The sequence below is a fragment of the Wenjunlia vitaminophila DSM 41686 genome, from assembly GCF_000380165.1.
In the GTDB taxonomy this organism is placed as follows: Bacteria; Actinomycetota; Actinomycetes; order Streptomycetales; family Streptomycetaceae; genus Wenjunlia; species Wenjunlia vitaminophila.
This window is the reverse complement of the sequence record NZ_KB904702.1, coordinates 57672-170942: the sequence shown is the minus strand read 5'-3', so window position 1 is coordinate 170942 and position 113271 is coordinate 57672. Positions and strand designations below refer to the sequence as shown.

The 113271-nt window shown below is 70.9% G+C and carries 101 protein-coding genes, 1 tRNA gene and 2 pseudogenes (2 of these 104 running past the window's edge); 58 read left to right on the top strand and 46 right to left on the bottom strand.

All coding sequences use genetic code 11. From position 1 onward, the window contains the following. The 3 genes from A3IG_RS0122960 to A3IG_RS0122950 all read left to right on the top strand — a co-directional run. A protein-coding gene (locus A3IG_RS0122960; protein WP_018385942.1) for a cytochrome P450 crosses the window boundary here: on the top strand, window positions 1-318 show its 3' portion. 888 nt of this gene lie to the left of the window's left edge; the window shows 318 of its 1206 coding nt (coding positions 889-1206); the start codon falls outside the window, past its left edge; the stop codon is at window positions 316-318. Window positions 319-349: 31 nt separating this feature from the next. Beyond that, entirely contained in the window at window positions 350-547 is a 198-nt protein-coding gene (locus A3IG_RS0122955) for a ferredoxin (protein ID WP_018385941.1), read from the top strand. A gap of 62 nt (window positions 548-609) precedes the next feature. After that, window positions 610-1368 carry a thioesterase II family protein gene (locus tag A3IG_RS0122950; protein WP_018385940.1) on the top strand — a complete coding sequence of 253 codons (759 nt, stop codon included), beginning with the start codon at window positions 610-612 and terminating at the stop codon, window positions 1366-1368. A 528-nt stretch (window positions 1369-1896) separates the two neighbouring features. Here A3IG_RS0122950 and A3IG_RS0122945 read toward each other — a convergent pair. The 6 genes and pseudogenes from A3IG_RS0122945 to A3IG_RS0122925 form a co-directional block, all read right to left on the bottom strand. Further along, window positions 1897-2715 carry a class I SAM-dependent methyltransferase gene (locus A3IG_RS0122945; protein ID WP_018385939.1) on the bottom strand — a complete coding sequence of 273 codons (819 nt, stop codon included), beginning with the start codon at window positions 2713-2715 and terminating at the stop codon, window positions 1897-1899. A 597-nt stretch (window positions 2716-3312) separates the two neighbouring features. Further along, a pseudogene (locus tag A3IG_RS35440) lies at window positions 3313-3504 on the bottom strand (IS5/IS1182 family transposase); the annotation flags it as partial. 9 nt (window positions 3505-3513) lie between these two features. Continuing rightward, window positions 3514-4569 (bottom strand): CU044_5270 family protein, encoded by a 1056-nt coding sequence (locus tag A3IG_RS0122940; RefSeq protein ID WP_018385938.1) that lies wholly within the window; start codon window positions 4567-4569, stop codon window positions 3514-3516. After that, window positions 4566-5204, bottom strand: a complete 639-nt coding sequence (locus tag A3IG_RS30935; RefSeq protein ID WP_040912124.1) for an RNA polymerase sigma factor — start codon at window positions 5202-5204, stop codon at window positions 4566-4568. Before A3IG_RS30935 ends, A3IG_RS0122940 begins: the two co-directional genes overlap by 4 nt. Before the next feature lie 488 nt (window positions 5205-5692). Continuing rightward, on the bottom strand, window positions 5693-8374 hold the full coding sequence (locus A3IG_RS0122930; protein WP_018385936.1) for a KGGVGR-motif variant AAA ATPase: 2682 nt from the start codon (window positions 8372-8374) through the stop codon (window positions 5693-5695). Window positions 8375-8379: 5 nt separating this feature from the next. Next, window positions 8380-8796 (bottom strand): hypothetical protein, encoded by a 417-nt coding sequence (locus A3IG_RS0122925; RefSeq protein WP_018385935.1) that lies wholly within the window; start codon window positions 8794-8796, stop codon window positions 8380-8382. 523 nt (window positions 8797-9319) lie between these two features. Here A3IG_RS0122925 and A3IG_RS0122920 point away from each other — a divergent pair. From A3IG_RS0122920 to tgmC (A3IG_RS0122910), 3 genes are read left to right on the top strand one after another with little or no spacing between them, the layout of a single operon-like run. After that, window positions 9320-9553: a putative ATP-grasp-modified RiPP gene (locus A3IG_RS0122920; protein ID WP_018385934.1), complete on the top strand. Its 234-nt coding sequence runs from the start codon at window positions 9320-9322 to the stop codon at window positions 9551-9553. A 3-nt stretch (window positions 9554-9556) separates the two neighbouring features. Continuing rightward, window positions 9557-10555 carry an ATP-grasp ribosomal peptide maturase gene (gene tgmB, locus A3IG_RS0122915; protein WP_018385933.1) on the top strand — a complete coding sequence of 333 codons (999 nt, stop codon included), beginning with the start codon at window positions 9557-9559 and terminating at the stop codon, window positions 10553-10555. After that, window positions 10533-11738, top strand: coding sequence for an ATP-grasp peptide maturase system methyltransferase (tgmC, locus tag A3IG_RS0122910; RefSeq protein ID WP_018385932.1), 1206 nt, complete (start codon window positions 10533-10535; stop codon window positions 11736-11738). Before tgmB (A3IG_RS0122915) ends, tgmC (A3IG_RS0122910) begins: the two co-directional genes overlap by 23 nt. A 105-nt stretch (window positions 11739-11843) precedes the next feature. Here tgmC (A3IG_RS0122910) and A3IG_RS0122905 read toward each other — a convergent pair whose 3' ends face one another. Then, the gene (locus tag A3IG_RS0122905) at window positions 11844-12851 is read right to left on the bottom strand and encodes a LacI family DNA-binding transcriptional regulator (protein ID WP_026220574.1); all 1008 of its coding nucleotides are present in this window, start codon (window positions 12849-12851) and stop codon (window positions 11844-11846) included. A gap of 195 nt (window positions 12852-13046) precedes the next feature. On the opposite strand from A3IG_RS0122905, the gene A3IG_RS0122900 reads away from it, so the two are divergent. The 11 genes from A3IG_RS0122900 to A3IG_RS0122850 all read left to right on the top strand — a co-directional run bounded on the left by A3IG_RS0122900 (window position 13047) and on the right by A3IG_RS0122850 (window position 31468). Further along, window positions 13047-15905 (top strand): glycosyl hydrolase, encoded by a 2859-nt coding sequence (locus tag A3IG_RS0122900; RefSeq protein WP_157862277.1) that lies wholly within the window; start codon window positions 13047-13049, stop codon window positions 15903-15905. 105 nt (window positions 15906-16010) lie between these two features. After that, window positions 16011-17693 carry a glycoside hydrolase 5 family protein gene (locus A3IG_RS0122895; RefSeq protein ID WP_157862276.1) on the top strand — a complete coding sequence of 561 codons (1683 nt, stop codon included), beginning with the start codon at window positions 16011-16013 and terminating at the stop codon, window positions 17691-17693. A 464-nt stretch (window positions 17694-18157) separates the two neighbouring features. Further along, entirely contained in the window at window positions 18158-19381 is a 1224-nt protein-coding gene (locus A3IG_RS0122890) for an MFS transporter (protein ID WP_018385927.1), read from the top strand. Between the two features lie 300 nt (window positions 19382-19681). Next, window positions 19682-23506, top strand: coding sequence for a non-ribosomal peptide synthetase (locus tag A3IG_RS0122885; RefSeq protein ID WP_026220573.1), 3825 nt, complete (start codon window positions 19682-19684; stop codon window positions 23504-23506). Then, entirely contained in the window at window positions 23503-24798 is a 1296-nt protein-coding gene (locus tag A3IG_RS0122880) for an ATP-grasp domain-containing protein (protein WP_018385926.1), read from the top strand. Before A3IG_RS0122885 ends, A3IG_RS0122880 begins: the two co-directional genes overlap by 4 nt. Beyond that, complete coding sequence (locus A3IG_RS0122875; RefSeq protein ID WP_018385925.1) at window positions 24795-25772, top strand: hypothetical protein; 978 nt, start codon at window positions 24795-24797, stop codon at window positions 25770-25772. Before A3IG_RS0122880 ends, A3IG_RS0122875 begins: the two co-directional genes overlap by 4 nt. Before the next feature lie 3 nt (window positions 25773-25775). After that, window positions 25776-27572 (top strand): asparagine synthase (glutamine-hydrolyzing), encoded by a 1797-nt coding sequence (gene asnB, locus A3IG_RS0122870; protein WP_018385924.1) that lies wholly within the window; start codon window positions 25776-25778, stop codon window positions 27570-27572. Window positions 27573-27609: 37 nt separating this feature from the next. Further along, window positions 27610-28443, top strand: a complete 834-nt coding sequence (locus A3IG_RS0122865) for a hypothetical protein (RefSeq protein WP_018385923.1) — start codon at window positions 27610-27612, stop codon at window positions 28441-28443. Window positions 28444-28454: 11 nt separating this feature from the next. Continuing rightward, window positions 28455-29369: an aminotransferase class IV gene (locus tag A3IG_RS0122860; RefSeq protein WP_018385922.1), complete on the top strand. Its 915-nt coding sequence runs from the start codon at window positions 28455-28457 to the stop codon at window positions 29367-29369. A gap of 129 nt (window positions 29370-29498) precedes the next feature. After that, complete coding sequence (locus tag A3IG_RS0122855; RefSeq protein WP_018385921.1) at window positions 29499-30449, top strand: AEC family transporter; 951 nt, start codon at window positions 29499-29501, stop codon at window positions 30447-30449. Window positions 30450-30505: 56 nt separating this feature from the next. Then, complete coding sequence (locus tag A3IG_RS0122850) at window positions 30506-31468, top strand: TauD/TfdA dioxygenase family protein (protein ID WP_018385920.1); 963 nt, start codon at window positions 30506-30508, stop codon at window positions 31466-31468. Between the two features lie 190 nt (window positions 31469-31658). Here the strand turns inward: A3IG_RS0122850 and A3IG_RS30930 are convergent, their stop codons facing one another. Beyond that, window positions 31659-32651, bottom strand: a complete 993-nt coding sequence (locus tag A3IG_RS30930) for a hypothetical protein (protein WP_018385919.1) — start codon at window positions 32649-32651, stop codon at window positions 31659-31661. A 304-nt stretch (window positions 32652-32955) separates the two neighbouring features. On the opposite strand from A3IG_RS30930, the gene A3IG_RS0122840 reads away from it, so the two are divergent. The 5 genes from A3IG_RS0122840 (at window position 32956) to A3IG_RS0122820 (ending at window position 37828) form a co-directional block, all read left to right on the top strand. Further along, on the top strand, window positions 32956-33693 hold the full coding sequence (locus A3IG_RS0122840; protein ID WP_018385918.1) for a HemK2/MTQ2 family protein methyltransferase: 738 nt from the start codon (window positions 32956-32958) through the stop codon (window positions 33691-33693). After that, complete coding sequence (locus A3IG_RS36010) at window positions 33677-34153, top strand: CDGSH iron-sulfur domain-containing protein (RefSeq protein ID WP_018385917.1); 477 nt, start codon at window positions 33677-33679, stop codon at window positions 34151-34153. The genes A3IG_RS0122840 and A3IG_RS36010 overlap by 17 nt, the downstream gene beginning before the upstream one ends. Next, the gene (locus A3IG_RS0122830; protein ID WP_018385916.1) at window positions 34150-35175 is read left to right on the top strand and encodes an iron-containing redox enzyme family protein; all 1026 of its coding nucleotides are present in this window, start codon (window positions 34150-34152) and stop codon (window positions 35173-35175) included. Before A3IG_RS36010 ends, A3IG_RS0122830 begins: the two co-directional genes overlap by 4 nt. A 557-nt stretch (window positions 35176-35732) precedes the next feature. Next, the gene (locus A3IG_RS0122825) at window positions 35733-36980 is read left to right on the top strand and encodes an alkaline phosphatase PhoX (protein ID WP_018385915.1); all 1248 of its coding nucleotides are present in this window, start codon (window positions 35733-35735) and stop codon (window positions 36978-36980) included. Window positions 36981-37135: 155 nt separating this feature from the next. Beyond that, window positions 37136-37828 (top strand): ester cyclase, encoded by a 693-nt coding sequence (locus A3IG_RS0122820; RefSeq protein WP_018385914.1) that lies wholly within the window; start codon window positions 37136-37138, stop codon window positions 37826-37828. A 611-nt stretch (window positions 37829-38439) separates the two neighbouring features. Here the strand turns inward: A3IG_RS0122820 and A3IG_RS0122815 are convergent. After that, window positions 38440-39513, bottom strand: a complete 1074-nt coding sequence (locus A3IG_RS0122815) for an alpha/beta hydrolase family protein (protein ID WP_026220571.1) — start codon at window positions 39511-39513, stop codon at window positions 38440-38442. 84 nt (window positions 39514-39597) lie between these two features. Between A3IG_RS0122815 and A3IG_RS0122810 the strand changes: the two genes are divergently transcribed. The 6 genes from A3IG_RS0122810 to A3IG_RS0122785 all read left to right on the top strand — a co-directional run bounded on the left by A3IG_RS0122810 (window position 39598) and on the right by A3IG_RS0122785 (window position 43704). Next, window positions 39598-40554, top strand: coding sequence for an ArsR/SmtB family transcription factor (locus tag A3IG_RS0122810; protein ID WP_018385912.1), 957 nt, complete (start codon window positions 39598-39600; stop codon window positions 40552-40554). A 253-nt stretch (window positions 40555-40807) separates the two neighbouring features. Then, window positions 40808-41743, top strand: a complete 936-nt coding sequence (locus A3IG_RS0122805) for an ABC transporter ATP-binding protein (protein ID WP_051087599.1) — start codon at window positions 40808-40810, stop codon at window positions 41741-41743. Further along, complete coding sequence (locus tag A3IG_RS0122800; RefSeq protein WP_018385910.1) at window positions 41743-42486, top strand: ABC transporter permease; 744 nt, start codon at window positions 41743-41745, stop codon at window positions 42484-42486. The genes A3IG_RS0122805 and A3IG_RS0122800 overlap by 1 nt, the downstream gene beginning before the upstream one ends. Then, entirely contained in the window at window positions 42473-43081 is a 609-nt protein-coding gene (locus A3IG_RS0122795; RefSeq protein WP_018385909.1) for a TetR/AcrR family transcriptional regulator, read from the top strand. Before A3IG_RS0122800 ends, A3IG_RS0122795 begins: the two co-directional genes overlap by 14 nt. 19 nt (window positions 43082-43100) lie before the next feature. Beyond that, window positions 43101-43247, top strand: a complete 147-nt coding sequence (locus A3IG_RS34390) for a hypothetical protein (protein ID WP_018385908.1) — start codon at window positions 43101-43103, stop codon at window positions 43245-43247. 85 nt (window positions 43248-43332) lie between these two features. Beyond that, window positions 43333-43704 (top strand): nuclear transport factor 2 family protein, encoded by a 372-nt coding sequence (locus tag A3IG_RS0122785; protein WP_157862295.1) that lies wholly within the window; start codon window positions 43333-43335, stop codon window positions 43702-43704. A gap of 173 nt (window positions 43705-43877) precedes the next feature. On the opposite strand, the gene A3IG_RS0122780 is transcribed toward A3IG_RS0122785, so the two are convergent. The 3 genes from A3IG_RS0122780 to sigJ all read right to left on the bottom strand — a co-directional run bounded on the left by A3IG_RS0122780 (window position 43878) and on the right by sigJ (window position 47794). Then, entirely contained in the window at window positions 43878-44948 is a 1071-nt protein-coding gene (locus A3IG_RS0122780; protein ID WP_456154803.1) for a methyltransferase, read from the bottom strand. A 231-nt stretch (window positions 44949-45179) separates the two neighbouring features. Beyond that, on the bottom strand, window positions 45180-46760 hold the full coding sequence (locus tag A3IG_RS0122770; RefSeq protein ID WP_018385904.1) for a class I adenylate-forming enzyme family protein: 1581 nt from the start codon (window positions 46758-46760) through the stop codon (window positions 45180-45182). A 98-nt stretch (window positions 46761-46858) separates the two neighbouring features. Beyond that, on the bottom strand, window positions 46859-47794 hold the full coding sequence (sigJ, locus tag A3IG_RS0122765) for an RNA polymerase sigma factor SigJ (protein ID WP_018385903.1): 936 nt from the start codon (window positions 47792-47794) through the stop codon (window positions 46859-46861). A gap of 240 nt (window positions 47795-48034) precedes the next feature. Between sigJ and A3IG_RS0122755 the strand changes: the two genes are divergently transcribed. Continuing rightward, a complete protein-coding gene (locus tag A3IG_RS0122755; RefSeq protein WP_018385901.1) occupies window positions 48035-48409 on the top strand; it encodes a DoxX family protein in 375 nt (124 codons plus the stop codon). A 117-nt stretch (window positions 48410-48526) separates the two neighbouring features. Here the strand turns inward: A3IG_RS0122755 and idi are convergent, their stop codons facing one another. The 11 genes and pseudogenes from idi to A3IG_RS0122710 all read right to left on the bottom strand — a co-directional run bounded on the left by idi (window position 48527) and on the right by A3IG_RS0122710 (window position 61009). Further along, on the bottom strand, window positions 48527-49120 hold the full coding sequence (gene idi / locus A3IG_RS30920; RefSeq protein ID WP_265736657.1) for an isopentenyl-diphosphate Delta-isomerase: 594 nt from the start codon (window positions 49118-49120) through the stop codon (window positions 48527-48529). A 173-nt stretch (window positions 49121-49293) separates the two neighbouring features. After that, the gene (locus A3IG_RS0122745) at window positions 49294-50208 is read right to left on the bottom strand and encodes an aromatic prenyltransferase (RefSeq protein WP_026220570.1); all 915 of its coding nucleotides are present in this window, start codon (window positions 50206-50208) and stop codon (window positions 49294-49296) included. Between the two features lie 137 nt (window positions 50209-50345). Further along, the gene (locus A3IG_RS0122740) at window positions 50346-51344 is read right to left on the bottom strand and encodes a methyltransferase (RefSeq protein WP_026220569.1); all 999 of its coding nucleotides are present in this window, start codon (window positions 51342-51344) and stop codon (window positions 50346-50348) included. Beyond that, a complete protein-coding gene (locus tag A3IG_RS0122735; protein WP_018385897.1) occupies window positions 51341-52498 on the bottom strand; it encodes a DegT/DnrJ/EryC1/StrS family aminotransferase in 1158 nt (385 codons plus the stop codon). Before A3IG_RS0122735 ends, A3IG_RS0122740 begins: the two co-directional genes overlap by 4 nt. A 15-nt stretch (window positions 52499-52513) precedes the next feature. Next, a complete protein-coding gene (locus A3IG_RS0122730; protein WP_018385896.1) occupies window positions 52514-53071 on the bottom strand; it encodes a cupin domain-containing protein in 558 nt (185 codons plus the stop codon). 66 nt (window positions 53072-53137) lie between these two features. Then, the gene (locus A3IG_RS0122725; RefSeq protein WP_201787507.1) at window positions 53138-54205 is read right to left on the bottom strand and encodes a type III polyketide synthase; all 1068 of its coding nucleotides are present in this window, start codon (window positions 54203-54205) and stop codon (window positions 53138-53140) included. Between the two features lie 1288 nt (window positions 54206-55493). Beyond that, window positions 55494-55685 (bottom strand): hypothetical protein, encoded by a 192-nt coding sequence (locus tag A3IG_RS33880; RefSeq protein WP_026220567.1) that lies wholly within the window; start codon window positions 55683-55685, stop codon window positions 55494-55496. A 2458-nt stretch (window positions 55686-58143) separates the two neighbouring features. After that, a complete protein-coding gene (locus A3IG_RS35430; RefSeq protein WP_078500857.1) occupies window positions 58144-58332 on the bottom strand; it encodes a hypothetical protein in 189 nt (62 codons plus the stop codon). A 106-nt stretch (window positions 58333-58438) separates the two neighbouring features. Then, window positions 58439-58886: pseudogene (locus tag A3IG_RS35425) on the bottom strand (ABC transporter permease); the annotation flags it as partial. Window positions 58887-59242: 356 nt separating this feature from the next. Further along, window positions 59243-59503 carry a DUF7660 family protein gene (locus tag A3IG_RS34385; RefSeq protein WP_157862296.1) on the bottom strand — a complete coding sequence of 87 codons (261 nt, stop codon included), beginning with the start codon at window positions 59501-59503 and terminating at the stop codon, window positions 59243-59245. Window positions 59504-59914: 411 nt separating this feature from the next. Further along, a complete protein-coding gene (locus A3IG_RS0122710) occupies window positions 59915-61009 on the bottom strand; it encodes a DUF1152 domain-containing protein (RefSeq protein ID WP_265736656.1) in 1095 nt (364 codons plus the stop codon). 79 nt (window positions 61010-61088) lie between these two features. On the opposite strand from A3IG_RS0122710, the gene A3IG_RS0122705 reads away from it, so the two are divergent. The 4 genes from A3IG_RS0122705 to A3IG_RS0122685 all read left to right on the top strand — a co-directional run bounded on the left by A3IG_RS0122705 (window position 61089) and on the right by A3IG_RS0122685 (window position 63946). Continuing rightward, on the top strand, window positions 61089-61829 hold the full coding sequence (locus A3IG_RS0122705) for a GntR family transcriptional regulator (protein WP_018385891.1): 741 nt from the start codon (window positions 61089-61091) through the stop codon (window positions 61827-61829). 270 nt (window positions 61830-62099) lie between these two features. After that, window positions 62100-62546: an ATP-binding protein gene (locus A3IG_RS0122700; RefSeq protein ID WP_018385890.1), complete on the top strand. Its 447-nt coding sequence runs from the start codon at window positions 62100-62102 to the stop codon at window positions 62544-62546. An 87-nt stretch (window positions 62547-62633) separates the two neighbouring features. After that, window positions 62634-63362, top strand: a complete 729-nt coding sequence (locus A3IG_RS0122695; RefSeq protein ID WP_026220565.1) for a GntR family transcriptional regulator — start codon at window positions 62634-62636, stop codon at window positions 63360-63362. A 332-nt stretch (window positions 63363-63694) separates the two neighbouring features. Then, a complete protein-coding gene (locus A3IG_RS0122685) occupies window positions 63695-63946 on the top strand; it encodes a hypothetical protein (RefSeq protein ID WP_018385887.1) in 252 nt (83 codons plus the stop codon). Window positions 63947-64297: 351 nt separating this feature from the next. On the opposite strand, the gene A3IG_RS0122680 is transcribed toward A3IG_RS0122685, so the two are convergent. After that, window positions 64298-64368: transfer RNA gene (locus tag A3IG_RS0122680), tRNA-Gly, on the bottom strand. Window positions 64369-64949: 581 nt separating this feature from the next. Here A3IG_RS0122680 and dcd point away from each other — a divergent pair. Next, the gene (gene dcd, locus A3IG_RS0122670; protein WP_018385885.1) at window positions 64950-65525 is read left to right on the top strand and encodes a dCTP deaminase; all 576 of its coding nucleotides are present in this window, start codon (window positions 64950-64952) and stop codon (window positions 65523-65525) included. 73 nt (window positions 65526-65598) lie between these two features. Here the strand turns inward: dcd and A3IG_RS0122665 are convergent, their stop codons facing one another. From A3IG_RS0122665 to A3IG_RS0122645, 5 genes are all read right to left on the bottom strand, one after another. Further along, entirely contained in the window at window positions 65599-66468 is an 870-nt protein-coding gene (locus A3IG_RS0122665) for an alanyl-tRNA editing protein (RefSeq protein WP_018385884.1), read from the bottom strand. 158 nt (window positions 66469-66626) lie between these two features. Then, window positions 66627-67583, bottom strand: a complete 957-nt coding sequence (locus tag A3IG_RS0122660) for a Yip1 family protein (protein WP_018385883.1) — start codon at window positions 67581-67583, stop codon at window positions 66627-66629. 323 nt (window positions 67584-67906) lie between these two features. Beyond that, complete coding sequence (locus A3IG_RS0122655) at window positions 67907-69310, bottom strand: FG-GAP-like repeat-containing protein (protein WP_104530830.1); 1404 nt, start codon at window positions 69308-69310, stop codon at window positions 67907-67909. A gap of 236 nt (window positions 69311-69546) precedes the next feature. Further along, the gene (locus A3IG_RS0122650; protein ID WP_018385881.1) at window positions 69547-71010 is read right to left on the bottom strand and encodes an FG-GAP-like repeat-containing protein; all 1464 of its coding nucleotides are present in this window, start codon (window positions 71008-71010) and stop codon (window positions 69547-69549) included. 332 nt (window positions 71011-71342) lie between these two features. Next, window positions 71343-73640: a (Fe-S)-binding protein gene (locus A3IG_RS0122645; RefSeq protein WP_018385880.1), complete on the bottom strand. Its 2298-nt coding sequence runs from the start codon at window positions 73638-73640 to the stop codon at window positions 71343-71345. Between the two features lie 346 nt (window positions 73641-73986). Here A3IG_RS0122645 and dnaK point away from each other — a divergent pair, with 346 nt between their 5' ends. From dnaK to A3IG_RS0122625, 4 genes are read left to right on the top strand one after another with little or no spacing between them, the layout of a single operon-like run. Next, on the top strand, window positions 73987-75837 hold the full coding sequence (gene dnaK, locus A3IG_RS0122640) for a molecular chaperone DnaK (protein WP_018385879.1): 1851 nt from the start codon (window positions 73987-73989) through the stop codon (window positions 75835-75837). After that, window positions 75834-76472 (top strand): nucleotide exchange factor GrpE, encoded by a 639-nt coding sequence (gene grpE / locus A3IG_RS0122635; RefSeq protein WP_018385878.1) that lies wholly within the window; start codon window positions 75834-75836, stop codon window positions 76470-76472. The genes dnaK and grpE overlap by 4 nt, the downstream gene beginning before the upstream one ends. A gap of 45 nt (window positions 76473-76517) precedes the next feature. Then, window positions 76518-77696 (top strand): molecular chaperone DnaJ, encoded by a 1179-nt coding sequence (gene dnaJ / locus A3IG_RS0122630; RefSeq protein WP_018385877.1) that lies wholly within the window; start codon window positions 76518-76520, stop codon window positions 77694-77696. Window position 77697: 1 nt separating this feature from the next. Next, a complete protein-coding gene (locus tag A3IG_RS0122625; RefSeq protein WP_018385876.1) occupies window positions 77698-78213 on the top strand; it encodes a heat shock protein transcriptional repressor HspR in 516 nt (171 codons plus the stop codon). Window positions 78214-78258: 45 nt separating this feature from the next. Here A3IG_RS0122625 and A3IG_RS0122620 read toward each other — a convergent pair whose 3' ends face one another. After that, entirely contained in the window at window positions 78259-78687 is a 429-nt protein-coding gene (locus A3IG_RS0122620) for a pyridoxamine 5'-phosphate oxidase family protein (protein WP_051087605.1), read from the bottom strand. A 222-nt stretch (window positions 78688-78909) separates the two neighbouring features. Between A3IG_RS0122620 and A3IG_RS0122615 the strand changes: the two genes are divergently transcribed. After that, window positions 78910-79800: a DUF4429 domain-containing protein gene (locus A3IG_RS0122615; protein ID WP_018385874.1), complete on the top strand. Its 891-nt coding sequence runs from the start codon at window positions 78910-78912 to the stop codon at window positions 79798-79800. A gap of 64 nt (window positions 79801-79864) precedes the next feature. Here A3IG_RS0122615 and A3IG_RS0122610 read toward each other — a convergent pair whose 3' ends face one another. Then, window positions 79865-80473 (bottom strand): superoxide dismutase, encoded by a 609-nt coding sequence (locus tag A3IG_RS0122610; protein ID WP_018385873.1) that lies wholly within the window; start codon window positions 80471-80473, stop codon window positions 79865-79867. Window positions 80474-80864: 391 nt separating this feature from the next. On the opposite strand from A3IG_RS0122610, the gene A3IG_RS0122605 reads away from it, so the two are divergent. From A3IG_RS0122605 to A3IG_RS0122595, 3 genes are all read left to right on the top strand, one after another. Then, window positions 80865-81755: a helix-turn-helix domain-containing protein gene (locus A3IG_RS0122605; RefSeq protein ID WP_026220562.1), complete on the top strand. Its 891-nt coding sequence runs from the start codon at window positions 80865-80867 to the stop codon at window positions 81753-81755. Between the two features lie 20 nt (window positions 81756-81775). Then, window positions 81776-82093 (top strand): DUF397 domain-containing protein, encoded by a 318-nt coding sequence (locus A3IG_RS35905; RefSeq protein WP_018385871.1) that lies wholly within the window; start codon window positions 81776-81778, stop codon window positions 82091-82093. A gap of 86 nt (window positions 82094-82179) precedes the next feature. Beyond that, a complete protein-coding gene (locus tag A3IG_RS0122595) occupies window positions 82180-82848 on the top strand; it encodes a PhzF family phenazine biosynthesis protein (RefSeq protein ID WP_018385870.1) in 669 nt (222 codons plus the stop codon). A 66-nt stretch (window positions 82849-82914) separates the two neighbouring features. On the opposite strand, the gene A3IG_RS0122590 is transcribed toward A3IG_RS0122595, so the two are convergent. Together A3IG_RS0122590 and A3IG_RS0122585 are read right to left on the bottom strand one after the other, a co-directional pair. Continuing rightward, window positions 82915-83307 (bottom strand): DUF4267 domain-containing protein, encoded by a 393-nt coding sequence (locus tag A3IG_RS0122590; protein ID WP_018385869.1) that lies wholly within the window; start codon window positions 83305-83307, stop codon window positions 82915-82917. 323 nt (window positions 83308-83630) lie between these two features. Then, window positions 83631-84548 carry an NADP-dependent oxidoreductase gene (locus A3IG_RS0122585; protein ID WP_018385868.1) on the bottom strand — a complete coding sequence of 306 codons (918 nt, stop codon included), beginning with the start codon at window positions 84546-84548 and terminating at the stop codon, window positions 83631-83633. Window positions 84549-84670: 122 nt separating this feature from the next. Between A3IG_RS0122585 and A3IG_RS0122580 the strand changes: the two genes are divergently transcribed. The 4 genes from A3IG_RS0122580 (at window position 84671) to A3IG_RS0122565 (ending at window position 88167) form a co-directional block, all read left to right on the top strand. Then, window positions 84671-85120, top strand: a complete 450-nt coding sequence (locus tag A3IG_RS0122580; RefSeq protein WP_018385867.1) for a winged helix-turn-helix transcriptional regulator — start codon at window positions 84671-84673, stop codon at window positions 85118-85120. Between the two features lie 476 nt (window positions 85121-85596). Continuing rightward, window positions 85597-86169 (top strand): VanZ family protein, encoded by a 573-nt coding sequence (locus A3IG_RS0122575; RefSeq protein ID WP_018385866.1) that lies wholly within the window; start codon window positions 85597-85599, stop codon window positions 86167-86169. 137 nt (window positions 86170-86306) lie between these two features. After that, on the top strand, window positions 86307-86996 hold the full coding sequence (locus A3IG_RS0122570) for a response regulator transcription factor (RefSeq protein ID WP_018385865.1): 690 nt from the start codon (window positions 86307-86309) through the stop codon (window positions 86994-86996). Next, the gene (locus A3IG_RS0122565) at window positions 86989-88167 is read left to right on the top strand and encodes a sensor histidine kinase (protein ID WP_018385864.1); all 1179 of its coding nucleotides are present in this window, start codon (window positions 86989-86991) and stop codon (window positions 88165-88167) included. Before A3IG_RS0122570 ends, A3IG_RS0122565 begins: the two co-directional genes overlap by 8 nt. On the opposite strand, the gene A3IG_RS0122560 is transcribed toward A3IG_RS0122565, so the two are convergent. Further along, window positions 88094-89047, bottom strand: a complete 954-nt coding sequence (locus A3IG_RS0122560; protein ID WP_018385863.1) for an NAD(P)/FAD-dependent oxidoreductase — start codon at window positions 89045-89047, stop codon at window positions 88094-88096. The genes A3IG_RS0122565 and A3IG_RS0122560 overlap by 74 nt on opposite strands. Window positions 89048-89135: 88 nt before the next feature. Between A3IG_RS0122560 and A3IG_RS0122555 the strand changes: the two genes are divergently transcribed. Further along, window positions 89136-89810 (top strand): helix-turn-helix domain-containing protein, encoded by a 675-nt coding sequence (locus A3IG_RS0122555; protein ID WP_018385862.1) that lies wholly within the window; start codon window positions 89136-89138, stop codon window positions 89808-89810. 27 nt (window positions 89811-89837) lie between these two features. Here the strand turns inward: A3IG_RS0122555 and A3IG_RS34380 are convergent, their stop codons facing one another. The 5 genes from A3IG_RS34380 to A3IG_RS30890 all read right to left on the bottom strand — a co-directional run bounded on the left by A3IG_RS34380 (window position 89838) and on the right by A3IG_RS30890 (window position 94264). Further along, window positions 89838-90884 carry a hypothetical protein gene (locus A3IG_RS34380; protein WP_018385861.1) on the bottom strand — a complete coding sequence of 349 codons (1047 nt, stop codon included), beginning with the start codon at window positions 90882-90884 and terminating at the stop codon, window positions 89838-89840. A 409-nt stretch (window positions 90885-91293) separates the two neighbouring features. Further along, window positions 91294-92490 (bottom strand): ATP-grasp peptide maturase system methyltransferase, encoded by a 1197-nt coding sequence (tgmC, locus tag A3IG_RS30900; protein WP_018385860.1) that lies wholly within the window; start codon window positions 92488-92490, stop codon window positions 91294-91296. Further along, window positions 92487-93455 carry an ATP-grasp ribosomal peptide maturase gene (tgmB, locus tag A3IG_RS0122540; protein WP_026220561.1) on the bottom strand — a complete coding sequence of 323 codons (969 nt, stop codon included), beginning with the start codon at window positions 93453-93455 and terminating at the stop codon, window positions 92487-92489. The genes tgmC (A3IG_RS30900) and tgmB (A3IG_RS0122540) overlap by 4 nt, the downstream gene beginning before the upstream one ends. Continuing rightward, entirely contained in the window at window positions 93452-93739 is a 288-nt protein-coding gene (gene tgmA, locus A3IG_RS30895) for a putative ATP-grasp-modified RiPP (RefSeq protein ID WP_078500853.1), read from the bottom strand. The genes tgmB (A3IG_RS0122540) and tgmA overlap by 4 nt, the downstream gene beginning before the upstream one ends. 333 nt (window positions 93740-94072) lie before the next feature. Continuing rightward, the gene (locus A3IG_RS30890; protein ID WP_018385857.1) at window positions 94073-94264 is read right to left on the bottom strand and encodes a hypothetical protein; all 192 of its coding nucleotides are present in this window, start codon (window positions 94262-94264) and stop codon (window positions 94073-94075) included. Window positions 94265-94575: 311 nt separating this feature from the next. Between A3IG_RS30890 and A3IG_RS0122525 the strand changes: the two genes are divergently transcribed. From A3IG_RS0122525 to A3IG_RS0122505, 4 genes are all read left to right on the top strand, one after another. Beyond that, window positions 94576-95397, top strand: a complete 822-nt coding sequence (locus A3IG_RS0122525) for a helix-turn-helix domain-containing protein (protein ID WP_018385856.1) — start codon at window positions 94576-94578, stop codon at window positions 95395-95397. Then, complete coding sequence (locus A3IG_RS0122520; protein ID WP_018385855.1) at window positions 95397-95621, top strand: DUF397 domain-containing protein; 225 nt, start codon at window positions 95397-95399, stop codon at window positions 95619-95621. Before A3IG_RS0122525 ends, A3IG_RS0122520 begins: the two co-directional genes overlap by 1 nt. Window positions 95622-95858: 237 nt before the next feature. Next, window positions 95859-96083 carry a DUF397 domain-containing protein gene (locus tag A3IG_RS0122515; RefSeq protein ID WP_018385854.1) on the top strand — a complete coding sequence of 75 codons (225 nt, stop codon included), beginning with the start codon at window positions 95859-95861 and terminating at the stop codon, window positions 96081-96083. 129 nt (window positions 96084-96212) lie between these two features. Next, complete coding sequence (locus tag A3IG_RS0122505) at window positions 96213-96986, top strand: DUF4232 domain-containing protein (RefSeq protein WP_078500851.1); 774 nt, start codon at window positions 96213-96215, stop codon at window positions 96984-96986. A 4-nt stretch (window positions 96987-96990) separates the two neighbouring features. Here the strand turns inward: A3IG_RS0122505 and A3IG_RS0122500 are convergent, their stop codons facing one another. From A3IG_RS0122500 to kdpF, 6 genes are all read right to left on the bottom strand, one after another. After that, on the bottom strand, window positions 96991-97671 hold the full coding sequence (locus A3IG_RS0122500; protein ID WP_026220560.1) for a response regulator: 681 nt from the start codon (window positions 97669-97671) through the stop codon (window positions 96991-96993). Between the two features lie 26 nt (window positions 97672-97697). Next, window positions 97698-100244, bottom strand: a complete 2547-nt coding sequence (locus tag A3IG_RS0122495) for a sensor histidine kinase (protein WP_018385850.1) — start codon at window positions 100242-100244, stop codon at window positions 97698-97700. Window positions 100245-100342: 98 nt separating this feature from the next. After that, window positions 100343-100948, bottom strand: a complete 606-nt coding sequence (kdpC, locus tag A3IG_RS0122490; RefSeq protein WP_018385849.1) for a potassium-transporting ATPase subunit KdpC — start codon at window positions 100946-100948, stop codon at window positions 100343-100345. Further along, window positions 100945-103053, bottom strand: a complete 2109-nt coding sequence (kdpB, locus tag A3IG_RS0122485) for a potassium-transporting ATPase subunit KdpB (RefSeq protein WP_026220559.1) — start codon at window positions 103051-103053, stop codon at window positions 100945-100947. The genes kdpC and kdpB overlap by 4 nt, the downstream gene beginning before the upstream one ends. 62 nt (window positions 103054-103115) lie before the next feature. Continuing rightward, on the bottom strand, window positions 103116-104774 hold the full coding sequence (gene kdpA, locus A3IG_RS0122480) for a potassium-transporting ATPase subunit KdpA (RefSeq protein WP_018385847.1): 1659 nt from the start codon (window positions 104772-104774) through the stop codon (window positions 103116-103118). A gap of 7 nt (window positions 104775-104781) precedes the next feature. Beyond that, window positions 104782-104871, bottom strand: a complete 90-nt coding sequence (gene kdpF, locus A3IG_RS32945) for a K(+)-transporting ATPase subunit F (protein WP_018385846.1) — start codon at window positions 104869-104871, stop codon at window positions 104782-104784. A gap of 554 nt (window positions 104872-105425) precedes the next feature. On the opposite strand from kdpF, the gene A3IG_RS0122465 reads away from it, so the two are divergent. Further along, the gene (locus A3IG_RS0122465; RefSeq protein WP_018385844.1) at window positions 105426-105839 is read left to right on the top strand and encodes a DnaJ family domain-containing protein; all 414 of its coding nucleotides are present in this window, start codon (window positions 105426-105428) and stop codon (window positions 105837-105839) included. A gap of 51 nt (window positions 105840-105890) precedes the next feature. On the opposite strand, the gene A3IG_RS0122460 is transcribed toward A3IG_RS0122465, so the two are convergent. Then, entirely contained in the window at window positions 105891-107126 is a 1236-nt protein-coding gene (locus A3IG_RS0122460; protein WP_018385843.1) for an FUSC family protein, read from the bottom strand. A 421-nt stretch (window positions 107127-107547) separates the two neighbouring features. Between A3IG_RS0122460 and A3IG_RS0122455 the strand changes: the two genes are divergently transcribed. From A3IG_RS0122455 to A3IG_RS30880, 6 genes are all read left to right on the top strand, one after another. Continuing rightward, on the top strand, window positions 107548-109419 hold the full coding sequence (locus tag A3IG_RS0122455; protein ID WP_018385842.1) for a serine hydrolase domain-containing protein: 1872 nt from the start codon (window positions 107548-107550) through the stop codon (window positions 109417-109419). 391 nt (window positions 109420-109810) lie between these two features. After that, window positions 109811-111190 carry an ATP-binding protein gene (locus A3IG_RS0122450; RefSeq protein ID WP_026220558.1) on the top strand — a complete coding sequence of 460 codons (1380 nt, stop codon included), beginning with the start codon at window positions 109811-109813 and terminating at the stop codon, window positions 111188-111190. An 8-nt stretch (window positions 111191-111198) separates the two neighbouring features. Beyond that, window positions 111199-111600: a roadblock/LC7 domain-containing protein gene (locus A3IG_RS0122445; RefSeq protein ID WP_407701038.1), complete on the top strand. Its 402-nt coding sequence runs from the start codon at window positions 111199-111201 to the stop codon at window positions 111598-111600. Beyond that, entirely contained in the window at window positions 111597-111956 is a 360-nt protein-coding gene (locus A3IG_RS0122440; RefSeq protein WP_026220557.1) for a DUF742 domain-containing protein, read from the top strand. The genes A3IG_RS0122445 and A3IG_RS0122440 overlap by 4 nt, the downstream gene beginning before the upstream one ends. Further along, window positions 111934-112539, top strand: coding sequence for a GTP-binding protein (locus tag A3IG_RS0122435; protein WP_018385838.1), 606 nt, complete (start codon window positions 111934-111936; stop codon window positions 112537-112539). The genes A3IG_RS0122440 and A3IG_RS0122435 overlap by 23 nt, the downstream gene beginning before the upstream one ends. After that, window positions 112536-113271: the 5' end (the start) of a cytochrome P450 gene (locus A3IG_RS30880; RefSeq protein WP_018385837.1), read on the top strand. The gene runs 785 nt beyond the window's last position; 736 of the gene's 1521 nt are visible here — the first part of the coding sequence; the start codon lies at window positions 112536-112538; its stop codon lies off the right edge, out of view. The genes A3IG_RS0122435 and A3IG_RS30880 overlap by 4 nt, the downstream gene beginning before the upstream one ends.

Here is a 113271-nt window from a genome sequence, read left to right as displayed (position 1 = left end):
GAGGTCGAGATCGACGGCGTGGTCCTCAAGCCCGGCGAGGCGGTGCTGCTCCACCTGCCCACCGCCAACCGCGACCCCAAGCGGTTCCCCGACCCGGACCGCCTCGACGTCACCCGCAAGGCGCTCGGCCACCTGACGTTCAGCCACGGCATCCACCAGTGCCTCGGCCAGCAACTCGCCCGGATCGAGCTGAGGGTCGGCTACTCCACCCTGCTCCGCGAGTTCCCGGAGCTGCGCCTCGCCGAGCCGGACGTCGAACTCCCGATGCGCTCCAACATGACGGTCTACGGCGTGCACCGGCTGCCCGTCGCCTGGTGAACCGTCCCGACCACCACTCCGGAGGCCCCACGTGCGAGTCGAAGCCGACACCGAGGTGTGCGTCGGATCGGGCATGTGCGCGTTGACCGCGTCGCACCTGTTCGACCAGTCCGACGAGGACGGATCGGTGATCCTGCTCGACCCCGAACCGTCCGCACCGGACGCCCAGCGAGCCGTCAGGGAGGCCGTGGGGCGCTGTCCCTCCGGCGCCCTTTCGCTCGTGGAGTGACCACCCCGGCCACCACGGGTCCGGCCAGGACCCGTCGCCGCCCGTGAGAGAAGGAGACCGAAGTGGACAACGCGTGGCTCGCCTGGCGGAAACCGCCGCCGGAGCAGGCAGCCCACCGCCTCTTCTGCCTTCCCTACGCGGGCGGCGGCGCGTCCGCCTACCGTGGCTGGCACTCCCTCGCCCCGGCGAGCCTCCAGGTGTGCCCGGTGGAACTCCCCGGCCGGGGCCGCCGGCTCGGCGAGACCCCGTTCACCCGCCTCCAGCCGCTGGTCGGCGCCCTCGCCGACGCGCTCCGCCCCCACCTGGACCGTCCGTACGCCCTCTTCGGGCACAGCATGGGCGGGCTGCTCGCCTTCGAGCTGGCCCGGACCCTGCGCCGACGCCGCTGGCCCGCCCCCGCGCACCTGTTCGTCTCCGGCGCCGCGTCCCCCGACGCCCCGCGCACCCGCCCGCCGGTGCGCGCCGCCCCGGACGCCGAGGTGAAGGCGGAACTGCTGGCCCTGGGCGGCACCCCCGCGGAACTCCTCGACGACGACGACCTGATGGACGTCATGCTGCCCACCATGCGGGCGGACTTCTCGGTCCTGGAGACCTACGAGTACCGCCCCGAGCCGCCGCTCGCCGTCCCCATGACGGTCTTCGGCGGCACCGCCGACCCGCTCGTCCCGCCGACGGCCCTGCGCGACTGGCGCCACCAGTCCGCCGCCGGCTCCCGGCTGCGGCTGCTGCCCGGCGGCCACTTCTTCCTCCACCCGGCTGCCGCCGACCTCCTCACCGACATCGCCGCCACCCTGGCCCGCACGGCCCACCCGGCGGCGTGACCCCGGGGCGGGGTGGGCCTGCGAACTCTCCAGGGCTGATGAGGAACTTGTGACAGGTGACCCCGAAGTGGCACGGGGTGTGAGCCTGCGAACTCTCCAGGGCTGATGAGGAACCCGAGGGTAAAGCCCCAGGTCGGCCGGCATTTGACATGGTCGTTCTCGTCTAGCCTTGCAGCGTCCTGACGGTCATGCATCTGCGCAGGTCACAGCCATGGCAGAAGATGGCAGAAGCTCTCGCCTGTCAGCTCGAAACGGGGAGGTGGCCGTTGCCGCTCCTGGCCGCGTCGGTGTCGGTGGATCGCTGCTGGTGATCGTATGGCAGACCCTGAACCAATGAACGCCCCGCCCTGGTCCGGCCGGACTGGTCTCGCGCGTTATCCCGACCCGCGGGTAAGGCTGCCTGGATGGTTGAACGCTGGGCTCACACTTTGTTGCTGACCCTACGCATAGCCTTTCTGCCAGGTGCGAGCGCGCCTGTCGAGATGCAACGCGTCCTTCATGCTTTTACCTGCTGTTGCGGGGGGAGGCTCAGGGTGCCACGGCGGTGGCGAGCAGGTGGGAGCTGGCGGCGAGCAGTTCTGGGTGGGCGTCGGCGAGCCGCGCGGCCTCCAGGGCGGCGGTGAACATCGGCGAGTCGGTCAGCACCGTCCCGGTGTGCACCTCGACGGCCTTGAGGCACGCCCACGCCGGGCCCTCGACGCCATGGACGCGCACCCCGGTCAGCCCGGCCGCGGAGAGTTCTCCGGCGAGTTCCTCGGCGGTATGGAGGTACGCGGTGATGAACCCCCTCCGACCGGACTCGTAACGGCCCGTGCTGAGAGTTCCGGCGACTTCTTCCCTGATCTGCTCGTTGCCCAGCAACGTGGTCGCCACGTGCTTGTACAGCACGGCGGCGCGGCCGATCGCCGCGGCAGCGACCAGGCCACCGGGGCGGACGACCCGCCGGGCCTCGGCGAGCGCCCGGTCACGGTCCTCGCGTTCTGGCAGGTGGTAGAGCGGTCCGAGGAGGAGTACCACGTCGTACGAGTCGTCCGCGGCCGTGAGTTGTCGGGCGTCGCCGACCTGCGCGTCCAGTCCGCGGGCTGTGGCCTGCTCGACGTGCCGCGGCACCGGATCGACGACCCGCACCCGGTATCCCTCGGTGTCGAGCCACCCGGCGTGGACGCCGGGGCCGCCGCCCACGTCGAGCACGGTCGCCGGTGCCGGGGGCAGGTGCCTCCGCAGGATCTCGCGGGTCCGCACCAGCTCGAGCGCGCCTTCGGCGTTGGAGGTGAGTCGGGCGGATTCGTCGAAGGCGTGGGTGTAGAAATCCAGGATCTCCGGGGCGAGGTGTGGGGACGTGGGCATGGGGACCAGGGTCCCTCCCGACCGGTTCGCCTGTCCAACGGGTTGGGAGGTCGAGGACACCTTCTGCCTCCCGGCCGAGCAGCTCGCCACGGACGGAGGGGTCGCGTCCCGCCAGGCGGCAACCCAGGGAACACGGAGCGGAGGTGGGCCGCCGTCCGGGGACGCCGCCGGGTATGGGCCCGTCGCAGGGGACTTGTGCTCTCGGGACCTTGCCTCACCGGGGCGCGAACAGCGGCGCGCAGCGATCCCGACACGACAGGTGGTCGAAGCTCCCACTCTTCGTTCCAGCTACCATTCGCCGCGGGCTGGTGGTCGTGGTGACCACGGCGTCCCATTGCGAACCCTCCAGGGCTGATGAGGGACCGAGGGTAAAGTCCCAGGACGGCCCACACTTGAGACGGTCGTTCTCATCCAGCATTGCAGCGTTCTGACGCTCGTCCATCTGTGCAGGTCACAGCCATGGCGGAAGGCGGCAGAAGCTCTCACCCCCGCTCGGACCGGGCCGCTGGCTGTTGCCGTCGCTGGCCGCGTCGGTGGAGCGCTGCTGGTGATGCCCGAACCGATCAGCACTCCGCCCTGGTTTCGGCCGGATCGGTCTTAGAACTCCCAACGCAATGACTTCAGGCGTCGCCAACAGATGGGTGCGCGTCCAAGGATGAGGAAAGCTTCGTGGATGTCGTCGCGTATCTCCCAGCGGATCCGCAGGCGGCGGAACCAGTGCAGATGGGCGAACGCACGCTCCACGCCCCGGCGTTGGATGCCCAGGCCGGAACCGTGCTCGGTGCCGCGGCAGAGGGCTCAGGTGCCGGACCTGGGGGTGTGCCCTGGCTCGTCGACGATGCCCGTGGCTGTGAGGGCGACGGATTCGACAGTGGTGCCAGCCTTGCCCCAGGCACTGTCCTTGACGAGGACGGTGCGGGTGCCTAGGAAGCGCAGGCTGTTCTCATCGAAGATCCATTCCTGGCGTTCGCCGTCGTGGGTGCGGGCGACGGCCACGCCGTGGCGTCCTGCGGCGTCGACGGCGTCAGGAAGGGTCGTGACCCCGGGTATGCGGGCGGCAGCCCGGTAGAGGGCGGCGCTGGTGGCGGGCGGCGCCGCGGAGTGGCGCAGCATGTCGCCGATGGCCACGAACGCCCCCTGGTCAGCGCCGAGTGTGGAATCGGTGCCCGCTCCGTGGTTGAGGTCAGCCTCTTCATAGATCGCCTTCAGCAGAGCACTGGGGTCGGTGGGCAGGCTTGCCAGCAGCCGGTAGGTCGGTGTGCTCAGTGTGCCGGCGCCGGGGGCATCCAGCCACCAGTCGTCACTGGCCTGGCGCTTCAGGGTGCGGCCGCTGCCGTCCACGGATGTCCACTGTTCCATGACCTCGTCGGTCCGCTCAGTCACGCCGGTGTCTCCGTCCAGAGCAGTGGTGAAACCGGCGATCTTCACGTAGGTGTACTGGCTGTCGCGGACGTTGGTGCTGGGTTGCTCGGCCGCGGTGAGAGCGATGCGGTTCAGAAGCTGCACCGCTGCGGGCGATGCCGCAGGCCCGGCGGCCACGCTGCTCCCGGGGTCGGCGGTGGCCCGGATGCCGGTCAGCCGGGCGATGTTCTCCACTCCGTCGTGACCCACCGTGAGTGCCAGGGCGCAGGCAGCGGCGGTGGGCACCAGAACGAGCACGAGCCGCCTGCGGAAACGCCGGCGGGGCGCCGCGGCCAGTGTGTGGACGTCGATCTCGTTCATGAAGTGGTCCTTGAGCAGGCGACGGCGGTCGGGAGTCAGGCCGGGTCGGGCCGGGGCCGGCATCAGCCGGGCCAGTTCCTCGCGCTCGGCCCGTTCGTGCTGCTCGGGCTGGTGTCGGGAGGCGGCGTTCATCGGTTCCCCTCCTGGGATGACCGGGCCGCGGGAGTGCGGCCGCCTGGTATGTGTCCGGTGCCTGTTAGCGGTTCCACCGGATTCGGCCCGCTGTGCAGTTCGTCGTGGGCCAGCGTGCGAAGCCGCTTGCGGGCGCGGGACAGCCGGGACCGGACGGTGCCCACCGGGATTCCGAGCACCTCCGCCGCCTCTGCGTAACCCAGCCCAGACCATACGCAGAGGGTGAACACGTCACGGTCGGCCCGCCGGAGCTTGGCCAGCGCGCGTGCCGCCGCCTGAAGGTGGTCGGCGTCGGCGAGCCGCCCGACCACCTCGTCCGCGAAGTCGGGCACGCTGTGCCGTGGCGGAAGCCGTGACATCGCCGCTCGGTGCCGCCGGGCCGCCCGGGCGGTGTTGCGCAGCACGTTGGTCGCGATGCCCAGCAGCCACGCCCGGACGCTGACCACCTCGGCACGCATCTTCTCCCGCAGCCGCCAGGCCTCCAGGAAGGTCAGGGACACGACATCCTCAGCCACTGCCCAGTCTCCGGTCACCCGGATGGCATGCGCGTACACGATCCCCGAATGCTTTTCGAAGATCTCATCGAACGCCGCCCGGTTTCCGGACCGCACTCGTTCACTCAGCGGTGTCTCCACACAGCGAAGTGTCCGTAGCCTCCGTTCGGTTCCCTGTGACGCCCGACACGCCGCCGTGGGCCATCGCGAAGACGCGTTGGTTCGACTTGGCTGAGAGAATCCGGGAACGGGGTGGCGGAAGTCCCCGCGAGCCAACGGGACCCCCGTCCCGGGCGCCACCGTCTGCCGCACCCTCGCCGAGACCACCGACAGCGGCAACGACGACCTCCACAGTTGGCTCGTACCGCGAAGGTCCACCGCAGGTGGGCGGTGTCACACCAGGTGAGGCCTCTTGGGGCCGGGGCTGGAGTGCCGGTGCCACCGCAGCGTGCAGGAGCCCGGGTGCCCACAGGGTGGATGCCGCCCAGCAGGGAACTACCGTGGCAGGTCGCGGCGGGTGTGCCTTGGGACGACGTGCGGCACCGCCCATGCCGTGCTGACACGCCTCGGGCGGGACACGGGCGCGGGGATACAGACGGGTGCACCGGCGTGGCACACGCCGTCGCGCGTCACAAACCCCGCACCACGCGGGCCCTGCCCTGCGTGCGGAACCCGAGGGCGTGGCGGTAGATCTCCGGCACGCGGTAGCGCCCGTCGGAGTCCCTGGCCAGGGCGCCCCACTGCTCCAGGGCTTCCACGTCGTCGGCCGTCAGCTTCACGTCTGCCGCGTCGAAAGGCATCTTGACGGTGTCCGAGAAGGAAGACATGTGACGCAGGAGCTTTCCGAGGCGTGGGTTCTCCTCGTTGATCTCATCCACCTTCGCACGGCTACAGGAAGCCAGGGCACGGCGCATGGCTGACGGAGTCAGCACCCTATCCGGCCAGCGCGTGTCCCCGACGGACGCTCCAGCAGCCTCGCAGAGGAAGCGGACGACGTCGCGAGCCTGGATCTGTTCGTTGAAGTCCGCGAGGGCGGCGGGAACCCACCGCTCGGTCCATGCCTCGCGTGAGCCGGCGGTTCCGAGCTTCGCGCCCCACAGGGGAAGGAGCGCCTGAACGATTTCGTTGTAGCCCATGTCCGCGATCGGCAGGTTCGGCTCAGCCACCGCCTCGGCGTTCGTCGCCATCCACAGTGCGAGCCGAAGGGCGTCCTTGGTGTCCCAACGCAGCTCGTAGGGGGCGTAGCGGTCGAGGAACTGGCCGAGGTTCTGCCTGATCGCCGACCTGACGAGGTCCTGACGTACGAAGACGACGAGTCCGAGTGAGCGGTTGCGAAGCATGCGGAGCCAGGCCGGAACCTCGACCAGCAGTGTTCGCAGTGCGACACGCCTGGACTCCGTCTCCAGCGACTCCAGCCAGTCCTCCAGGCCATCGATGACGAAGAGGCAGGCCCCGGACAGGTCCGCGGTCCGCGCGAGGAGGAACTGCTCGGCTGGTTGTCCCTGTTGGGCGCCCGCTGACCAGGCCAGGCACTCCAGCCAGCGCTGTCGCCAGAACTCCGGGTCGTCGGCCCGGTCGTCCCGGAGGGCGGCGTTCAGACTGCGCCGGATCTCGTCCGCGGTGACGCCTGACCCACCTGCCGCAAGGTCTCTGAGCTTCTGCGGCGATGCCACGTCCGCATGCGGCTCCGAGATGTTGGCCGGGTCCAGGACGGGGACCACCGTCGCGGTCCGCTCGACGCTCTGCCCGTTCTTCTTGGCGAACGCTTCCCAGGACCCCTCGGCGCACATCCTGGCGAAGGTGAACGTCTTCCCCGCGCCCTTCGCTCCGACGACGACCGCCACCGGGAGGTCGGTGCTGTGGTCGGCGATCAGCCGACGCACCGGTTCGGTGGTGAGGAACCCCAGGCCGGAGTCCATGCCGCGTTGCTCGGCGAACACCAGTCGGCGCGCGGTGCCCTCCAGGGCTCGCCGACGGCCGTCCAGCGTGGCTGGTTCCTCGGGGCGTGTCGGGACCGCGGGTTTCACGTCCGGTGTGAACTCGGTGAGCAGTTCCGGCAATCCACAGCGCCGGGCGACCTCGACCACTGCGTCCCAGGCCGACGGAAGTGCCAGCAGTTCCTCACGGAACGGACTCAGCACGGGCACGGTCAGGACCTGTTCGTCCACCGTCAGGTCCTCCAGCACGTCCTCGTCGGCGGCTGTCCCGGCCAGGGCGATCGTGGACGCCAGTGCCGCCGAAAGCCCCCTGCGTGCGTCCTCGGCATGACCGTCGTGGACGTCGAGCCGGTACTGGGTGACGATGGCGCCTGGAGTGGGATCCGTTCCCACCAGCGCGGGGGACTGCGCACCCAACTGCCGGATCATGGTCTCGGTGCCCTGGAGGGACTGGCTGCTGATCGTCGTGACGAACACCCGCATGACCCGGGGGTCCAACAGGATCGGGGCTGCCAGCTCCGAAGCGCCGGCTCGGAGGTCCAGGACGACGCTGTCGGCCCCGGCCACGACCGCGAGGGCCGCCAGGGACTCGCTCAGGAAGTACGGCGAGCGGTCCTCCGTCAGCAGATCGGCCGGTCCGATTCGGGGTGGCCCGAGCCGCGTGCGGCGACTGGCTGGAAGCACAGTCACGCAACCTGTCCCTGGGTAGCGCGAGACCCGCTGGTTGGGCAGGTAGGCGGCGGCGATCTCCACCGCCGGGGTGGGATCACCCTGGGTGGAGGAGTGCAGGAGCGCCAGGAGGTCTTCGTACGCGATGTCGCAGCGGCCCCCCTGTGCCTGGTACATCCAGGTGATGCCGGGCGCCTCCAGGTCAGCGTCGACGAGCAGGACGTGTTGTCCCTGGGAGGCGAGGAGGTCGGCCAGCGCTACGGCGTGAAGCGTTCGTCCGACGCCGCCCTTGAAGGAATGGAAGGCGGTGAGTTGCCTGTCGCCAGCGAACCGTTCGCTGTGCGGGCGCGGAAGGGCCTCGCTCAGCGCCGAGGTGACGCGGCGTTCGCTGAGCTTCGGGCGTCGTGGGGCCGCCCCGGAGTCGGTTGACTCGATCGTGCGCACCGGAAGCGACGCCGGGACGTGCGCTGCCGGGCGGTCCAGTCGGAGTTCCAGACCCGTCTCACCCGTGGTGGCTGATCCCAGGCCGAACTGGCTGTCGAGCCACCCGCGGACCTCGTCACTCCCAGTCCCCGGGCGGACCTGGAGTTCCAGCCCGTCCCACCAGGCATCGACCTCGAGCAGCCACTGCGGCCACCGGCCAGCGACGGCTGCCTCCGCCAGTTGGGAATCGATATCGACCCAGGTGAAGAGCCTGCCAGCCATTGCGCTCAAGATCCCTTCTTGGCGTCGTTCACCAGTGCCTTCAAAGCTTCCACGGCCGCTTTCTGATCATCCGCGCGCAATCTTGCACCATAGCGCCATGCCTGGTGCAGTTCGTGGCTCTCGAGCCAGGTGCCGTCGGTGTGCCGACGGCACCGCAATGGGTCCGGCCCTGGGCCGGGGGCCTTGAGGTTCAGCGCCTTGGCCAGGCGGCGTAGATCGTGCGTCCGCAGGTCACTGGGTAACGCGGAGGTGTCCTGACGGTGCAGAACCCATCTCAACACCTCGGCCTTCAATCCACACTCGGCCGCATAAAAAAGCAGCAACCCGCAGACCGCGTCCTCCCCGGCCTGTTCCGCGGCCTCTCCCTGCTTGGCGAGCCGCTCGCGGCTCCTCCGTAACTCACCGACCCCCACGTCCACCATCGGACCAGACTACTTGCTGGAGAACAGGCTGACGGAAAACCTGCCTGGTCCCAGGTCCGGTCCGCCAGGAGCCGCGCCAGGGGACGTGCAGGCGCATGGCGCCAACAGCCTCCAAAAACGCCACGGGTTCTGACTCCCGTCCTCCCCGCCTCGACGTCCCCACAGCCGCGGAGATCATCCGGTGGTTGACATGCGGCCGACTCGGATCGCGACGGTGCGATTACCTGACGTTCTCGAAAGGTGGGACGTCTCATCACGTCTGCGGCTGTGGGCACCCAAGGTCGCCAATGGCGCTCAAGGGATCGAAGGCGCGTGGCGAACCCGCCCGGGAGACCTGAGAAACCGGTGATTGTCACTGGTTACGAGATGGCTGCTTCCTCATATCGGGGGAGTCCACGGTACTGGCCGCGTGCGGTAAGGAGGCAGATGCTGAATTCACGGAGGGCCGTCCCGGCCATCCACTCCGACGCTAGGGGAAAGGACACTCGCTGTGGAGACACCCGCACTCTCCCCTCCCTGGGCCATGCGGCTGGTCACTGACCGTCTGCCGCTCTCCCCGCCGCCGTACGCGAGGGTGGTGCTCGATCCGTCAACCCAGACGGCCTGCTACTTCGATGTGATCGGCCGGCCGGTCGAGATGGGCAGGCACGGAACGTCAAGGACGAAGGGCACCGCCTCGATGTCCGGCGGTGGCGACGGGCAGGGCCCACAGCCGCAGTCGCAGGACGACAACACCACCGACTACGAGACCGACTGACCGGTGGCTCCCCTCGTCCTGGTCGTCACCTCTTTGGAGGACATCACCGCCGACGCGGTCATCACCTCCCTGAATGAACGCGGGGTGCGCGTCGCCCGCGTCGATCCGGCCGACATCGGCCCCGAGCTGACCTTCGACGCCCGTATCGAGGCGGGGACGGGGGCGTGGAGGGGCCGGTTGCGGACGACCAGCCGCGAGGTGGAGTTGGAGGAGGTGGCGGCGGTGTACTACCGCCGCCCCACGCCGTACGCGGCGAGGTACGCCCACCTGCCCGCGCAGCAGCGGGACTTCGCGACGAACGAGGCCAGGCACGGGCTCGGCGGCGTCCTGAACAGCCTGCACGGTGTGGTCTACGTCAACCACCCCGCCGCGGTGGCCCGTGCGGACGTCAAGCCCACCCAGCTCCTGGCCGCCTCCCGGCTCGGGTTGGTCATCCCCCCGACCCTGGTGACCAACGACGCGGAGCAGGCGAGGAAGTTCGCCGCCGGGCACCAGCGGATCGTCTACAAGACGTTCCGCGGTCTTCCCCACGGTGACGGCGAACGCGCTGGTGCGATCTGGACGCAGCGCGTCGCCCCGGACACCTTCGACGACTCCTTGACGGTGACCGCCCACCTGTTCCAGACCGAGGTCCCGAAGACCGCCGATGTGCGGGTGACCGTGGTCGGCCGTCGGGTCTTCGCCCAGAGGATCGCCGCCCCCAACGGTGCGTTGGACTGGCGCCGCGGCGACTGGGACGAACTGGTCCACGCCCCCGTCACCGTGCCGGTGCTCGTCGTGCGGGCCCTGTTCGCCTACCTGGCGACGTTCGAGCTGGTCTTCGGCTGCTTCGACTTCGCCCTGACCGGCGACGGTGACGACCCACAGCAGTGGACCTTCCTGGAGTGCAACCCCAACGGCCAGTGGGGTTGGCTGCCAGACGCTGACGAGATCACCGAGGCGTTCGCCGACATCCTGAGCGGGAAGGAGGCGGTCGGCCGTGCCGACGCCCCACGACCTTGACGGCGATGCGGCCCCACTGCGCCGGGCCCTGGCCCGGGCCCTGGCCGCGGACGGCGTGTTCACCGACCCGGCCTGGCGGGCGGTGGTGGAGGAGGTGCCGCGGCACCGGTTCGTGCCCGGTTTCTACCTGCCCGCCGCGGAGCGCGACGAGGACGGGCTCACCGTCTGGGAGCCCGTCACCGCCGAGCTCGACGGCGAGCGGTGGCTGTCCGCCGCCCACTCCGACACGACCCTGATCACCCAGTTCGACGGCGAGGAACCCGACTGGGCGAAGCCCTCCGTCCGGCACGGCGGGGCGCCCACCTCCTCCTCGACCCTGCCGTCCCTGGTGGTGCGGACGTGGACGGACGCGGACGTCTCCGAGGGGCACACCCTGCTGGAGATCGGGACGGGGACCGGCTACTCCACCGCGCTGGCCTGCGAACGCCTCGGCGCGGACGCGGTCACGTCCGTCGAGGTCGATCCCCGTCGGCTCGCCCAGGCCGCTGCCGCCCTGTACGGCCTGGGCCACACTCCCACCCTCGCGGTCGCCGACGGGCTCTACGGGTACTGGCCCGAGGCGCCGGTTGACCGGATCGTCGCCGCCTGCTCCTTCCGTTCCGTGCCGCCCGCGCTGCCCGCCCAGACCAGGCCGGGGGGGAAGGTCCTGCTCCCCCTCAGCGGCTGGCTCTACGGGTACGCCCGCGTCCTGCTCACCGTCGCGGCCGACGGCAGCGCCGAGGGGCCGCTGCTCCCCGGCACGGTGTCCTTCATGGCGGCGCGCACCCACGCGGCTCCGGCGTTCGGCAACCCCGCCCACTGGGCGGCTGACCTGCCCCGTGCCGCGCGGCCTGCCAGGCACGGTCCCGAGCGGATCACGGCAGCCACCGAGGAGGCCTTCCACCTGAGGTTCCTCGCCCAGTGCGCGGCGCCGACGGCCCAACTCACCACCGACGGGAAGGCCACGCACCTGATCGACGTCGTCACCGGCTCCGCCTGCACCCTCGTTCCCGAGGGGGAGGGCTGGTGGGTGCGCGAGGCCGGGCCGGTGAGGCTGTGGGAGCGCGTCGAGGACGTACTGGGCGCCTACGACGCGGCGGGCCAGCCGGGGCCGGAGCAGTTCCGCCTGCACGTGCGCGGCGGCGAGCAGGTACTGAGGCACCCCCGGATGCCGGATCTGCCGCTGGCTCCGGCCACACCCTGAAGGGCGGGGAGCGGGAGAGGGGAGAGGCCCGGCTCACCACCGTGGGGCGGGCCGCGGTCACGGCGTCGGGCGACGGCCCCGACGTCCGGCGGGCGGTGTGCCCGGCTACGCCCCCGTGCCGCCCGTCGTCTCCCCGACCAGCAGGGTGCAGGGTTGGAGGTGGAGGCCCGGTTCCACGTCGTCGTCGGCGACCTGCCGTGCGGCGGCGGCGCCGAGGTCGGCCAGGTTCGGGTTGATGGTCGTCAGGTGCCGTGGACCGTGGAGGGCCAGGCGGGTCTCCCAGTCGTCGACGCCGATCAGGGCGACGTCGTCGGGGACCCGCCGCCCGAGCTCCCGCAGGGCGCGTTCGACGCCGAGGGCGATGTGGTCGTTCCCGCAGAAGACCGCGTCGAAGTCCACGTCGGAGGCGACGAGTTGGCGGGCCGCGGCGGCGCCCCAGACCTGCGTCCAGTCCTTGACGAGCTCGGCGCACGGCGTCAGGCCGGCGTCCGCGAGCGCCGCCCGCAGGCCCCGCAGCCGGCCGGCGGCGGCCACGTCCTCCGGGGAGCAGGTGATGTGCGCGATGCGGGTCCTGCCGACGGACAGCAGGTGCTCGGCGGCGAGACGGCCGGCCATCTCGCTGTCCGGGACGAACGAGGCGTCGCGGTCACTCTCGCTGATCCCGAAGGCGTAGGCGACGGGGACGGTGAACCGGCTGGTGACCGACCGCACGGTGCCCCGCAACCCGTCCCCGAGGACCAGCAGCCCGTCCACCGGGCGGGCACGGAGCTTGCGGACGCTGTCGTCCAGGACGTCCGGGTCGAAGTGGGTGTCGTACAGCAGGCACGCCTGTTCCCTGCTCCCGAGGTAGGTGGCCGCTCCGACGAGCACGGGTTCGGCGAACACGCCCCTGGCGTTCTGGGCGAGGAAGCCGATGGTGCGGCTGCGGCCCTGTGCGAACGACTGGGCCTGGGTGTTGGGCCGGAAGTCCAACCGGCGGGCGGCCTCCTCGATGCGGGCGCGCGTCGCCGCGGAGATGCGGCTGTTCCCGCTGAGCGCCCGGGAGGCCGTGGAGATGGAGACGCCGGCAACGGACGCGACATCACTGAGCGTGACTGATCTCCTGGGCGGCATGGGCCCAGTGTAGGTGGGGCGTGGAATCGGTGAATCTGGAAAACGCTTTCCCGACCTATTGACGCCGTGGATCGGCCAGATCCACGATGGTGTGCAACCGCTTGCACAACGGGGCCGTTGGTGGCGGCCCCCGGTGTGACATGACGGCCCGGAGGTCCCGGGCCGCGTCCCTCCCCTCCCCAAGGAGTCCTGGCAATGCGACACAGACACAGATCCCGTTGGCGACTCTCGGGGGCGGCGGTGACGCTCGCCGTGCTCAGCACGGTGCTGACGGTCGGCCAGGTCCAGGTGTCGGCCGCAGATTCGGACGCGCCGGCCGCCGTGGCCACGGACGACGTCCGGGTGAAGGTGACCACCCGGGGCAACGTCTTCGACCCGGGACAGGACGCGGTGTTCGGCGTGCTCAGCGCCCGTGACACCGAGGTGCCCTGGACGGTCCGCGACTACCGGGGCAGGACGGTCCAGCAGGGCACCGCGGCCATCGACGCCACCACCCGCGAGGGGCGGATCGACGCGGGCCGACTGCCGCTCGGCTACTACACCGTGACCCTGCGGGGCACCGACGCGGCCGGCACCACCGTGGAGCGGACCGCGGGCTTCGCGGTGATGCGCCCGGGGCCCGACCCCCGGGACACCGCCGAGTCGATGTTCGGCGTCAACCACCACTACCGGTCCACGCCCGGCGCCGAGTGGGACGACTCCACGGCCATCGCCGCCAGGGCGGGCATCAACGCCGCCCGGGTCGACGTGACCTACTGGAACACCATCGAGAAGCCCAAGGGCACCTACCAGTTCCCCGAGACCACCGAGCACGTCACCGACAACCTCGTGGAACGCGGCCAGGACGGCCTCTACTTGCTGGGCTTCGGCAACTCCGACTACGGCGGCGTGCCCAGCACCGACGCCGCGAACGAGGGGTTCCGCAGGTACTCGGCCGCGGTGGCCGCGCACTACGCCGACCGGATTCCGGCGTTCGAGGTCTGGAACGAGTACTACGGCGGCTTCTCCAGCGGCGTGTGCTCACAGAGCGCCAAGTGCTACGCCAGGACGCTCGCGGCCGCGTACGACGGCGTGAAGTCGGTGGCGCCGGGGGCCACGGTGGTCGGGGCGTCCTCGTTCAAGGTGCCGCTCGACTGGTTCGAGGAGCTGTTCCAGCTCGGCGGCCTCGAGCACATGGACGCGCTGTCGATCCACCCCTACCGCGCGCCCGGGGCCCCCGAGGGCGTCGGTCTGGACATCGCGGGCCTGAAGGAGCTGATGCGGAAGTACAACGACGGCAGGGAGATCCCGATCTGGATCACCGAGCAGGGGTGGACCTCCGCCACCCGGGAGGGCATCGGCGTCAGCGAACAGGTCCAGGCGGAGTCCACGTCCCGGGCGCTGCTGGAGGCCAAGGCCGCCGGGGTCGCCAAGTACTACTGGTACGACCTGGTCAACGACGGTGACAAGCCGGCCAACGGCGAGCACAACTTCGGTCTGCTGCGCCGCGGCAACCCGGCGGCCACCGCGATGAACCCCAAGCCTGCCTACCTGGCGTACGCCACGGTGGCGCGCGAGCTGACCACCGCGGAGTTCGACCGGAGGCTCCCCACCGGCGACGAGGCGGTCCACGCCTACCGGTTCCGGGACGAGGACGGGCCGACCACCACCGTGCTGTGGAGCAGCGACCGGCGCGAGGACAAGCCGGTGCGGGTGCGCAGTGACGGGCCGGTCGAGGTGGTGGACATGCTGGGTGCGGAACGGGTGCTGGAGCCCGTGGACGGCTGGGTGTACCTGACGCTCACCGGTGAGCCGGTGTTCCTGCACGCCGCGGTGGGGTCGGTGCGGGAGTCGCCGTTGGTGTCGATCTCCGCCCCGGAGGTGTCCGCGGCCGGTGAGGACGTCCCGGTGACCGTCACGGTGGACAACCGCGGTCAGTCGGCGGGGGCGGCCCGCACGGCGGTGTTCGAGATCGAGGGGCACCGGGCCACGGTGTCGGCCCAGCCCGGTCACCGGGCGGGTGCGGTGCTGCGCGTTCCCGCGGGTGACGTGCCGGGCACCCGTGGTCTTTCTGCCGACGTCACCATCGACGGCAGGTCCGCCGGCGTCGCGGCGACCGACACCCAGGTGGGCCGGGAGCCGGTCGTCGTCGATGTTTCGCCGGACATGTCCGTGGTGGGGCGGGTTCGGACCGACCGGTTGAAGGTGACCGTCAGCAACCGGTCGGCGGAGGAGTCCGCCGAGGTGCGGGGCATTGACTGGTCCTTCGGCTCCGTGACCGGGACGATCGAGGGCGGGGGGACGGTTCCGCCGCTGGGCTCGCGGTCGTTCTACGCCGAGGTCGGGGGCCAGTCCCCGTTCGCCGTCAGGCCGGTGAGCGTGACCGCGTCGCTGGCCGACGGGGCGACCCTCACCGACAGCGACTCGTTCGGGTTCAGCCCGATCATGCGGGCCACCCCGCAGCTCGACGACGAGGGGCAGCTCACCGGTCTGACCAACGTTCCGAAGATCGACATGTCGCAGGTCGGCACCTACAGCGGGATCACCGCGGACGAGGCCGACGCCGACCTGTGGGCGACCTGGGACGAGCAGAACCTGTACGTCTCCGCCGTGGTCCGGGAGAAGGACTACCGCCCGGCGAAGAAGCTCAACTGGCTGCCCGCCGGGGAGAGCATCGGCATCGGTGTCCAGCCGGGGAAGCCGGGGGAGGGCCTCGGTGCCTGGGGAGCTGAGTGGTACATGCTCTACGCCGGTGAGTCGCTGGAGGGCTCGGGGATCTACGCCGAGTCGCTGCCGAGGGACTACCCGGTGGGCGCGGTGGAGGGCGCCGAGGTCGATGTGGCCCGGGACGACGTCGCCGGGACCACGACCTACCGGGTCGCCGTGCCCTGGGAGCGGATCGCGCCGCTGTCGCCCGACGACGCGTCGTTCTCCCTGACGCTCACGGTCAACAAGAAGCACCCGGTGGAGCGGGACAACTACCGCCAGTTGGGCATCGACGGCTGGCAGACCTGGGGCGACGGTCTCAACAACTGGAAGCTGGTGCGCTACCAGCAGGTCGAGTTGCAACGCTGAACCAGGCGCGGCCGGTGGTCACCCGTCACCGGTGGCCACCGGCCGCTCCCGTTGCCGCTCGGGCCCTTCACACACACGCACACGTCGCGAGACAAGGCGGCACCGATGACCAGACCCGTGCACTCCTCCCTTCCCATCCCCGCCCGCCCCGACTCCCATGGCTCCAGCCGTTCCGGCCGCCACCGCGCCCGGCCGGTGTTCCTCCTCGGCCTGGTGCTCGTCCTGGTCGCGGTGCTCTCCACGTCGGTGGGCTCCGCGCGGAGGGCCTCGGCCGCCACCTTCTCCCTGTCCGTCACCTCTCCCAGCCTGGTCTTCCACCAGGGGTCTGGCGGTGTCGTCCTCGGCTCGTCGGCCGCTTCGGTCTCCTGGAGGATCGCGGACGAGAAGGACGCCACCGTCCGCACCGGGACGAGCTGGATGTCCCAGGGGAAGGCGACCATCAACGTCGCGGACCTCGGCCCCGGCTACTACCAGCTCTCCCTGCACGCCGGCTCCTCCACCGACCCCACGGACCTGAGGACCTCGTTCGCGGTCATCGAACCGGTGCCCGGCAGCCTGGTCAACGCGTCCTCCCCGTTCGGCGCCGCGGTCCACATCGGGCGCACCGGCTGGGGGCTGAACGTGCTGGACGAGGCGAAGAAGGTGGGCATCGCGCACGTCCGGGAGGACGCGTGGTGGAACCAGTTCGAGACGGCCCCCGGCGTCTACACCTTCCCCGCCGCGTTCACGGCCAAGATCGACCGCATCCAGTCCCTGGGGCTGACCCCGTTGATCATCGCCAACGGGGCGAACCCGCTGTACGACAACGGCCGCACCCCGAGCAGCCCGGAGGGCATCGCCGCGTTCGGGCGGTTCGCCGCGGCCCTGCTGGACCACTACGGCGAGGACAACGTGGAGGTCCTCAACGAGTACAACGGGGGCACCTTCAACACCAGCGTCTGCGGGACGAGCGCCGCCTGCTACCTGGAGGTGCTCAAGGGCGTCCACCAGGCGGTGAAGGCGTCGAACCCGAACGCGAAGGTGGTGGCCCCGGCCACCATCGGCATCGGGAACTGCGTCAAGGCCGACGGCACCAAGTGCTTCGCCCCCGACCTGATCGACCGGGGTGGCCTGAACCACCTCGACGCGTACAGCGTCCACCCCTACCACTACCCGGGCGGACCGGAGTGGATGGGTGGTTCCGGGGACACCATCGCCGGTCTGCGGCAGCGGATTCGGGACGCCAACGGCGGCCAGGACAAGCCCATCGTCCTGTCCGAGATGGGCTGGCCGACGGACACCGGGCACGGCACCACGGAGCTGCAACAGGCCGACAACCTGGTCCGGCTCTACGCGGTGGGCCTGGCCAACGGGGTGACCAGGGTGTACTGGTACGACCTGGTCAACGACGGCACCGACCCGGCCAACAAGGAGCACAACTTCGGCATGCTGCGGCAGCCGGTGGTGGCGACGGCCGAGAACCCGGTCTCGGTGACGGCCAACGCCCCCAAGCCCGCACTGGTCGCGCAGGCCGTGACCGCGCGCATGATCGCCGGCAGGACCTATGCCGGCTCCGACGCGGTGGTCGCCCCGGCGCGCTCGGCGAGGTTCGCCAACGGCACCGGCACCACCAGGGTGCTGTGGGCGACCTCCGCCAAGGACGTCGTGGTCAGGGCGACCGGGCCGGTGACGCTCACCGACTCCTACGGCCGCCGTACGGTACGCGAGCCGACCGATGGTCAGTTCACCCTCTCGCTGGGGGTCTCACCGGTCTTCGCCGAGGGCCCGGTGACCTCCGTCGTGGGCTGACACCGGCGGACTGACCGAGGAGGAGGGAGCGTCACACCGGTGCGAGGACGCGTTCCCCCGCGCCCCGACCCGCCCGGGGGTCGGGGCGCACGTTCGGCACCGGGTACCGGCCGTTCGCCCGCCCGGGGTGCCGCGCGGACGGATGGGGTAATGGCTGAAAATCTCCGTAAACATTTCCAAACAAATTCATTGTTGATTCGATTGTCTATTCGACTGTGACCGTCGTCACATAGCCCTTTTCTAGACACGTGGCGCACACCCCGTTTCGATAGGGTTCCCACGGGGGAATGGCCAGCGATCCCGGTGTCCCATAAGGACAGAACCGGGATTTTTCGTTGGCGGTGGCGCTGAACGGGAGGTACGGGCGTGTTAGGGATTCTGGCGTGTGAAGGAGGAGGATTCCGGCATCGCCGCCGGACGCCCGAGCCGGCGTCCGGTCGCCCTGACGGCTGTGCGGCGACATCATGCTGAGCGAGTTGCTCCCGCCACGGGGCCCGGTGCGCACGCTCGCCGGCATCACCCTGGTGCACACCCTCGGCCAGGGCCTGTGGATGGCCCTCAACGCCATCTACGCCACGACCGTCCTGCACCTGTCGCCGCGTGAGTTCGGCATCGGGGTCGGCGTGGCCGCCGGCGTCGCCCTCGCGGTGAGCACCCCGACCGGCCACCTGGCCGACCGCGTCGGCCCACGAGCCGTGCAGATCTGGTCCTTCATCGCCCTGGGCCCCCTGACCGCGGCCCTGCTCGCCGTCGACGGCTTCGGCAGCTACGTCCTCGTGGTGAGCGTGCAGGCGATCGCCTACAGCGCCAGCCGCAGCGCCCGCATGGCCATGATCGCCGGCATGGTCCCCGCGGACCAGAGGGTCTCCGCCCGCGCCTACCTGCGGGCCACGAGCAACGTCAGCGTCTCGGTCGGCGCCGCGCTCGCCGGCATGCTGCTCGCCGTGGACTCCGTCGGGGCGTACAAGCTGGCCGTCGCCTTCAACGCCTCGACCTACCTGCTCACCGGCCTGCTCTCGCTGCTGCTCCCCGCCGTCAAGCCGCAGCCGGCCCGCCCAGGACCCGCGCTGATCGTGCTGCGGGACCGGCCCTACCTGACCTTCGTCGTGCTGGACGGGCTGCTGTCCATGCACAACCTGCTGCTCGACGTCGTCCTGCCGCTGTGGGTCCTGCACCACACCGACGCACCGCGCTGGATGATCGCTGCGATCCTGCTCACCAACACCATCGCCGTGGTCCTCCTCCAGGTCAGGATGTCCCGTGGCACCGAGGAGCCACCGGGTGCGGCCCGGGCGTCGCGGACCGGGTCGCTCTGCCTCGGGGTCGCCTGCGTGGTCTTCGCGCTCAGCGGCGGCGCCTCCTCCTCCGTGCTCGCCTGCGCCCTGCTCCTCCTCGGGGCCCTGGCCCACGTGCTGGGCGAGATCCGGCAGTCCGCGGGGAGCTGGGGCATGTCGTTCGGGCTGGCCCCGGAGGACGCCCAGGGGCAGTACCAGGGCACGTACGCCATGGGCACCGACATGGGCAAGATGATCGCCCCCGCCCTGCTGACCTGGCTCGCCATCGAGCACGGGACCGTCGGCTGGATGGTCATGGCGGTCGGCTTCGCCCTCGTCGGCGCCAGCATGCCGCTCCTGGTGGGCTGGGCCCAACGCGGCAGGAGGCCGGAGCCTGATCCTGTCGCGGTGTGAACGGGTGGCCGTGCGGTCCGTGGCGGGACCGGGAGTGGTCCCGGGGCGCGGTCCGGCCGGGCTGTCGGAATTACGGCATCCACTTCCTTGGTCGGATATCCGCATCGAAATTCGCTGGAGTGAACCCCATTTCGGTCGGCGAAGCGGCCCATGGGCCGGGCGTAACGTCCTGGCGGCAAATACTCTGAATCGTCACGGAAATCGCGGCCAGTTTTTGCCAGAAGTATGTTCGGCATCCGTGCGCAACGGACGCCCGGAAACCCGGCACGGCAAGCGCGGAGAACTCGACGAGGGGGGATCATGACAGTGGGCGACATCGCCGCCTCAGGCGCCACGGGACCCGGAGGTGCGACACCGGCCCTCCAACTGCCCGTCAGGGACGACGGGGGCGGCGGCGTGACGACGCGCGGCGCGTTCTCCTGGTCCGGTGACGGCCTGGCGGCGGTGATGGAGTACGCCGAGGCCAACGGGCTCGACGGGGCCGACCTGTGCCACGCCGCGTTCACCGTGCTGATCCACCGCTACAGCGGTCAGGACGACCTGGTGCTGGCCAGGGCCGGCGGCCCCGGCGGCGCGCCGCCGCACCAGCCGGTGGCCGTGCGCTCGCGCACCCCGGACGACACGGCACTGCCCCCGCTCGCGTCCGCCCTCGGCGCCCAGTACCGGGAGGCGGCCCGCGGCGCGGCCCCGGACACCCCCGCCGACCTCGGCACCGGGCTGCGCGTGGGCTGCGTCGAACACGACGGCACCGGGTCCGCGACCCCCGACGGCTTCGCGCTGCTGCTCGCGGTCGAACGCACCGCGGACGACATGCGGCTGACCCTGCACCACGACGGCCACCTGTTCACCGGCGAGCTCATCGCCCGGATGGCCGCCAACCTCGACGCCCTCCTGGCCGACGCCGCCCGCCGCCCCGGCGCGCCCGTGGGCGACCTCACCGCCGTGTCCGAGGCGGAGCGGCGCCACCTGCTGACCGAGGTCAACGACACCGCCCGCCCGTACGCCCGGGACACCCCGCTGCACGCCCTCGTCGAGGCCCAGGCCGCCCGCACCCCGGACGCCCCCGCCGTCGAGTGGCGGGGCACCGTCCTGACCTACCGGGAACTCGACGAGCAGGCCAACCGGTTGGCGAGGGTCCTGGCGGCGCGCGGCGCCACCCCGGGATCACGCGTCGGCCTGTCGCTGCCCCGCACCCACCGCACGGTCGTCACCCTGCTCGCCGTCCACAAGGCGGGCTGCGCGTACGTCCCGCTCGACCCCGCCTACCCCGCGGACCGGCTCGGCGCCATCGCCGCCACCGCCGACATGTCCGTCGTCATCCACGACGGCCAGGACCCGCCCGGCTGGCTCGACGACCCGACCACGGCCGCGCTGGGGCAGGCCGAGCTGTGGGAGAAGGCGGCCACCGAGTACGGCGGGGCCCTGGACGTCACCGTCGATCCGACGGCCGCCACCCACCTCATCTACACCTCCGGCTCCACCGGGCAACCCAAGGGCGTGGTGATCAGCCACCGCAACGTGGCGGCCCTCCTCGCCTGGGCCGAGGACACCTACCAGCCCGAGGACCTGGCCCGGGTCCTGTTCTCCACCTCCCTCAACTTCGACCTGTCGGTGTACGAGCTGTGGGCGCCGCTCACCCGCGGTGGCCGCGTGGTCGTCGTGGACAACGTGCTGGCGCTCACCGAGGACGACGCGCTGCGGCCGACCCTGGTCAACACCGTGCCGAGCGCGCTCAACGTCCTGCTGGAGCGTTCCGCGGTGCCCGCCACCACCCGGGTGCTGAACGTGGCCGGTGAGCCCCTGTCCAAGGAACTGGTGAACGCCGCCTTCGACGGCACGGGCGTCGAACGGCTCTACAACCTGTACGGGCCCTCCGAGGACACCACGTACTCGACGTGGAAGTGCTTCACCGGTCCCACGGACACCGCCCCGACCATCGGCACGCCGATCCACAACACCGTCGCGTACCTGCTCGACGACCACGGGCGGCTGGTGCCGAGGGGCGCCGTCGGCGAGCTCCACCTGGGCGGCGACGGCCTCGCCCACGGGTACATCAACGACCCCGAACGCACCGCCGCCGCGTTCGTGCCCGCCCCCGACCACCTCGCCGCGGTGCCCGGGGGCCGGCTCTACCGCACCGGCGACCTCGCCCAGTGGACCGAGGACGGCGAACTGCGGTTCCTGGGCCGCAAGGACACCCAGGTGAAGGTGCGCGGGTTCCGGATCGAGCTCGGCGAGATCGAGTCGGTGCTGCGCGAGGTCGTGGGCCTGCGGGACGTCGCCGCCCTCGCGGTGCGCGTCGGCGGCGACACCCGGCTGGTCTGCCACGTTGGCCTGGACGGCGCCCCCGTCACCGTCGAGGCGATGAGCGACCACCTGCGGGCCAAACTGCCGCACTACATGCAGCCCGCCAAGATCCTCGTGGCGGACCGGCTGCCCCGCCTGCCCAACGGCAAGGTCGATCGCAGGACGCTCGCCGCCAGGGACGTCGACTGGGGCCTCGACGCCTCGGTCCTCACCGGCGACGACCCCGACGAGGTCGCCGTCGCCGGTGTCTGGGCACAGCTCCTCGGCCTCCCGCGGATCGCGTCCGACCTGGACTTCTTCTCCGTCGGCGGGCACTCCCTGCTGGCCAACCTGCTGGCCGCCCGACTCTCGGACACCGCGGGGCGGGCCGTGCGCGTCGCCGAGATCTACGAGCACCGCACCCTCGCCGCCCAGGCGGCCCTGCTGCGCCGCAAGCGCGAGCAGGCACCCGACGTCCGGGCCGGTACCGGTGCCGCCGGGCGGCGGCGCGCGGTCGCCGAGACGCTGCACGAGTCCGCCCGCGGCCACGGCGTCCCCGGCGCCGGCGCGGCGGTGTTCCTCGACGACACCCTCGAGTTCACCTACCACGGCGTCGCCGACACCGGGACCGGTGCCGCCTACGGGCCGCTGACCCGGCAGCGCGTCACCTGCATCACCAAGCCCATGCTGGCCTTCGTCGCGCTGCGCCTCGTCGACCGGGGGCTGGTCGGACTCGACCAGCCGCTGGGGGAGCTGCTGCCGCGGGCGTTCCGGCGCCGGGACGGCGGCACCGCCCGGGTGACCCTGCGCCACCTGCTGTCGCACACCAGCGGGGTGGACGACTCCTACGAGGTGTGGCATGACACCGACCTGCCCGATCTCGACGCCTACATCGACACGCTCGGCGAGTACGGCCAGCTCTTCGAACCCGGCGAGGTCTTCGCGTACTCGGCGGTCGGCACCTCCATCGTCGCCGCACTGATCGAGAAGCTGCTCGGCGTGCCGTGGCGCCAGGCGGTCAACGACCTGATGCTCACCCCGCTGGGCATCGAGAGGGTCCCGGACACCATCGTCGAGGGCGGGCACTACCGGGGCGCGGTCTCCGTCGGCTACCTGTGGAACGAGCCGTCGAAGAGCTACGTGCGGCACGACCCACCGAGGCAGACCATCGCGGACGACGCCGCCGGCTCGTTCTCCGTCTGCCTCACCCTGGAGGAACTGGCGAAGATCGCCCTGCTGGCGCTCAACGACGGTGTCGCGCCCGGCGGTGAGCGGCTGCTGTCCGAGGAACTGGCCAGGCAGATGCGCACCCCGCAGATCCCCGTCCCCGGCCACCACTTCATGCACGCCTGGGGCCTGGGCTGGCTGATGTTCGGACCGACCGCCTTCGGGTTCAACTCCAACGGCAGCGGACACCACAACTTCATCCAGATCTTCCCCGAGCAGCGGTCCTTCCTGTTGCTCCTCGCCAACGCCTACCCGGCCTTCGGCCTCTACGAGGACCTGCTGCGGGCCCTCACCGACCACCGGCTGATCCGTACCGGGCTGCCCTTCGAGATGGCGCTCGAGGACTGCGTGGGCCTCTACTCCTCCGACGGCTACCGGCTGAACGTGCTGCGGGGCGCGGAACACCTGAGGTACGAGTACTCCGAGCGCCAGCGGGACGGGCAGTGGCTGAGGCTGGACGAGGGCGACCTGGTGCTGTCCGGGGCGGGCGGGTTCAGCTCGATGTCGAAGAAGAACATCCTCGCCGGCTCCATCTCCTTCATCCCCTCACCGGGCACCAACGTGCCCGGGTTCGTCAGGATCGGCCAGCGGTTCGCGAGGAGGGAGTCATGACCCAACCACGGGAACCGGAGCGGTCGCGGAACAGCCCCAAGCACGTGGTGTTCGTGACCTGGAAGGCGGGCAACGCCCCCGCGTTCGAGGCCGCCAAACGCCTCGGCCACCGGGTGACGCTGATCCGCTCGCTACAGATGGAGAAGTCCCAGAACATCGACTTCGACGCCTCGCCCTACGGGCCGTTCGTCGACCAGGTGCACGTGCTGGAGGACGCCACCGAACTCGACGCCCTGCGCGCCCGGGTGCTCGACGTCCACCGGGAGTGCCCCGTCGACGGCTTCGTGGCCACCGTGGACGCGCTGGTGGAGCCGGTCTCGAAGATCGCCGAGGAGATCGGGGTGCCGTTCACCCGGGCCCGCGGCGCCGAGGCGGCCAAACAGAAGGACCGCTGTCGGGAGATCCTCGCGGCGGCGGGCGTGGACAGCACCCGCCACGCGGTGGTCAGCGGGCTCCCCGAGGCCCTGGAGTTCGCCCGGGGCACCGGGTACCCCGTGGTCGTCAAGCCGGCCCGGGGATCGGGCAGCGAGGGAGCCCACGTGGTCGCCGACGAACAGCGGCTGCGCGAGGTCGTCGAACAGGCCACGGGCAACGACTCGTACCGGGCGGGCATCCTCCTCGAGGAGTACCTCAGCGGCCGGTTCGTCTCCGCGGAACTCGGGCTCTCGCACGGCCGTTTCCTGCGCCTCGCGGTCAGCGAACGCACCACCTGGCACCGGCACGAGGCGCTGGAGACCGGCACCACCATCCCCGCCGTGATCAGCGCCGAGGACCACGACCGGGTGATGGCGTTCGCCGAGGCCGCGGTCAGCGCGCTCGACCTGGGCCTCGGCATCTTCCACGTCGAGGTGATGATCGGGGACGACGGCAGGCCCCGTCTGATCGAGCTCAACCCGCGGATCATGGGCTCCTGCCTGCCCAACCTGTTCAGGCTGGCCGGGGGCGGTGACATCTTCGAACTCCTCGTCCGGGTCCACCTGGACGAGGAGATCGACTGGGGGACCACCGCGTTCACCCACTACGCCACCGTCCGCTGGTTCGGCGCCGCGGAGCGCACGCCCAAGCCGGACCGGGTGCCCGACCTCGGCTGGGCCACCGCCGAGTACGGCGAGAGCCTGCACTCGCTGACCGTCCGCTTCCCCGAGGGCGACGTGCTGCACCCCTGCCGGGGCAACCTCGGCAACTTCGGCGAGGTGCAGGTCGTGCACGCCGACCACGCCACGTCGATACGGATCGCGGAGGAGATCGTCGGCCGCACGGCCGACCAACTCGGTATCGAGGTGACCAGGTGACGGCCACGACCACCGGCTACGACCGGACCCGGGAGCAACTCGCCAGGCTGGGGCTGCCGGGCGGGGACCCACGGGCCACCCCGGGCTCCCCCGGGACCTTCCCCGACGGCTGCCACTTCCGCATCGAGGTGCCGACCGTCAACTCGGCCGGGGCCGCGCGGACGCTGCTCACCGAGAGCCGCCACCGCGGCTTCACCATCAACCGCATCACCGAGACCCGCGGCATGCACCGGCACACCGCCCGGGAGATCGGCGAGTATGTGGCGCTCGGCGAGGAGCACGGCACCCAGATCCTGATGTCCGTCGGCCCCCGCGCCGGGTACGACATCGGCGCCAGCGTGCAGACCCCGGAGGGCTCCCGGATCGGGTACCGGCTGCGGGGCCAGGAACAGGTCGTGCACGCCGTCGAGGACGTCAAACGCGGCATCGAGCTCGGCGTGCGGGGGTTCGTGGTCTACGACGAGGGCCTGCTGTGGGTCCTCGGCCGGCTGCGCCGCGCCGGTGACCTGCCCCCCGACATCCACCTGAAGGTCTCCGCGCACTGCGGGCAGGGCAACCCGGCGTCCGCGCAGCTACTCGAGACGCTCGGCGCGAACAGCTTCAACCCGGTGCGGGACCTGACCCTGCCGATGATCGCGGCGCTGCGCCAGGCGGTGGCGATCCCCCTGGACTGCCACGTGGACAACCCCAAGAGCTCCGGCGGGTTCATCCGCACCTACGAGGCGCCCGACATCGTCCGGGTCGCCGCTCCCGTCTACCTCAAGACGGGGAACAGCGCCCTGGAGGGGCACGGGGTCAGCCCCACCCAGGGCCAACTGGACGACATCCTGCGGCAGGTCGAGATCGTCACCGAGTTCCTCGACCGGCACCACCCCGCCGCCCGGCAGAGCCCCGCCGGGAAGGACCCCGGCGCGGAGGGGCCCACCGGCGGCGCTCCCGCGACGGTCGCCACCAGCAGCCCGAAGGAGGGGTGAGCCATGTGCCGGATCTACGGCTGCTTCGGCGGCGGGACGGTCGGCCGCGAGGTGCTGGACGCCGTCGCCGGCGCCATGCTGGAGGGCGGCCCCGACGAGCAGACCTGCCGCGTCGGTGACGGCTGGGCGGTCGGCACCAACCGACTCGCCATCCAGGGCATCGCGCACGGCCACCAGCCGTTCGAACGGGACGGGCTGACCTGCGCGTTCAACGGCGAGATCTACAACCACCGGCTGCTGCGCGCCGAACTCGCCGCGAAGGGCTACTCCTTCGAGGGCGACTGCGACGGCGACGTGCTGCTGCCGCTGTACGAGCTGTACGGCGACGCGTTCGTCTCCCGCCTGGAGGGGATGTTCGCGATCGCCGTCGTGGACCGCCGCGACGAGCCGTGCCTGAAGCTCTTCACCGACCACGCCGGGATGAAGTCGCTCTACTACCACCTCTCCGCCGACGGCCGCCGTCTGAGCTTCGCCTCGGAGCTGCGGGCCCTGTCCCGTTTCCCCGACTTCCCCGACGAGATCGACCCGCTGGCCGTGGACCGCTACCTCGGTGGCAGGGCCGTGTGGGGGCCGTCCACCGTCTACGCCCGGGTCAGGACCCTGGAACCCGGCTCCGCGCTGCGCTTCGCCGGCGGCCGGCTGTCCGTCACCCGCACCCCGCCGGAACCGGACCCCGACTGGCGGGACGGCGAGCTGACCGTCGCCGGCGCCGCCGCGGAGCTCGACGAGCTGCTGCGCCAGGAGCTGACCCGCATGCTCGACGCGGACGTACCGGTCTGCGTCATCACCAGTGGCGGCCTCGACTCCAGCTACACCACGGCGCTCGCCGCCCACCTGGTGTCCGACGTCGCCTCGTTCAACATCGCCTACCGCGGGGACTGGCCGGCCGACGAACGGCACTTCGCCGAGGAGGTGGCCCGGCACTGCGGCACCCGGCACCACCAGGTGCTGCTGGAGCCGGCCGACTTCCCCGGCATCATCGACCGGTTCGTCCGCCACCTGGACCAGCCCAACAACGCCCCGCACAGCCTCAGCACGTTCGCGCTGTTCGAGGCCGTGCACGACGCCGGGTTCAAGGTGGCCCTGACCGGCGACGGGGCCGACGAACTGTTCTGCGGGTACGCCCGCTTCGTGAAGGCCGCCCGGGACACGAGCACCACCTGGCACCGCGCCTACCAGGACACCATGGCCGCCGTGGCCACCCCGGCCCTCGACCGGCTCTACACCCCGGACTACCTGGCGCGGGTCAGCGAGGCCGGCGGTCGGTTCGCGGACCGCAGCGGGGACGACCTCGACCGGCGGGTCCGCGGCGCCGAGCACGACAAGCTCGAGACGCTGCTCCGCTACGACCAGTTCGAACGGTTCCCCTACTACATCCTGCGCCGGGTGGACCACCTGAGCATGGCCCACTCGGTGGAGGCGCGCATCCCCTTCCTCCAGCCGTCCGTGATGCGCCTGGCCCACGCGCTGCCCGCCCACGTCAAGGTGTCGGGCGACACCGTGAAGGCGCCGGTCGCCGAGGCCGCCAGGCGCTGGGTGCCGGCGAGCGTGGTCAACCGGCCCAAGCAGCCGTTCACGCTGCCGATCACGGCGATGATCAAGCCGGGGGAGGCGCTCCACGACATGATCGGCGACCTCCTCCTCGGGCCAGGCGCCCGCTGCCACGACTACGTCCGGCGGGACACCGTCAACGACCTGTTCCGCACCCAGACCCAGGGCCCGGAAGCCCACGCGGCGCAGACCCTCTGGTCGCTGCTGGTGCTGGAGACCTGGCTGCTGGCCCGCGAACCCAAGCCCTGACCACCGCAACCGGAAACACCACGGGAAAGAGCCACAGATGTTCGACACCACGCCCGAACCCCAGCCCGCCGTCGCCTCCCTGTTGGCCAACGTGACCAGGGACGACATACGCCGGGACCCGTTCCCGCACGTCGTCGTCCGCAACGCGCTGCCGCAGGAGCTGTACGAGGCGCTGGCGAAGTCCATGCCGACCGCGGAGTACATCAGCGAGCGGATCGGCAAGCCGATCACCTCGAACGAGCGCTACAACTACATGTCCGAGATGATCCTCGGCGACCCCACCATGGCGCAGGTCTGGAAGGACTTCGTCACCTACCACGCCTCGCCCGCGTTCTACGAGGAGTTCCTCGACCTGTTCCAGGAGGACCTGCTCGCCAACCTGCCCACCGCGGAGGACCAGGTCGGGCCGCTGCGCGAGCTGCGCGTGGGCCGCCGCAACCGGGACACCTTCGAGACCCACGACATCCTGTTGGACTGCACCGCCGTCATCAACTCCGCGGTCACCGGGAAGCCCTCGGCCTACCGGGGCCCGCACGTGGACAAGCCGTACAAGCTGTACGGCGGCCTGTTCTACATGCGGCTGCCCGAGGACGACGCCGTCGGCGGCGACCTGGTGCTGTACAAGTACCGGACCGAGGCGCACAAGTTCTACACCAGTGCCTCCGAGTACGGCGACAACCGCTTCGACATCGACCCGAGTTACGTCGAGGAGGTCACCACCATCCCGTACCAGAGCAACACCCTGGTGATGTACCCGATCAACCGCCTGGCCCTGCACGGCGTGTCGGTGCGCAGCCTCACCGAGCACCAGCGGCGCTTCGTCGCCCTCGTCGGCGACCTCCAGCACCACCTCTTCGACCTCGCGCTCTGAGGGGGACACCCGTGATCCCCTTCGACCAGCGCACCGGGAAGATCTGGTACGACGGCGGCCTCGTGGACTGGGCCGACGCCAAACTCCACGTGCTCAGCCACGGACTGCACTACGCCTCCAGCATCTTCGAGGGCGTCCGCGTCTACGGCGGCGAGCCGTTCATGCTGACCGAGCACATCTCGCGGCTGCGCGGCTCGGCGCGCGTCCTCGACTTCGACCTCGAGTACGCCGACGAGACCCTGCACGCCGCGACCCTTCAGGTGGTGGCCGAGGCCGGCATCACCGAGGGCTACATCCGCGTGAACGCCTGGCGCGGATCGGAGATCATCCAGACCGCGGCGCTCCACACGTCCGTCCACACCTCGGTGGCGGCCTGGGAACTGCCGGCGGGCTACTACGCCGCCGCGGACGCCCTCGACAAGGGGATCTCCCTGGTCATCGGCCGCTACCGCCGCCCCGCACCGCAGTACGCACCGGTCAAGAGCAAGGCGGCCGGCAACTACATGATCGGCACGGTCAGCAAGAACGAGGCACTGCGCGCGGGGTACGACGACGCGCTGCTGCTCGACGACAACGGCAACTTCGTCGAGGTCACCGGTGCGCACCTGTTCTTCACCAGGAACGGTGTGCTGCACACCCCGACGACCCGGTGCACCATCGACGGCATCACCCGGGCCTGTGTCCTGGCCATCGCCGAGCGGGAGGGCATCGAGTGCGTCGTGGGCGACCTGGCGCCCTCGTTCGCCGGTGAGGCGGACGGCGCGTTCGTCTGCGGCACCGCCTGCGAGATCCTGCCCGTGGCCCGGATCGAGGAGCACCACTACGATCTCGGCGGCAACGAGGTCATCCAGAAGCTGATCAGTGGCTACCGCGACCTGACGGCGGGTCGCAGCGACGTGGAGGTTCCCAACGTGTGGGCCTCCTAGCGCCCCGGTGGTCCGGCGCCACGGGGACGCGTCAGCGGCACGGGGACCGTACACGGACAGGGCCCACGCCGGGGAAAGCCACCGGCAGGGGCTCCCTCCCCCGGGGCCGGGAAGAGCAGAGGCCCATACATGGGAGCGGTGACGGCCCTGGAGAAGCTGGGCCCGGTGGTACTGGCGTTCGGGGTCGGGGTCCTCCTCGCGAGGCGGAAGGTGGTGCCGACCGAGAGCTCCAAGGTCTTCACCGACTACGCCTTCCTCTTCGCGGTCCCGTGCTTCCTGTTCGGCAACCTCTACCAGAGCGACCTCAAGGCCCTGTTCGACTGGAGGGCGATCAGCGCCTACGCCGCCGCCGCGGGTGTCGCGGTGGTGGCGATCGGCGCCCTCGCCTGGACCCTGGGCGTCCGTGACCCCCGCGGCGTCGCGCTGCGGATCATGGCGGCCGTCCAGGTGAACACGGCCTACTTCGGCGTACCGGTGTTCACGATGCTGTTCGGGAACGCGGCGCCGATCTTCCCGGTCCTGCTGTTCCAGGTCTGCGTCCTGTCCCTGGTGGTCATCTCGATCATGGAACTGGGCCGGCCGGACCGCGCCGGGAGCCCGGGCCGGCGCCTGGGCATGGCCGTGGCCGCCTCACTGATGACCCCGATCGTCATCGCCTGCAACGCGGGCATCGTCCTCAACCTGCTGCCCTGGCAGCTCCCGGCCGTGGTCCTGGACAGCTTCGCCTTCGTGGGCGACAGCGCCTCCCCGGTCGCGCTGTTCGCCCTCGGGCTCCACCTGGGCGGCATCGGACTGAACGTGCGCGGCACCACCCGGGAGGAGATGACGATCATAGGGTTCAAGTGCCTGGTGTTCCCCCTGATGGTCTTCGCCGTGTGCCGGTACGGCTTCGGGGTCGAGGGCGACTGGCTCAACTACCTCGTGGTGATCGCCGCGATGCCGGCCCCACAGAACCTGTTCATCTTCGCCCAGCGCTACGAGGTCAGCGTGGACATGTCCGCCGCCCTCGTCGTGAAGAGCTCGGTCGTGGCGTTGCTGCTGCTCCCCCTGTGGACGCAGTGGGTGGCGCACTCGACCTGATCCCCGGGGCGGGCGGGGATCGCACCACCCTCGAACCACTCTCGAAAGGAAACACCGTGGCCCAGACCATGCAACCCACCCGAATCACCGTCCAGCGGGTGGCCGGCCACATCGGAGCCGAGATCTCCGGCGTCGACCTGCGCGAGGAACTCGACGACGCCACCGTGGCCGAGATCCGCCAGGCCGTCCTCACCCACCGGGTGGTCTTCTTCCGCGGCCAGCACATCGACCACGCCCAGCACACAGCCTTCGGCCGCCGCTTCGGCGCCCTCACCCGGCGTTCCGGGGCGAAGCACGGCGTCCACCCCGAGGGCCACCCCGAGATCCTCACGGTGGACGCGAAGGCCGACACCGAGCGCTACGGCGCCAACTTCGAGGAGCACTACCGCCGCAAGTGGGTCTCGCCCCTCGCCGGCTGGCACAGCGACCTGTCCATGTTCGTCAACCCGCCGGACCTGTCCATCCTCCGCGCCGAGAAGACCCCGCCCTTCGGCGGGGACACCCAGTGGACCAACACGGTCGCCGCCTACGAGGCGCTGTCCGCCCCGTTGCGCGACCTCCTCGACCAGCTCACCGCGGAACACGCCTTCTTCAACGCCGTCCACCTGCGCCACTCCGACGAGCGCGACCGTCAGATCCTGAAGATCTACTGTGAGGAGCCGCAGGTCGCCGTCCACCCCGTGGTCCGCGTCCACCCCGAAACCGGTGAGAAGGCCCTGTTCGTCAGCCCCGGCTCGACGACCAGGGTCACCGGCTTCACCGAGCTGGAGAGCAGCCACCTCCTCGAGATGCTCTTCCAGCACCTGACCAGCGCCGAGTTCACCGTCCGCTTCCGCTGGGAGCCGGGCAGCATCGCCTTCTGGGACAACCGGACCACCTGCCACTTCGCCCCCACCGACGTCGGCCACCTCGACACGGACCGCGTCATGCACCGCGTCACCATCCTGGGCGAGCCGGCCAAGGGGCCGAACGGGGTCGTCTCGGAGTCCGTCGCGGGGGAGCCGATGCGGGCCTGGTAGGGACCAGGACCGCACACGGGCCGTCGCGGGAGGCCCCGGCCGCCTCCCGCGGTCCGTGCCGCGGACCCCGCCGTCCACGCCCGTAGAACGCCGGAGCCCCGGTCCGACCGACGTCGGACCGGGGCTCCGCGGCGTTCCCCGCGGGGTCCGGACGACCGGGGGCTTCCGGGACGCCCGCTGGCCGACCGGCTCAGACCGGGCAGCCGGAGACCGCCCCGGGCGGAGCGCAGTTGTCCGGGGTGTTGCCCGTGACGGTGGTCGCGAAGAGCGACACCTGCCCGATGCCCTCGAAGATCCCACCGCCGGAGCCACCCGGGTCGGTGACGGCGTTGTTCTCCACCCGGCTGTTGGCCAGCGTCGCCGGCCAGGCGCCGGTGAGGACGCCGCCGCCGCGGAACTCCGCGGTGTTGCCGCTCACCGTGGTGCCGCTGATCCGGAGGATGCCGTTGGACGGGCCGCCGATCAGGCGGGCGGTGGCCGCCCCGGCGCCGAGGTCGGCCTTGTTCCCCGTGATCTGGGCGCCGGAGACGCTGGCGATCCCTCCGTCGAGCAGGCCGCCGCCCGCCAGCCCCGCGGTGTTGTCGAAGAGGCCCCCGCCCCGCATGACCATGTTGTTCACGTTGACGACGCCGCCGCCCCCGTGAGTGGACTCGTTGCCCCTGACCTCGGACTGGTCCAGGGAGAGGGTGCCCTTGCTGAAGATGCCGCCGCCCGCACCGGCCTTGCTGTTCGTGACCTTGCTGGCGATCAGGGCGGTGTTGCCACCCTCGTTGTAGATGCCGCCGCCGGAGTTGGAGCCACCCACCTGGCCCCCGGTGACGGTGAGGGTGTTGAGGGTCAGCCGACCGCCCTCCTTGACGTGGAGGATGCGGAAGTCGACGGTGGCGGTGGCGGCGCGTTCGATGGTGGAGCCGAAACCCGAGATCCGCACGTTCCCCGTGATCTCCGGGAGGCCGTCGTCGGGGTTGTCGGCGTCGACGAGGCTGTAGGTGCAACCCGGCGTCAGCTCCACCGGGTCGCCGCTGGTGTTGGCGTTGGTGATCGCGGCCCGCAGAGCCGGGATGTCGTTGCAGGGGACGGGGACGGTGGGCTGGGCGTGGGCGAGCCCGAGGGGCAGCAGCCCCAGGCAGAGCCCCAGTCCGGCGCCGGCGGTCACGCTGGCGCGTCGCAGTGTGGCTTCCATATGTGGTGTCCTCTGAGCGTGGTGACCAGGGAATCCACCGCATCACCACAGAGCGACCAATGGTCACAGAATGTGATGATCGTGGCATCGGGATGTATAACCCGGGTCGCTCCCCACGTCACGGAGATGCCCCGTTCGGCCCCACCCGGCCCGGAACACCGGCCCGCCGGCGGAGAGCCCCGGACGGCGCCGGGCGCCCGGAGCGTTCGAGTGGTGCGTCCGGCCGCCACGTCGGATCGTGGAGGGAAGCCGACCGCGTTCGCCCGGGCGCGGACACGCCCAGGCGGGGATGGAGGCCGTTCCCATGACGTTCCGAGCCGAGACCCACCCGCTCCGGACACCCGGTGCCGCCCCCCGCCGCCCCCGGGGCCGGCAGCCCGCGCGGGACCGCGACCGCATCCTCACCCTCCCCGGCGTCTACACCCCCCAGCACGACACCCGCCTGCTGGCCAGCGCCCTGCTCAAGGAGGCGGGCACGGGGAACGGCCCCCCGTCGGACGTCCTCGACATCGGCACCGGCAGCGGCGCCCTGGCGCTCTGCGCCGCCCGCGCGGGTGCCAGGGTCACCGCCGTGGACATCGCCTGGCGGGCCGTGCTGACCGCCCGCGTGAACACCTGGCTCGCCCGGCAACGGATCACCGTGCTCCACGGCGACCTCGACACCGTGCTGCACGGCCGCACCTTCGACCTGGTGGTGAGCAACCCCCCGTACGTGCCCGCACTCCGGGACGGGCGGGGCCCGGCCAGGGCCTGGGACGCCGGACGGGACGGACGGGCGGTCCTGGACCGCATCTGCGCCGCGGCGCCCGCCGTGCTGCGCCCGGGAGGCGTGCTGCTCCTGGTCCACTCGGCGCTCAGCGGCCCACGCCTCACCCTGGAACGGCTGGCCGGAGCCGGCCTGCACGCCCAGGTCACCGAGCGGCGCCGGATACCGTTCGGCCCGGTGCTGCGGTCACGGCTCGACTGGCTGCGCACGCGCGGCCTGCTGGCGCCGGACGAGGACCGCGAGGAACTGGTGGTGATCCGTGCCGAACGCCGCTGACCGCCCCACCCCCGGAACCGCCCCCCAGCCCGTCGCCGCCCCCCAGCCCGTCGCCGCCCCCCAGCCCGTCGCCGCCCCCCAGCCCGTCGCCGCCCCCCAGCCCGTCGCCGGACCCCAGCCCGTCCCGGGGCCACCGCCGCGCCCCCGGCGGATCACCCTGTCCCGCGGCGGCCCCACCCTGGTCGAGGGCCCGGTGGAGGTCGTCCTCCCCGACGGGACCACGGCGGTCTCCCACCGTTTCGTCGTCGCCCTGTGCACCTGCCGGCGCAGCGGCGCCTACCCCTGGTGCGACACCAGCCACCGTCGCCACCGCCCCGGCACCCCCGGAGGCAGCCCGCGGGAGCCCCGGAGCGCCCGGGACACCCCAGAGCCCGACACCCCAGAGCCCGACACCCCGGGGAACCACCGCCACTGTCACGCTCCCCGAGAACTCCACCCCTCACAGGAGCACACCCGATGACCCTCGCCCCGCCCGGCGCGACCGCCCCCGCCCTGCCCGACCCGCGCGGCCCCCTGTCGGTAGCCGCGGTCGACGTGCTGCGCGGTCCCGCCGTGGCGCCCCCACCGTCGGCGATCCACCACGCCGACCCCTACGGCGAGGACCTCCAGCTCGCCCTCTACACCCTGTACGAGCCCCACTACCGGGGCTTCGCCGAGACCCCCGACGACCGCGAGTGGGACCACGAACTCCTGCGCCTGCGCGCTGCACTCGAGGACCACTTCCTGGAAGCACTGCGCCGGGACGTCACACCGGCCCGGGACGTCACCGAGGCGTTCGACGCGCTGCTTGTGGAGCCGTCAGAACCCGGCCCAGGAAGCCCCAGCCACTACCTGATGCACCAGGGCACCCTCACCCACGTGCGCGAATACGCCGCCCTCCGCTCGCTGTACCACCTGAAGGAGGCCGACCCACACGCCTGGGTGATCCCCCGACTGAACGGCCGGGCCAAGGCCGCCATGGTGGCGATCGCCTACGACGAGTTCGGCGCGGGGCACGCCGACGGCATCCACGCGAGGCTCTTCGCCCTGCTGATGGCGGACCTCGGCCTTGACCCCACCTACGGGCGCTACCTGGACGCCGCGCCGGCACCGGCACTCGCCCCGGTCAACCTGATGTCGCTCCTCGGGCTGCGCCGGGCGCTGCGCGGTGCCCTGGTCGGGCACTTCGCCTTCCTCGAGGTCACCTCGTCGCCCGCCTCCCGCCGCCTCGCCGCGGCCATGAGACGCACCGGAGCCGGCCCGGCCGCCGAACACTTCTACACCGAGCACGTGGTGGCGGACGCCGTCCACGAACAGGTGGTCCGCCACGACGTGGTGGGCGGCCTGCTCGCGGACGAACCAGCACTCGCCCCCGACGTCACCTTCGGTGTCGCGGCCACCGCCATGCTGGAGGACCGGCTCGGTGACCACCTGCTGACGGCGTGGCGCACCGGCCACAGCGCACTGCGGGAGGACGCCCGGCACCCCGCCACCACCGACTGACGCCGGCCCCGCCGGCACGCTGGGCGTGTATGGTCGGTTCCGAGAAACTGTGCTCGCGGTGCTGCACGCTTGAGTGAAGCAGCAGGTCAGCGAGCCTGCTCCCCGCGCACGCGGGGATGGTCCCCAGGCGGACGGCCCACGTGACCCGACGCCACCCTGCTCCCCGCGCACGCGGGGATGGTCCCTTGATTGTTCACATACACCGACTCCTGTAGCCCTGCTCCCCGCGCACGCGGGGATGGTCCCACCGAGGCGGAACCGGGCGCTGGAATGATCGGCTGCTCCCCGCGCACGCGGGGATGCCCCCCGTTCCCCGCAGAGCGAGCGTTCCCCCGGCGTGCCCCCGAACTCCTGCACCGGCACCAGTGTGAACGCGTGCGCAGAGCCCTGCGGGGCGGGCGTGGGGGACCTCCCCGGCCGCCCGCCCCGAACGGCGGATGTTCACCGGCCGACCCGCCGACGGGTCACCGGAGTGGGGCCAAGTGTTCACGAAGCGCTCGTAGCGTCCGGGGCGCACCATCCGGAACCTCCCGGATGCCCCACAGAAGGACGCACCCATGCACCGCTTCCGTCTCGCCGCCGCCGCGCTCACGCTGAGCGTGGGCCTGCCCCTCGGTGTGGCTGCCGCTGTTCCGGCCTCCGCTGCCTCCGGCCCGATGGCGTTCGAACCGATCAAGAGCTCGGCCTACCAGCAGATGTCGGACACCTGGACCGTGCCGCTGGTCGCCCCCGAGGGCTTCACCCAGGAACTCGTCGCCGACGAGACCGTCCTGGACATCTACGGCGGCACCGCCGACGACCTCACCGACATGAACACGGTCAACGAGACCGGTCAGCAGGCCGGCCGGTACCTCTACCGCACCCACGAGGTGGGCTCCAACGGTGCCCTGTCCGTGGTTGACCTCAAGACCGGCGAGGCGAAGGTCCTCGCCCAGCGCGCGGACTGGCGCCACCTCGATGGTCTGCGGTGGACCCCCTGGGGCACCCTGCTCTTCGGTGAGGAGACCGACGGCGGCCGACTCTTCGAGGTGTTCCTCGACCCGGCGGACCCCTCGAAGGCCACGCGTGTCGAGGAGCGCCGTGAGGTCGGTGTCCTGCGGCACGAGGGCATCGAGGCGCGCGCTGACGGCTCCGTCTTCGTCATCGACGAGCTGAACGGCGGCTCGATCTTCAAGTTCGTGCCCACCAGGCGCGGGGACCTCTCCGACGGCCAGCTCTACGCCCTGAAGCTCACGGGTCTGTCCGACGCGGAGCAGAAGTGGAACGCGGGGACGTTCCGGAGCAAGGTCGGTTCCTTCGAGTGGGTGGCGCTCGACATGGGCAAGGTCGTCGTTGACGCCAATGCCGCCGCCGACGCGGTGCACGCCACCGAGTTCGGTCGTCCGGAGGACGTCGAGGTCATCGGCAACACGCTCTACGTGGCCAACACCAGCGAGAACCGCGTCGTCGCGATCGACCTGGGCAAGAACGCGCTCACGAGCTTCGTCCAGGCCGGCGTGAACGCGCCGGTCGAGGACCGGAGGGCCGGTGTCACCGGCTTCAGCAGCCCGGACAACCTCGCTCAGGGCCCCGACGGCCGCCTGTGGATCGTCGAGGACAACTACGCCAGCGACATCTGGGCTCCCTCGGCGGACGCCGACCAGGACGGGAGCGCGGACAAGGTGGAGTTGTTCGCCTCGCTCAAGGACACGGGCGCGGAGATCAGCGGCATCTACTTCGGCAAGGACCCGAAGGCGCTGTTCTTCAACGTCCAGCACCCCGCCAAGCCGAACGCGGACGGCACCTGGAAGATCACGCGTCGCTGAACCGGGCCGGCTCACCGGGCCCCGCCGACCGGCGGGGCCCGTGCCGTGCCTGGTGGGCCCGTGCCTGGTGGGTGCCACCACCCCGCCAGGACAAATCGGACAAATTTCCATACCCTGGAGGTATCCCACGGTCTTCCGACTCCACAGGAGGCGACATGACATTCGTCCAGGTCATCGACTGTAAGACCAGCAAGGTCGATGAGTTGAACAGGCTGATGGACGACTGGGTCCGAGCGACCGAAGGCAAGCGGACGGCAACCCACTCCATCGTGGGTCGGGACCGCGCCGACTCCACCCACGTGGTGGAGATCGTGGAGTTCCCCTCCTACGAGGAGGCGGTGAAGAACTCGAAGCTGCCCGAGACGGATCGGATCTTCCAGGAGATGGTGGCGGTCTGTGACCAGGCGCCCACGTTCACGGACCTCGAGGTCCTCCGGGACGAGCAGCTCAACAAGATCGTGGTCCGCGCCTTCTTCGAGGAGGTGGCCAACAAGAGGAACTTCGACGCCCAGAGCGCGCTGTGCACCGCCGACTACCGGGAGCACAGCTCCTCCATGCCGGACGACATGGGCCTGGAGGAGTCCATGGCGGCGAACCGGGAGCTCCACACGGCGCTCGAACCGGTGGTGACCATCGAGAGCCTGATGGAGGAGGGGGACCTGGTGAGCGCGCGGTTCTCCTTCAAGGGCCGTCATGTGGGCACGTTCTGGGGCCACGAGCCCACGGGCCGCGAGTTCTCGGGAACCGGGCAGGCCATCTTCCGCTGTCAGGGCGGCCGGATCGCGGAGAGCTGGTGGAACCTCGACGACCTCGGGATGCTGAGGCAACTGGGTGCCGGTCCGACCTGAGGTCTGGCTGAGGTCTGACTGAGGTCCGGCCCGGGGGACCCCGGCGGGCGGACGGGGCGGCCCTGCCCTTCGCGAGCTGCGGTGGCAGCTCCGGCGCGGGCCGCCCCGCGAACGCGCTCGCCGCGGGGGCACCTCACCGGCCTCTGGACTGGTGGGCTCGCATGTTGAGTGCCGCGTATTCGGCGCGCGGTTGGCGGCTTGATTACTGACTGTTGCCGGTGACGGTGGTCCAGCGCGGGTCGATGCGGCCCAGCCACGCGTCTTGACCGTCGGCCAATGGTTGCTTCAGGGAAGTGAGGGGAACCGGCAGGCGAAGGTGAGGCCGGCGTCGTCTCCGTCGCCGTGGACGTGGTGCTCCCACTCATCGGGGGTGTCTGCGGGTGCCTGGAGGTGGAAGAAGCCGGTTGGTCGTGGCTGTCCCGTGTCGGGTGAGGCTTGTCCTCAACGGCGATCTGCCGAACCACTGTGGCTGTCAGCAGACCGGTTTCCTCGGCGACCTGAGGACGAAGCTGGCGGATCGCTATCGCGGAGAACGCGCCGTCGTGACGACAGACGACCGACGCCCCGCTGTGCGGCCGCAGCAGGCCACCGGCCGCCTCCTCGTAGTTGCGCTACGACAGGTGGTGGGCGAAGAAGGACCCCACCCGGGCCCGTACCTCAGCGAGCGTCACAACCGGGTCGCCGGTGCCGATGAGCGCGGCTCGCGCTGTCGCCGTCACAAGACCGGCGGCCTGGAGCTGTGCGACGAGCGAGCCGTAGTCGGTGAATGCCCAGTGGTTCGCGTCGGCAAGCAGCACGCGGCGGCCGGGAAGGTTCGCCCAGGAGGACTCGATACGGGCGGCGCCCTCGAATCCGTCGGTGCGGAACAGCAGCAGCGGCCGGTCGAAGACGTCCGGCGTCGGGTACAGGTCAAGATAGCCCTCCAGGTTCGCCACCGCGCCGACCCTGCGGTCGCGGCCGGCCGCGTACACCGCCGCCGTGCCGCCTGCGGAGTGCCCGTACAACCCGATCCGGCAGAGGTCCATGGCCGGTGCGAGCGGCAGGTCGCCGAGCCGGCCCAGGACCAGGCGAAGGTCCGCGATCCGGGTGTCCACCATCGTGCGGAAGGTCGCCGGGTCCGGCGGTCCGATCAGGACGGTCGTTCGCATCCCGGTCGGCAGTTCAACCTGAGAGGCGTCACCGGGGTGGTCGACGAGGACGACCACTCGGCCGTGGCTCGCCAGGTCCTCGGCGAGGGTCGTGCCGAGTGTCCGGGAGTCACCGCCGCCGGGTGAGTACACCAGTACCGGCCGCCGCCCGGGCAGCGGCGGCGCGCCCACGTAGCCATGGGTGAGGACCGCGCCCCAGTCCACCGCTCCCGGCTCCGGCAGTCCCGGATGAACGTGCGGCGCGTACTCGGCGAACACCCCGGCCTCGTCCGGGGTGAGCTGCGGGGCCCTGGAGAAGCCGTGTACCGATCGGGCCGGGTACAGGACGGTCAGCATCAACTCCCGCACGCCGCCCACCCACGGGTCGGTACGGACCGGGTCCGTCAGGTGGACCGTCTGCATGCCCACGGGGTACGGGCCGGTGGGCGCGGGCAGCCGGAGGATCGAGCCGCCACCGGAGGCGGACGCAGCCGTGGGCACCAGGGCGGCGGCACCCCCGCATAGGGTGCCTTTCAGAAGAGTGCGTCGAGAAGTCATACGAGGATCCTTGGGCGGGGGCCGTCATGATGCGAAGGTTCAGGCCCTGGCCGAAAGGCTGGCCCAGGACGAGGAGGTGTGAGGGTGCTGCGAATCCAGTTCACCGCGCAGGACTTCGCCCGGATCCGCTTCGCACCCCGCCCGGCGCCGCTCCAGGAACTGCACGCCGCCCTGACGACAGCCGTGACCCGGCGTGGCGGGCCGCTTTTCGCGCCGTGGCGCGTCCGTGTCCTGCGCTCCCTCCCGGCCGCAACTGACCCGCTCGGCGACCTGGTTCCAGCGGGCCGCCCGCCCTCCTTCCTCGACGTCCTCGGCGACACCATGGCCGACGGCTTCGAACAGATCCGCGCCACCAGCCCCGGTCTCGTCCGTTCCGAGCTGGAGCGGGTCTACGGGGCGGTGCCCGCCCCTCTCTGGATCCGCGGCCTGCGCGCGGGCGACGAGACGGCCTGGCGCACCCTGCACCACGCCCAGCAGGCCGCGTACGAGACGGTCCTCGCCCCGGTCTGGTCCGTCGTACAGGATCTGCACCGTGAGGAGTTCGCCCACTACGCCCTGACGGTCGCCGAGCACGGCGTGGCCGCCACGTTGACCGGCCTGGCCCCGGGCAGCCGACTCCACGAGGGTGTGTGGGAATGGCCCGGCGCAGCGCCGGACCGCGACGTCCGCCTCGATGGGCGCGGCCTGGTTCTGCTGCCCACCTTCCACCACCCGGCGGGCCCACTTCTTCAGGACACCCCGGGCCGTCCCGCAGTCCTGACGTACCCAGCCGGTCCCGGGCTCCCGCCCACTGCGGGGCGCCCGGCCGTCCCCGCCGAGACCCTGGCCGCCGTCCTGGGCCGCACCCGGCTGGACGCCTTGCGCCTCCTCGCCGAGCCTCACACCACGACATCCCTGGCCCGCGCCCTCCACGTCAGCAACGCGACGGCCTCGTCGCACGCGGCGGCGCTCAGATCGGCAGGCATGGCGACGACGACCCGCACGGGCCGCTCGGTCACCCACCAGCGCACGGCCCTCGGCACGCTGGTCACGGGCGTCTGACCGCCGTGGTCGTCTCGTCGGCTCCTCGGTGAACGTTCCGTAGGTGAACGTTCCGTAGGCGAACGTTCCGTAGGCCTCGGCCTGTTCATCACCCGGAGTTCCACCGGCACGATCCGGACCGCAGCCAGCCCCGGTGCAGGTCCGGAGGCAGGTAACCGAACCCCAGCGGCGAAGCGGATCAGCGCGGTACCGATGTTCCCCGGGGCCGGCCACCCCCTTGTCGTGAGCGCATGCTCACGATAACGTCGTGAGCATGCGCTCACGACAGGGAGAGATTGCCTGCCGCTCGTTGACGAAGGTGTTCGGCCACCGCTCGGTGGTCGACGACGTCTCCTTCGACGTCCCCGCGGGGACGATCACCGGCTTCGTCGGGGCCAACGGCGCGGGCAAGACGACGACGATGCGGATGCTCCTGGGGCTGGTGACGCCCTCGGCCGGCACGGCGTTGGTGAACGGGCGGCGTTACCGGGACCTGGAGCACCCGCGCCGGGAGGTCGGTGCGGTCGTCGACGGCCCGGGTGCCCATCCGGGGCACTCGGCCCGCACGCACCTGAGCGTCATCGCCACGGCGGCTGGCCTCCCGCTCCGGCGGGTGGACGAGGTCTTGGACCTGGTGGAGCTGACGGAACACGCCCAACGACGGGTCGGCGGGTTCTCCCTGGGGATGCGCCAGCGACTGGCGCTCGCCGGCGCGCTGCTCGGTGACCCGGGGGTCCTCGTCCTCGACGAACCCGTCAACGGCCTCGATCCCCCCGGCATCCTGTGGGTGCGGAACCTGCTGCGCCAGTTGGCCGGGGAGGGCCGTGCGCTGCTGGTCTCCAGTCACCTGCTGTCCGAGCTGGCCGAGATCGCCCACCGCGTGCTGATCATCGACCACGGCCGTCTCGTCGCTGACACCCCGCTCGACGAACTGCTGGTCGGACAGTCCGTGGTCGAGCTGCGCTGCGCCGACCCCGCGGCCATGGAACGGGCCCTGCGCGCCCGCCGCCTCAGGGTCGTGACCGAGGGGGACACCCTGCTGATCGAGGGGGCCTCGGCCCGCGAGACCGGTGAGCTCGCCGCCGCCGTGGGCGCGGGACCGGTCCACTGGCTCACCGAGCGGCCCAACAGCTTCGAGGACGTGTACTTCCGGCTGGCCGGCTCGCCGATCCGGCAGCCCGGCACCGCCGCCGATGCGGAGGTGGCGTGATGGGGCACCTGTTCCGCGCCGAGTTGCGCAAGGTCGGCGCAACTCCCGTCACCTGGTGGCTGCTGGTGAGCACCGTCGCCGTGGGGGTCCTCGGCACGATCGCCCCCCTGATCGCCGCTGACGGCGAGTCCACGGACCTGCTCAGCGACCACCGGATACGTGAGGCGCTGCACGGTGCGGCCGGTGGGGCGATCCTCGTCCTGGTGGCCGGCGTCATCGGCATGGCGGGCGAGTGGCGGTTCGGGCAGGCCAGTCAGGTGTTCCTCAGCACTCCCCGGCGTTCACGGGTGGTGGGTGTCAAGACGGTCGTCTACCTGGGGCTGGGAGCGCTCTACGGGCTGGTGGCGGCCCTGGCCGCCACGGCGACGGCATGGGGCTGGTACCGCGCCAGGGGCCTGGCCCTGCCGTTGGAACGGTCGGCGGTGTGGCTGACCCTGATCGGCTGTGTCGCGGTCGCCGCCCTATTCGGGGTGATCGGCGTCGCCGTCGGGGCGATCGTCCGGCGCCCGGTGCCCGCACTGGTGGGGGCGCTGACGTGGACGGTGCTGGTGGAGCCCGCGCTGTTCGCGGCGGCTCCCTCGGTGTTCCGCTGGTTGCCCGGCGTCGCGTCGCTGAGCCTGCGCCGTCAGCCGGCCGAGCACCTGCTGCCGGTGGGTTCGGCCTGTGCGGTCCTGCTCGGGCTCGTCACCGTGGCCCTGGTGGTCGGGGTGCGCCAGGTGGAGCGTGACGATGTCACCGGCTAAGCGGAGCGCCGAGGCCACCGCCCGGTTGCGGGCCTCCCTGATCGAGCACGCCCGCCAGTTGATCGCCCGCGAGGGCGCCTCCGCGCTCACCACCCGGGCGCTCGCCGCCGAGGCCGGTTGCGCCGTCGGTCTTCCCTACAAGATCTTCGCCGACCGCCGTGAGCTGGTGACCGCCATCGTGGACGCTGAACTGGACCAGCTCCGCGCGGCGTGCGCCGAGCTCGTCCAGAGCGCCGGCACCGGGACCGTCGGCGGGAACCTCACCCGGTTCGCCACCGCGTTCCTCGACTCACCGGCGATCGCCCTCAGTCAGGAGATCTTCGCCGACGCGGCGTTGCGGCAGGCGGTCGCCGACACCGCCGAGAACGGTGGGATGGGCCCGAGCGCCTTCCCCGACGTCCTGTCTCGTTACCTCACCGCCGAGAAGCAGGCAGGACGCGTCGCCGCGCACGTTGACGAACACGCCTTCGGCTACCTCATCGCCAGCACCCTGCACAACCTGCTCATCGCCGGCAAGGAGTGGCCCCACCCCACCCGCCCCGCACTGGAACAGATGCTCACCGCCACGGCGACGGCCATCGCCGCCGGGCAGTGATCCCACACAGGAGATCTCGATGCGCCAGTCACCCGGACCGACCCCGTACCAGACCACCGGTGGGCGGACGAACACCCGCAGGACGGTGCTGGTCGTCGTCGCGGCAGTGGCCTTCTCGGCCATCGGCCTGATGCTGCACGTCGTGGGCGTACTGCCCCCGCAGTGACACCCCTGAACGCCCACCTGCAGAACGGAAGTCAGCAGTGGACAGCGCCTCCAGCACGGAACCTGGCCGTGTCACCCCCCGGGAGGTGGCAGCACGGCTCTACGCCGCCGCCTCCCGCGGCGACACCGCCACCGTGGGCCGACTCCTCCACCCGGAAGCGCGGCTGGACGTGCCGGGCACAAGCCCGGTGTCCGGGGTCTACCACGGCCTCAGCGGCTTCCTGCGCTTCACCAGCGCGACGAACGCCATAGTCCCCGGCGGTGCCCAGACCGAGATCATCGACATCATGGACGGGCGGCGGCACGCCGCCGTCTACGGCGTCTCCCGAGCCACCCGCACCGGCCGCCCACCCCTGACCAACCCGACGGTCCACCTCGTGACCGTGGACGACGCCCGGGTCACCGCGATCACGATCTTCAACGCCGACCAACGCGCGGTCGACGACTTCTGGTCCTGACGGCCACGGCCGAGCCGAACGGCAGGGCCTCCCGGTGCTCGGTCGACATCGCCGCACCGAGCTGCCGGGAGGCCCTGCCCTCACGCCGGAGCCAGCCCTCGGACCCCGCGCACGTCACGGACGTGGTGATCCGTACCGCGGCGGGTGCCCGAGGGACCACCGCGCCCGGTTGGTCACGCGGTCTTCGTCGCGCACAGGATCGCCTGTACGGGGATGACGTCCCGGGGCACCTCGGCGGGGTCCTTGGTGACCGCCTTCGTGACCTCGAACCCGCACTCCTCCAACCAACCGCGGTACGTCGAAAGCTTCTGCGGCCCACCCTGGGCCATGGTGCAGCCGATGAAGAAGGCCGGGAAGAAGTCAACGTTGTAGTTGTCGGTGTCCTTTATGTTCTCGGGGTACACCGGCACCATGATGTTGACCTGTCCACCGACCTCGAGCGAGCTGTGGACGCCCTGGAGGATTCTGAACACGTCGTCCTTGTCGAACATGTCGAGGAAGTGCTTGATCAGCACGACGTCGAACCCCTTGGGGATTCCCTCGAAGACGTTACCGCCGATGAACGAGCAGTGTTCGTCCACCCCATGGGCCCTGAAGTTCTCCAGGCATTCCTTTTCCTTCTCGGGCAGGTCGAAGGTCGTCACCCGGAGCCCGGGGGACGCCTTGTGCTGGTAGGTGTGGATCGCCCCGAGACCGGTGTTCCCGGCGAGGTCGAGCACCCGGGCGCCGGCGGGTATGTCGACGTTGCCGAAGAACCACGGATCAATGTTGGCGGTGACGTTGTCCATCAACGTCGCCCAGGACTCGCGCAGGTCCCGGTGGTCCGCCACGGCGCCGTACAGGGTTCCTTCGGCCCCGTAGAGCTCCTTAAGGCCGACGAGCGTACCGGTCCGCACGCTGTCGGTGAGGTAGAACAACTGCCTGAGCGCGACCACCTTGATCATGTTCATGTACGTGAGCGCTCGCCTGAGGTCGGCCTCGGCGACCCCGGCGAGCGCGTCGAGGGCGTAGGCCCCGGACCCCTCGTCGTGGGAGACGAAGCCCTCCTTGACCAGCAGGTGCAGCAACTGTTCCACGGCATCCGGTTTGGCGCCGACGGCGTCGCCGAGCTTGGCCGCGGTCATTCCGGGGTTCTCCCGGAGCACGTCGATGATGCCGAGCTCGAAGCAGGACAGCAGGTTCATGAACCGCGCGGGTCCCACCATGTATTCACGGAAACGGGCGAGAGTGGCTTCTGGCGTCATTCCACTGATCCCTTTCGAGTTGGTTGTCTCCACCACCACACCACCGCGGCGCACCAGGTGGGAGAAATGCCGCCCCCTGTTGAGGGGCACCCCTCCCGGCGTGCGGGTCACCGTTCGTGATGAGGTTCTACTCACTGACGAATCAGACGCCGGCGACGGTCATCCGGGGTCGTGTCCGCGCTCCGTCCCGCGGACGGTCGGCGGGAGCGGTCACGCCCCCGCCGACCACGGTCACGCCTGCTCCATCTGTTCCTGGAGCCGGCGGGACAGCTCGACGCGCCTCACCTTCAACGTGGCGGTCCGGGGCAGTTCGGCCTGCGGGACCTGGATCGGGTCGGCCAGTTGGGGGAAGTCGGCGACGGCCGCCCGCCAGCGGTCCCGGTCCAGCGGACGGTCCTCGTTGGTGCAGATCACCGGGACCGGCTGGGAGTTCGGGCCCTGCACCACGACGAGTTCGCTCAGCTCCTCCAGCCTGCTCAGCACGAGGTCCTCGACCTCGAGGGTGCTTCCCACCCCGGGGATCATGTCCACTTCCCGGTCGAGCATGTGCACGCAACCCAGCTTGGTGCGGTACCCGACGTCCCCGGTCCGCCACCACTGGCCGTGCAGGTTGGCGTCGAACCTGTCCTCCTCCCCGAAGTAGGACTTCGCCAGGCCCTCCCACCCGACCTCGATGAAGCCGGGGTTCTTCTCGGACGGCGGCCTGCCGTCCCGGCTCACCACGCGGACCCTCGCCGAGCCCGGCATCGCGAAACCGACGCAGCGCCCGTCCGCCCGGTGGGCGGTCCTGCGGAAGTAGGGCCGGCCGACCGCGGGGCCCACCTCGCTCTGCCCGTAGATCTGGAAGAACAGCGCCGCCCGCCGCTCCGACGACTTGAGCAGCCGGCTCATCGTCCTGGGGTGGATCGCGTCGAACGTGCTGCTGAAGTACTTCACCGAGGCGAACGGCCGGCGCGGGTCGTCGATGAGCCCCTCCCACTCCATCAGCGAGTTGGGAAGTGCCTCGACGAACCCCGGCCGGTGCTTGACGAACGACGCGGCGACCTCGTCGGGGTCGGACTTGTTCATGAGCAGGACCGGCATTTCCTTGAGCAGCGCCAGAGCCATCGCCGCGAACAGCCGTGAGTGCACGAAGGGGATGCTGATCGCGACGGTCTCCCGTTTCCTGATCAGTGACAGGAGCCACCACTGGGGAGTGAGCCGGGCGCCCATGCTCCGTGGCGTGTGCACGACGAGCTTGGGGAGCCCGGTGGTGCCGGAGGTGTGGGTGACCATCGCGGCCTCGTCCATCGCCCGGAACACCGGCTGGACCCGAGGTGCCCCGGCGAGCTCGGAGAGCGATGTGGCCCCCGGCCAGCTTCCGGCGACAGTGATCACCTGTTTGGTGAGGGCCGTCACCGGCACCTCGGCGAGGACGTCGAGCTTGTGCAGGTCGGTGAGCAACTTCGGTTGGTCGAGCCGCTCGAGCAGGGCGCCGACGGTCGCTCCGTCCAGGGCGGGCGACAGCATCACGGGAACGGCTCCGACGCGTGACGCCGCGATGGCGAGGACCCAGACGTCGAAGTTGGCGGCCTTGTAGATCACGATGCGTTCACCGGGGCGGACCCCGGCCACCGACAGCCGGCCCGCCAGGTCGTCCACGTGATCGGCGAGCTCGGCCACGGTCAGGCGCCGTCCCGCCTCGGGGAGGACGTCCAGGTCGTGATCGAGGGTGAGCAGCGTCGAGCTGTTCCTGGCCGCGGCTCTCTCCGGCACGGTGCCGAGGTGAAGACCGCGTTTCCGTATCGATTTGTGGATCACGAAGCCCTTCATGCTGACGGCCTCCTTCGCGGTGTTCGGTGGACGTTCGGGCTGTCGCTGGCTCGGCTGTTCGCCCGGGCCGGCTGTCTCGACAACGGGGTGGCGGGGAGTCACCCCGTCCAGGGGCGGAGCTTCTCGGGGTTCCGCACCGCCCAGATGTGCCTGATCCGGTCGTCCACGACGTCGAGCGCCAACACCACCACGGTGACGCCCTGGCGCTGAGCGATCAGGCCGGGCTGACCGTTCACGGTCCGCAGCAGGAACGTCAGGTCCGGCGCCCTGTCGGCGATGTCAACGAGGACGCGGGCGACCCGCTCGGCGCCCTCGATCGGGCGGGGTTCCGCGCTGGCGAGGCCGCCCCCGTCGGCGACCGTGGTGACGTCGGGGTCGAGGAGGCCGATGAGGGCGTCGATGTCCTTGGCCTCCCACGCCTGCTTGAAGTCCCTGACGATGTCGGGGCGCTGCGGTGCGGGGGTCGCCGGGGCCTGGCGGGTGCGGATGCGACGGCGGGCCGACGAGGCGAGTTGGCGACACGCCGCCGGGGTGCGGCCGACGATCTCGGCCACTTCGGCGAAGGGGTAGTGGAAGACGTCGTGGAGGATGAACGCCACGCGCTCGGCGGGGGTCATCGACTCGAGGACGACGAGGAAGGCCATGTTGATCGACTCGTCGAGGGTGACGCGGTCGGCCGGGTCGGTGGTGGTGCCGTCCGACCGCCCGCTGATCCACTCGGTGCGGTCGGGGAGGGGCTCGGGTATCCACTCGCCGACGTACCTCTCCCGCCTGGCCCGTGCCGAGCCGAGCAGGTCCAGGCAGATGCGACTGGCCACCTTCATCAGCCAGCCGCCGGGGGACTCGATGGCTTCCTGTTGCTGTGGGGACATGGCGTACCAGCGGGCGTACGTCTCCTGGACGACGTCCTCGGCGTCGGCCAGGGAGCCGAGGAGCCGGTACCCGAGGTTGATCAACTGCCGCCGCTCGCTGAGGATCGCGGCCAGGCCGGGATCGAGCCGGCCGTCGTCTCCCGACTCGGACTGCGTGTTCATGGTGTCGCCAACTCCCGTGGTTGCATCTGTCGTCACCGACTCGACGAGACCGCAACCGGGACGGGCGCGTCCTGGAGCGGGCGCGTCACCCCGCCTCACATTACGGGGGATTGCGTCGTCGTACTGCTGACAAGATCGGCTTCGCCCGTCGGCCCCACCCCGGCCGCCACCCGAGGGACCCCGATCACCGCCTCCGGCTTCGACACCGAAGTCGCCCACACCCTCGCGAGGAGAACCCTCATGGACACCGCCCTGTGGATCGTTGCGGGACTACTGGCCGTGGTATTCCTGGCCGGTGGCGCCATGAAACTGTTCCAGTCCAAGGAGAAGCTGGTCGCCTCCGGCATGGCGGTCATGGAGGGCTACAGCAGCGGCGCCATCAAGGCCATCGGCACCCTGGAGCTCCTGGCCGCGGTGGGCCTGATCCTTCCCGCGGCGCTCGACATCGCGCCCGTTCTGGTGCCGCTGGCCGCCGTCGGTGTGGTGCTGCTGATGATCGGCGCGTTCGTCGCCCACCTCCGCCGTCACGAGACCCAGTCCCTCGTGGTGACCGCGGTCCTGCTCGCCCTCGCCGCCTTCGTGGCCTGGGGCCGCTTCGGCCCCCACTCCTTCTGAGCGGGCACGGGCGTCCGGCCACGCCCGACCCCGCGGCCTGACCCCTTCCGCCCGACCAGGCCGACCGCGGCAGGCCCCGGCACGTGTGCCGGGGCCGCCGTCGTGTGGTCCGCCGGCTCAGCCGGCGGGGTGTACCTCGCTGGTCGCGGTGGTGTCGGCCGACGGGAGGGCGAGCGCGGCGGCCCCCGGCAGGTGGCCCGCGGCCTCGGTGGCCACCGCGAGCACACCGCGCAGCCAGGGGGCGTAGCGGTCCGGGTTGTCGGCCACGTCCACGCGCAACCGGTCCGGTGCGGGCCAACGGACGGTCGCCACCTCGGCCGGGTCCAGGCGCAGGCGCGGATCCGCCGGCACCTGGCCGACCAGCACGTGGTCGTACTCGTGCTCGACCCGGCCGGTCTGCGGGTCCTCGGCCCGGTACAGGTACACGCCGGCCTGGTGCAGCGTCACCCCCTGCACCCCGATCTCCTCGACCAACCGCTTGGCGGCGGCCTCGTACACGGTCTCCCCGGGTGCCGGGTGACCGCAGCAGGCGTTGGCCCAACGCAGCGCGAACCGGGTCTTCTCCGCGGCCCGCTGCTGGACCAGGACGCGGCCCAGGTCGTCCAGCAGCATCACCGAGAACGCCCGGTGCAGTCGGCCGGGCGCGGTGTGCGCCTCGGCGACCGTGCAGGAACCAGTGGCGGCACCGTCCGCGTCGACGAGCTCCACCAGATGCGATTCCCGAGTAACTATGGCGGGTCACCTACCTCCGTGATCCGGGCGGCGGTGAGCCGACCGGAGATGAGTGACAAAACGGCCTATCGACACGCGTCCGCCCGGCCGGGCGGGGGAGACCGCCCCGGCGGCCTCGTGCCCGCGGCGAAGCCCCACCACCGGGCGGGAGGCTATGCGGGGTCCTCGGTGTCGTCGGACACCTGCATGAGGTCCAGCATCCGGGGCCGCCACCGGTAGTACGACTGGAGCTTGTAGTACTCCCCCTCGGTCGACGACATGGCGACGTAGACGACCTTCGGGGCGGCGGCACCGTACGGATCGTTCTTCACGAAGTGCTCGATCTTCGGGTCGAGCCGCCCCGGGAGCGTCTGCGGGTCCGGGGTCATGACGCCGAAGGAGATCCGCTTGATCTTCGGCGAGTCCCAGCTCAGGGTGACGTAGAGTCCGAACGACTCCTGGCTGAGCCCCAGCATCTGCTCGCTCGGTTCGGGCAGGTCGAGGTCGCGGTGCATCGACCGTATGGCCTCCGGTTCCAGGCACTCGGGGGGCAGCTCCCCGAAGTACACGTTCACCGTTCTGTGCGGGTAGTCGATCCCGACCAGGCTCACCCGGTCGTCCAGGCCGTACCGGGCGAAGAAACCGGCGTTCTCGGCGAGGCCGCGCGGCATGGACGCGATGTCGGCGAGCTTCGACAACTCCTGGAAGTCGTCGCCCGGGAAGAACGACCAGGTCTTCTTGAAGCCGCCGACGACTCCGAAGTCGATGCCGTAACTGTCGATGGGGCACCGCTGCTGGATGTCGGAGAGCAGGGCGCCGGCGGGATGGTCGGTCTCCGCGGTGAGGCCGTTCGACACAGCGACGGCATACGGGTCAACGTCCCCCGGGAGCGACAGGAAGCGGCAGTCCAGCTCCCCTTCGTGGCGGGAGCCGGTCGCCACCCGGAAGGCGATCACCGCCCGCGGGAGAACGTCCCCGTACGCGGTGAGGATGGGCCAGACCCGGTCGCGCGAGCAGGTCACATCCAGCAACCGGGCTGATTCCTCAAGTGCCGTGTAGAGACCCGGCAACTCAGCGGTCCCGGACATTCGTCCTCCTGGTGTCAGTCTTGGTGTCAGTTGGGTTGAGGACAGATCTTGGCAACGCACCAAGAGCGTCACTGGGCGGATCGCCCGAGCGGTGTCCGGCGGGTGGCGCCCCTGCTCTCGTCCACACTGCGCGCTGGCTACCGGGCGATGACCAGTGAGGCGGGCGACGGCGTGGCGTGGAAGGAGACCTCCTCGAAGCCGGCCTTGAGGAGCCAGGCATGGTAGTCGGCGCGCCGCCAGGTCCCTCCCTGCTTGCTCTTGAGCAGCATTTCCGAGGCGAAGACCAACGGGAAGGGCGGGCCGCTCCGGTCGTCGTCCACGATGAAGTCGCAGATCACCAGTGTGCCGCCGGGCCTGAGGGCGCCCCGGAGCTTGGTGAGGAGCGCGACGTTGTCCTCCGGCCCCTCCTGGTGCGCGATGTGGGAGTACACCGCCACGTCGTAGGCCGCGTCGCCGAACTCGGTGGTGTGGAAGTCACCGTCGACGCAGGTGAACCGGTCGGCCACGCCCCGCTCGGCCACCAGCCGCCGGGCGATCGCGTTGATCGGCCCCCAGTCGAGCTGGGTGGAGCGGGCGGCGGGGTTGAGGCCGAGCCAGATCGCCGAGTAGATGCCCGAGCCGCCGCCCACGTCGAGGATCGAGATCTCACCGGCGTCCGCCAGCCCCAGGATCTCGGCGGCGACCTTCGCCACGGGCACCGACTGGCCCGCTATGGCCGGGACGACCTCCTCCCAGTGGGGGTTGTCGGCGACCTCCACCGTCGCGTCCTCCACCGGCCCCCCGGCCCGGACCACGTCCGGCAGGGCCACCAGGTCGCCCATGTGGGTCAGCTTGAGCTTGGCGAAGCTGCTCAGACAGGTGGGCTTGCCCTCGACCAGGAAGGAGGCTGCCTCGGGGGTGTTGCGGTAACCGCCGTCGCGCAGCTCGACCAGGCCCAGGCTGACGAGCCCGTCGAGGAGGGTCTGCGCGCCGCGCCCGGAGATCCCGGCCCGGGCGGCCAGCCGTTCTGCGGTGTCGGCGCCTGCCTCGAGGTGGGTGAACAGCGAGTGGCTCGCCGCCGCGCCGAGGATGCCGGTGGCCCAGTAGCCGTTGATGAGCTGCATAATCCGATCCGGCGTCGGTTGGCTGCTGTTCATGCTGCCCCTCCTGGGACCCCGTGTGGACGCGCGTGCGTTCGAAGCGCGGCACGCAGGCTCTCCACGACTCGTTCGACCTGGTTGGTGCTGAGCTCGGCGTGCATGGGGATGGCGAGGTTGCGTTCGAAGAGGTCCGCGGACACCGGGCAGGCCTGCTTCGTCTCGTACACGGGCTGCAGGTGACACGCCCACGCGCCGTGCCCGCAGCCGATGCCCTGGGCCCGCAGGTCGGCGGCGACCCCCGCCCGGTCCACGCTCGGGTCCAACGTCACCATGTAGGACTGCCAGGCGTGGGTCCGGTCCAACGGCACGTGCGGCACCGTGACGAGGTCCTCGTCGCCGAGCATCTCCCCGTAGAGCGCGGCGACGGCGCGCCGGCGGTCCAGCAGCTCGCCGATCCGACCCATCTGCACCTGCAATATCGCCGCGGCGATGTCCGACAGCTTGTAGTTGTAGCCGACCTCGGTGAACACCGGTATCGGCAGGCCCACGACCTGCGCCTGGTCGAAGATGCTCCCGATCCCGAAGGACGACCGGACCCTTGCGTCCGCCCCCAGTGCCGGATCGGCGGTGAGCAGGGCCCCGCCCTCACCGCTGGTGGCCCCCTTGCGCCCGTGGAAGGACAGACAGGCGACCGGAGCCAGCGCGCCCGCCTCGCGGCCCTGGTACGTCGCGCCGACCGAACAGGCGGCGTCCTCGATGAGGAAGAGTCCGTGGCGGTCCGTGATCGACTTCAGCTCGGCGTAGTCGGCGGGCAGGCCCAGGGTGTCCACCGCGATCACACCGACCGTTCGCGGCCCCACCAGGGCCGCCACCGCCTGGGGGTCCACGGTGCCGGTGTCGGGAAGCACGTCGGCGAAGACCGGGACGCCACCGACGTACCGCACCGCGTGGGCGGGAGCCGGGAACGTGTAGTCGGCGACGATCACCTCGTCGCCCGGTCTGACGCCGAGCGCCAGCAGGGCCAGGTGGAGTGCGGCGCCGCAGTTGCTCACCGCCACCGCGTCGCCAACGCCGTAACGTTTGGCCAGCTCCGACTCCAGCGCCTTCCCCCTCGGGCCCTGACCAGCCGGCCAGCCCGACGAGAACACCTCCGCGACGGCTGCCAGCTCCTGTTCGCCCAAGCTGGCGTGGACCAGGGGAATCGTGTCCATCGTGGTCACCTTTCGCTACGCCTCACGTTCCGGTGCTCGATGGGACGTTGAGGGAATGGGTGGCTCGTACCGAAGCGGCGTGATCTGACTGATGTCATAGCGGTCGCGCATCCGCTGCACCGCGTCGGGATCAACCGAGCCACCCGCCGAGAAGATCTCGCAGATCTCCTCGAAGTAACGCTCGTGGTCGGGTGACGGGTAGCTCTGGAAGAGCATCCGCGCCGGCTTGTCGGTGGCGTTCCTGAACGCGTGCGGTGTTCCTGCGGGGACGAACATGCAGCTACCGGCGCCCGCGCGGACCACCCGGTCCCCGTCGGGCGACTCCCAGTCCTGCCAACGCTCCTCGGTGCGCTTGGTCGGTTCGAACGCGAGCAGGTCCAGTTCTCCTTCCAGCACGTAGAAGAACTCCTGCGAGCGGTGATGGGTGTGGGCCCCGACGTCGAATCCGGGAGGAACCACCACCTCGAAGACCGATATGACGGACCCGTCCGCCGCGGTGACCTTGAACGTGACCTCCTGTTTGTCGGTGACCAGCTTTCGGCCGTGACCGGACGGGACAATAAGGCCGCTCATGCGATTCGCTTCCCTGTCGTCGGTGCGGGATCTCACTCAAGTGGGGTGGCGATGCCCCCGTTGGAATCAGCCCACTTTCTCCGGCGATTCGACGGTCCACGTGCCCACCGCCATCTCGGCGGTGATGCCGGGACCAAATCCCGCGATCACGCCGGTGGCCCCCGCCATCGGCGCGTCCTCCTCGAACAGCCGGCGCAGCGCGTCGAGTACGACCGCGCTGGCGATGTTGCCGTACTCGGTCAGGGTCGCCCAACTGTGGCGGAACATCTTGAGGTCGACATCGAGGAACTTGCTGAGGTCGCCGAGGATCCGCGGGCCGCCGGCATGGATGATGTAGAAGTCGAGGTTGCCGATGTCCCAGCCGTGGTCCGTGGCGAGATCACGCAACACCGGTGCCAGCGGTTCCATCGTCCCGGGCACCCGGCGATCGAGCTGGAAGTGGAATCCGGTGTCCCGCACGGCGTAGGAGATCCATTCCTCGGTGTGAGGAATGAGGTACGAGGCGTTGCGCTCCAACGCCACGCCGGTGCCACCGCTGCCCCGCACCACGGCCGCCGCGACCGCGTCACCGAACAACCCGTCGGACAGCAGCGAGCCCACACCGTCGTCCTCGGGCTGGTAACACAGTGAGCACAGCTCGCACGAGACGATCAGTACATTGCTGCCGGGGTAGGCCGTGCAGAAGTCGTGGGCGCGGTTGATGGCCGCGCCGCCCGCCGCGCAGCCCAACTGGGCGATGGGGATCTGCCGGGTGTTGGAGCGAAAACCCATGGTGTTGATCAGCCATGCGGTCAGCGACGGCATCAGGAACCCGGTGCACGACACGTAGATGATCGCGTCGATGTCCTGTGCCGACAGGCTGGCGTTCGCCAGCGCTCCTTCGATGACCTCCGGGCACCGCTTCTTGGACTCGACCTCGTAGATGCGGTTGCGTTCCTCGAACCCCGGGTGCTGGAGAGTCTTCTCGATGGGCTGCACGATGTGCCGCTTCCGCACCCCCGTGTTCTGGATCAACCGGAGTGCCAGAGGAAGCTGCGGCTTTCCGGCGTGTACTCTCTTGGCGAATTCGAGGGTCTCTTCCATGGTGATGACGTATTCCGGCACACTCACCGACGGCTTGCATAGCCTTGGCATGTCAAGAATCTACTTTCTCTAGAGTCTGCCTTGTGTACGTGCGGATAGTTCTCGCAGTCTCCCGATGCGGCCCGGTTGGATCACCGCAGGATCAGCCGTGACGCCGCTGCCACGGCGCACTTCCAGGGGCGGGCTCGGGTAGGTGCCGTGTTCTTTTCCTCATTCCGATGTCGCCAGTTGTCGAACTGCTGCTGCCGTCGAGGTGCACGGCGGGTGTGTGTGGTGGGGACCGGCCGTCAGGTGGTGCTCGATCGGCGGTCCCGGGACCTCCGCGGGCGTTCGGTCGCGGATCGTGCGGTGCCGCACGAGACCGTGGGGTGCGGGGCCCGGTGTGGTGGGAAGTCCGGTGGTGCCTCGGCCGCTCGACGGAAGTGTTGAAACGTTTCCGCATGGGGCGGGGCGACACGCCCTCCCCGCGCTGAGGGGGACCCCGCGAGGGAGAGCACTTGTCGGGCACCTCGCGCCACGTTCGACCGACTCCTCGGCCGTGTGGGCCCACCGGCGTGCTGCCGGCGAACGCGAGGGTGAGCAGGGGACGGGGTCCCGTTTCGGAGGGGCCGCCGCGGACGCGGGGTGAACGGCTTCCGCAGGATCCGCGCGCACCCGGCCCGACGGGTGTCCCCGATGTGTCGACCAGTCAGCCGGGATTCCTCCGAGGAGTGGTCCCTGATGTGACCGACCACTCGGGCCGCGACTGTGGGAAGCGCCGGCTCCACGGCGCGTGATCCAGCCGCCCGGAACTATGCCAGCGGCATGAGGGCGGAAACTAGGTCACTATTATATGTATAGATTCTTCACCGCCCGATTGTCAAGGGTCGTTGATCCGTCAACCTTGTTTGGCCACAGTCAGGTTGGCCGGTGGTCCCAGTGCCCTGTGGACAGGGGAAAGGCTGCTCGTGGCTGGGGGACGCCGGGGACGGGGCGGGCTCGGACGGCGCTGGAGATGCGCGGCGAACGTGACGATCACGCAGGTCACCGGGGGGAGGCGTCCCGGAGGCGGTACGCGCGGGCAGGTCGAAGTCGCGGCGCACTGGCCGGAGGCGCTGGCGGCCCGGCCATCGCCGAGCGCTGCCGCCGTGGGCCAACCGCCCCCGAGCCCTGGTTCCCCGAACTCACTATCCACGGGCCGCGTTGCCGCCCACCGCGGGAACACACCCACCGGAACGGATCGTTGGGGCCGGAAGCCGACCGGTGAGAAGGGAATGCGGTTCCCATGTGCGGAAGCAGGCCACCGACGGTTTACCCGACATCCGGCCGCGCATCGCGCCCGAATATGGTGACGCGGGTGCTAGTGCCGCCCCTTGGCCAGAGCGTCAAGGGTGGCGGTGACATCATCGGGATGGTAGTAAGCACGGCCAGTATGGGTGTAACGGCGCCATTGGTACTTGTGGGCGTAGCGGTAGATGGTGCCTTTGGGAATGCGCCAGACGGTGGCGATGTCATCGGCTGTCAGGCCGGTCACCGCGGTGTCATGGTTCAAGCACCTTCTCCTTGCTTCCTTGTGCCTGGCTTCCTCGGATCTGGCGGGCGAGCGTCGTCCAGCAGGTGACCGGCCACGTGTGGCTGGGGGAAGTGGTGCAGACGATTTCGGAGGGAAGGAAATCATCCCGAGGGCGTATGAGGGCGACCAACTCCCCTTCACAGTCCGGGCAGCAGCCAAGGGTCACTCGTCGGACGCTGTTCGGGTAGGCGATGCTGCGCGCGTTCCGCGTGAGCTCCCGGATCTCGTCGACCAGCTCACCCGCGGCGGGGTGGCGGGCAAGCCACTTGACGTGCTGACACAGGAACCGGGCGAGCGCTGGGATGTCCCGAGCCGGGGGTTCGAGGTGGCGCTCCTCGGCGACGAGGCCGGCCCAGGACGCTAAAACCGTGCGGATCGCGGACCGTACCTCGGCGGCAGCCGGGCTCATCGACTCGGCGGCGGCGCTCTTCCGGGGAAGCCTCCGTATGACGCGAACGACTTCCGGACCGGTATTTCGGTTACAGTCGGAGTACAGTGCGGGTAGGTGCAGTAGGTCATTGACCAGACGATCCCGACACGTTATGCATAGGGAACGTCCATCGCCAGGTCTGCCGGGCGTCTCTCCTGCGTCTGCATTCCGTGTACTTCGACACGATGCGGCTTGACACAGCTTGCGTCCCACCAACATTCCCCCTCCAGTTCCCCCTCCAGCGTGCACGGCTGCTAAGCCCCGAATTCGTGCTGTGCGGCCCGTGACGCGCGGGAGGATGCGAAAGGCTGGTCTACGATCTTCGAGACGTACGGCACTCGTCAAGAGGTGTCCGGCATCAGTTACTGTGAGTGTCGCGCACTTTCTTTTGCGTGACATACCCTCGTCGGGCACCGGGGTATGTAGAGATTTCTCCTGAACAGATGGCTCAATATGGCCTGTTGACGGACAGGTCATGATGTGCCCGGAGCGCTGCGTGGGGCGCGGGGTTCCCGCGGTGGGCCGGTGAGGGGCGGCGGCGCGAGGGCGTCACCGCGTCGCCCCCGGTTCCGCTGCCGGCTGCGGACCACGGAGAACACCGTCTGACCTGGCCCGACGTGGAGAACGCCGCAGTGCTGACATCCGCACCCGGAGTCGCCACTGGTGCGGGGGCGGGTGCTGGTGCAGCCGCCGCCCACGGGGTGCGGGGCACTCGCCGCTCGTCGCCCCGGCTCGTGACCGCCCAGCGAGCAGTCCTCGGGTGTTCCGGCGCTCTGGCCGCGGACCGGGCCGACCCGAGGGCGATCGGCGACGAGATCGCCCCCTCCCGTGCCGGCCGCGGACGCCCCCCGGCCGTCCGGATCGGTCGGCCCCCCGTGGGCAGCATCGGCGCGGGGCTCCTGAGGAAGCGCCCCCGTGTGCCCACGGATGACTACACGCAGTCATGTCCGCGTCACGACCTGCCCGGTGGCGGACGGCGGCTGGAGGCGTCCGGGAACTCCGTGCTGAGCTGCGGTGTTGAGAGGACGTCCCAGGCCGTTCCCGCGCCGTTCCGACGGGCGTGGGTACCGCGACGCCGTGGCTGTGACAGCGGGCTGCAACCATGCTTCGACGCGCGGCTCACCGGAGCCGCGTCCCCCCTCGAGCGGACGACAACCAGCTCCTGCTCCCGCGGCCCGCCGCCTCCCGGCACGGCCAGGCGGCCACCGCCTGGAAAGTACTGGTCTGCCCGGCTTCGTTCCCCCTCTGGGCAGAATCACTTGGTGATCGACCCTCGGTCCAGGGATGCCAGAGCGCTGCTCACCCCATCCTCCGGCCACGTGTGGGTCCTTCCTGCGGCCGAACTCCAGTCACGGCGGCAGGAGCCCCGGTGGGGGAGGGACGGGCACCTGGTGACGGGGTCGTTCCCGCTGACGCCGTCGAGTGTGTTCAACCGCGGATTTCGGCGTTACCGCGAGGAGTTCGTCGGCAAAGCCCGTCAAGAGCTCAACGAACTATCAGAGGGGTTCTCATGGGTGCTAGCACCACCCACCGTCCGTTCGTCGTCGCACTGAGAAACGAGGGCGGCGACATGCCGGGAATCCTCGTTCTCCGTGGTTCTCGACGACCACCGGAGTGATGCCCCACGGCCCACCAAGGTGGCGCATGTCGCCGTGTGTGCGTGAGCTGTCCGTGGCCACGGCTATCGGGCACGGACCGGGTGGCGAGGTGTGGCGGGTATCCGCAAAAAAGGTTCCACGTCCCCGATGTGGAGCATTTCCATGGAACGGGTGACGGGGATCGAACCCGCGCTCCGATCCCAGGAACAAGCCGCTCCGCCGCTCGGCAGACCGTGCCCCGTGCGCTTCCCCTGCGGCAGCCGCCCGCCGATCACACGAGCCACGGAGAGCCAGCTTCTTGACGCCCACGGCGAGCCCTCGCGTTCCCCACGGACCCCACGCGTGAGGGTCCGGCTGCGCGGAGTGCTGCAGCAGAGAGCACGTGCCTGGCGATCAGGGAGTGCCGCGCTTACCGCTTCAGGGCCCTGTACCGCTTCAGAAGCCCAGTGATCTTCTCAGGGGCTGCCGCGCCGTTCAGTTCGTTGAGGAGATCATCGGGACAGAGTTCGTACAGGTCACCCCACCACCGACGTCGCCTGTTGTCCCAGATCCGGTACCCGCCCAGTACACCCCTGGCTACATATCGCCTTCTGCTCACGGCACCCTCACCTGATCAACCCAAGCCTGCCTGCTCGTCAACGCGACCAACACCGCAGTCGATGTCATTGTCGGCAACCTTCTGCGCGCGACGCATGCCGAGGTCGTTACGGTGCCGGGAGGGCTTCGGCCGGGGCGAGTCGGGCGGCTCGGACTGCGGGGTGAAGGCCGGCCGGGGCACCGATCAGGAGGGTCGCCGCGGCGCCGCCCGCTGACGCCCAGGCGGGGACGACGGCGGGCCAACGTTGGGTGTGCGCGTGGGCGGTGGTGACGGTGACGCCGAGGAGGACTCCGCCGACGCCGCCGACTCCGCCGACTCCGCCGACTCCGCCGAGTGCGACAGGAGCAGGGATTCGGTGAGGAACTGGGTGCGGATCTGCCCCCGGGTGGCACCGAGCGACCGGCGCAGGCCGATCTTGCCGCGGCGTTCCAGAACCGAGAGAACCACGGTGTTGGCGACGCCGACCCCGCCGACGAGCAGGGCGCCGCGCCGAGTCCGACGAGCAGGCTGGTGAACGTGTCGTCCGCGGCCTCGCGGGCGGCGAACGTGTCAGTGGCGATAGGGAGCGGCAACGGGAGGTCGCCGCCGGGCTGGACGCCATGGTGTGGACGGAGCGGCAACGGGCCGCCGAAGGGTCAGACGGGCAGGCATCTGGTGCGGATCTGGTGCGCGACGCCTAACGCGGTCCAGACAACAACAAAGCCCCGGGCGTCTGGCCTGGGGCTTTTGCTTTGAGCGGGTGACGAGAATCGAACTCGCGCTCTGAGCTTGGGAATCACCTTGCTGTGAAGCCAAGGACCCCGACTGACCTGCGGGAACTGCCCACCTGCGAGAGCGCGGGGAGACTCGGCGTGGACCGTATTTGACCGTGACGCGCCGCTTGATCGGGCACGGAGCGGGCACGCCGTAGTCACTCGTACATGGTGGCCGCCATGAGCGCGTGCGCGAGGTATGTCCAGTTTCCGTCAGAAGGCAGAGGCTCCTGAAGGTTGCATTCGTACCAGGCGGGACCAGTACTGACCCAAGCAGCGAGCGCTTCGAGGAACCGTTCCAGGGTCACGTTCTCCCACTGATCGCCCCGTTGCCGGCAATCCTCATGCAGACGTGCGAGAAAGGCGGCGAACGCATCTTGGTCGGGGATGCGGTCTCCGGGGTTCAGCGGCTGTGGCATGCCAGCAGCTTAGTGCGTGAGGAGAAAGCCCTCAGGAGCAGTGCAACGGCTCCTGAGGCCGGCTTGCATTCCGCGTCTTGCCTGGTCAATGGGCATTCTGCTCGGTGCCCACACAAGCGTGCCCACAAATAGGCCACAGCCCCCCAACAGGTGGCTGCTGGGGGCCGTGGGCGTGTGGGGTGGGTCGCTAAAGACCGGGGAGGGCGCTGAGGGCGTACACGGGTGCTCCTGTGTGTGGCTAAGGTCGCGGAGCCCGGTGGCGGCCACGGGTTCGTGCGGCCGGTGCCTGTTGGTGCGCACCGTGGCCGGCGCCGGGCGGCGCGGGGCGAGGACAGGAGCGCGGGCCGGTGGCCGGGCCGGTGCTCGGCACGCAGCAGCGTGTCGCCTTGAACCCGTAGAGGAAGTTGCTACTCAGGCTTCTGCCGGGATGTGCCATAGCGGGGCGGTGTGTTGCTCGGGGCGGGTTGCGATCAGCAGGTCACGGAGTTCGGTGCGCTGGGTGCCGGGCAGGCTGAGAGCCTCTGTGAGGTGGCGGAACGTGGTGTGGGTGATGCCTCGGTCGCGGGCGTCGGCTTCGAAGTGGTCGAGGCGGGACAGGATGGCGTCCGGTTCGAGTGGGGCCGGCTGCCGGTCCTTGAGCCACGTGGCCTTGTTGCGTTCGTAGTCGATCTCCGAGTAGCCGCAGATCTCGCGGCTGTGCTGCTCCGCCTCGGCGAGGCTGGTGGTGGTTGCCACGGCTCGGGCGAGGCGGTTGCGGTTGAACGCGTCGTCCAGGTCGGCCTGGTGGACGGTGGGACCCTCGTCGGTGAGGGGAACGGGGAGCCGGGCGTCTCTGACCTGACAGGTGCCACGGGCGCCGCGGGCGGTGGCGGCGAGCATGGCGGTGGCCTCGGAGGGGTGCCATTCCAGGACGGCAGCGACGGGACCCACATCCTGCGGAGTGAGGGTGTGGACCAGGGCGTGCAGGTGGGGGCGGAGGTCGGCGGCGGGAAGCTCGCCGTCGAGGCCGGGGCCGGCGAGCAGGAGGCGGACGGGGGCGTTCACCTGGCAGCACGCGGCGAGGGTGAGGGCGTCGGCCAACGGGCTCTTCAGCGTGGGCTCGTCGCCCTGGGCGAGGATGTCGCCACCCACGTCCAGGAGATCGATGGAGGCCGGGGCGAGGTGGGTGACGAGTTCGTCGAGCTGGCGGGTGATGCCCTCGACGCCGTCTCGCGGGTCGATGAGGGCGAGGGTGTGGGGGAGGTCGGCGGCGAGGCGGGGGAGGGCCGAGCCCGCTGGCGCGACTGGTGAGGCCGTCGCCGGCACGGTCCACACGGCGGGAGTGAGCGGACGGAGACCGGTGAAGTTGGACGGGTCCCGGGGGCCCGGTACCGGGTCGATCAGGAGGCGGTCCCAGGCGTAGGTGAGGATCACCGCCGGATCGCCGTCGCCGTAGAGGGCCACGTCGAGCATCGCGGCGGCGACTGCGTCGCCCCCGCCTCCGGCCGCCACGATCAACCGCGTCACATGGTCAGAGTAGAGGCTCAGGGCTTAGCCACTCACCCTATAGTGGCCGGAGGTCTTAGCCAGTTGAGAGGAGGCGTGGATGCCGAAGATCGAGGAGGCAGTGCCGAAGTACCTCCAGATCGCGCACCACATCCGTGATCAGATTCTCCGCGGTGACCTTCGGCCCGGTGACGAGGTGCCCTCGGAACGGCAGCTCGCGGCGGACTGGAACGTGTCGCGGCCCACGGCGGCCCGGTCATTGCAGGCACTCAGTCATCAGGGGCTGGTCGAGAAGCGTCAGGGTTCGGGTACGTACGTCCGCGGGCTGGACGTGAACCGCCGTGCGCGGGAGTTGTACGGCCGGGCTCGGCAGACGGGGAAGATCTACTCGCCGGGTGAGTACGCGGTGATCACCTCGGCTGGTTGGCTGGAGGCCCCTGACCACGTGGCCGAGGCGCTCAACCTGCGGAGAGGGAGCCGGGCCGCGCACCGTCGGCGGGTGACCAACAACCAGTCCGGTCCGATCACCCTCTCCACGTCCTGGTTCGCTCCGGACGTCGGTGAGCGGGCTCCTCGTCTCCTCGATCCTGAGCGTATCCAGGAAGGGACGTTGATGTACGTCGAGACACTGACGGGCCGGCAGGGGAGCTACGCCGAGGACCGCATGTGTGCCCGGTTGGCGACGGACGAGGAGGCGGCCGTTCTTCGTCTGACCGAACGCTCTGCTGTGTTGATCGTCCATCACGTCGTTTACGACATGCAGGACCACCCGCTGGAGTTCGCCGAGGCGACATATCCGCCGAACCGGTGGGCCTTCGAACAAGGCTATCCACTGACGTGAGGTCACGGTTTGCACCGCGGGGCTTGCGTGCCGCAAGTGGCTAATGCCACTATCCAGGAAGTGGCTAATGCCACCTGACGTGGAGGGGGGCCTCGTGGGCAGCCCGCGGCGAGAACGAGACCGGTTCACCGTCTGTCGGGGATGCCGTGGGCGGGGTTGGAAGGGTGTCGGCACGCGCACGGCGTTGGCGTTATCCGCTGCGAACGATCGCGCTCGTGTCACTTCTCGCCGTCGCTGCCTGGACTGCGACGGGACTGGCAAGGAGGAGCGATGAACGGCTGCACCAGCGGTGGTGGCGAACCCGCGGGAGATGAGGGGGCACCGCTCGGGGCCATGACCCTCTACCCGCTGCCGGAGTCCGTACCTCTCGCGCGGCGTTGGTTCACCAAGCTCATCGCTCCCTACGGGGTCACCTGCCGTATCGACGAATGCCTGGTGATGATCTCGGAGCTGGTCACCAACGCGATCCTCCACGGCCAGTCTGACGAGGAGTGGCAGGTGCGGGTCGAGTGGTACCGCGAGGGTGACGGGCTGCGAGTTGACGTGCACAGCCCTGGGCACCCCGGGCGCGTCCGGATGCGGCCACCATCTCAGGAGTACCTGTTCGGCCGCGGACTGCACCTGGTCAACGAACTGGCGGACAGGTGGGCGGTGGGGAGTAGCCGCTTCGGCGGAACGGTCGTCTCGTTCACTGTCGCGGACGCCTGGCGGCTGTGAAGGGCGCCACCCGCTCCTACTGTGACACCGGATGCACCGATAGGCTGGTTGACCAGTTGACTTGGCCAATTCCGACGGGCGGCGTCCATGGTGTATGAAGTGCCGGCACCGAAGTACGTGCGCCTCGCGCAGACGATCCAGGCCCGGATTGAAGACGGTACGTACCCCCCGGGCACTCTGGTCCCCAGCGAGAACCAGTTGGTGCAGAGCTTCGGGATGTCCCGGCCCACGGTCGTGCGCGCCCTGGACCTACTGAAGCGGGATGGCTGGCTGGAGTCACGCCAGGGGTACGGCACCATCGTGCGCGGGCGTCCGGAGACTGTCGCGCGCAAGGACCGGCGGGGACGCGACGCGCTGGAACGTGACGAGTCACGGGCGTCCGGGCGCTTGGTCCAGGTCGGGTATGTGCCCGCGCCGCCGCGGGTCGCCGCCTTGCTCGGAGTGCCGAGGCGAACGAAGGTGCTCGTGCGGCGGCTCCTGGTCGAAGAGGACGGTGAGGCGGTGGAACTCGCCTCGTCGTACTTCCCGGCGAAGGTGGCTGAGGGAACCGCACTGGAGGGCTCCGAGCCGTTGACTGGTGCCGTGCGCGAGCATGTGGAAGCGCGGGTGAAGGCCCGGTTCGACCATGTGACCGAACGGATCTCCGCTCGGCTGCCGAACCAGGACGACGCCGAGCTGTTGGGCCTGCCCGCGGACACACCGGTTCTCAGCGTGCTCGTTGTCGCGTGTGACGTCTCCGGGCGGGCGTTGCAGGTCGTTGATGTGCTGCTCCCCGCCGACCGGCAGGAACTTGAGGACACCTACCGGCTCAACTGACCCCAGGCGTGGGCTCTCGCCGGCGTTCGGCGACTTGACAAGTCAACCTAGCATCCTTACCGTGGACTTGCTAAGTCAACCTGTCAGGACGATCTCCTTGACCCCGGGCCTCCGCCCGGTCTTCGTGTCGACCGCGCTGGTCGAGCCCGCCCGCTGTTGCCGGCCCCGCTGAGGAGGCCCCATGAACGTCACACTGCCCATCGTCTTCGTCCTGGGCGTCATCGCCCCGTTCGGCTTCTGACTTCGCGCACCGAGCCTGCCCGGGGGCGACGCCGGCGCCCGTATCGGCGGGGGTTGATCAACAAGACCAACGACTGACAGGAGGAACGACCATGCTCCGCCCCAAGTTGCCCGACAACCCGACCACCGCGGCCATGAACGTCCAGCGCGGCTACGCCCCGGCGCCGTCGCCTGCCCGCCCGGTCGCCCCTCATGTGGCTCTCGGCTTCGGCGCGGTCGCTGCCGTGGTCGTCGTCGGTGTCGTGCTGACCGCGCTGCTGCTGGCCGTAGCGGTCACGGCAGCGTCCGTGGCCGTCTGCGCCGTCGTCCTGCGCTCCCTGCTGAGTCACAGTCGCAGCCGCTGACCTGCTCGTCGGGGCCGGCGCACGCAGCCAGGCATCCGCCGCCTCGACGGGCCCTCGTACTCCGACCGACAGGCAGTCGAAACGAACTCCCATCATCACCTGGCTCACTGAGCGCGGCACCATGCTGAGGACATGTCATGATCCATGGGCGGCAGCCTCCGGAAGGGCGTCTTGCTCGATCAATGCTCGAACCTGGAGCGGCGAAGGAAGGTCGCTGCGGCGCTCGACGCGTGTGTTCGGGCACGACGTGAGGAGGCCCGGAGCCCATCGGGCACGGATCGGGCACGCGGTGCCTAACGCGGTCTAGACAACAACAAAGCCCCGGGCTTCTGGCCTGGGGCTTTTGCTTTGAGCGGGTGACGAGAATCGAACTCGCGCTCTGAGCTTGGGAAGCTCATGTTCTACCATTAAACTACACCCGCGTAGTCCGCCTTCTTGGCTGGACCGGCGTCAGACACTCTACCTCATCGCAGGCCCTCGGTGCAGTGACCGGGGGCTTTGTGCTGTTGCGAGGAGGTTGGGAGGGGGTTGGGGAGCGAGGGGAGCCGGCTCCGGCGTGTGGATCGTGTGCGTGGTGGGGGGCGGCGGGAAGTCGCGGGGTGGGGTGGGGCGTAGCGTGTGGGGGCCGGTGGTGTGGCGGGTGTGGTTCGCGTTGATAGATCCCCTAATGTGGCCTTCGCCGTTTTTGGGCGTGGGACGTTAAGGGGAGTGATCGATGGGTCGCGTCGTCGTCCGTTGTGCCGAGGGGCACCTGTTCAGTACCGGCGCCTTTCCGATGCAGAATCTCGGGCCCGGTCGGCTCGGGCCGGGGCGGTTGTTGCGGTGTCCTCGGTGTGGGCGGTTGCGCAGTGCGGTGCCCGTGGACCTGGGGGCACTCAGTGGGGAGGAGATCGCCCGCGCCTGGCGGTGGGACGCCGACGCGTTGGCGTGAGGAGCGTAGGGAGTGATCTGGCGCGCCCGGTCCGGATTGGGCCGGGCGCGCCGCCGCGCGTAACCTCGTGTCGTGCTTCTCTCAGACAAGGACATCCGTACCGAGATCGACAACGGACGGGTACGGATCGATCCGTACGACCCGCAGATGGTGCAGCCGTCGAGCATCGACGTCCGGCTGGACCGCTTCTTCCGGGTGTTTGAGAACCATCGGTACCCCCACATCGACCCAGCGGTGGAGCAGCCGGACCTGACCAGGCTGGTGGAGCCGCTGGGCGACGAGCCGTTCATCCTGCACCCGGGCGAGTTCGTGCTCGCCTCCACCTACGAGGTGGTCTCGTTGCCCGAGGACATCGCCTCCCGGTTGGAGGGGAAGAGCTCGCTGGGGCGGCTGGGGTTGCTGACGCATTCCACGGCCGGGTTCATCGATCCCGGCTTCTCCGGCCACGTGACGCTGGAGCTGTCCAATGTGGCAACGCTACCGATCAAGCTCTGGCCGGGCATGAAGATCGGACAGCTCTGCCTGTTCCGGTTGTCGTCGCCGGCCGAGTTCCCCTACGGGTCGGAACGGTACGGGTCCCGGTACCAGGGGCAGCGGGGACCGACTCCGTCCCGGTCGTTCCTGAACTTCCACCGGACGCAGGTCTGAGCGCCCCCGGCTCGAGGTGGACCCGGGGGCGGCCCGGGCGGGCTGCCGCGAGGCGGTCAGGTCGACGAGGCGGTCAGGTCGACGGCTTGGGGGTGGTGACGGCGGTGAGTTCCGTGCCGTCGCCGTTGAGGGTCAGTTCGGTGGTCAGTGAGGACAGGGCGCCGAGGCTCGGGATGTGGGTGCCGCCGCAGGACAGGGACGCGGTGCCGTCGGGCAGGGCGCAGGTCCAACGGCGGTGGGCGGTCAGTTCGGGGCCGGGGGTGTCGATGGTGACCGGGGCGCCCGAGGAGACCCAGGCGGCGAGGCGGCCGTTGACCCGGGCGGTGATCTCCGGGAGGGCTTCGGCCAGGCCCTCGGTGGTGAAGCCCTTCTTCCGCAGGGACTTGCCGAGGCGGTAGACGTCCGTGCTGGCCCGCTCGCCGATCCGCGACGAGGACATGGCCAGGGAGTCGAAGTCCGGGTTGCCCAGCGCGTCGGTGCGGGCGGGCTTGCGCCAGCGGTCGGCCAGGGCTTCGTTGAGGGCCAGGGCCAGCAGGTGACAGCCGGTGTGCGCGGCGGAGAGGGCGGCCCGTCGGCCCGGCTCCACGACGAGGTCCACTTCGGTGCCGACCAGGGCGGCCGGGTCCTGGGCCACCACGTGCAGCACGTGCCAGGTCCAGTCCGGGTCGCCGCGGCGGACCGGGATGTCCGCACCGACGAGCAACTCGTGGTCGTCGTCGCGGGCAGCGGTGAGGCAGTCCTCGACGGTGAGGTCGGCCAGGGTTCCGGTGTCCCCGGGCTGGTCGGGCCAGGTGTGGTCGAGCGGGTGGAACGGGGTCACCTCGGTCACCACGCCGTACCGGCCGTCCGGCAGGAGGTGGCAGGACCGGACGGTGGACCGTTCCCGGGTGGAGCCCGCGGGGAAGGTCACGACGGTGGTGGCGGTCGGGGTGGGGACGGACATCGCGGGTGGCTCCGGTCGGTGGTGGGGCGTGGGTGGGGTTGACGGGGCGGGTGGCTCCGGTCGGTGGTGGGGCGTGGGGTTGGGCTGACGGGGCGGGTGGCTCCGGCCGGCGGCGGGGCTGGGGGCGACGGGGTGGACGTGCGGGGGGTGCCCCGGCGTCAACCGATGGTGGGGAGCTTCAGCAGGAGCAGCAGCGCCACGAGCTGGATGGAACAGGCTCCCAGGGCCCGGGGCCAGGGCAGGTCGTGGGACTTCTGCACCATCGTGGTCAGCATCGCTCCGGCGAGCAGCCAGGTGGCCCAGCCGAGGATCTGCACCAGGCCGTTGTCGGCGGGCAGGAACACCGCGAAGAGCAGGCGCGGACTGTCCGTCAGCGACATGACGAGCATGGACAGGCCGATGGTGGGTGCCCAGATGCCGTCGCCACCGAGCTGCCGGGCCAGGGAGTGGGTGACGGCGCCGAGGACCAGGGCGCTGACCGTCACGGCGATCGCGCTCATCAGCACCCAGGGGAAGCTGGTGGACATCGAGGAGTCCAACAGCTCGTCCCTGGCCTCTTCGAAGCCGAACACGGCGAGGATTCCGTAGAGGAACGTGACGATGAGCGCGGGGCCCCACACCTGGTAGTCCCGCATCTGCCAGAAGGTGCGCTGTGGGTGCAGCACCAGGCCCCTCAGCAGGTCCTTCCAGTGCAGGCGGGGCCCGGCCGGCGGCGCGGTGCTCTGGCCGGCGCGGTAGGTGGCGATGCTGTCGTCGTCCCCTTGGCCGCCCTGGTACGGGTCGGGCTGGCCACCGCCGTACGGGTCTTCGCCGAGGACGAAGGCACGGGTGTGGCCCGGGTCGTCGTTGGTCGGACCGGGGCCGAAGTGACGGGGGTCGCCGTACGGGTCGGGCCCGCCTGGCTGGCCCAGGTACTGGGGCTCGCCGGTGTGGGGAGGTGGCTGCGGTGACCACGGACCGGCGCCGCCCTGGGGCGGGTACCCCTGGGGCGGATGTGGGCCCTGGGGCGGGTAGTACGGGGCGCCCCCCTGGTACGGCGGCGGAGCCGGCGGTCCACCGGGTTGCCCCTGCGCGGGGTGGGGGTGTCCGGGACGTGGGTCGCCCCCGCGTCCCATTCTGAATCCAGCCACGCTACGAACGTACCTGCTCACCACCGGTCCGGGTGGGGGTTGCCGTGGCCTTTGGGGGCATTGCTGCGAAGCTGTGACAAGCCCTAGGGGGACCCTGGGGGGTTCTCCCCACGGTCCCCGGGCGGAGGGTGGTCGAACGGTTCCGGACCGGCCGGCGGCGCCTCGGGCCGGGCCGTGGGACGGCCGGGGTCGCGGTTCGGGTCCGGGGCGCGCGCTTGGGCCCGGGGCCGGTGGCGGTCCGGGTTCGGTGGCTCAGTGGCTCGCTGGTTCAGTGGCTCGCTGGTTCAGGGGCTCAGTGGTTCAGGGGCTCAGTGGTTCAGGACGAGGCCGAAGCGGGCGCCGGTGGCGGTCACGCCGAAGTCCGGCGGGTCGAAGGAGAGGGCGCCGGTGGCGGTCAGGCCGCTCGCGGTGCCGGGGATGACCCACAGCGCGCCGTTCCTGGAGTCCTCGTACGGCGCGGTGACCGCGAGGTCGTCGTGTCCCTCGCGGTTGGGGTCGTAGAGGCGGACGGCGTGGCCGAACCGGTCCCCCGTTTCACCAGCCCCGGGGATGCCCGTGCTGTTCTGGTGGAACGCCTGGGTGCCGGTGCCGTTGACGCCGCCCTGCCTGCCCCTGATCAGTGCCACGCTTCCGGTGTCGGTGGCCGTGCCGATGTCCTCGCCGGGGAGGCCGACGGCGATGTCCTGGCACCCGTCCCCGTTGACGTCGCCGACCGAGACGGCGTAGCCGAACTGGTCTCCCGCCTCGTTGGCGCCGAGCCCGGCGGTGCTCTGGTCGAAGACGGCGGGGGACCGGTCGTTGACGGGGCCCTCCTCGCTGCCGTAGCTGATGGCGATCCTGCCCGCCCCGGCGCCGGGCTGGCCGGCGACGATGTCGTCGAAGCCGTCGAAGTCCACGTCGCCGATGTCCCCCGTGGTCCCGGTGCGGAGGTTCGTCCCCCAGGTCGGGCCGGCGGCACCGCCGTTGAAGACCCCGGTGAACGGTGTGCTGCCCGAGGCACCGAACACCACCAGCTCGTCCGCGCCGTCGTCGTTCAGGTCGCCGCTGGTGGCGTCCCTGACGCTGGTGTCCTGGAACGCCGGTGTGCCGTTGGGGCCCCGGCCCTCGGTCCGTGCGGCGGGGCCGGTGCGGGTGAAGCCGCCGCTGTGGACCCACAGCCGGTTCCCGGTGAGGACGGCGACGTCGGGTCGGGTGTCTCCGTCGAAGTCCCCGGTGACCAGTCCCCGGCCGAAGCCGGTGCTGCCGGCGCCGCTCGGCTCGAGCAGCGTGATGCCGCCGGCCAGGCCGCCGGAGCCGCCCCAGACCACCGAGACGCTGCCCTGGTTGTCGGGCGTGGTCAGGTCCTCTCCCGGGGCGCCGACGACGAGGTCGGGGTAGCCGTCGTTGTCCAGGTCGGCGCTGCTGACGCTGGCCCCGAACCGGTCGCCCGCCTCTGCGCCGCCGGGGATGTCGGGGGTGTCCTGGCTGAGCACGAGGCGGCGGCCGGAGCTGATGCCCCGGCTGGTGCCGTAGGTGACGACGACGAGGCCGGCGTCGGCGCGCCCGTTGACCGTGGCATTGGGGACACCTATGGCGATGTCCTGGAAGCCGTCGGCGTTGAAGTCGTCGGTGATCGGCGCGCCCTCCCTGGTCCCGGCCGACGCCTGCGCGGTGACGAGGGGGAGCAGACAGGCGGCCAGCGCGGTGGCCACGGCTATCGTTCGGGGCCTCAAGGATCCTCCAGCGGGTCGTAGTCGGTTGACCACTGTGCGGCTCGACGTTGCCCGGGACGACCACTCCGGCGCAATAGGCCCGCCCGGTGCCACGGTCGGCCGCCTGCGCGCCCGGGCCGTGTCCTCGTGCGCCCCGCGGGACGGCTGGGTGGCCGTCCCGCGGGGGTTCGTCGCGGGCCGGGTCGGGGGGCTCGCGACGGGTCTGGTTGGTTCCGGCTCTTGGTTGCCGGGGTGGGTCAGCGGTTCAGGACGGAGCCGAACCGGGTGCCGGTGGAGGTGACGCCGAGGTCGGCGGCGTCGTAGGAGCGGCTGCCGGTGGTGGTGAGTCCGTCGGTGGTGCCGGGGAGCAGCCAGACGGTGCCGTTCTTGGCGTTCTCGTCGGGTGCGGTCAGGGCGAGGTCGGCGTGGCCGTCGCGGGTGGCGTCGTAGAGGCGGACGGCGTGGCCGAACCGGTCGCCGGTCTCCACGGCCCCGGGAACACCCGCGGTGCCCTGGTGGAACGTCCTGCCCTGGGGAACGGTCCCCTGCGCGGCGCCCTTGATCAGGGCCACGCTGCCGGCGTCGGCGTAGGTGCCGACGTCCTCGCCGGGGCTGCCGACGGCGATGTCCGCGAGGCCGTCCCCGGTGACGTCCCTGACCGAGACGGAGTGGCCGAACGCGTCGCCCGCCTCACTGGTGCCCAGGGCGAGCGACGCCTGGTCGTAGGTGGCCGTGCCCGCGCTGCCGGGGCCGTCGGGAGCACCCCAGAGGATCTGGATCCGGCCCGCGCCGCCGTTGGCCGTGGGGATGCCGGCGACCACGTCGTCGTAGCCGTCGGCGTCGACGTCACCGATGGCGCCGGCGGAGTACCCGGTGTCGTCGTCGTTGCCCAGCGTCTTCTCCGACTGGAGCTCGAGCTTCCCACTGTCGTCCACGGCGAACAGGGCGGTGTAGGGCTTGGTTCCCCTGGAGCCGAAGACGGCGAGCTGGTCCGTTTCGCCCCCGGCCGTACGGCCACTGGCCGCGCCGTTGGTGTCGCGCCCCCGGAACACCGGCTCACTCATCGGGTTGTCCACGTAGCGGAGCGGGGGGGTGCTGGTCCGGGTGACCCCTCCCTCGGTCACCCACAGGCTGGTGGCGCTCACGATGGCCAGGTCCAGCTTGTCGTCGAGGTCGAAGTGGCCGACGGCGAGCGCGCGCCCCAGACTGCTCTCGAAGGTCCCGTATGACTCGTGGATGGTGGTGGCGGTGGCGGGGCCCTTGGGGCCGCCCCAGAGGATGGAGACGGAGCCCTGGTCGTTCGGTTCTGCGAGGTCTTCGCCGGGTGAGCCGATGACGAGGTCGCCGTAGCCGTCGTTGTCCAGGTCGGCGCTGGTGATGGCGGCGCCGAAGCGGTCCCCTTGCTCCGCCGCGCCGGGGACGAGGGAGCTGTCCTGGGTGAGCACGGCGCGGCGGGTGGGGTCGATGCCGGTGGGGGTGCCGTAGGTGATGACGACGCTGCCGGCGTCGGTGCGGCCGTTGACGGTGGCGTTGGGGGTGCCGATGGCCAGGTCGCGGTGGCCGTCGCCGTTGAAGTCGTCGGTGACGCGGGTGGCCGCGGTGGTCCCGTTGGCCGCCGCGGACCGGTCGGACTCCTCGGCCTGCGCCGACGCCTGCGCGGTGACCAGGGACAAGACGCAGGCAGCCAGGGTGCTGGCTGCCGCGAAGGTTCTGTGCCTCAAGGGTTTCCTCCCAGTGCTGTTTTGCGGACGTGACCACCGGACGGGGAGGAAGGTTGTAGGAGTTCCGTCACGTGTTCGAATGCTTGCGGTCTGTCGCCAGCCGGACGGCCAGCCCCCGGGGGCCGGCCCGGCCGCTCGGGCGACACCGGCGGCCACCCGTGAAAGCCGGCGGCACCCCGGGAACGCCGGCGGCCACCCGGGAACGCCGGCGGCCACCCGGGAACGCCGGCGGCCACCCGGGAAAGCCGGCGGCCACCCGGGAAAGCCGGGGGCACCCCGGGAACGCCCGGGGTGCCCTGGTGGAGCGGGGTGTGTCGTGGGGGTGGGTCGGGTCAGGCCGCGGGCTCCGGCTCCGCGGCGGACTCCGGCGCCGGGTCCGTGCCGTCGGGGGACCCGGCCGGGGTCCTCACCGACTCCAGCAGGAGCTGGGCCACGTCCACCACCCGCAGGTCCTCCTTGACGGCGACCGCGGTCCCACCGCCGGACGACCCGCCCGCAGCGGCGCTCTCCTGCGCGGCTCGCTTGCCGTTGACCGAGTCGGAGAGCATCACCAGGCAGAACGGGCAGGCGGTGGAGACGATGTCCGGGTTGAGGGAGAGCGCCTCGTCCACCCGTTCGTCGTTGATGCGCTTGCCGATCCGCTCTTCCATCCACATCCTGGCGCCGCCCGCGCCGCAGCAGAAGCCGCGCTCGGAGTGCCGGTGCATCTCCTCGTTGCGCAGGCCGGGGACGCGGCCGATGATCTCGCGCGGCGGCGTGTAGACCTTGTTGTGCCGGCCGAGGTAGCACGGGTCGTGGTAGGTGATCAGCCCCTCCACGGGCGTGACCGGCACCAGCCGCCCGGTGTCCACCAGGTGCTGGAGGAGCTGCGTGTGGTGGATCACCTCGAAGTCCCCGCCGAGCTGCGGGTACTCGTTGGCGATGGTGTTGAAGCAGTGCGGGCAGGTGGCGACGATCTTCTTGGTCGGGGCGTCACCGAACGCCTCGTTGAGCATCTCCACGTTCTGCCGGCCGAGCATCTGGAACAGGAACTCGTTGCCGAGGCGGCGGGCCGAGTCACCGGTGCAGGACTCCTCGCCGCCCATGATCGCGAACTTCACCCCGGCGATGTGCAGCAGCTCGGCGAACGCCTTGGTGGTCTTCTTCGCCCGGTCCTCGAGCGCCCCGGCGCAGCCGACCCAGTACAGGTACTCGACCTCGGACAGGTCCTCGACGGTCTTGCCGACGATCGGCACCTCGAAGTCGACCTCCTTGGTCCACTCCAGCCGGGCCTTGGCGTTCATGCCCCACGGGTTGCCCTTGTTCTCCAGGTTCTTCAGCATGGTGCCGGCCTCGGAGGGGAACGAGGACTCGATCATCACCTGGTAGCGGCGCATGTCCACGATGTGGTCCACGTGCTCGATGTCCACCGGGCACTGCTCCACGCAGGCCCCGCAGGTGGTGCACGACCACAGCACGTCCGGGTCGATGACGCCGTTGTCCTCGGCGGTGCCCACCAGGGGGCGCTCGGCCTCGGCGAGGGCGGCGGCCGGGACGGCGGCGAGCTGCTCGGCCGAACCCTTCTCCTCGCCCTCGGCGTCCTTGCCGCCGCCGGCCAGCAGGTACGGCGCCTTGGCGTGGGCGTGGTCCCGCAGCGACATGATCAGCAGCTTGGGGGAGAGCGGCTTGCCGGTGTTCCACGCCGGGCACTGCGACTGGCACCGCCCGCACTCGGTGCAGGTGGAGAAGTCCAGCAGGCCCTTCCAGGAGAAGTGCTCGACCTGGGAGACGCCGAACTGCGCGTCCTCGTCCCCCTCGCCCTCCATCATGGCCTCGAAGTCGATGGGCTTGCCGCCGCTGGTCATCGGGCGCAGCGGGCCGAGGGCCGTCCCGCCGTCCGCCTCCCGCTTGAACCAGATGTTGAAGAAGGCCAGGAACCGGTGCCAGGCCACGCCCATGTCGGCGTTGAGCCCGATGACGATCGCCCACACCATGCTGGTGCCGAGCTTGATCATGGCGAACAGGTAGACGAGGTTCTGCGTCGCCTCGAGGCTCAGCCCGTCGAAGAGCGTGACCAGCGGGTACGAGACGAAGTAGCCCGCCTCGTAGTGGTCCACCCCGGAGAGCGCCCCCTCCAGGCCGCGCAGGGCCAGGATGCACACCCCGATGGTGAGGATCACGTACTCGACGAAGTACGCCTGCCAGGCCGTGGAGCCGGCGAACCGGGACTTGCGGCCGGCGCGGGAGGGGAGGTTCAGCAGCCGGATGGTGATCAGGGTGAGGATGCCCAGCACGGTCATCAGCGCGATGAACTCGACGTAGAGCTCGTAGGGCAGCCAGTGGCCGATGGCCGGCAGCACCCAGTCCGCCTCGAAGAGCTGGCCGTAGGCGTTGACCAGGGTGAGCAGCAGGGTGAAGAACCCGATCGCGACGAACCAGTGGGCGACGCCGACGATGCCCCAGCGGTTCATCCTGGTGTGCCCGAGGAACTCCTTGACCAGCGTCACGGTGCGCTGTCCCGGCTCCCCGGTGCGGGTGGAGTCGGACTGCCCCAGTCGGACGAAGCGGTAGATGTACACCGCGGTGCGGGCGATGAGCGCAGCGCCGATCGCCGTGAGGACCAGCGAGACGACGATGGCTGCGAGTTGCATGGTGGCTCCTCGGGCCGGGCGATGAGCGGCGGTTACTTCGTCGCGTACGGTGACGGACTGGGTTCGGACGGTACTCGTGGGGGTGGGGAGTCCCGGTCACTACTTGTGGGTAACTTTTTGGGTCTCGGCTGAGGTTACCCAGGTTGGGTCGCGTTCCGCACCCGCTCGCGCGGTGATCTGTGTCGCGCCGTGCCATCGGCGCTCCGTGACTGCCCGTTCTCTCCTTCGCGTGAGCAGGAGTGTGGGAGAAGACTTGAGTCGCCTGGACTCAGTTACGTTGACATCGCACACCGGGTGAGGCACCCTTGAGCCTGTTCCACTCAAGGTATCTCTGGAGGATTCCACAATGGCTCGTGCGGTCGGCATCGACCTGGGAACGACGAACTCCGTCGTCAGTGTGCTCGAGGGCGGTGAGCCCGCCGTCATCACCAACGCCGAGGGCGCCAGGACCACGCCGTCCGTCGTCGCCTTCGCCAAGAACGGCGAAGTCCTGGTCGGTGAGGTGGCCAAGCGCCAGGCCGTCACCAACGTCGACCGGACCATCCGCTCGGTCAAGCGGCACATGGGTACCGACTGGAAGGTCGGCATCGACAGCAAGGACTTCACCCCGCAGCAGATCAGCGCGTTCATCCTGCAGAAGCTGAAGCGGGACGCCGAGGCGTACCTGGGTGAGAAGGTCACCGACGCGGTGATCACCGTCCCGGCGTACTTCAACGACTCCGAGCGCCAGGCCACCAAGGAGGCCGGCGAGATCGCGGGCCTGAACGTCCTGCGGATCGTGAACGAGCCGACGGCCGCGGCCCTCGCCTACGGCCTGGACAAGGAAGACCAGACCATCCTCGTCTTCGACCTCGGTGGCGGCACCTTCGACGTCTCCCTGCTGGAGATCGGCGACGGCGTGGTCGAGGTGAAGGCCACCAACGGCGACAACCACCTCGGTGGTGACGACTGGGACCAGCGGGTGGTGGACTACCTGGTCAAGCAGTTCCAGAACGGCCACGGCGTGGACCTGTCGAAGGACAAGATGGCGCTCCAGCGGCTCCGCGAGGCCGCCGAGAAGGCCAAGATCGAACTGTCCTCGTCCACCGAGACGTCGATCAACCTGCCGTACATCACCGCGTCCGCCGAGGGTCCGCTGCACCTGGACGAGAAGCTCACCCGGGCCCAGTTCCAGCAGCTCACCTCGGACCTGCTGGAGCGCTGCAAGATCCCGTTCCACAACGTGATCAAGGACGCCGGCATCCAGCTCTCCGAGATCGACCACGTGGTCCTGGTCGGCGGGTCCACCCGGATGCCCGCGGTCGCCGAGCTGGTCAAGCAGCTCACCGGCGGCAAGGACCCCAACAAGGGCGTGAACCCGGACGAGGTCGTGGCCATCGGCGCCGCGCTCCAGGCCGGCGTGCTCAAGGGTGAGGTCAAGGACGTCCTGCTGCTGGACGTCACCCCGCTGTCCCTCGGCATCGAGACCAAGGGCGGCATCATGACCAAGCTGATCGAGCGCAACACCACGATCCCGACCAAGCGCTCGGAGATCTTCACCACCGCGGAGGACAACCAGCCCTCGGTGCAGATCCAGGTCTACCAGGGCGAGCGGGAGATCGCGGCCTACAACAAGAAGCTCGGCATGTTCGAGCTGACCGGCCTGCCGCCGGCGCCCCGCGGCATCCCGCAGATCGAGGTCACCTTCGACATCGACGCCAACGGCATCATGCACGTCGGCGCCAAGGACCTCGGCACCGGCAAGGAACAGCGGATGACCGTCACCGGCGGTTCCGCGCTGCCCAAGGACGACATCGAGCGCATGATGCGCGAGGCCGAGCAGTACGCGGAGGAGGACCACCGGCGCCGTGAGGCCGCCGAGGTCCGGAACCAGGCCGAGCAGCTCGTGTACTCCACCGAGAAGTTCCTCAAGGACAACGCGGACAAGGTTCCCGGCGACGTCAAGTCCGAGGTGGAGACCGCCATCGCGGACCTGAAGGAGAAGCTGAAGGGCGAGGACACCGCGGCCATCCGCGAGGCCACCGAGAAGGTCGCCACGACCAGCCAGAAGCTCGGCTCGGCGATGTACGCCAGCGCGCAGGAGGCCGCCTCGGGCGACGCCGCCGGTGCCGCGGGCGGACAGGGCAGGGCCGACGAGGAGGGCGTGGTCGACGCCGAGATCGTCGATGATGACAAGCCCAAGGACGGTGCGGCGTGACGGACGAGACTCAGGGCCAGGTCTTCGGCCAGGAGCCTGACGTCCCTCCGCAGGCGACGGACGAGCCCGCCGTGGTCAACGGCTCCGCCACCCAGGCGGAGCCGGGCCCGGCGGCCGGCCAGGGGTCCACGGAGCAGCTCGCCGAGGTGCGCCGCCAGCTCGCGGAGCGCACCGGCGACCTGCAGCGCCTCCAGGCCGAGTACGCCAACTACCGCAAGCGTGTGGAGCGGGACCGGGTCGCCGTCCGGGAGATCGCCATGGCCAACGCGCTCAGTGAGCTGCTGCCGGTCATCGACGACATCGGGCGGGCCCGGGAGCACGGCGAGCTGGTCGGTGGCTTCAAGTCGGTCGCCGAGTCGCTGGAGACCGTGGTCGCCAAGATGGGCCTCCAGCAGTTCGGCAAGGAGGGCGAGCCCTTCGACCCGCTGGTCCACGAGGCGCTGATGCACAGCTACTCGCCGGACGTCACCGAGACCACGTGCGTGCAGATCCTGCAACTGGGGTACCGCATCGGTGAGCGGACGATCCGCCCGGCCCGGGTGGCGGTGGCCGAGCCGCAGCCGGGGGTGCAGCACACGCAGGCGGACGAGGCCGACGGCGGCGAAGAGGAGAACGGTGGCCCCGAACAGGGCTGACGGCCGATCCGCCGCGCGACCGGAAGGCAGGAAGGAGGGACGCCGATGAGCACCAAGGACTTCGTCGAGAAGGACTACTACAAGGTCCTCGGCGTCCCCAAGGACGCCACCGAAGCGGAGATCAAGAAGGCCTACCGCAAACTCGCCCGGGAGAACCACCCGGACGCCAACAAGGGCGACGCCAGGGCCGAGGAGCGGTTCAAGGAGATCTCCGAGGCCAACGACGTGCTCTCCGACCCCAAGCGGCGCAAGGAGTACGACGAGGCACGCACCCTGTTCGGGAACGGCGGTCTGCGCGGAGGCGCGACCGCCGGGCCCGGCGGGTTCAGCTTCGACCTCGGCGACCTCTTCGGCAACGGGGCGGGCGGTGGCCAGGGCGCGGCCGGCGGGTTCGGCGGCGGCCTCGGTGACGTGTTCGGCGGCCTGTTCAACCGGGGCGGCGGCAGCACCCGTGCCCAGCCCCGGCGCGGCGCCGACATCGAGTCCGAGGTGACGCTGAGCTTCGTCGAGGCGGTGGAGGGCGCCACCGTGCCGCTGCGGATGAGCAGCAAGGCGCCCTGCAAGGCGTGCGCCGGCACGGGGGACAAGAACGGCACGCCCAGGGTGTGCCCGACCTGTCTGGGCACCGGCCAGGTGTCCCGTTCGCAGGGCGGCGGGTTCGCCCTGTCGGACCCGTGCCGGGACTGCCGGGGTCGCGGGCTGATAGCGCAGGACCCCTGCGAGGTGTGCCGCGGCAGCGGGCGGGCCACCAGCGCCCGCACCATGCAGGTGCGCATCCCCGCGGGGGTCAGCGACGGCCAACGCATCCGGCTGCGTGGCAAGGGCGCCCCGGGCGAGACCGGCGGTCCCGCGGGGGACCTGTACGTGGTGGTGCACGTCTCCCCGCACCCCGTGTTCGGACGCAAGGGCGGCGATCTCACGGTCACCGTGCCCGTGGCCTTCCCCGAGGCGGCTCTCGGTGGTGAGATCAGGGTGCCGACGCTGGGAGGCCCCCCGGTCACCCTGAAGCTGCCCCCGGGCACGCCCAACGGCAGCACCCTGCGGGTGCGCGCCAAGGGCGCGGTGAACAAGGACGGCTCGCGGGGGCACCTGCTGGTCACCGTGGAGGTCACCGTGCCCAAGGACATCACAGGAAAGGCGCTGGAAGCGCTGGAGGCATATCGGGACGCGACCGCGGACCAGGACCCGCGGGCAGGGCTGTTCGAGGCCGCGAAGGGAGCATGAGATGGCAGGACGCGTGCCAGGCGGAGGACTGCCCGGCGCGCCGGGCCCGGCGGGGCGCGGCGCCGGCCGGGCCCGTAATCCCTACCAGCTCACCGAGGAGAGCCCGGTCTACGTGATCTCGGTCGCGGCCCAGCTCTCCGGGCTGCACCCGCAGACCCTGCGGCAGTACGACCGCCTCGGTCTCGTCTCCCCCGACCGCACCGCCGGCCGCGGCCGGCGCTACTCGGCGCGGGACATCGAGCAACTCCGCGAGGTACAGCGGCTCTCCCAGGACGAGGGCATCAACCTCGCCGGGATCAAGCGCATCATCGAACTGGAGAACCAGGTCGCCGCGCTGCGTGCCCAGCTCGCCGAGATGCAGACGGCGCTTGAGGACGCCGCCGCCGCCATCCAGCGGCGCGAGGCCGCGGTGCACGCGTCCTACCGGCGCGACCTGGTGCCCTACACCGAGGTGCACCAGTCGAGCGCCCTGGTGGTGTGGCGGCCGAAGAAGCGGAAGGGGTCGGCGGCCGAGTGACCCCCGGGGCCGGGAGGAATCCGGTGCCGGTCGGCCCCGCCCCCCTCAGCCCCGCCCCATCGCACGCTCCACGGTGATCTCGATGACCACCCGCTCGGGGTTCGGGGACGGTGTGCGGTACCGCTCGGCGTAACGGCGTTCCGCCTCCGCCACCGACGCCCGGTCGGCCCGCACCGCGGCCGTGCCCTCGAGCGTCGCCCACCGCCGGCCCGCCACCTGGCACACCGCGACCCGAGCCGCGCCCCCGGCCGCCTCCACGTTCCGCACCTTGCGGCTGCCGCGGCTGGCGATGACCCGGGCGATCCCCGCGTCGGCGTCGTACGTCACCCCCACCGGCACCACGTGCGGCGAACCGTCCGCGCGCAGCGTGGTCAGGGTGCACAGGTGGCGTTCCCGCCAGAACGCGAGGTAGGCGTCGTCGTGGACCGGGGGAGCGCTCCCGACCGGGGCCTGTGCCGGCGCCGCGGCGTCCAGCGCGGGTTCGTTCTGCGGGGAGCCTGGGGACGGGGTGTCCTCCCGCGCGGGGTCGTGTCGCACGGTCGGGACGTTACCCCGGGGGACCACGGGCGCCACCGCCGGGGGCCGGCGCCCGACTCCTCCGGCGCGCGGCCGGTGGGACGACCGCGGGCGGCACCGGCCCGGTGACGGGATCACGTTCGAGCCCGGAGGGAGGCGGCCCGCGCCTAGAATCGGTGTGTGGCCGAAGTCTTGGCGAAGGACGGGACCTGGACCTTCGACGGTGACGCCGTGCGGGTGGTGCCCGGCCGGGGGCGGGGGGTGCACAAGCTCCGCCAGGAACTGGGGCAGGTCACCGTGCCCCTGATGGCGCTCGCCGGGGTCGGCTACGAGCCGGTGGGCCGCCGCGGGGGGCGGCTGAGACTGCGAGTACGAGCCGGAGCGGACCCGTTCACCCAGGTCGTCGGCGGCAAGCTGAGCGACGACGCCGACCCCTACCAGTTGGTCGTGGACGCCGACCACGTGGCGGTCGCCGAGTACTTCGCAGAGGAGGTGCGCACGGCACTGCTGCTGGAACAGGTGCCGGAGGGCCCCTGCGACGACTACCTGGTCAGCGGCCCGCAGGTCCCGCTGACGGCCGCCGGGGTGGATGGTTCGCTGGCGTTCGACGGTGCGTCGGTCCGCGTGGAGTGGAACTGGATGGCCGAGGAGAGCAAGCGGTCGGTCGGCGGCCGGACGTTCGTCCTGGCGGACCTGGTCACCGTCGAGTGGCGGCCGGCCTCCGGCCTGGACTTCGGACACCTGCGGTTCCGGGGGGTCAACGACACGGTGGAACTGCCCGCGGAGCACGACCCCAACTGCGTACTGCTGTGGGGGACGAAGAAGGAGAGCAGCCGCACCGCACTGCTCGCCGCCGCGGTCACGGCCCGGCTCCCGCACCCGTCCCGCCCCGCCCCCGCCAGGCACCGGCTGCCCCGGCCGACCGAGCAGGTGCCGGCCCCGGTGTTCGGCGAGGACCAGGACGTGCTGCTGCGCCGGCTGCGCGAGCTCGGCGAACTGCACCGGGACGGGGTGCTCACCGACGAGGAGTTCACCGCGGCCAAACGGGCCGTGCTGCGCCGCATGGGGTGAGGCGCCGTCGGCGGGCCGGGACAGTGTGTGGCCTCGCGGCCCGCCGACGGTGGTGGGCACTGGGTCAGGCGCCGGTCGCCGCGGCGTGGCGGGCGGCGACGTCCGTCCAGTTGACCAGGTTCCACAGCTTGGTGACGTAGTCGGGGCGGACGTTCCTGTACTGCAGGTAGTAGGCGTGCTCCCAGGCGTCGAAGACCAGGAGCGGGGTGGTGCCCTGGCCGACGTTGCCGTGGTGGTCGTAGACCTGCTCCACGATCAGCCGCTTGCCGACCGGCTCCCAGGCCAGGACGCCCCAGCCGGAGCCCTGGACCGAGGTGGTGGCGACGGTGAGCTGCTTCTTGAACGCCTCGAAACCACCGAAGTGCTCGTCGATGGCCGTGGCCAGGACGCCGTCGGGGCGGTCCCCGCCGTCCGGGGAGAGGTTCTGCCAGAAGATCGAGTGCAGTACGTGCCCGGAGAGGTTGAACGCGAAGGTCTTCTCCAGGCCCACCAGCCCGGCCGGAGTGAACGCGTCCCTGTTACGTGCCTCGGCGATCTGCTCGAGGGTGTCGTTGGCGCCCTTCACGTAGGCCGCGTGGTGCTTGGCGTGGTGCAGCTCCAGGATCTCCGGCGTGATGGCCGGGGCGAGCGCGGAGTAGTCGTACGGCAGGTCAGGAAGCGAGTACGTGCCCATCAGACACGGCCCCTTTCAGCGGTGGGTGGTCGTCAGGACCCACCCTAGGCCCTTTATTGCGAGGAAGTTGCAATAGCAGAGTCTATGCATCAACAATGGCATGAGGTGGGCCGACCCGTGGCCTCCGGACTTCGGTGCCCCCGGTGCCGCCCTTCCGGCAGGTGATCGTCTTCTCACCCGGCAGCCGCCGGTTCGAACGGGTCGGCCCCGCCGCCGGGTGGCCCGTCGCTCCGCCGTGGAGCCTGGTCGTGCGCGTTTTCGAACGTGGCTGGTGTCGGGGCCCAGGCGCAACCCGATAGGGGGACAGGTTCCGGAACTAGTGGCCTGTTTGCCGCAAACACGGGCAGACTTCCCATGTTTTCCTCCCCCGTGTTCCGGCGGAAGGGGTGCCATGGGACTGCGAGCCAACCCGTCGCAGCGGCAGCGGAGATTAGGAGCGGAGCTGCGCAGACTTCGGGAGCTCTCGGGTCTCTCGGCGACCGAGGCGGGTGCCTTCGCCGGCCTCGGGCGGGCGCACATGAGCCACATCGAGATGGGGCGCACCGCGATCCCGGAGGAGAAACTGCGGGCGCTGGCCCGGGCCTACGGGTGCCGTAACACGGCACTGGTCGACGCCCTGGTGGCGATGGGGCAGGCCACGGGCCGCGGCTGGTGGTCGCGGTACCGGGAGCCGTTCGACAGCGCCGTCCGGGACCTGGCCGAGCTGGAGTCCACGGCCCGGCGGGTGCGGACCTTCCAGTGGCTGTACGTCCCGGGGCTCCTCCAGACGCGGGCGTACATGCACGCCGTCTTCCGGGGGGCGCAGCCCGACGCGGCCCAGGCCCTGGTGGACAGCTACGTGGAGTTCCGGGAGCGGCGCAGCACGTTGCTCACGGGCGAGGACCCGCCGCGGTTCCACGCGGTCATCCACGAGGCGGCGTTCTCGGCGCAGTTCGTCGGCCCCTCGGTGATGCGGGCGCAGATCGAGCACCTGCTGGAGCTGTCGCGGTTGCCGCACGTGCAGATCCAGGTGCTGCCGTTCCGCACGCAGACCTACCCGGTCGGGTTCAGCGCCCCCTTCGTCCTCCTCGACGGTCCGGTGCCGGAACTCGACACCGTCTTCCTCGAGCATCCGGCGCCCTCGCAGTTCCTGACGGACCCGGCACGACTCAACCAGTACAGTGACGCGTTCGCGCGGCTGGACGCGGTGGCGTTGCCCCCGGTTGACCCGCAGAACGCCGTTGACTTTCATACCCGCAGGGACTCGTTCGGGTTCATGCAGCACCTGTTGTACCGGATCTGACCCACGGCGAAGGGACACCGATGGTGGAGGCGTCGAACACGGCGGGAGGCACGGGAGCGGGGCCCTCGTCCTCGGGGGAGCAGCCGGCGGGGACGGCCGGGACCCCGGGGGGCACCGGGGCGGTCGGCCGGCCGCCGGCCGAGCTCGACTGGCAGACGTCCAGTTTCAGCGGCGGCGGGCACGGGGGCGGTGAGTGCATCCAGGTCGCCGCCGAAGGGGACACGGTCTACCTGCGCGAGAGCGACCACCCGGAGAAGGTGGTGGTCACCACCCGGGCCAAGTGGGACGCGTTCGTCAAGGGAGTGCAGGCCGGCGAGTTCGACTCCTACATCGAGTAGGGGGCGGGGAGGGAGCCGACCGTGTGCCGGACCGCCCGCGGGACCGCCGGTCCGCGCCCCCCGGCCCCGCGTGATTGACTGCCTGGATGGCTGACCACGACCTCCTGCGCGTCTTCTGTGGGCCCGACGGCCAGCACGGCAACGCCCTCGCCGTCGTCCGTGACGGCTCCCGTGTCCCCGACGGGGCCGCTCGGCAGGCCCTGGCGAAGAAGCTGGGGTTCAGCGAGACGGTGTTCGTGGACGATCCCGAGCGCGGCGTCATCGACATCTACACCCCGACGCTGCGGCTGCCGTTCGCGGGCCACCCGTGCGTGGGAGCGGCGTGGCTGCTGGACGTGCCGGAGTTGGTGACGCCGGCGGGGGTGGTGGGGACCAGGCTCGACGGGGAGTTCACCTGGATCGAGGCGCGCGCGCAGTGGGCGCCGCCGCGCACCCTGCGCCAGTACGGGTCGGCGGCGGAGGTGGACGCGTTGCCGGTGCCGCCGCCGGGGGAGTGGATCTACGCCTGGGCGTGGCTGGACGAGGCGGCGGGCCGGGTCAGGGCCCGCGGGTTCCCCGGCCGCGGCGACGGCATCGACGAGGACGAGGCGACGGGCGCCGCGGCGTTGCTGCTGACCGCGCGTCTCGGTCGGGCCCTGAACATCACCCAGGGGCGCGGCTCCCAGATCCTGACCGCCCCCCAGCCCGGCGACCTGATCGAGGTGGGCGGCCGGGTACGGCTGGGCGGAGTCCACGGGGGCACCCAGCCGGGCTGACGGGGGCGGGGCAACGCCGGTCCAGCCGTTGGAGCCAGGATGGATCACGGAGGCTGGCCGCGGACGTCAGGCGGTCGCCGTCCGCTCGCGCAACAGCAGGCCCGCGGTCACGGCGACCACTGCCGCAGCCAGTCCGTGGACGCCGAACGCGGTCGCCGCCGGGCCGTTCTCGTTCAGCACGATCAGCATGTCGCCGGCCGGGACAACAGCCATCGCCGCCATCGCCAGCCCGAGCGCCCTGCGCTGCCCGGCCAGCAACAGCGCGAGTATCACCAGCCCGAAACCGATGTCCCGCATGCCCTTGACCTCCAGGAAGCCCTTCCCTCGCCCCTCGGGCAAGGTCGGCACCCCGAACCCTTCGGCCGTCGCGTGCGGTGCGAGCAGGTAGCTGATCCCGGTGTAGAGGAGGAACAGGCCGCCGAGGACGGCGAGGACGGTGGCGAGGCGTTTCATGGTCATGGTGGGTCTCCTGGGGGTGTCGTACGGGGCGGAACGGAACGGATCGACGCGGGCATCGCCCCGCCCCGCGAGGTGTCGTGACCGCATCACTGACAGTGGGGAGCGGACTGGGACTTCGTCTCCTGGCCCGGGAGTCTCGGCGGTGTCCGGACCGACGTCGTGACGGCCGGGGCCGCTGTGGCTCGCCGGTTGCGGCGATGCCGCCGAGGTCGTGGCCGGGCCGGACGGTCGGCCGCGCAGTGGGGACCGGCCCCTGGCGTTGGAGGCTTCCGGCGGGCAGGTGCCGGTGAGCCCGGTCGGCGGCGCACTCGGCGCCGGGCTGGTCAGGGGCAGACGACGTAGCGGCCGCGGAGGCCACCCTTGGCGGTGGCCCGGTGGGCCTCGGCAGCCTGGTCCAGGGGGACGACGGCGTGGACGCGGGCCGGAAGTTCGCCCGAGGCGGTGCGGATGAGGAGGTCGGCCAGTCGCGCGCTGTCGAAACCGGTGACCACGGAGGCGACCGAGATCCCGCGCTCGGCTGGCGGTTCGAGGCCCGGCCGCAGCCCGACGTAGGCTCCGCCGTCGCGGACCAGCCCGAGCGCTTCTTCATTCAACTGGGCGGGGTCGACGACTGCGTCCCACTCCGGCTCGGCGTGCGCGGTGAAGTCGGCGCCGAGTCCGCGAACGAACCCCTCGTCGCCGGTGCGGGCGAGCCCGGTCACCTGCCAGCCGCGTTCCCGGGCGAGGACGGCGACGTTCGCTCCGACCGCCCCCGCGGCGCCGGTCACCAGCAGCCGGGCTGCCCCGGCGGGCGCGTCGCCGAGCAGGTCGACGACCTGCGCAGCGGCCAGCCCGTTGAGAGGGACCGTGGCGGCGGCCAGCAGGTCCAACTCGTCGGGGACAGGGACGACGTCGGTCGCTGCGACCACGATCTGCTCGGCGTAAGTGCCGTAGTTGCGGTCGAAGCCGACCACCAGACCGGCCACCCGGGTGCCGACGGCCAGGTCGGCGCCCGGCCCGGACGCGTCCACGACGCCGGCGAACTCCCAGCCCAGGCCCGTGTGCTCGGGTTGATCGACCAGCCCGATCGAGTGGAAGAAGCCCGCCGCGACGCCGAGATCGGTGGGGTTGACCGTCGCAGCGGCAATGGCGACGCGGACCTGGCCGGGACCAGGATCGACGACGGGCACCTCGATGACCTCGATCGAATCGGGCCCGTTCGGAACGCGGACGACGGCGGTGCGGAAGGTGGGGGTGTTCATGGCTTTTGTTCCTCTGTGGTGGAGTGATCGTTTCCGTGTTCCATGCTTGTTTTGCGGCTTCCGCGGCGGAAGAAGGCACTTGTAAGTGCGTAAGCTGCCGCCAGGTACGGAAGGGGCGATCGATGTCGACGCAGACGGCGGCTCAGCGGCGGGCCGAGGCGAAGGCGAGCTACAACGCGTTCATGGACGGCTGTCCCAGCCGCCAGTTGCTCGACCGCATCACCGACAAGTGGGTCGCGTTGATCCTCGCGGCGCTTGGCAGCGACGGCCCGCACCGCCCCGGGGTCGCCCACGAGGACGGGCCCCGGGCGATGCGCTATTCCGAACTGTCCCGCCGGCTCGCGGGCGCCAGCCAGAAGATGCTCACCCAGACCCTGCGCTCCCTGGAAGCCGACGGCCTGGTCACCCGTACCGTCACGCCCACCGTGCCCGTCACCGTCACCTACGAGCTGACCGACCTCGGTCTGTCCCTGAACCACGTCATGGCCGGCCTCAAGGTCTGGGCGGAAACGCACATGACCGACGTACTCGCCCACCGCGAGGAACACCAGCGCACGGCAGCCGAAGACTGAGCTTGTTGGTCGTACCTGCGGCCAGCCGAACCGGGGCGTTCGACGGTGTTCGGCGAACCGTGTCCGCGCCAGCGTCTCGGCACGATCCGGACCGTGGTCAGCCTCGGAGCGGGCCCGGAGGCACCCGACCGGTCCTCAGTGGCGAAGTGGATCACTGTGCGAGCCGCCCCTGATCGTTTTCGTCGACGAACTGCTGTGCTGGTGTTCCCCGAGGCTGCTGGCGCCCGGGGATGCCGTGTATCGCGGGCGTATCGGAAACCGCATACGCCACCGCGACAGCGTTTCGTCTTCAGTGGAGGCATGGACCACGGCGCACCACTGAGGGGAAGGCCGTGATCGTGGACTCGGTTACGCGGCGCCGGTCAAGCTCATCAACAGCCAGTGGCAGCCGTGGCCTTGGCGGGTGAGTACGCGCGGGTGGAGTTGCCGCGGCGGGGCGACCCGGGCCCACGGGTCCAGCCGGAAGCGGAGGCAGTGTGATCACCAGGGGGTGGCCCGATTGGGTCGGGACGTTCACCGGCGTGGCATTCGTCACGGTGGCCGTGCTGCCGTTGGTCGCGCTGACCGTGTGGGCTCTGGCACGCCGTCGGAGTGCCACCGGCACCACGCCGGCGTGGGCGTGGCGCACGTCGCTGGCCGAGGTCGGCATCGTCTACGGGACGGTGCCGTGGGTGTGGATGATCATGCTGCCGGGCGAACGGGCCGGCGACGTCCCCGGACGGGTGAGCCTGGTACCGCTGCGGGACCTGTTCACGATGTCGTCGGGCCAGGTCATCGGCAACCTCCTGGTGTTCGCGGCGCTGGGGTTCCTCGCCCCGTTGCGGTTCGCGGCGCTGGCGTCGGTTCCGCGAGTCCTGGCGCTCGCGGCGGGCTGCTCGGCCCTGGTCGAGACCGCGCAGTACGTCCTGCGGTTGGACCGGGTGTCCTCCGTGGACGACGTCCTGCTCAACAGCGCCGGCGCCGGGCTGGCCGCGCTGGCGTCGCGCCGCTGGTGGCGCGCGACGGCTGGAACGTCGTCAGACCGACCCCGAACGGCCCCGGGACGCTGAGTGGCCCACGGGACGTTGGTCCGCGGGACGTTGGCCAGCGGCCTGGGCGGCCTGGGCGGCCTGGGCGGCCTGGGCGGGCCGGACGGGCCGGGGCGTGCTCATGTCGGCGCCATGCCGTGCTGCCTAGGCATGCGTGCATGCGCGTGCTGATCGTGGAGGACGAGCCCTACCTGGCCGAAGCCGTCCGCGACGGTCTCCGGCTGGAGGCGATGGCCGCCGACATCGCCGGCGACGGCGGCTCCGCCCTGGAACGGCTCACCACCAACTCCTACGACCTCGTGGTCCTCGACCGTGACATCCCCGGCCCCTCCGGCGACGAGGTCGCCCGACGCATCGTCGCCTCCGGCAGCGGCATCCCGATCCTCATGCTCACCGCCGCCGACCGCATCGACGACAAGGCTTCGGGGTTCGAACTCGGCGCCGACGACTACCTCACCAAACCGTTCGACCTCCGGGAGCTCGTCATGCGGCTGAGGGCGCTCAACCGCAGGCGCGCGCACCTGCGACCCCCGGTCAGCGAGATCGCCGGTCTCCGGCCTGACCCCTTCCGCCGGGAGGTGTTCCGCGACGGCCGCTACGTCGCGCCCACCCGGAAGCAGTTCGCCGTGCTCGAAGTCCTCGTCGCCGCGGAAGGCGGTGTCGTCAGCGCCGAGGAGCTCCCGGAACGGGCCTGGGACGAGAACGCCGACCCCTTCACCAACGCCGTCCGCATCACCGTCTCCGCACTGCGCAAACGGCTCGGCGAACCGTGGCTCATCGCCACGGTGCCCGGAGTCGGCTACCGCATCGACACCGGCAGTACCCTCCCCGGCGGTACCCGTGAATAGACGCCCGGGGCTCAGCGCACGACTGAGACTCACCCTCAGCTACGCGGGGTTCATCCTCCTCGCCGGCGCGCTCCTGCTGGCCGTGGTCTGGGTGTTCCTGCTGCACTACGTACCCGACAACCCCCAGGGCCTTCTCGGGATCGCGCCCAACCGCCACCTCCTCGTGCGCATCTTCGGCCCCGCCGCGGCCGCGGCACTGGTCCTCCTCCTGGTGTTGGGCCTGCTGGGAGGATGGTTCCTCGCCGGCCGGATGCTCGCGCCGCTCACCCGGATCGCCGACGCGGCACGGATGGCCGCCAACGGATCGCTGTCCCACCGGTTCCGCATGGAAGGCCCCCACGACGAGTTCCGCGAACTCGCCGACGTGTTCGACGCCATGCTCGAACAGCTCGAATCCCACGTCACCGAACAGCAGAGGTTCGCCGCGAACGCCTCCCACGAGCTGCGCACCCCGCTGGCCATCTCGAGGTCACTCCTCGACGTCGCCCGCAAGGACCCCACGCGGGACCACGGTCAACTCATCGAACGCCTCCACACGGTCAACACGCGGGCGATCGACCTCACCGAGGCCCTCCTGCTGCTCAGCCGCGGCGACCGCGGGGACTTCACCCGTGAGCCCGTTGACCTCTCCCTCATCGCCGAGGAAGCCGCCGAAAAGCTGCTTCCCCTCGCCGAACAGCGCGGCATCACGCTCGACGTCACGGGCGGGACCACCCAGACCCTCGGCTCCGCGGCCCTCATCCTGCGGATGGTGACGAACGTCGTGCAGAACGCCATCGTCCACAACCTCCCCGCCGGCGGAACCGTGACGGTCCACACCGACCCGCAGCACGGTGCGAGCGTGCTGCGGGTCGAGAACACGGGCCCGTTGCTCCCCTCGGAACTGGTACCGACGCTCACCGAACCCTTCCAACGCGGAACAGCACGCGCACGCACCGACGGGCACGCCGGTGTCGGCCTCGGGCTGGCCATCGTGCACAGCGTCGTCCGGGCACACGAGGGGACCCTCGACCTCGCACCGCGCCCCGCCGGCGGTCTCCTCGTCACGATCCGACTCCCCGGAACGCCGCAGGCACACCACCCGGGGCCGCCGCTGGCTACCCCGCGGCAGCGGTGGCGCGGTGGGCGTCCACGGCCCGCTCGACGTCCTCGAGCAGCAGGTCGTCGTTGATGGCGATGCCCGCCGAGGAGCCCATCCCCGCCGCCGTGACCACCTGGGCCCTGGGGGTGGCGACGTTGCCGGCGACCCACACCCCGAACGCGGTGGTCCGGCCGGTGGCGTCGGTGGTCACCCAGCCGTCCTCGTCCCGGGCGCAGCCGAGGGCGGTCAACAGGTCGTCGTTGGGCACCATGCGGGGGCCGAGGAACACCGCGGTGCGCGGGACCACCCGGCCCTCGGCCAGTTCCACCCCGTGCAGCCGGTCGCCGGTCACGACGAGGCGACGGACCGCGCCGTCGATGACGCGCACCCCGTGGGCGGCGAGCCGTTCCCGGTCCTCGTCGGTCGGCCCCTGGTGGTGCGGGAAGTAGACGACGTCCGCAGACCACTGCCGCAGCAGCAGGGCCTGGTGCACCGAGTGCGGGTGGGTGCCCAGCACCCCGATCGGCTGGTCCCGGACCTCGTAGCCGTGGCAGTACGGGCAGTGCAGCACGTCCTTGCCCCACCGTTCCCGCACCCCGGGGATCTCCGGCAGTTCGTCCCGCAGGCCGGTGGCCACCAGGACGCGCCTGGCCTTCAGCTCGCGGCCGTCGGCCAGCCGCACGTAGAAGCCGGGACGCACCTCCGCCACCCGGGCCCGCAGCAGCTCCGCCCCGTAACCGGAGACCTCGGCCCGGCCCACGGCGAGCAGTTCCGCCGGGGGCGTGCCGTCCCGCGACACGAAGCCGTGCATGTGGGCGGCCGGGGCGTTGCGCGGGGCCCCGGAGTCCACCACCGCCACCCGGCGGCGGGCCCGGCCCAGCACCAGGGCCGCATTCAGGCCGGCCGCTCCCGCGCCGATCACCACCACGTCGTACACCGAGCCGTTGTCCACGTCGTTCGCCTCCCACATCGGGATCACCTCCGCGGCCAGGGTGCGGCAGCGGCTCGCGGGCGGCAAACATCGTTGCTGTTTCTGGGACGCGTGGTGGAATGGGGGCATGGAGCACAACGACGCGATCGCCCAGGCAGTCGCCGAGGTCGGCCCCCGACTCAAACGCCTGCGCACCGGGCGCGGTGTCACGCTGGCGGCCCTCTCCGCGGCCACGGGCATCTCCAAGAGCACCCTGTCCCGCCTCGAGGCCGGCCTGCGCCGCCCCAGCCTCGAGCTGCTGTTGCCCATCGCCCAGGCCCACCAGGTGCCCCTGGACGAACTCGTCGGCGCCCCCGAGGTCGGCGACCCGAGGGTCCGTCTCACGCCCCGCACGGTGTTCGGGACCACCGTGCTGCCGCTGACCCGGACCCCCGGCCCGCTCCAGACGTACAAGATGGTGATCCCGGTCGAGCGTTCCACCCCTGACCCCCGCACCCACGAGGGGTACGAGTGGCTGTACGTCCTGGCCGGGCGGCTCCGGCTGGTCCTGGCCGACCACGACCTGGTGCTGTCCCCGGGGGAGGTGGCCGAGTTCGACACCCGTCTGCCGCACTGGTTCGGGTCCACGGGCGACGCCCCCGTGGAGTTGCTGAGCATCTTCGGCCGTCAGGGCGAACGCATGCACGTCCGCGCCCGACCCCGCCGGCGAGAGGGCACCGGGGCCGGGGACGACGGGGACGGGTCGGGAAACGGCGAGTCGGGAAACGGCGAGTCGGGGGCGGGGAGCCGGACGGCGAGGTGAGAACGGGAGGGGGCGGGGGGCGGCGGCTCAGCCGGGTTTGCGCATCGCGGCCCGGATGCGGTCGGCGTGCGCGTGGACGTCCACGGCCGGCGGTGGGGCCGCCGGCTCAGGGCGGAAGGTGGCGGGGAGGTGGCCGGGCTCGCGGCGGAGTTCGTCGCGGCAGTCGCGGCACAGGCCGTCCGGGAGGGTTTCGAAGTCGCCGGGGCGGTCGCACCCCACGCAGACCAGGACCCAGTTCCCGCTGGGAGGTGCGCCCTCGGCGCGCGCCAGGACATGCGTCGGTTCGGGTTCGGGTGGCAGTTTCATGGTCAGCCTCTTTCTGGCGAAGGCGCCCGGGCAGTGCACCTGCGGGGGAAGTCCGGCGGTGAGGGCGCGGGCCAAGTGGTCAGGGGTGACGCCCCGGGCAAGCCACTCGGCGGCGAGGGGTTCGAGCGCGGCGCACTCGGCGGCGGCCAGGGTCATCCGGGGATCGACGCGGCCGAGGGAGGCCAGCGCCGTGTAGGCGGGGGAGCGGACGGGGGAGGTGGCCGGCGGAGTCGTGGGGGCGGGGGCTGGTGTGCGGGTTGGGGCGGGGACCGGTGGCGGTTCGGGTGACGGGTTGGGTGACGGTGTGGGTGACGACTCGGACGGCGGGGGAGGTGGGGGAGGGGGCGGCGGGGAAGGGGGCGGTGTTTCGCGCGGTTCGGGGTCGGGAGGCGCCTGCGGCGGGGACGGCGGCCGGGAGTGCTCCGGCGTGGCGTCCTGGCGCCCCAGGTACGCGGACCACCAGGACTCCTCCCGTGCGGTGCGGGAGAAGTAGCTGCGCCAGACCCACTGTGTGCCGCCGCTGACCTGGTCCCGGACCCGGCGCAGATGACCCTGGCGGCACAGGTTGTTGAGGGCGGAGCGAACGGCCTGCTGGCCGTAGTCGGGCAGTTCCCTGGCGAGGGTCTTGACGTCCATCGCCGCGCCTTCGGGGAGTCGGTCGATGTGGGTGGCGATGGACGCCTCCCGGGGCGGGAGGTGGGCGAAGTCCCCACCCTTCCGGGGGAGTTGGTCAGGCGCTGACCGTTTCCCGTAACCCGGACGGGCCATCGGGGGAGCGTAGGGGCGGGGGGACTCGATAAGCTGCGTGTCAGCCACTGGATCGGAACCGTTACTTTCGATCTGGAGGTCAGGCCCCCGACTGGTGTTGCAAGCACCGCGGGGGCTGTCCTTTTGGTCACGAACCGTACACGTCGTGCGCGCCCCGTTGCCAACTGACAGCGGAGAGTCAACATTTCGGGTGGACTTGGCGCGCTTATGTGACGAGCATGCGGCTTCGCGTGAAGTGCGCGCATTGGGTGGGTGGGTGGGTTGTTCATCCACCCATTCCTTGGAAAGACGCTCGAGTCTCGACACCCGAGGCCCGAGGCCCGAGCGTCGGGAACCGGGTGGTCCGCGTCAGGCGTTGAGCCCGTCCGTGCCCTCTTCGGCGTTCGGGGGTGCCGGGTCACCGAGTGGATCACTCCGGTAGGCACCACGCCAGATCCGTGTGGGGGAGGTGCACCGACTGCGACTCCGGCGTGACGCGTAGGCGGAAGGCAGCCGTTGGAGGAGAACCAGCGGCGCGCCAGGCGGCCACGGCCCGCTCGGCCCGGTCCCACATCGGGCGGGGACCACCCTGTCGGACGCGCCAACCCCCGTCGGGTTGCGGCAGGAGCGTCGCGTAGGAGCCGTCTGTGGCGATCAAGTGGTCCAGGTAGGGACTGTCGTCGCCGACCCGGGTCCGGAGGTGCTGCACGGTCGGCAGTGCGCCCTGCACGACGAAGCGGCCGGTCCAGTCGGCAAGGATGTCCGGCCCCAGGGACGTCGGCCGGCCCTCGCCGGTCCCGGCCATGGCCGAACGGCTGTCGATCGGTGGCGGGGCGTCCCGGCGTGCCTGCATGAACGAGACGTGCCCGGGGAGGAACGCGCCGGTCGCGTGCCCCGGCCCGTGGACGGTCAGCCGGACCTGACCGTAGGCGTACAACCAGCCGGAGAGGTTGGTGAGGATCACGGCCCCGGTGTCGGCCTGGTCCAGCCAGGGAGCGGGAACGCGGCGGACCGAGCAGGTGGCGATGACGCGGGTGAACGGCGCGCGGTCCGGCACCCCGTCGAGACCGTCGCCGACCACTAGGTGGGGGTGGTACCCGGCCCGGCGCAGCGCTGTCGCCGCGCGGGCCGAGGTGTTCGGGTCGATCTCGACGGAGGTGACCCGGCGGTCGCCGAGGCGTTGGGCCAGCAGGGCCGTGGAGTAGCCGGACCCGGTGCCGATCTCCAGCACCTCGTCACCGTCACGGACGGACAGGTCCTCGAGCATGCCCACCACCAGTCCGGGCAGCGTGGACGAGGAGGACGGAGCCCCGTGCACCGGGTCGGCCACGTCGGACGGCACCACGTGCCCGTCGAGTTGGGTGACGAGCGTGACGTCGGAGTAGACCCGGTCGAGCGCTGCCTTGTCACCGGTGACCGGAGTCCACAGCGTTCCCCGGTCGGTGTCGTCGCGATCGAACCAATCCGCGACGAACACCTCCCGCGGCACCGCCTCGACCGCGGCGCGCCATTCCGCCGAGCGCAGGGCACCGGAGGCCGAGAGGCCGTCGGCGAGGCGACGCCGCAACGTCGCGCCGTTCGGTGCCGCCGAACCGGTGGCGGGCTGAGACGGGGGTGTGGTGTTCATGCGCAGGCTCCGTTCAACAGGAGGTCGGCGATGGCCCTGGTGATCGGCAATCCGGTGGCGTCCTCGATCCAGCCGTACTGCCCGCTGGGGTTCGCCTCGTAGAACAGCCAGGTCCCCGACGCGGTGAGCGCGAAGTCGAACGCGGCGTACAGAAGCCGCAACTCGCGCATGTATGCCCTGATCCCCGAGGCGACCGGGTCCGGGACCGCACTGATCCGGTAACGGTGACACCGATAGTCGGTGCGCCAGTCGAGAAGACCGGAGTCGATGCGTGCGGCGAACAACTGGCCATCGACGACAGTGATCCGGACGTCGGCGATCGAATCGATGCGGGCCTGGAAGAGGTGGGCAGTGCCGGCCACGCCGTCGTCGATCTCCTGAGGGCTCACAGCCGTCGTCCAGACGGTCAGTGGTCGGTCTTCCTGGTCCCGGTAACGGGCCGCCCGTAACACCTTGTACACAACGGGGCCGTGCTTCTTGGCGAACGAGCGGGCGGCCTCCGGATCTGAGGTGATCAGTGTGGGAGGTACGGTCAGCCCGGCGCGTACAGCGACGGCCAGACCAACCGTCTTGAAGGAAGCGGCGGCCGTCGCGTGCGGATGATTCACCTGCGTGCACGGCAGTGCCGCCAGCACACCGCCCAGACCGTGTCGTGCCTGGGCGGTAGCGAACAGCGCGTCCTGCTCGGCCAGGTGCTCGAAGGCCGCGCCGTAGGGCGTCGGATGTCGGTGGTACACCGAGCGGACCCGGTCCAGCAGGACGCGGCGGCTTGGCGTTTCCAGAACACCGTGAATACCGGTCACCGGGTTGACGCGAGCGACGAGCGAGCAGCGTGTGGGGAAGTCGGCGCCTGGATCGACCCTCGCCACAGGAACGCCCCGCCCGTTCAACTCGCTGATCACCGCGTCGGCCGTCTGGTCCTCGAGCGCGGCGCTCACCAGGACGGAGTTCCTGGTTCGACTCACGCCTCGTCCTCGTCGGCCCTTACGACCGGCCGCTGGTCCGGCGCGCCGCCCCCGCCGGGTGAGTTGCTGTCCCCACCTCCGGTTGCTTCCTGGGTCTCCGTGGCGGGCGAGGTCTTCGAGTGCCTGCCCAAGTGGACGACCTCACCGGTGATGTCCCGGTAGACGGTGGTCTGCGTGGCAGGGTCCAGGCTCGCGCTGCTGTATGGCATCCGGACGCTCGCCCCTGGCCCGTAGCCCGTCAGGTACCCCAGTCCCCACGGGCGTGGACTGCGCGCATTTTCCATTCTTCCCCCTCAGTAACGAGGCTGTCCCAGGTGAACCGATCTGCACAGGAGTGACAGCTAGCCAGGGAGTGTTGGACACCTATTCTTGAGGAAACTCGCAGACGCAAGAACAGTCAAGGCTAAGTATTAATTCTCAGATCAGATGGTTGCGGCTTTGCCGCTTTGTTGATTCTCGTGTGACGGTTTTCCGTCGCTTGCGCAGACTTCTTTGATCTTCATTTTTGTAACGGGTGAATGACCCGCCCCCTCGCCGGCAGGTGGGGAACCTGCTGGTTGTTCACGGCAAGGGGGCGGGGGCTCGTGTGGCGATCGGGTCCTGTGGCGTGGCGGTGGTCAGGGTGGTGGGAGGAGAGCCGTGTCGGGGTGCTGGAGTGTCGTGGCGTCCGCGAGCCATTCGACGCCGCCGCCCTCGGGGCGCAGGAAAGCGACGTGCTTGCCGGGCGCGGTGCTGCGGTCGGCGATGAGCTCCTCGGCCGGCAGGATGGCCTGGAGGACGCCGGTCCGGCCGGTGGCGGGGTCGTACATCGGCTGACCGGGTTCGGGCAGCGGGCGTTGGGGTTTCCGCGGCGGCGCGGGCGGCGACGGTCGCCGACGGGAGGCGCGGGACGGGGAAGCGGTGCCCCGGGGGCGCTGGCTTGAGCGTTCGGTGGTCATGGAGACGGTCCAAGTTCTGCTCTGTGGCAAGGAGTTCGCTTTGGTGAGGGACATTCGGCCACGGCGAACGTGAGCCGAACGAGTGGCCCATCACTCTGCGTGTCACCATCATTGCTCTGCGAGGCTACGGTGGGCAGCGTTGTGGCCACGCCAGCGCCACCGGGGTGAGGGAGGCACGCGGGATGAGTGAGACGAGCACGCGGCCGAGGACAGCCAACGGAGCCGGGCTGTTCGGCGCCGAGGTCCGCGCCTGGCGGACCCAAACGGGCCTGAGCCAGCGGGAACTCGGCGAGAAGGCCAACTACGGCCAGCAGTACGTGGCCAAGGTCGAGGCCGGCGAGCGGTTGGCGAGCAGGGAGTTCGCCGTGAGCTGCGACCGGGCCTTCGGCACACCCGGCACCTTCAGCCGGCTGCGGGAACGGGCGAGCCAGCAGGGGTACCCGGCGTGGTTCGTGCCGTACGTGGAGCTGGAACGCCAGGCGACGGGCATCCTGAACTACTCAGCGATGCTGATCACGGGGATCTTGCAGACGGCGGATTACGCCCGGGCGGTGTTCCGTGCCACCAACCCCCGGGAGGACACGGAAACCATCGAGACCAAGGTGGCGCGACGGCTCAGGCGACGAGAGGTGATGGAGGGCGATGCGCCGCCGCTGCTGTGGTGCGTGCTCAATGAAGGGTGTTTGCGTACCGTCGTGGGCGGACGAGGGTTGATGCGCTCCCAACTCGCACACTTACTGGCTGAAGCGGAGTCTCCGCACGTCACACTCCAGGTACTACCGTTTAGCGCGGGAGCACCTCCATCGGTGGGGAGTTTCACCTTGCTGACGTTCGGCGAGGGGCCGGACATCGCGTATGCCGACGCGGCGACGTCCGGCCTCCTGATCGACTCGACGGCCGAGGTTGTGGAGGTGGTTGCCGTGTACGAACGGCTCAGGGCCGCAGCTCTGAACCCCGACGAGTCGTTGTCCATGATTGGCAGAGTGATGGAGGGCTACGTCTGATGACCAACATCCTGGGGATCTCCGACACTGCGTGGGTGAAGTCCAGCTACAGCAGCGGCCATGAGGGCGAGTGCGTGGAGTTCGCGCCCGGTCATGCCGTTGTTGCCGGGATAGTTCCTGTCCGGGACAGCAAGGACCCGGCGGGTCCGGCGCTGGCCTTCTCGGTAGCCGCGTGGAGCGCGTTCACCGCCGCTGTGCGGCGCGGAGAGTTCCCCGGCGTCTGAGTTTCGGTTCTCTGTATCGGTAACAGGCCTTCATGTGGTTTGGGACCAAACCCGGGCGCGGACTTGCTGGCACCAAGAGCCGTGGGCGGCCAACCATGCCGGGGAACACCATGAACATTCCTGTTTGCAAGAACCGTCGCGGCCCCAGGACCCGAGGGGCTATGCGCCCAGGGCTGCGGCGCTGCACCCCGACCCGTCGCTGTCCATGATTCGCAGAGTGATGGAAGGCTACATCTGATGACCAGAACCCTGGCGATCTCCGAAACCGCATGGGTGAAGTCCAGCTACAGCAGTGGCGACGAAGGTGAGTGCGTGGAGTTCGCGCCCGGTCATGCCCTCGTTACCGGGATGGTTCCTGTCCGGGACAGCAAGGACCCGGCGGGTCCGGCGCTGGCCTTCTCGGCAGCGGCGTGGAGCGCGTTCACCGCCGCGGTGCGACGCGGGGAGTTCCCCGGCGTCTGAGTTCGGTTCGTTTGTACGTGATCGGTAACAGACCTCCATGAACGTAGGGTTGAGGTCAACCCTGGGTAGCAGACTCGTGGCAACCGAGAGTCGAGATCGGCCGTGCGCGGCCGACCATGGGGGGACACCATGAGCACTCCTGTCTGCAAGAACCACCGCGGCCCCAGGGGCCGGAGGGCCTACGCGCTCGGGGCCGCGGTGACCACCGTGCTGCTCGCGTCCACGGCGTGTGGGCAGAGCGAGGCCGCCACGTCGGACGACGCCAAGTCCTCGGACCGGCCGAGTGTCGCGGCCTCGACCAAGCCGAGCGAGGCGGCCTCGACCAAGCCGAGCGAGACAGCTCCGACCAAGCCGAGTGAGGCGGCTTCGGTGAAGGCCAGCGAGACCTCGGGCACCACCGGGGGCAACAGCGGCACCAGCGACAGCAACACCAACAACACCGGTGCCAAGACCGCCATCGCCGGCTGCGCCGAAGACGCCCTCGCGGTCTCCGCCACGAAGGAGCCCCCGGACAGCAAGGAGGCCAGGCACCTCCTCATCACCGTCCAGAACGTTGGCAACGTGAAGTGCAACCTCTACCGCTACCCCCACATACGTCTGGGCGCCGACGCGCAGACCACCGTCCCCGTGATCGAGGACAGCGACCCTGATCCGGGGAAGCCCGTCACCATCGCTCCGGGTGAGGAGGCCTACGCCGCTCTGCTGGTCAGCGGGGGCGCCAGGGACGAGTACGAGGCGAAGAGCATCACCCTTCGCCTCCAGGGTCCCAAGGTCGGCAGCGACGACAGCGGGCCGATAGACGTCACCATGCCGGTCAAGACGCTGTACGCGGACGACGGCCAACTCGTCACCTACTGGACGACTGCTTCCGGCTTCGCCCTGGACTTCATCATGTCGAAGTGACCCGTCAGGGTTCGAAGCGGTAGCCCATGCCCGGTTCGGTGATCAGGTGGCGGGGGTGGGCGGGGTCGTCCTCGAGTTTGCGGCGGAGCTGGGCGAGATAGACCCGCAGGTAGTTGGTCTCCGCCTGGTAGGTGGGGCCCCAGACCTCCCGCAGGAGCTGTTTCTGGGTCACCAGGCGCCCCGCGTTGCGGACGAGGAGTTCCAGGACGTGCCACTCGGTGGGGGTGAGCCGGATGTCGGTGCCGCGCCGGTTGACCTTCTTCGCGGCGAGGTCAACGGTGAACCCCTCGGTGGAGACGACGACGGTGTCCGTGGTGTCCGCGGGTGTGGCGCGGCGGATCGCCGCGCGGAGGCGGGCGAGGAGCTCGTCCATGCCGAAGGGTTTGGTGACGTAGTCGTCGGCGCCGGCGTCCAGGGCCTCCACCTTCTCGTCCGAGGCGTGCCGCGCGGAGAGCACGATGATCGGGACGCGGGTCCAACCGCGCAGGCCGCGGATCACCTCGGTGCCGTCCAGGTCCGGAAGGCCCAGGTCGAGTATGACCACGTCGGGGTGGCGTTCGGCGGCGAGGCGGAGGGCTTCGGCGCCGTCGCGGGCGGCGTCCACCTGGTACCTGCGGGCGCGCAGGTTGATGGTGAGGGCGCGGAGGATCTGCGGCTCGTCGTCCACCACCAGCACCCGTGGCATGGAGGACTCCTGTGGCTGGGCGCCGGTCATGTGGTCGCCTCCGCGGGGAGGGCGGGACGGGTGGGGGGACGGCCGGGGGCGGTGCGCAGGGTGAGCACCATGGTGAGGCCGCCGCCGGGGGTGTCCTCGGCGACCAGGCTGCCCCCCATGGCCTCGGCGAAGCCGCGGGCGACGGCGAGGCCGAGTCCGACGCCGTTGCCCCGGGGCACGTCGCCGTACCGCTGGAAGGGTTCGAAGATCTCCTCCTTGGCGGGGTCCGGCACACCGGGGCCGCGGTCGATGGTGCGGAGTTCCACGCGGTCGCCGAGGGTGCTCGCCGACAGCCGGACCGGCTGGCCCGCCGGGCTGTACTTGACGGCGTTCTCCACGACGTTGGCGACGACGCGTTCGAGCAGGCCGCGGTCGGCGTGGACCATGGGCAGGGTCTCCGGGACGTCCAGGTCCACCACGCCGGGCTCGGGCAGGCCGCGCAGGGCCAGGGGGACGACCTCGTCCAGGTCGGTCTCGCGGACCAGGGGGTTGACGGCGCCGGTCTGTAGCCGGCTCATGTCCAGCAGGTTGCCGACGAGGTTGTCCAGACGGTCGGCGCCCTCCTCGATGGCGGCGAGCAACTCGGCCTCGTCCGCGGGGGACCAGGCGACGTCGTCCGCGCGCAGAGAGGACACCGACGCCTTGATCGCGGCCAGCGGGGTGCGCAGGTCGTGGGAGACCGCGGCCAGCAGCGCGGTGCGGATCCGGTTGGACTCGACGAGGTGGCGGGCCCGCTCCGCCTCGGTGACCAGCCGTTGGCGTTCCACCACCACCGCGGCCTGGGCGGCGAACGCGCCCAGCACCCGGCGGTCCTCGGCGGGCAGCACCCGGCCGCGCAGGGCCAGGGTCATCCCCTCCCCGACGGCGACGTCCACGTCGGCGTCGTCGGGTCGTCCGGCCGGGTGTGTGCCGACGCTGCCGGTGCGGGTCCAGGGGGAGTGCGGGTCCTGGCGTTCCAGCAGGGCCACCGACTCCATCCCGAAGGTCTCCCGGACCCGTTCCAGCAGCGCCGTCAGCGCGGTCTCGCCGCGCAGCACGCTGCCGGCGAGGAAGCCCAGGATCTCCGCCTCCGACTGGGCCTGGGCGGCCTGCCGGGTGCGGCGGGCGGCCAGGTCCACCACGTAGGCCACGCCCGCTCCGACCGCGACGAAGACGGCGATGGCCAGGATGTTCCTCGGTTCGGCGATGGTCAGGGTGTGGGTGGGCGGGGTGAAGTAGTAGTTGAGCAGCAGGGAGCTGACCAGGGCCGCGGCCAGTGCCGGCAGCAGGCCGCCGACGAGGGCGGCGGCGACCGTCACGGCGAGCAGCAGCATGGTGTCGCTGGCGAAGCCGGGGTCGGGGGCGACGGCGGTGAGCGTGACGGTGAGCAGCAGGGGGGCCAGTACGCCGGTGAGCCAGCCCAGGGCGGTGCGGGTGCGGCCGAGTCCGGCGGGCGGACGGCGGGGGCGTCCCCGGCCCTTGGCGGCGTGCTCGTGGGTGACGATGTGGACGTCGAGGTCGGGGCCGGACTCCCGGGCGACGGTGGAGCCCACCCCGGGGCCGAAGAGGTACTGCCAGGCCCGCCGCCGGCTGGTGCCGAGGACGATCTGGGTGGCGTTGACGCCGCGGGCGAAGGCGAGCAGCGCGCTGGGCACGTCGTCGCCGACCACCGGGTGGAACGTTCCGCCAAGGTCCTCGACGAGGTCCCGCTGGACGGCGAGCTCGTTCGGCGAGGCCGTGGTCAGGCCGTCGCTGCGGGCGACGTGGACGGCGAGGACCTCGCTGCCCGAGCCCTTGGCGGCGATCCGGGCGGCGCGGCGGACCAGGGTGGCGCCCTCGGGGCCGCCGGTGAGGCCGACCACGATCCGTTCCCTGGCCCGCCAGGGGGTGGAGATGCCCTTCTCGGCGCGGTACTTCTGGAGGTACTCGTCCACCCGGTCGGCGGTCCACAGCAGGGCGAGTTCCCGTAGCGCGGTGAGGTTGCCGGGCCGGAAGTAGTTGGACAGCGCCGCGTCGATCTTGTCCGCGGAGTAGACGTTCCCGTGGGCGAGGCGGCGCCGCAGCGCCTCGGGCGACATGTCCACCAGTTCGATCTGGTCGGCGCGGCGGACCACCTCGTCGGGGACGGTCTCCCGTTGCCGCACCCCGGTGATGGACTCCACCACGTCGCCCAGGGACTCCAGGTGCTGGATGTTGACCGTGGACAGCACGGTGATCCCGGCGTCGAGGAGGTCCTCGACGTCCTGCCAGCGCTTGGCGTTCCTCGAGCCTGGGACGTTGGTGTGGGCGAGCTCGTCCACCAGGGCCACCGCGGGGGCGCGGGCGAGCACCGCGTCCACGTCCATCTCGGCGAACGTCGAACCGCGGTACCGGAGCTGTCTGCGGGGGACGACCTCGAGCCCGTGCAGCCTCACCTCGGTGCGCGGGCGGCCGTGGCACTCGACCAGGGCGACCACCACGTCGGTGCCGCGTTCCAGCCGGCGGTGGGCCTCGGAGAGCATGTCGTGGGTCTTGCCGACGCCGGGGGCGGCTCCGAGGTATATGCGTAGTTTGCCGCGGGCCATGGCTCCATTGTCTTCCATACGGGAGTGAAGGGGGCGAAGGGGGCGCGGGACCGGCGCCGGTGGGGCGCCAGCCCGGTGCCCCACCGGGGTGGCCGGGGTCAGCGGTCCAGTTCGGCCAGGTCCAGGTTGAGCTGGAGGACGTTGACCCTGGGCTCGCCGAGGAAGCCCGCGACCCGGGACCGCACGGCGTCGTCCACCAGCGTCCGCACGGCGGCCCCGTCCAGGTCGCGGGCCCTGGCCACCCGGTCCGCCTGGAGCCTGGCGTACCGCGGGGAGATGTGTGGGTCGAGGCCGGAGCCGCTGGCGGTGACCGCGTCCACCGGCACCTCCGACTCGGGGACCCCGTTGAACGCCGCGACCCGCGCCCGGCGTTCCCGGACCAGCTCGAGCAGTTCGGGGCTGTCGGCTGCGAGGTTGGACGCGCCGGACGCCTCGGCGTCGTAGTCGGCGGCCGAGGGGCGGGGCTGGAACCACCTCGGGTCCGGGTTGCCGTCCTCGTCGTTCCAGGTCTGGCCGACCAGCGAGGAGCCGACCTCCCTCCCGTCCAGCTCCACCACCGACCCGTTGGCCTGGTCGGGGAAGGCGCCCTGGGCCACCCCGGTGACCACCAGGGGGTACAGCACCCCGGTGATCAGGGACAGGACGAGCAGCGCCCGCAGCGCGGCGAAGGTCAGGCGGGAGGTGTTGCGCAGGGTGGCGTTCATGATCCGATTCCCGGGACGAGGGAGACGAGGAGGTCGATGAGCTTGATGCCGACGAACGGTGCGACCAGGCCGCCGAGGCCGAAGACGCCGAGGTTGCGGCGGAGCATCCGGTCGGCGCTCGTCGGCCGGTAGCGCACCCCCCGCAGGGCCAGCGGCACCAGCGCGACGATCACCAGGGCGTTGAAGACGACCGCGGACAGGATCGCCGACTCGGGCGAGGCCAGGCGCATGACGTTGAGCGTGTCCAGGCCGGGGTGGGCCGCCGTGAACATCGCCGGGATGATCGCGAAGTACTTGGCGACGTCGTTGGCGAGGGAGAAGGTGGTCAGGGCGCCGCGGGTGATCAGCAACTGCTTGCCGACCTCGACGATCTCGATCAGTTTGGTCGGGTCGGAGTCCAGGTCCACCATGTTCCCGGCCTCCTTGGCGGCCGAGGTGCCGGTGTTCATGGCCACCCCGACGTCGGCCTGGGCCAGCGCGGGCGCGTCGTTGGTGCCGTCGCCGGTCATCGCGACCAGCCGGCCCCCGGCCTGCTCGCGCCTGATCAGCGCCAGCTTGTCCTCGGGGGTGGCCTCGGCGAGGAAGTCGTCCACGCCCGCCTCGGCGGCGATGGCCTGGGCGGTGCGCGGGTTGTCGCCCGTGATCATCACCGTCCTGATACCCATCCGGCGCAGCGCGTCGAACCGCTCCCGCATGCCGTGCTTGACCACGTCCTTGAGGTGGACCACGCCGAGCACCCGGGCGCCCGCGTCGTCCTCGACGGCCACGAGCAGCGGGGTGCCGCCGGCCGAGGAGATGTCGTCCACGGCGCGTCGGGCGTCGTCCGGGACGGTTCCGCCGCGCTCGGTCACCCAGGCGGAGACCGCGCCGGACGCGCCCTTGCGCACGCGGCGCACCGTGCCGTTCCCGGTGATGTCCACGCCGCTCATCCGGGTCTGGGCGGTGAACGGGACGAACTGGGCGCTGCCGGGTCCGGCCTCGTCGTGGCCGGGCGGACGCTCCCCGGCCAGCGCCACCACGGAGCGGCCCTCCGGGGTCTCGTCGGCGAGCGAGGAGAGCCGGGCCGCGTCCGCCAACTCGTCCCGGTCCACGCCCCGCGGGGCGACGAACTCCACGGCCTGCCGGTTGCCCAGGGTGATGGTGCCGGTCTTGTCCAGCAGCAGGGTGGACACGTCGCCCGCGGCCTCCACGGCCCGCCCCGACACCGCCAGGACGTTGCGCTGCACCAGGCGGTCCATGCCGGCGATGCCGATGGCGGACAGCAGCGCCCCGATGGTGGTGGGGATCAGGCAGACCAGCAGGGCGACGAGCACGACGAGCGACTGTTCCGCGCCGGCGAAGGCGGCGAACGGCTGGAGGGTGACCACGGCCGTCAGGAAGCTGATGGTGAGCGCGGACAGCAGGACGTTCAGGGCGGTCTCGTTCGGGGTCTTCTGCCGGGCGGCGCCCTCCACCAGGCTGATCATGCGGTCGAGGAAGGTCTCGCCGGGGCGAGCGGTGATCCTGACCACGATCCGGTCGGACAGGACCCGGGTGCCCCCGGTGACCGCGGAACGGTCACCGCCGGACTCCCGGATCACCGGGGCCGACTCACCGGTGATCGCGGACTCGTCCACGCTGGCCACGCCCCGGGCGACGTCGCCGTCACCGGGGATGGTGTCGCCGGCCTCGCAGACCACCAGGTCACCGACGCGGAGCTGGGCGCCGGGCACCCGCTCCTCGGTGCCGTCCGGGGTCAGCCGGCGGGCCACCGTGTCGGTCCTGGCCCTGCGCAGGGTGTCGGCCTGGGCCTTGCCGCGGCCCTCGGCGACCGCCTCCGCGACGTTGGCGAAGACCACGGTCAGCCAGAGCCACCCGGCGACGGCCCAGGCGAACACGCCCGGGTCGATCACGGCCAACGCGGTGCAGAGCACCGAGCCGATCTCCACGATGAAGATCACCGGTGAGCGGTACATCACCCTGGGGTCGAGCTTGCGCAGGGCGTCGGGGAGCGCCCCGACCAGTTGCCGGGGGCCGAACGGGCCGCTGTGGGCGCGCTGGGGGGCGGTGGCGGTCCGGGCCTGCGCCTGGGGGCGGGGGTATGGGGCGGGGGTGAGCGTGGACACGGGGGTGGTGCCTCCACGGGTGGCGTGGCTGGTGCGGGGGTGGTTCGCCGGGTCGTGTGGGGTCACAGCCCCTCCGCCAGTGGTCCGAGGGCCAGCGCCGGGAAGAAGGTCAGTCCCGCGACGACCAGCACGGCGCCGACCAGGAGCTGGGTGAACAGCGGCTTGGTCGTCTGGAGGGTGCCGGCGGTGGCCGGGACCGGCCGTTGCTCGGCCAGTGAGCCGGCCAGGGCCAGGACGAACACCATGGGCAGGAACCGGCCCAGCAGCATGGCCAGGCCGAGCGTGGTGTTGTACCAGTCGGTGTCGGCGTTGAGCCCGGCGAACGCGCTGCCGTTGTTGTTCGACGCCGACGTGTAGGCGTAGAGGATCTCGGAGAACCCGTGCGGCCCGGGGTTGCGGGCGGAGTCCGGCGGGGTGGGCAGCGCCACCGCGAGCGCGGTCCCGACCAGCACCAGGGTGGGCGTGATCAGGACGGAGCAGGCGGCGAGTTTGATCTCCCTGGCGCGGATCTTCTTGCCGAGGTACTCCGGGGTGCGGCCGACCATCAGGCCGGCGACGAAGACCGCGATGACCGCCATGACCAGCATGCCGTAGAGGCCGGAGCCGACCCCGCCGGGCGCGACCTCGCCGAGCATCATGCCCAGCAGCAGCACCCCGCCGCTGAGGCCGGAGAACGAGGAGTGGAAGGAGTTCACCGCGCCGGTGGAGGTCATGGTGGTGGAGACCGCGAAGAGGGACGACCCGCCCTCGCCGAACCTGACCTCCTTGCCCTCCATGGCGCCGCCGGCCGCCTGGGCCGCCGCACCCGGGTGCTGGAACTCCAGGACGGTCACCAGGACGACTCCGGTCAGCCAGATGACGGCCATGGCGGCGACGACGGCCCGGCCCTGCCTGACGTCGCCCACCAGGCTGCCGAAGGTGCGCGGCAACGAGAACGGGATGACCGTCAGGAGGAAGATCTCCAACAGGTTGGTCAGCGCGTTGGGGTTCTCGAAGGGGTGGGCGGAGTTGGCGTTGAAGACCCCGCCGCCGTTGGTGCCCAGGTCCTTGATCGCCTCCTGGGAGGCGACGGCGCCGCTGGGGAGGTGCTGGGTGACCCCGGTCACCGAGGTGACCGCGTGGTGGTCGGAGAGGTTCTGCACCGCCCCGGCCGCCACCAGCACGATCGCCGCGAGCGTCGCGACCGGCAGCAGGATGCGGACGGTGCCGCGGACCAGGTCGGCCCAGAAGTTGCCCAGCTCCCCGGTGCGGGACCGGGCGAACCCGCGGACCAGGGCCACGGCCACGGCCATGCCCACCGCCGCGGACAGGAAGTTCTGCACCGCGAGGCCACCGGTCTGCACCAGGTGGCCCATGGCGGACTCACCGGAGTACGACTGCCAGTTGGTGTTGGAGGTGAACGAGGCGGCGGTGTTGAACGCCTGGTCGGGGCTGATCGGCTGGAAGCCGAGGGAGAGCGGCAGGCGGTCCTGCACCCGCTGCACCAGGTAGAGGAAGAGCACCGAGACCGCAGAGAACGCCAGCACGCCGCGGAGGTAGGCGGGCCAGCGCTGCTCCGCGTCGGGGTTGACCCCGATGGCGCGGTAGGTCCAGCGCTCAACCCGAAGGTGCCTGGTGGATCGGTAGACGGCGGCCATGTGGTCGCCGAAGGGACGGTGGACCAGGGCGAGCGCCGCGATCAGTGCGGAGACCTGGAGCAGGTCCGCGAGTACCGGACTCATCGCGCGGTCAGTACCTCTCCGGGAAGAGCAGTGCCAGGACGAGGTAGCCGAGCAGTGCCACGGCCACGATCAGGCCCACGACGTTCTCGGCGGTCACAGCCTCCCCACCCCCCTGGCGACGAGCGCGACCAGCGCGAACGTCGCGAGGGTGGTGAGGACGAAGGCCAGGTCGGCCATCGCTTGCTCCTAGGGGACGCATCTCGGACGGGCTACTCGCGAACACGAGTACGAGAACAGGAGACCCCCGGCCGGGGAGGTGAACGGCGTCCGTTGACGGTCCCCTAACGCCACGCGGAGTGATATTGACGCGATGTTGACGGGGAACCGGGCCGCGGGACGTGGGCGGGGGCGACCCGGGCGGGATTTATCAGACAGGCCCTAAGGACTGTCCCGTAATCCCCGGCGGGCTCACGACGCCAGCTACGGCCACTCGCCGCGTTGGCGAAACATCCGAATAGAACCACTATGAGGATGTCTCGCCGCCTTGCGATTGACCGCATCTGACGCCGCTCGCTGATCCACCGCGGATTACGGGACAGCCCTTAGCCTGGAGGGGACGCCACGGACGCACGTCGGGGCGGGCGCCTTCCGGGCCGGCGCCCCGGGCCGCCCGTGCCGACCACCGCCGTGGACCAGAGGGGAGAACGCACGGTGACCGAACGCAAACCCCGTGGGGTCAGCTTCGAGACGTGGGTGGACAAGCAGATCCGGGAGGCGGAGGAGCGGGGCGCCTTCGACAACCTGCCGGGTGCCGGGAAGCCGCTGACGGGTCTCGACCAGCCCTACGACGAGCTGTGGTGGATCAGGGAGAAGATGGACCGGGAGAACGTCTCCTACCTGCCGCCCACCCTCGCCCTGCGCAAGGAGGCGGAGGACGCGCTCACCGCCGCCTCGCGGGCGGGTTCGGAACGGGAGGTGCGGCGGATCGTCACGGAGATCAACGTCAGGATCCGTGAGGCGATCAGGGCCGAGCCGGAAGGACCGCCGTTGAACCTGGTGCCGTTCGACGTGGAGTCCGTGGTGCGGCAGTGGCGCGGGGGACAGGGCCGGAAGGCCCGGGAGTAGCCCCCTGGCGTTCGGACCCCTCGGGCTCGTGGCGCGACCCGCCCCGGCCGTTCAAACCCCGTTCCCGCGCCAGCCGGGGCCACAGGTGGTGCGGAAGCGCAGGCTGAGCCGCTCCAGCCGCGACTTCGGGTAGGGGTTGTGCCGGGCGTACCGGTCCAACTGCTCGGCCAGCCAGATGGAGCGCTGCTCCACGTCGAGCTCGGTGAGCAGTTGGTCGACGGTGGTCAACAGGCTGCCCTGCACCTGCCACCGCTCCGGTCGCTGCCGGGACTCGGCCACCAGCAGCGACGAGATCCGGTCCCGCTGGGCCCGGCCCGCGGCGAGCGCACGGGCCAGCTCCTCCTCGAAACGTTCGGCGTTGGTGCTGATCTGCGCAGTGATCAGGTTGCCGAAGCTCTCCACGGCGTCCGCCAGGTGGTTGAACAACCGGTCGAGCTCCTCGAGCAGCTCGGGCTGGTAGGTGGGCTCCGGCAGGCGTTCCTTGGTCAGGTCGGACAACAGCCGGCACAGCACCCGCAGCAGCACCGCGAACACCTCGAGGCTGTCCAGACCGCTGCGCAGCACCAGCCGGGCGAGCAGCCCCTGCCGCACCCGGGGGTTGCAGCGCATGCTCTCCTCGGCGAGCTGAAGAGTGGAGTCCACCTGGACGATCTCCCGGTCCAGCTCGCGGGCGATGCCCAGCCAGTCGCCCGCCTGCTCGTGGGTGACCTCGTCGTGCAGCTCGCGGCCGATGCGCCGCAGCAGGTCCCGCATCCGGGTGGTCAGGTCGGCGATGGCCTCGCCGGCCGGCTCCACCAGCACGGGCGGGACGAACAGGGCGTTGAACACCACCCCGGTCACCGCCCCGATCAGTGTCTCGGCGACCCGGCCCCAGGCGGTCTGCGCCACGTGGCTGACCCCGAGGACCAGCATGGCGCTGATCGCCACCTCCGGCACGTACTCGTCCACCCGCACCAGGTGACCGAGGACCAGCGAGGCGATGATCAGCACGCCCAGGCTCCACCAGTTCAGGTTGACCAGGGTGGAGAACCCACTGGCGATGAGCACCCCGGCGATCACGCTGTTGATCCTGCGGATGCCGGAGGTGAGGGTGGCGTACAGGCTGACCTGGACGACCAGCAGCGCGGTCAGCGGCGCGAGCAGGGGCGCGCCGTAGCCGGTGATCTTCTGCGCCACGGCGAAGGCGAGGACGGCGGCGACCGTGGCCCGCACCGTCTGCACCACCGCCGGGTTGTGCTGGTAACTCCGCTTGACGAGGTTCAGCAGGTGCTTCGGCGCGTACCTCACGGTTCCGTTGGCCCCGCCCCCGTGGGGAGGCGATCCGCAGGCGGCCCTGGGGGGACGGGGGTCCGGCGGTGCGGGGCGGTGCCGCGGACCGGAGCGTCCCGGCTGGCCGCGCGGGCCGGTGCGGTACGGCGCATGGCTTCCCTCGCTGACGCGGTCGGGCACGGCGGGGACCCGGGGCCTGGAGTGGGTCGTCAGCCATCCGGGGCGTGGCGCCGTCCGGGGACGACCCGCCCTGGTCGTGCTCCTGGATGTCTCATGGCAAAACTAAGTAGACCGGATAATCCGCCCAGGCCAAGGAGGCGCACCGCGTTGACGCGGCCGATGTCCTCCCGCACGCTACGTAGTCATCGTCCGCGGTGTTCCCGGCGCGAGCGGGGCCACGGCTGACGCGCCGACGCCACCCGATCACGAGGAGCCGTCCATGACCGGTCAGGACATCGACCCCCGGCAACGGCCGGAACGCCCGGAGTCCGGCCGGGACCTGGACCGGCGTCAGGCGCTGCGCCTCGGCCTTGCCCCGCTCCCGGTGCTGGCGCTGACCGCGGCCCCGGCCGCGGCCCGCCCGCGCACCTCGTCCGGCGCCCCGGGCCCGGCCCCCGACCGTGCCGCCGCGGGCGGTCCGCCGACGGTGACCGCCGGGGACCTGCGGTTCACGCCGGGGCGGACCCTGCGCAGCGGCTCGGCCGCCTCCGCGGGACTGCTGCCCGAGCACGTCCGGCGGATCGCCGGGGCCGCCGCCGGGTTCCTCGCCCCCTCGCCCACCCACCCGATGTACGCGGGGGCGGTGGTGCTCGCCGCGCGGGACGGGGTGGTCGTGACGCACGAGGCGGTGGGGCACGCGGTGCGCTACGCCAGCTATGACCCGGCGGCCCGCACCGCGGTCGAGCTGCCGCCGGAGCAGTGGGTTCCGATGACCCGGGACACGATCTTCGACCTGGCCTCGGTGACCAAGCTGTTCACCTCCCTGGTGGTGGTGCAGCAGGTCGAACGCGGCCGGATCGACCTGGACGCCCCGGTCAGCCGCTACGTGCCCGAGTTCGCCGCGAACGGCAAGGACGGGGTGACCGTCGGCCACCTGCTCACGCACACCTCCGGGCTGCCCGCCTGGCTGCCGCTGTACCGGGACTGGCCGACCCCGCAGGAGCGGTTCCAGGCGGTGTACGCGGTGCGTCCGCTGAACGCCCCGGGCGCCGCCTACCGGTACTCGGACCTCAACCTGATCACGTTGGGCACCGTGGTGGAGCGGACCACGGGGCGGGCGCTGGACCGGGTGCTGGCCGAGGACGTCACCGGCCCGCTGGGCATGTCCGACACCGGTTTCCAGCCGGCGGCCGACCGGCTCCCACGGACGGCGGCGACCGAGTACATGACCTGGACCACGCCCTCCCGGGGGATGGTCAGGGGTTCCGTGCACGACGAGAACGCCTGGTCCCTGGGTGGGGTAGCCGGCCACGCCGGGGTGTTCTCCACCGCCCGCGACCTGGCGGTGCTGGCCCAGACGGTGCTCAACGGGGGCCGCTACGGCCGGACCAGGGTGCTGCGCGAGGAGTCGGTGCGGGCCATGCTCACCGACCACAACGCCGCCTTCCCCGCGGACTCGCACGGCCTGGGATTCGAGCTGAACCAGCACTGGTACATGGGTCCACTGTCCAGCCCGGTCACCGCCGGGCACACCGGTTACACCGGAACCTCGCTGGTCATCGATCCGCTGTCACGTTCCTTCGTGATCCTGCTGAGCAACCGGGTGCACCCGACCCGGGACTGGGGTTCGAACAACCCGGCGCGCAGGGCGGTGGCCGCCGCCCTGGGGCGGGCGCTGCCGGTCCGGCCGCGCCAGGGACGGCAGGCCTGGTACGCGCTGATGGCCGACGACGCGGTGGCCACCCTGGCCTTGCCGGTGGCCGACGGTGCCGCCAGCGCGCGGTTCTGGCTCTGGTACGACACCGAGGACGGCAACGACGAGGCCGCGTTCGAGGCCTCGGACGACGACGGGGCGACCTGGCGGCCGGTCCCGTTCGAGCTGCGCGTTCCCGGGACGGTGTGGCGCGCCGACGGGCGGGTCAGCGGGTTCGGCGGACGGCGCTGGTGGGCCGTGTCGGCGGAGCTCCCCCCGAACGTCACCGGGGTGCGCTGGCGCTACACCACCGTCCCGGACTCGGCCGGGGTGGGGCGGGGGGTCTACGTGGACGGTGTCCGGATGCTGGACGTCCGGGGGCGGGTGGTGTTCGACGGGGAGCGGCCCGCCGACGCGGCCCGGTTCGTCGCGCGGGGCTGGGAGCCGAGCGGCGACTGACCGCCGTGTTCCCCGTTCCCCGGGGAGGTGGGCGCACCCGGTCTGACCGGGGCAGGAGTGGGGAACAGCGGCGGGCGTGACGGTCTCCTGGGGGCGTCGGAACCGGTGCTCGGGACGGCCTCGGAAACCCCCATCAAATGCGCGGCTGAACAAAAAGCGGAATCCCGCTCACACGAGCAGAAGTTGAGCGATACGGTTGCGATCAGTTCTGTAAATCCGATGATCTGAGGAGCGATCACCAGGTTCTCGCTAGGATGATCGGCGCTTCCTGCCTCCAACTCGGCGTTGTAGTAAGGGAGATCACTCGATCGGGGGATTCCCGAAGCGGAATGAGTGGTGATAACAGCTTCAACTGCCTTTCTCCTCCCGCACACCATGTCTTGAGGGACTGATGAAATCAGACATACCGGCGGTGGCGTTCTGGTGCCTGGCCGCGGGCGCCCTCGCCGTCGTCGTGCTGCTGGTGCGTCAGCAATTGATCACCAGGGCCCTGCGCGCCCGCAACGCGACGCTCGAGGGCCGCGTCAAGGCCCGGGACGAGGAGGTGCGGCACCTGGCGACGGTGCGGCTGCCGGCCCTGGCCGACGCGCCGCACCAACCCGTGCTGGTGCCAGGCCTGCTCGACCGGAGGCTCGCCGGGACCGGGTTCGAGCAGAGCCTGCAGGACGTCATGGACCTGCTCGCCGGGGTGGTGGACCGGGCCCAGGTCCGTGCCGACCAGTCGGCCAAGGCGGCCCTGAAGGCGTCGATGCGCGCCCTGCAGGCACTCGCCAACGAGCAGCAGATGTCGATTTCGGACATGCAGGACCGGCACGACAACCCCGACGTGCTACGCGACCTGCTGGAGATCGACCACGCCAACTCGCAGTTCGGGCGTCGGGCCCAGGCCATCGCGGTGCTCTGCGGGTCCTGGCCGGGGCGCCAGCGGGCGTCCTCGCCGATGACCGACGTGGTCCGCGGCGCCAAGTCCCGCATCCGTGACTACCGGCGCGTCCAGGTCCGCACCCAGGTGGAGCTGGCCGTGGTCAGCCGGGCGGTGGAACCGGTGGTGCTCGCGGTCGCCGAGCTGTTGGACAACGCCGCCCGCCACTCACAGCCCAACACCACGGTCGAGGTCAACCTGCAGCCCGCGCACAACGGTGCCTGCATCGTCATCGACGACGCCGGCGTCGGCATGGACGGCCCCGAGGTGGAGCGTGCCACCCGGGTGCTGTCCGGGCAGCAGGTGCTGGACGTGACCCGGCTCGGTGACCCGCCGAAGTTCGGCTTCCCGGTCATCGGGGTGCTGGCCGACCGGTACGGCTTCACCGTCTCGGTGGACACCCGCTCGCCCTACGGGGGTGTGCGAGCCGTGGTGTTCCTGCCCAGCGCGTTGCTCACCCAGATCGAGACCGACGACGCGTACGCCGCCCCACCCGCGTCCGTCACGCCCTCCGAGCCGGCCGCGGGGGCCCTGCCCACCCGCCGGCCGCCGTCCGGTGCGGAGGAGGAGTCCCTCCGGGAGGGCCTGCGGATGCCCGAGCCCGAGCCGTCGCACGCCCAGCCGCAACCGGACACCGAACCGGAGTGGCTGCTCGGCTCCACCACGGGCGGGCTGCCCAAGCGCCGGCGCCGTCAGCCGGCGACCACACAGCCCACCAGTCCTCCGCCCGCTCCGGCTCCAGCCCAGGGCCGTTCGGCGGAGGAGATCGCCCGACGGATGGGTGCCTTCGCCCGCGGCACCCGGTCCGGTCGCGCCACCCCCGACGACGATGAAGGGAACCCGTTGTGATCGATCACATGACGAACGAGCTGGGCTGGATGCTCGACGAGGTGCTGAAGGTCCCCCACGCCCGGCACGCGATCCTGCTCTCCGCGGACGGCATGCTGCGCGCCCACTCCGCCGGCATCGCCAGGGACGAGGCGGACCGGCAGGCCGCGGCGCTCTCCGGGCTCCAGTCGATCAGCCGCAGCACCGCGGAGTTCTGCGCCCCGCAGGAGACCCCGTGGCACCAGACCCTGGTGGAGTTCGCCGGCGGCTACGTGTTCCTGATCGCCGCTGGGGAGGGCGCCTACCTCGCCGTGTCCGCCAGCCCGGACGTGGACATGGAAGCGGTCACCTACCGGATGCACAAGATGGTCGACCGACTCGGCAAGGAACTCACCAGTCCGCCCCGGCAGGGCACCGGCAGCCTCGCATGACCCCGCCCAACCGGCGCGAGAAAGGACTGGTACGCCCGTACGTGGTCACCGATGGCCGGGCCCATCCGACCCGTAACACCTTCGACCTGGTCACCCTGGTGGTGGCGGCCAGGGACCGGCCGCTGGGTGGCCTCTCCCCGGAGAAACGCCGCCTGATGCAGCTCTGCATGCCCGGCGCCCTCTCGGTCGCCGAGGTCTCCGGTCACCTGCAACTGCCGGTGAGCGTCACCAAGGTGCTCCTCGGCGACCTGGTGGACAGCGGCCACATCATCACCCGGGCCCCCATCCCCAAGGCCCAACTCCCCGATGCCCAAATCCTCCAGGAGGTGCTCGATGGACTCCGCGCTCGCCTCTGACGACGTGTACCTGCGTGAGTCGGTGCGTACCGCGGTCAAGCTCCTTGTCGTCGGGCACTTCGCCGTCGGCAAGACCACCTTCGTGGGCAGCTTGTCAGAGATCAAGCCGCTGCGCACCGAGGAGACCATGACCCAGGCCGGCGCGTTCGTCGACGACCTGGCCGGGATCAAGGACAAGACCACCACCACCGTGGCCATGGACTTCGGCCGGCTGACCCTTTCGGAGAGCCTGGTGCTCTACCTCTTCGGGGCACCGGGACAGCAGCGCTTCACCCGGCTGTGGCAGGACATGACCAGGGGCGCGCTGGGCGCGTTGGTCCTCGCCGACACCCGACGGCTCGAGCAGTCGTTCGGAGTGATGGGGCTGCTGGAGGAGCACGGACTGCCCTACGCGGTCGCCGTGAACCACTTCGACGGCGCGCCGGTCTTCCCCGAGGCGGAGATCCGCGAGGCCCTGGACCTGCTGCCCGAGACGCCGCTGGTGAGCTGCGACGCCCGGGACCGGGCCACGTCCGTCCAGGCGCTGATCGCCCTGGTCCAGTACCTGCTCTCCCGCACCACGCCCCACCAGGAGAACGTGTGACCGCCCCGCCCCCGCCCGGCCCGAGCACAGCCGTCCCCCCGTCGGGCCCCGCCCAGGCCGCCCCCCGGCCCGGGGCCGCCGGACCGGGACAGGCCCCCGGCGCCGCGCCGCCGCCCGGCTGCCCCGCCCACTCCGGCGGCACCCACGTCCCGCTCCACGGCGAGGACTTCGCCGTCTCCCCGCACAGCGTCTACGCCCACCTGCGCCTGTACGGCCCGACCGCCCCGGTGGAGCTGTACCCGGGGGTGCCCGCCACGCTGGTCACCAGCTACGAGGCCGCACTCGACGTGCTGCGCACCCCGGAGACGTTCAGCAAGGACCCCCGCCGGTGGCGGGACCTGATGGAGGGCCGGGTCGCCCCGGACAACCCGGCCGTCCCGATGATGATGTACCGCCCGAACGCGCTGTTCACCGACGGTGAGGAACACCGGAGGCTGCGGGGCGCGATCACCGACAGCCTGGACCGGGTGGACCCGATCGCCCTGCGCGGCTACGTCGAGCGCAGCGCCGACGCGCTGATCGACCGGTTCTGCGAGACGGGGGAGGCGGACCTCCTCGCGGACTACGCCAGGGCCCTTCCGCTGTTCGTGTTCAACCAGCTTTTCGGGTCGCCTCCGGAGTTCGGCGACCGGCTGGTCCGCGGGATGTCCGGGATCTTCGACGGCGTGGACGCGGAGAAGGCCAACGCCGAGCTGACCGAGGCGATGATCGACCTGGTGGCGCTCAAGCGCC

What these genes read in the sequence shown, in the direction of transcription:
- asnB (WP_018385924.1), top strand. Translation starts at nt 25,776, where the DNA reads ATGTGCCGGATCTACGGCTGCTTCGGCGGCGGGACGGTCGGCCGCGAG.
- A3IG_RS0122745 (WP_026220570.1), bottom strand. Translation starts at nt 50,208, where the DNA reads ATGTCCGGGACCGCTGAGTTGCCGGGTCTCTACACGGCACTTGAGGAA.
- A3IG_RS0122495 (WP_018385850.1), bottom strand. Translation starts at nt 100,244, where the DNA reads ATGGCCCGCGGCAAACTACGCATATACCTCGGAGCCGCCCCCGGCGTC.
- A3IG_RS0122815 (WP_026220571.1), bottom strand. Translation starts at nt 39,513, where the DNA reads ATGACTTCTCGACGCACTCTTCTGAAAGGCACCCTATGCGGGGGTGCC.
- A3IG_RS0122700 (WP_018385890.1), top strand. Translation starts at nt 62,100, where the DNA reads ATGAACGGCTGCACCAGCGGTGGTGGCGAACCCGCGGGAGATGAGGGG.
- tgmA (WP_078500853.1), bottom strand. Translation starts at nt 93,739, where the DNA reads ATGGAAAATGCGCGCAGTCCACGCCCGTGGGGACTGGGGTACCTGACG.
- A3IG_RS0122595 (WP_018385870.1), top strand. Translation starts at nt 82,180, where the DNA reads ATGGCTGACCACGACCTCCTGCGCGTCTTCTGTGGGCCCGACGGCCAG.
- A3IG_RS0122525 (WP_018385856.1), top strand. Translation starts at nt 94,576, where the DNA reads ATGAGTGAGACGAGCACGCGGCCGAGGACAGCCAACGGAGCCGGGCTG.
- A3IG_RS34380 (WP_018385861.1), bottom strand. Translation starts at nt 90,884, where the DNA reads ATGGCCCGTCCGGGTTACGGGAAACGGTCAGCGCCTGACCAACTCCCC.
- A3IG_RS0122520 (WP_018385855.1), top strand. Translation starts at nt 95,397, where the DNA reads ATGACCAACATCCTGGGGATCTCCGACACTGCGTGGGTGAAGTCCAGC.
- A3IG_RS0122625 (WP_018385876.1), top strand. Translation starts at nt 77,698, where the DNA reads ATGGCAGGACGCGTGCCAGGCGGAGGACTGCCCGGCGCGCCGGGCCCG.
- A3IG_RS34385 (WP_157862296.1), bottom strand. Translation starts at nt 59,503, where the DNA reads ATGCCACAGCCGCTGAACCCCGGAGACCGCATCCCCGACCAAGATGCG.
- A3IG_RS0122780 (WP_456154803.1), bottom strand. Translation starts at nt 44,948, where the DNA reads ATGACGCCAGAAGCCACTCTCGCCCGTTTCCGTGAATACATGGTGGGA.
- A3IG_RS34390 (WP_018385908.1), top strand. Translation starts at nt 43,101, where the DNA reads ATGCGCCAGTCACCCGGACCGACCCCGTACCAGACCACCGGTGGGCGG.
- A3IG_RS0122825 (WP_018385915.1), top strand. Translation starts at nt 35,733, where the DNA reads ATGCACCGCTTCCGTCTCGCCGCCGCCGCGCTCACGCTGAGCGTGGGC.
- A3IG_RS0122900 (WP_157862277.1), top strand. Translation starts at nt 13,047, where the DNA reads ATGCGACACAGACACAGATCCCGTTGGCGACTCTCGGGGGCGGCGGTG.
- A3IG_RS0122560 (WP_018385863.1), bottom strand. Translation starts at nt 89,047, where the DNA reads ATGTGGGAGGCGAACGACGTGGACAACGGCTCGGTGTACGACGTGGTG.
- A3IG_RS0122455 (WP_018385842.1), top strand. Translation starts at nt 107,548, where the DNA reads ATGACCGGTCAGGACATCGACCCCCGGCAACGGCCGGAACGCCCGGAG.
- dnaJ (WP_018385877.1), top strand. Translation starts at nt 76,518, where the DNA reads ATGAGCACCAAGGACTTCGTCGAGAAGGACTACTACAAGGTCCTCGGC.
- A3IG_RS0122865 (WP_018385923.1), top strand. Translation starts at nt 27,610, where the DNA reads ATGTTCGACACCACGCCCGAACCCCAGCCCGCCGTCGCCTCCCTGTTG.
- A3IG_RS0122805 (WP_051087599.1), top strand. Translation starts at nt 40,808, where the DNA reads ATGCGCTCACGACAGGGAGAGATTGCCTGCCGCTCGTTGACGAAGGTG.
- A3IG_RS0122945 (WP_018385939.1), bottom strand. Translation starts at nt 2,715, where the DNA reads ATGCCCACGTCCCCACACCTCGCCCCGGAGATCCTGGATTTCTACACC.
- A3IG_RS0122450 (WP_026220558.1), top strand. Translation starts at nt 109,811, where the DNA reads ATGAAATCAGACATACCGGCGGTGGCGTTCTGGTGCCTGGCCGCGGGC.
- A3IG_RS0122590 (WP_018385869.1), bottom strand. Translation starts at nt 83,307, where the DNA reads ATGACCATGAAACGCCTCGCCACCGTCCTCGCCGTCCTCGGCGGCCTG.
- A3IG_RS0122925 (WP_018385935.1), bottom strand. Translation starts at nt 8,796, where the DNA reads ATGGTGGACGTGGGGGTCGGTGAGTTACGGAGGAGCCGCGAGCGGCTC.
- A3IG_RS0122735 (WP_018385897.1), bottom strand. Translation starts at nt 52,498, where the DNA reads ATGGACACGATTCCCCTGGTCCACGCCAGCTTGGGCGAACAGGAGCTG.
- A3IG_RS0122880 (WP_018385926.1), top strand. Translation starts at nt 23,503, where the DNA reads ATGACCCAACCACGGGAACCGGAGCGGTCGCGGAACAGCCCCAAGCAC.
- A3IG_RS0122800 (WP_018385910.1), top strand. Translation starts at nt 41,743, where the DNA reads ATGGGGCACCTGTTCCGCGCCGAGTTGCGCAAGGTCGGCGCAACTCCC.
- A3IG_RS0122695 (WP_026220565.1), top strand. Translation starts at nt 62,634, where the DNA reads ATGGTGTATGAAGTGCCGGCACCGAAGTACGTGCGCCTCGCGCAGACG.
- A3IG_RS0122515 (WP_018385854.1), top strand. Translation starts at nt 95,859, where the DNA reads ATGACCAGAACCCTGGCGATCTCCGAAACCGCATGGGTGAAGTCCAGC.
- A3IG_RS0122885 (WP_026220573.1), top strand. Translation starts at nt 19,682, where the DNA reads ATGACAGTGGGCGACATCGCCGCCTCAGGCGCCACGGGACCCGGAGGT.
- A3IG_RS35905 (WP_018385871.1), top strand. Translation starts at nt 81,776, where the DNA reads ATGGTGGAGGCGTCGAACACGGCGGGAGGCACGGGAGCGGGGCCCTCG.
- A3IG_RS0122505 (WP_078500851.1), top strand. Translation starts at nt 96,213, where the DNA reads ATGAGCACTCCTGTCTGCAAGAACCACCGCGGCCCCAGGGGCCGGAGG.
- A3IG_RS0122660 (WP_018385883.1), bottom strand. Translation starts at nt 67,583, where the DNA reads ATGGGACGCGGGGGCGACCCACGTCCCGGACACCCCCACCCCGCGCAG.
- A3IG_RS0122795 (WP_018385909.1), top strand. Translation starts at nt 42,473, where the DNA reads ATGTCACCGGCTAAGCGGAGCGCCGAGGCCACCGCCCGGTTGCGGGCC.
- A3IG_RS0122820 (WP_018385914.1), top strand. Translation starts at nt 37,136, where the DNA reads ATGACATTCGTCCAGGTCATCGACTGTAAGACCAGCAAGGTCGATGAG.
- A3IG_RS0122585 (WP_018385868.1), bottom strand. Translation starts at nt 84,548, where the DNA reads ATGAACACCCCCACCTTCCGCACCGCCGTCGTCCGCGTTCCGAACGGG.
- A3IG_RS0122705 (WP_018385891.1), top strand. Translation starts at nt 61,089, where the DNA reads ATGCCGAAGATCGAGGAGGCAGTGCCGAAGTACCTCCAGATCGCGCAC.
- A3IG_RS0122435 (WP_018385838.1), top strand. Translation starts at nt 111,934, where the DNA reads ATGGACTCCGCGCTCGCCTCTGACGACGTGTACCTGCGTGAGTCGGTG.
- A3IG_RS30930 (WP_018385919.1), bottom strand. Translation starts at nt 32,651, where the DNA reads ATGGAAGCCACACTGCGACGCGCCAGCGTGACCGCCGGCGCCGGACTG.
- A3IG_RS0122920 (WP_018385934.1), top strand. Translation starts at nt 9,320, where the DNA reads ATGCGGCTGGTCACTGACCGTCTGCCGCTCTCCCCGCCGCCGTACGCG.
- A3IG_RS0122730 (WP_018385896.1), bottom strand. Translation starts at nt 53,071, where the DNA reads ATGAGCGGCCTTATTGTCCCGTCCGGTCACGGCCGAAAGCTGGTCACC.
- A3IG_RS0122770 (WP_018385904.1), bottom strand. Translation starts at nt 46,760, where the DNA reads ATGAAGGGCTTCGTGATCCACAAATCGATACGGAAACGCGGTCTTCAC.
- A3IG_RS0122440 (WP_026220557.1), top strand. Translation starts at nt 111,597, where the DNA reads ATGACCCCGCCCAACCGGCGCGAGAAAGGACTGGTACGCCCGTACGTG.
- tgmC (WP_018385860.1), bottom strand. Translation starts at nt 92,490, where the DNA reads ATGAACACCACACCCCCGTCTCAGCCCGCCACCGGTTCGGCGGCACCG.
- A3IG_RS0122725 (WP_201787507.1), bottom strand. Translation starts at nt 54,205, where the DNA reads ATGCCAAGGCTATGCAAGCCGTCGGTGAGTGTGCCGGAATACGTCATC.
- sigJ (WP_018385903.1), bottom strand. Translation starts at nt 47,794, where the DNA reads ATGAACACGCAGTCCGAGTCGGGAGACGACGGCCGGCTCGATCCCGGC.
- A3IG_RS0122830 (WP_018385916.1), top strand. Translation starts at nt 34,150, where the DNA reads ATGACCCTCGCCCCGCCCGGCGCGACCGCCCCCGCCCTGCCCGACCCG.
- A3IG_RS0122570 (WP_018385865.1), top strand. Translation starts at nt 86,307, where the DNA reads ATGCGCGTGCTGATCGTGGAGGACGAGCCCTACCTGGCCGAAGCCGTC.
- A3IG_RS30890 (WP_018385857.1), bottom strand. Translation starts at nt 94,264, where the DNA reads ATGTACGACCCCGCCACCGGCCGGACCGGCGTCCTCCAGGCCATCCTG.
- A3IG_RS0122445 (WP_407701038.1), top strand. Translation starts at nt 111,199, where the DNA reads ATGACGAACGAGCTGGGCTGGATGCTCGACGAGGTGCTGAAGGTCCCC.
- A3IG_RS0122905 (WP_026220574.1), bottom strand. Translation starts at nt 12,851, where the DNA reads ATGCCGCCCAGGAGATCAGTCACGCTCAGTGATGTCGCGTCCGTTGCC.
- A3IG_RS0122580 (WP_018385867.1), top strand. Translation starts at nt 84,671, where the DNA reads ATGTCGACGCAGACGGCGGCTCAGCGGCGGGCCGAGGCGAAGGCGAGC.
- A3IG_RS0122665 (WP_018385884.1), bottom strand. Translation starts at nt 66,468, where the DNA reads ATGTCCGTCCCCACCCCGACCGCCACCACCGTCGTGACCTTCCCCGCG.
- dnaK (WP_018385879.1), top strand. Translation starts at nt 73,987, where the DNA reads ATGGCTCGTGCGGTCGGCATCGACCTGGGAACGACGAACTCCGTCGTC.
- A3IG_RS0122610 (WP_018385873.1), bottom strand. Translation starts at nt 80,473, where the DNA reads ATGGGCACGTACTCGCTTCCTGACCTGCCGTACGACTACTCCGCGCTC.
- A3IG_RS0122940 (WP_018385938.1), bottom strand. Translation starts at nt 4,569, where the DNA reads ATGAACGCCGCCTCCCGACACCAGCCCGAGCAGCACGAACGGGCCGAG.
- A3IG_RS0122555 (WP_018385862.1), top strand. Translation starts at nt 89,136, where the DNA reads ATGGAGCACAACGACGCGATCGCCCAGGCAGTCGCCGAGGTCGGCCCC.
- A3IG_RS0122605 (WP_026220562.1), top strand. Translation starts at nt 80,865, where the DNA reads ATGGGACTGCGAGCCAACCCGTCGCAGCGGCAGCGGAGATTAGGAGCG.
- A3IG_RS0122890 (WP_018385927.1), top strand. Translation starts at nt 18,158, where the DNA reads ATGCTGAGCGAGTTGCTCCCGCCACGGGGCCCGGTGCGCACGCTCGCC.
- A3IG_RS0122500 (WP_026220560.1), bottom strand. Translation starts at nt 97,671, where the DNA reads ATGCCACGGGTGCTGGTGGTGGACGACGAGCCGCAGATCCTCCGCGCC.
- A3IG_RS0122755 (WP_018385901.1), top strand. Translation starts at nt 48,035, where the DNA reads ATGGACACCGCCCTGTGGATCGTTGCGGGACTACTGGCCGTGGTATTC.
- kdpA (WP_018385847.1), bottom strand. Translation starts at nt 104,774, where the DNA reads ATGAGTCCGGTACTCGCGGACCTGCTCCAGGTCTCCGCACTGATCGCG.
- A3IG_RS0122930 (WP_018385936.1), bottom strand. Translation starts at nt 8,374, where the DNA reads ATGGCTGGCAGGCTCTTCACCTGGGTCGATATCGATTCCCAACTGGCG.
- A3IG_RS0122855 (WP_018385921.1), top strand. Translation starts at nt 29,499, where the DNA reads ATGGGAGCGGTGACGGCCCTGGAGAAGCTGGGCCCGGTGGTACTGGCG.
- A3IG_RS0122895 (WP_157862276.1), top strand. Translation starts at nt 16,011, where the DNA reads ATGACCAGACCCGTGCACTCCTCCCTTCCCATCCCCGCCCGCCCCGAC.
- A3IG_RS0122645 (WP_018385880.1), bottom strand. Translation starts at nt 73,640, where the DNA reads ATGCAACTCGCAGCCATCGTCGTCTCGCTGGTCCTCACGGCGATCGGC.
- kdpC (WP_018385849.1), bottom strand. Translation starts at nt 100,948, where the DNA reads ATGAACGCCACCCTGCGCAACACCTCCCGCCTGACCTTCGCCGCGCTG.
- A3IG_RS0122840 (WP_018385918.1), top strand. Translation starts at nt 32,956, where the DNA reads ATGACGTTCCGAGCCGAGACCCACCCGCTCCGGACACCCGGTGCCGCC.
- A3IG_RS0122740 (WP_026220569.1), bottom strand. Translation starts at nt 51,344, where the DNA reads ATGAACAGCAGCCAACCGACGCCGGATCGGATTATGCAGCTCATCAAC.
- A3IG_RS0122685 (WP_018385887.1), top strand. Translation starts at nt 63,695, where the DNA reads ATGCTCCGCCCCAAGTTGCCCGACAACCCGACCACCGCGGCCATGAAC.